Annotated in this window: 109 protein-coding genes, 4 tRNA genes and 1 rRNA gene (1 of these 114 running past the window's edge); 68 read left to right on the forward strand and 46 right to left on the reverse strand. The window is 66.8% G+C overall.

Annotation, left to right across the window (positions count from 1 at the left end; all coding sequences use genetic code 11):
- Positions 1-152: 152 nt before the first annotated feature.
- Positions 153-269, forward strand: a 5S ribosomal RNA gene (rrf, locus tag ACPXB3_RS00005).
- 99 nt (positions 270-368) lie between these two features.
- Here rrf and ACPXB3_RS00010 read toward each other — a convergent pair.
- Together ACPXB3_RS00010 and ACPXB3_RS00015 are read right to left on the reverse strand one after the other, a co-directional pair.
- Positions 369-1259 (reverse strand): universal stress protein, encoded by an 891-nt coding sequence (locus tag ACPXB3_RS00010; RefSeq protein ID WP_425725831.1) that lies wholly within the window; start codon positions 1257-1259, stop codon positions 369-371.
- A 96-nt stretch (positions 1260-1355) separates the two neighbouring features.
- Entirely contained in the window at positions 1356-3206 is a 1851-nt protein-coding gene (locus ACPXB3_RS00015; protein ID WP_425725833.1) for an NAD(P)-binding domain-containing protein, read from the reverse strand.
- Positions 3207-3411: 205 nt separating this feature from the next.
- Here ACPXB3_RS00015 and ACPXB3_RS00020 point away from each other — a divergent pair, with 205 nt between their 5' ends.
- From ACPXB3_RS00020 to nucS, 3 genes are all read left to right on the forward strand, one after another.
- The gene (locus ACPXB3_RS00020) at positions 3412-4638 is read left to right on the forward strand and encodes a GAF domain-containing protein (protein WP_425702965.1); all 1227 of its coding nucleotides are present in this window, start codon (positions 3412-3414) and stop codon (positions 4636-4638) included.
- 61 nt (positions 4639-4699) lie between these two features.
- Positions 4700-6136, forward strand: a complete 1437-nt coding sequence (gene glsA, locus ACPXB3_RS00025; protein ID WP_425702967.1) for a glutaminase A — start codon at positions 4700-4702, stop codon at positions 6134-6136.
- 46 nt (positions 6137-6182) lie between these two features.
- Positions 6183-6881 carry an endonuclease NucS gene (nucS, locus tag ACPXB3_RS00030; protein WP_425702968.1) on the forward strand — a complete coding sequence of 233 codons (699 nt, stop codon included), beginning with the start codon at positions 6183-6185 and terminating at the stop codon, positions 6879-6881.
- 36 nt (positions 6882-6917) lie between these two features.
- Here nucS and ACPXB3_RS00035 read toward each other — a convergent pair whose 3' ends face one another.
- Positions 6918-7907: a DivIVA domain-containing protein gene (locus ACPXB3_RS00035; RefSeq protein ID WP_425725835.1), complete on the reverse strand. Its 990-nt coding sequence runs from the start codon at positions 7905-7907 to the stop codon at positions 6918-6920.
- Between the two features lie 96 nt (positions 7908-8003).
- Positions 8004-8489, reverse strand: coding sequence for a methylmalonyl-CoA epimerase (gene mce, locus ACPXB3_RS00040; protein ID WP_425702972.1), 486 nt, complete (start codon positions 8487-8489; stop codon positions 8004-8006).
- A gap of 80 nt (positions 8490-8569) precedes the next feature.
- Between mce and ACPXB3_RS00045 the strand changes: the two genes are divergently transcribed.
- The 5 genes from ACPXB3_RS00045 (at position 8570) to ACPXB3_RS00065 (ending at position 12851) form a co-directional block, all read left to right on the forward strand.
- Positions 8570-9793, forward strand: coding sequence for an acetyl-CoA C-acetyltransferase (locus tag ACPXB3_RS00045; RefSeq protein WP_425702973.1), 1224 nt, complete (start codon positions 8570-8572; stop codon positions 9791-9793).
- A gap of 97 nt (positions 9794-9890) precedes the next feature.
- Entirely contained in the window at positions 9891-10256 is a 366-nt protein-coding gene (locus ACPXB3_RS00050; RefSeq protein ID WP_425702975.1) for a DUF3817 domain-containing protein, read from the forward strand.
- 10 nt (positions 10257-10266) lie between these two features.
- Complete coding sequence (locus tag ACPXB3_RS00055; protein ID WP_425702976.1) at positions 10267-10575, forward strand: thiamine-binding protein; 309 nt, start codon at positions 10267-10269, stop codon at positions 10573-10575.
- Positions 10572-11843 carry an MFS transporter gene (locus tag ACPXB3_RS00060; protein WP_425702977.1) on the forward strand — a complete coding sequence of 424 codons (1272 nt, stop codon included), beginning with the start codon at positions 10572-10574 and terminating at the stop codon, positions 11841-11843. The genes ACPXB3_RS00055 and ACPXB3_RS00060 overlap by 4 nt, the downstream gene beginning before the upstream one ends.
- A gap of 87 nt (positions 11844-11930) precedes the next feature.
- Positions 11931-12851 (forward strand): tetratricopeptide repeat protein, encoded by a 921-nt coding sequence (locus ACPXB3_RS00065; protein ID WP_425703509.1) that lies wholly within the window; start codon positions 11931-11933, stop codon positions 12849-12851.
- 18 nt (positions 12852-12869) lie between these two features.
- Here the strand turns inward: ACPXB3_RS00065 and ACPXB3_RS00070 are convergent, their stop codons facing one another.
- The 9 genes from ACPXB3_RS00070 to ACPXB3_RS00110 all read right to left on the reverse strand — a co-directional run bounded on the left by ACPXB3_RS00070 (position 12870) and on the right by ACPXB3_RS00110 (position 23795).
- Entirely contained in the window at positions 12870-13631 is a 762-nt protein-coding gene (locus ACPXB3_RS00070; RefSeq protein ID WP_425725837.1) for an ABC transporter permease, read from the reverse strand.
- Positions 13628-14419, reverse strand: a complete 792-nt coding sequence (locus tag ACPXB3_RS00075; protein ID WP_425702981.1) for an ABC transporter ATP-binding protein — start codon at positions 14417-14419, stop codon at positions 13628-13630. The genes ACPXB3_RS00070 and ACPXB3_RS00075 overlap by 4 nt, the downstream gene beginning before the upstream one ends.
- Entirely contained in the window at positions 14358-14780 is a 423-nt protein-coding gene (locus ACPXB3_RS00080; protein ID WP_425725839.1) for a DUF1048 domain-containing protein, read from the reverse strand. The genes ACPXB3_RS00075 and ACPXB3_RS00080 overlap by 62 nt, the downstream gene beginning before the upstream one ends.
- 2 nt (positions 14781-14782) lie before the next feature.
- Positions 14783-15112, reverse strand: coding sequence for a PadR family transcriptional regulator (locus ACPXB3_RS00085; protein ID WP_425702983.1), 330 nt, complete (start codon positions 15110-15112; stop codon positions 14783-14785).
- Between the two features lie 146 nt (positions 15113-15258).
- Positions 15259-17544 (reverse strand): 1,4-alpha-glucan branching protein GlgB, encoded by a 2286-nt coding sequence (gene glgB, locus ACPXB3_RS00090; RefSeq protein ID WP_425726390.1) that lies wholly within the window; start codon positions 17542-17544, stop codon positions 15259-15261.
- A gap of 26 nt (positions 17545-17570) precedes the next feature.
- Positions 17571-19571, reverse strand: a complete 2001-nt coding sequence (locus ACPXB3_RS00095) for a maltotransferase domain-containing protein (RefSeq protein WP_425702984.1) — start codon at positions 19569-19571, stop codon at positions 17571-17573.
- 124 nt (positions 19572-19695) lie between these two features.
- Positions 19696-21801 carry an ATP-dependent DNA helicase gene (locus tag ACPXB3_RS00100; protein WP_425702986.1) on the reverse strand — a complete coding sequence of 702 codons (2106 nt, stop codon included), beginning with the start codon at positions 21799-21801 and terminating at the stop codon, positions 19696-19698.
- An 8-nt stretch (positions 21802-21809) separates the two neighbouring features.
- Positions 21810-22421, reverse strand: a complete 612-nt coding sequence (locus ACPXB3_RS00105; protein WP_425725841.1) for an isochorismatase family protein — start codon at positions 22419-22421, stop codon at positions 21810-21812.
- A 69-nt stretch (positions 22422-22490) separates the two neighbouring features.
- Entirely contained in the window at positions 22491-23795 is a 1305-nt protein-coding gene (locus tag ACPXB3_RS00110) for a nicotinate phosphoribosyltransferase (RefSeq protein WP_425703513.1), read from the reverse strand.
- Positions 23796-23815: 20 nt separating this feature from the next.
- Here ACPXB3_RS00110 and clpS point away from each other — a divergent pair, with 20 nt between their 5' ends.
- The 3 genes from clpS to ACPXB3_RS00125 are packed head-to-tail and all read left to right on the forward strand — an operon-like array spanning position 23816 to position 25855.
- Complete coding sequence (gene clpS / locus ACPXB3_RS00115; protein WP_425702989.1) at positions 23816-24139, forward strand: ATP-dependent Clp protease adapter ClpS; 324 nt, start codon at positions 23816-23818, stop codon at positions 24137-24139.
- A gap of 7 nt (positions 24140-24146) precedes the next feature.
- Positions 24147-24722, forward strand: a complete 576-nt coding sequence (locus tag ACPXB3_RS00120) for a DUF2017 domain-containing protein (protein ID WP_425702991.1) — start codon at positions 24147-24149, stop codon at positions 24720-24722.
- 8 nt (positions 24723-24730) lie between these two features.
- Positions 24731-25855: a P1 family peptidase gene (locus ACPXB3_RS00125; RefSeq protein ID WP_425725843.1), complete on the forward strand. Its 1125-nt coding sequence runs from the start codon at positions 24731-24733 to the stop codon at positions 25853-25855.
- Between the two features lie 47 nt (positions 25856-25902).
- Here the strand turns inward: ACPXB3_RS00125 and ACPXB3_RS00130 are convergent, their stop codons facing one another.
- Together ACPXB3_RS00130 and ACPXB3_RS00135 are read right to left on the reverse strand one after the other, a co-directional pair.
- Positions 25903-26292, reverse strand: coding sequence for a DUF4189 domain-containing protein (locus ACPXB3_RS00130; RefSeq protein WP_425702995.1), 390 nt, complete (start codon positions 26290-26292; stop codon positions 25903-25905).
- Positions 26293-26320: 28 nt separating this feature from the next.
- Positions 26321-27112: an LppX_LprAFG lipoprotein gene (locus ACPXB3_RS00135; protein WP_425725845.1), complete on the reverse strand. Its 792-nt coding sequence runs from the start codon at positions 27110-27112 to the stop codon at positions 26321-26323.
- Between the two features lie 294 nt (positions 27113-27406).
- On the opposite strand from ACPXB3_RS00135, the gene ACPXB3_RS00140 reads away from it, so the two are divergent.
- The 8 genes from ACPXB3_RS00140 to ACPXB3_RS00175 all read left to right on the forward strand — a co-directional run bounded on the left by ACPXB3_RS00140 (position 27407) and on the right by ACPXB3_RS00175 (position 32867).
- Positions 27407-27814, forward strand: coding sequence for a Mov34/MPN/PAD-1 family protein (locus tag ACPXB3_RS00140; protein ID WP_425702998.1), 408 nt, complete (start codon positions 27407-27409; stop codon positions 27812-27814).
- Positions 27815-27818: 4 nt separating this feature from the next.
- On the forward strand, positions 27819-28094 hold the full coding sequence (locus tag ACPXB3_RS00145) for a MoaD/ThiS family protein (RefSeq protein ID WP_425702999.1): 276 nt from the start codon (positions 27819-27821) through the stop codon (positions 28092-28094).
- A gap of 4 nt (positions 28095-28098) precedes the next feature.
- Positions 28099-29085, forward strand: coding sequence for a PLP-dependent cysteine synthase family protein (locus ACPXB3_RS00150; RefSeq protein ID WP_425725847.1), 987 nt, complete (start codon positions 28099-28101; stop codon positions 29083-29085).
- A gap of 98 nt (positions 29086-29183) precedes the next feature.
- A complete protein-coding gene (locus ACPXB3_RS00155; protein ID WP_425703515.1) occupies positions 29184-29783 on the forward strand; it encodes a rhomboid family intramembrane serine protease in 600 nt (199 codons plus the stop codon).
- Positions 29780-30586, forward strand: a complete 807-nt coding sequence (gene murI, locus ACPXB3_RS00160; RefSeq protein ID WP_425703516.1) for a glutamate racemase — start codon at positions 29780-29782, stop codon at positions 30584-30586. The genes ACPXB3_RS00155 and murI overlap by 4 nt, the downstream gene beginning before the upstream one ends.
- Positions 30587-30677: 91 nt before the next feature.
- Positions 30678-31442 (forward strand): cyclic nucleotide-degrading phosphodiesterase, encoded by a 765-nt coding sequence (locus tag ACPXB3_RS00165; RefSeq protein WP_425725849.1) that lies wholly within the window; start codon positions 30678-30680, stop codon positions 31440-31442.
- 55 nt (positions 31443-31497) lie between these two features.
- Complete coding sequence (gene rph / locus ACPXB3_RS00170) at positions 31498-32247, forward strand: ribonuclease PH (protein ID WP_425703005.1); 750 nt, start codon at positions 31498-31500, stop codon at positions 32245-32247.
- The gene (locus tag ACPXB3_RS00175; protein ID WP_425725851.1) at positions 32247-32867 is read left to right on the forward strand and encodes a non-canonical purine NTP pyrophosphatase; all 621 of its coding nucleotides are present in this window, start codon (positions 32247-32249) and stop codon (positions 32865-32867) included. The genes rph and ACPXB3_RS00175 overlap by 1 nt, the downstream gene beginning before the upstream one ends.
- A gap of 39 nt (positions 32868-32906) precedes the next feature.
- Here ACPXB3_RS00175 and ACPXB3_RS00180 read toward each other — a convergent pair whose 3' ends face one another.
- Together ACPXB3_RS00180 and ACPXB3_RS00185 are read right to left on the reverse strand one after the other, a co-directional pair.
- On the reverse strand, positions 32907-33263 hold the full coding sequence (locus ACPXB3_RS00180; RefSeq protein WP_425703009.1) for a DUF3817 domain-containing protein: 357 nt from the start codon (positions 33261-33263) through the stop codon (positions 32907-32909).
- Complete coding sequence (locus ACPXB3_RS00185; RefSeq protein WP_425703011.1) at positions 33260-33724, reverse strand: transcriptional regulator; 465 nt, start codon at positions 33722-33724, stop codon at positions 33260-33262. The genes ACPXB3_RS00180 and ACPXB3_RS00185 overlap by 4 nt, the downstream gene beginning before the upstream one ends.
- Positions 33725-33864: 140 nt before the next feature.
- On the opposite strand from ACPXB3_RS00185, the gene ACPXB3_RS00190 reads away from it, so the two are divergent.
- Positions 33865-33949 (forward strand) — tRNA-Leu (locus tag ACPXB3_RS00190).
- Between the two features lie 64 nt (positions 33950-34013).
- Here the strand turns inward: ACPXB3_RS00190 and ACPXB3_RS00195 are convergent.
- Positions 34014-34904, reverse strand: coding sequence for an ABC transporter ATP-binding protein (locus tag ACPXB3_RS00195; RefSeq protein WP_425725853.1), 891 nt, complete (start codon positions 34902-34904; stop codon positions 34014-34016).
- Positions 34905-34976: 72 nt separating this feature from the next.
- Here ACPXB3_RS00195 and ACPXB3_RS00200 point away from each other — a divergent pair, with 72 nt between their 5' ends.
- Positions 34977-35582 (forward strand): FCD domain-containing protein, encoded by a 606-nt coding sequence (locus ACPXB3_RS00200; RefSeq protein WP_425725855.1) that lies wholly within the window; start codon positions 34977-34979, stop codon positions 35580-35582.
- Here ACPXB3_RS00200 and ACPXB3_RS00205 read toward each other — a convergent pair.
- Both ACPXB3_RS00205 and ACPXB3_RS00210 read right to left on the reverse strand, forming a co-directional pair.
- Entirely contained in the window at positions 35482-36822 is a 1341-nt protein-coding gene (locus ACPXB3_RS00205; RefSeq protein WP_425725857.1) for an MFS transporter, read from the reverse strand. The two genes, ACPXB3_RS00200 and ACPXB3_RS00205, sit on opposite strands and share 101 nt — an antisense overlap.
- A gap of 164 nt (positions 36823-36986) precedes the next feature.
- Positions 36987-38354 carry an amidohydrolase family protein gene (locus ACPXB3_RS00210; RefSeq protein WP_425725859.1) on the reverse strand — a complete coding sequence of 456 codons (1368 nt, stop codon included), beginning with the start codon at positions 38352-38354 and terminating at the stop codon, positions 36987-36989.
- 266 nt (positions 38355-38620) lie between these two features.
- Here ACPXB3_RS00210 and ACPXB3_RS00215 point away from each other — a divergent pair, with 266 nt between their 5' ends.
- Both ACPXB3_RS00215 and ACPXB3_RS00220 read left to right on the forward strand, forming a co-directional pair.
- Positions 38621-39694 carry a LacI family DNA-binding transcriptional regulator gene (locus ACPXB3_RS00215; RefSeq protein ID WP_425725861.1) on the forward strand — a complete coding sequence of 358 codons (1074 nt, stop codon included), beginning with the start codon at positions 38621-38623 and terminating at the stop codon, positions 39692-39694.
- The gene (locus ACPXB3_RS00220; protein ID WP_425725863.1) at positions 39691-40569 is read left to right on the forward strand and encodes an SMP-30/gluconolactonase/LRE family protein; all 879 of its coding nucleotides are present in this window, start codon (positions 39691-39693) and stop codon (positions 40567-40569) included. The genes ACPXB3_RS00215 and ACPXB3_RS00220 overlap by 4 nt, the downstream gene beginning before the upstream one ends.
- A gap of 19 nt (positions 40570-40588) precedes the next feature.
- Here ACPXB3_RS00220 and ACPXB3_RS00225 read toward each other — a convergent pair whose 3' ends face one another.
- Positions 40589-42070: a hypothetical protein gene (locus tag ACPXB3_RS00225; protein ID WP_425725865.1), complete on the reverse strand. Its 1482-nt coding sequence runs from the start codon at positions 42068-42070 to the stop codon at positions 40589-40591.
- Between the two features lie 398 nt (positions 42071-42468).
- On the opposite strand from ACPXB3_RS00225, the gene ACPXB3_RS00230 reads away from it, so the two are divergent.
- Both ACPXB3_RS00230 and ACPXB3_RS00235 read left to right on the forward strand, forming a co-directional pair.
- Positions 42469-42681, forward strand: coding sequence for a hypothetical protein (locus ACPXB3_RS00230; protein ID WP_425725867.1), 213 nt, complete (start codon positions 42469-42471; stop codon positions 42679-42681).
- Positions 42681-44204 carry a DUF7059 domain-containing protein gene (locus ACPXB3_RS00235; protein WP_425725869.1) on the forward strand — a complete coding sequence of 508 codons (1524 nt, stop codon included), beginning with the start codon at positions 42681-42683 and terminating at the stop codon, positions 44202-44204. Before ACPXB3_RS00230 ends, ACPXB3_RS00235 begins: the two co-directional genes overlap by 1 nt.
- 41 nt (positions 44205-44245) lie before the next feature.
- Here ACPXB3_RS00235 and ACPXB3_RS00240 read toward each other — a convergent pair whose 3' ends face one another.
- From ACPXB3_RS00240 to ACPXB3_RS00250, 3 genes are all read right to left on the reverse strand, one after another.
- Positions 44246-45421, reverse strand: a complete 1176-nt coding sequence (locus tag ACPXB3_RS00240) for a trans-sulfuration enzyme family protein (RefSeq protein ID WP_425703518.1) — start codon at positions 45419-45421, stop codon at positions 44246-44248.
- A gap of 148 nt (positions 45422-45569) precedes the next feature.
- The gene (opgC, locus tag ACPXB3_RS00245; protein ID WP_425703024.1) at positions 45570-46778 is read right to left on the reverse strand and encodes an OpgC domain-containing protein; all 1209 of its coding nucleotides are present in this window, start codon (positions 46776-46778) and stop codon (positions 45570-45572) included.
- A 174-nt stretch (positions 46779-46952) separates the two neighbouring features.
- Positions 46953-48737, reverse strand: coding sequence for an AMP-dependent synthetase/ligase (locus ACPXB3_RS00250; protein ID WP_425703026.1), 1785 nt, complete (start codon positions 48735-48737; stop codon positions 46953-46955).
- Between the two features lie 226 nt (positions 48738-48963).
- On the opposite strand from ACPXB3_RS00250, the gene ACPXB3_RS00255 reads away from it, so the two are divergent.
- The 3 genes from ACPXB3_RS00255 (at position 48964) to ACPXB3_RS00265 (ending at position 55502) form a co-directional block, all read left to right on the forward strand.
- Entirely contained in the window at positions 48964-50736 is a 1773-nt protein-coding gene (locus tag ACPXB3_RS00255; protein WP_425703028.1) for a DEAD/DEAH box helicase, read from the forward strand.
- Positions 50737-50876: 140 nt separating this feature from the next.
- The gene (locus ACPXB3_RS00260; protein ID WP_425703030.1) at positions 50877-51206 is read left to right on the forward strand and encodes a rhodanese-like domain-containing protein; all 330 of its coding nucleotides are present in this window, start codon (positions 50877-50879) and stop codon (positions 51204-51206) included.
- A gap of 39 nt (positions 51207-51245) precedes the next feature.
- On the forward strand, positions 51246-55502 hold the full coding sequence (locus tag ACPXB3_RS00265) for an AAA domain-containing protein (protein ID WP_425725871.1): 4257 nt from the start codon (positions 51246-51248) through the stop codon (positions 55500-55502).
- Positions 55503-55544: 42 nt separating this feature from the next.
- Here ACPXB3_RS00265 and ACPXB3_RS00270 read toward each other — a convergent pair whose 3' ends face one another.
- Positions 55545-56357, reverse strand: a complete 813-nt coding sequence (locus ACPXB3_RS00270) for an SIR2 family NAD-dependent protein deacylase (RefSeq protein WP_425703034.1) — start codon at positions 56355-56357, stop codon at positions 55545-55547.
- The gene (locus ACPXB3_RS00275; protein WP_425725873.1) at positions 56354-56785 is read right to left on the reverse strand and encodes an HIT family protein; all 432 of its coding nucleotides are present in this window, start codon (positions 56783-56785) and stop codon (positions 56354-56356) included. Before ACPXB3_RS00275 ends, ACPXB3_RS00270 begins: the two co-directional genes overlap by 4 nt.
- A 471-nt stretch (positions 56786-57256) precedes the next feature.
- Here ACPXB3_RS00275 and ACPXB3_RS00280 point away from each other — a divergent pair, with 471 nt between their 5' ends.
- Positions 57257-66532, forward strand: a complete 9276-nt coding sequence (locus ACPXB3_RS00280; protein ID WP_425725875.1) for a fatty acid synthase subunit beta domain-containing protein — start codon at positions 57257-57259, stop codon at positions 66530-66532.
- Positions 66532-66927, forward strand: a complete 396-nt coding sequence (locus tag ACPXB3_RS00285; protein WP_425703040.1) for a holo-ACP synthase — start codon at positions 66532-66534, stop codon at positions 66925-66927. Before ACPXB3_RS00280 ends, ACPXB3_RS00285 begins: the two co-directional genes overlap by 1 nt.
- Before the next feature lie 32 nt (positions 66928-66959).
- On the opposite strand, the gene ACPXB3_RS00290 is transcribed toward ACPXB3_RS00285, so the two are convergent.
- Complete coding sequence (locus tag ACPXB3_RS00290; RefSeq protein ID WP_425725877.1) at positions 66960-67583, reverse strand: TetR family transcriptional regulator; 624 nt, start codon at positions 67581-67583, stop codon at positions 66960-66962.
- 29 nt (positions 67584-67612) lie between these two features.
- Positions 67613-68089, reverse strand: a complete 477-nt coding sequence (gene bcp / locus ACPXB3_RS00295) for a thioredoxin-dependent thiol peroxidase (protein ID WP_425725879.1) — start codon at positions 68087-68089, stop codon at positions 67613-67615.
- Between the two features lie 185 nt (positions 68090-68274).
- Here bcp and ACPXB3_RS00300 point away from each other — a divergent pair, with 185 nt between their 5' ends.
- The 6 genes from ACPXB3_RS00300 to ACPXB3_RS00325 all read left to right on the forward strand — a co-directional run bounded on the left by ACPXB3_RS00300 (position 68275) and on the right by ACPXB3_RS00325 (position 72252).
- A complete protein-coding gene (locus tag ACPXB3_RS00300; protein WP_425703046.1) occupies positions 68275-68496 on the forward strand; it encodes a DUF3618 domain-containing protein in 222 nt (73 codons plus the stop codon).
- On the forward strand, positions 68493-69710 hold the full coding sequence (locus ACPXB3_RS00305; RefSeq protein WP_425725881.1) for a L,D-transpeptidase: 1218 nt from the start codon (positions 68493-68495) through the stop codon (positions 69708-69710). Before ACPXB3_RS00300 ends, ACPXB3_RS00305 begins: the two co-directional genes overlap by 4 nt.
- Before the next feature lie 89 nt (positions 69711-69799).
- Positions 69800-69872, forward strand: a tRNA-Lys gene (locus ACPXB3_RS00310).
- 51 nt (positions 69873-69923) lie between these two features.
- Positions 69924-70085, forward strand: coding sequence for a hypothetical protein (locus ACPXB3_RS00315; protein WP_425725883.1), 162 nt, complete (start codon positions 69924-69926; stop codon positions 70083-70085).
- 169 nt (positions 70086-70254) lie between these two features.
- Positions 70255-70812: a permease gene (locus ACPXB3_RS00320; RefSeq protein ID WP_425725885.1), complete on the forward strand. Its 558-nt coding sequence runs from the start codon at positions 70255-70257 to the stop codon at positions 70810-70812.
- Between the two features lie 231 nt (positions 70813-71043).
- Entirely contained in the window at positions 71044-72252 is a 1209-nt protein-coding gene (locus ACPXB3_RS00325) for a L,D-transpeptidase (protein ID WP_425725887.1), read from the forward strand.
- Between the two features lie 184 nt (positions 72253-72436).
- Here ACPXB3_RS00325 and ACPXB3_RS00330 read toward each other — a convergent pair whose 3' ends face one another.
- Positions 72437-72598, reverse strand: coding sequence for a hypothetical protein (locus tag ACPXB3_RS00330; protein ID WP_425703054.1), 162 nt, complete (start codon positions 72596-72598; stop codon positions 72437-72439).
- Positions 72599-73019: 421 nt separating this feature from the next.
- Here ACPXB3_RS00330 and ACPXB3_RS00335 point away from each other — a divergent pair, with 421 nt between their 5' ends.
- The 10 genes from ACPXB3_RS00335 to ACPXB3_RS00380 all read left to right on the forward strand — a co-directional run bounded on the left by ACPXB3_RS00335 (position 73020) and on the right by ACPXB3_RS00380 (position 80032).
- A complete protein-coding gene (locus tag ACPXB3_RS00335; protein ID WP_425725889.1) occupies positions 73020-74057 on the forward strand; it encodes a tyrosine-type recombinase/integrase in 1038 nt (345 codons plus the stop codon).
- 251 nt (positions 74058-74308) lie between these two features.
- Positions 74309-74482 carry a helix-turn-helix domain-containing protein gene (locus ACPXB3_RS00340; RefSeq protein WP_425725891.1) on the forward strand — a complete coding sequence of 58 codons (174 nt, stop codon included), beginning with the start codon at positions 74309-74311 and terminating at the stop codon, positions 74480-74482.
- Positions 74482-75015 carry a hypothetical protein gene (locus tag ACPXB3_RS00345; RefSeq protein ID WP_425725893.1) on the forward strand — a complete coding sequence of 178 codons (534 nt, stop codon included), beginning with the start codon at positions 74482-74484 and terminating at the stop codon, positions 75013-75015. The genes ACPXB3_RS00340 and ACPXB3_RS00345 overlap by 1 nt, the downstream gene beginning before the upstream one ends.
- Before the next feature lie 113 nt (positions 75016-75128).
- The gene (locus tag ACPXB3_RS00350) at positions 75129-75350 is read left to right on the forward strand and encodes a hypothetical protein (RefSeq protein ID WP_425725895.1); all 222 of its coding nucleotides are present in this window, start codon (positions 75129-75131) and stop codon (positions 75348-75350) included.
- A 175-nt stretch (positions 75351-75525) separates the two neighbouring features.
- Positions 75526-75795, forward strand: a complete 270-nt coding sequence (locus ACPXB3_RS00355; protein ID WP_425725897.1) for a hypothetical protein — start codon at positions 75526-75528, stop codon at positions 75793-75795.
- A complete protein-coding gene (locus ACPXB3_RS00360) occupies positions 75792-76409 on the forward strand; it encodes a hypothetical protein (protein WP_425725899.1) in 618 nt (205 codons plus the stop codon). The genes ACPXB3_RS00355 and ACPXB3_RS00360 overlap by 4 nt, the downstream gene beginning before the upstream one ends.
- Before the next feature lie 2 nt (positions 76410-76411).
- Entirely contained in the window at positions 76412-76585 is a 174-nt protein-coding gene (locus tag ACPXB3_RS00365) for a hypothetical protein (RefSeq protein ID WP_425725901.1), read from the forward strand.
- A 268-nt stretch (positions 76586-76853) separates the two neighbouring features.
- Positions 76854-77102 (forward strand): hypothetical protein, encoded by a 249-nt coding sequence (locus ACPXB3_RS00370; RefSeq protein WP_425725903.1) that lies wholly within the window; start codon positions 76854-76856, stop codon positions 77100-77102.
- A gap of 1 nt (position 77103) precedes the next feature.
- The gene (locus ACPXB3_RS00375; RefSeq protein WP_425726392.1) at positions 77104-78342 is read left to right on the forward strand and encodes a phage portal protein; all 1239 of its coding nucleotides are present in this window, start codon (positions 77104-77106) and stop codon (positions 78340-78342) included.
- Positions 78332-80032 carry an HK97 family phage prohead protease gene (locus tag ACPXB3_RS00380; RefSeq protein WP_425725905.1) on the forward strand — a complete coding sequence of 567 codons (1701 nt, stop codon included), beginning with the start codon at positions 78332-78334 and terminating at the stop codon, positions 80030-80032. Before ACPXB3_RS00375 ends, ACPXB3_RS00380 begins: the two co-directional genes overlap by 11 nt.
- A gap of 114 nt (positions 80033-80146) precedes the next feature.
- Here ACPXB3_RS00380 and ACPXB3_RS00385 read toward each other — a convergent pair whose 3' ends face one another.
- The 4 genes from ACPXB3_RS00385 to orn all read right to left on the reverse strand — a co-directional run bounded on the left by ACPXB3_RS00385 (position 80147) and on the right by orn (position 82012).
- Positions 80147-80308, reverse strand: a complete 162-nt coding sequence (locus ACPXB3_RS00385; RefSeq protein ID WP_425725907.1) for a hypothetical protein — start codon at positions 80306-80308, stop codon at positions 80147-80149.
- Between the two features lie 335 nt (positions 80309-80643).
- The gene (locus ACPXB3_RS00390) at positions 80644-80979 is read right to left on the reverse strand and encodes a hypothetical protein (RefSeq protein WP_425725909.1); all 336 of its coding nucleotides are present in this window, start codon (positions 80977-80979) and stop codon (positions 80644-80646) included.
- Between the two features lie 257 nt (positions 80980-81236).
- Positions 81237-81309: transfer RNA gene (locus ACPXB3_RS00395), tRNA-His, on the reverse strand.
- A gap of 103 nt (positions 81310-81412) precedes the next feature.
- Positions 81413-82012, reverse strand: coding sequence for an oligoribonuclease (orn, locus tag ACPXB3_RS00400; RefSeq protein WP_425703056.1), 600 nt, complete (start codon positions 82010-82012; stop codon positions 81413-81415).
- Between the two features lie 153 nt (positions 82013-82165).
- Here orn and ACPXB3_RS00405 point away from each other — a divergent pair, with 153 nt between their 5' ends.
- Entirely contained in the window at positions 82166-83728 is a 1563-nt protein-coding gene (locus ACPXB3_RS00405) for a helicase HerA-like domain-containing protein (protein WP_425703058.1), read from the forward strand.
- Between the two features lie 101 nt (positions 83729-83829).
- On the opposite strand, the gene cmrA is transcribed toward ACPXB3_RS00405, so the two are convergent.
- From cmrA to ACPXB3_RS00430, 5 genes are all read right to left on the reverse strand, one after another.
- A complete protein-coding gene (gene cmrA, locus ACPXB3_RS00410; protein ID WP_425703060.1) occupies positions 83830-84639 on the reverse strand; it encodes a mycolate reductase in 810 nt (269 codons plus the stop codon).
- A gap of 59 nt (positions 84640-84698) precedes the next feature.
- The gene (locus ACPXB3_RS00415) at positions 84699-86762 is read right to left on the reverse strand and encodes an FAD-dependent oxidoreductase (protein ID WP_425725911.1); all 2064 of its coding nucleotides are present in this window, start codon (positions 86760-86762) and stop codon (positions 84699-84701) included.
- A gap of 83 nt (positions 86763-86845) precedes the next feature.
- Positions 86846-87397, reverse strand: a complete 552-nt coding sequence (locus ACPXB3_RS00420; protein ID WP_425703064.1) for a PadR family transcriptional regulator — start codon at positions 87395-87397, stop codon at positions 86846-86848.
- Positions 87398-87457: 60 nt separating this feature from the next.
- Positions 87458-89257, reverse strand: coding sequence for an alpha/beta hydrolase (locus ACPXB3_RS00425; protein ID WP_425725913.1), 1800 nt, complete (start codon positions 89255-89257; stop codon positions 87458-87460).
- Positions 89257-89634 carry a hypothetical protein gene (locus tag ACPXB3_RS00430; protein WP_425703068.1) on the reverse strand — a complete coding sequence of 126 codons (378 nt, stop codon included), beginning with the start codon at positions 89632-89634 and terminating at the stop codon, positions 89257-89259. The genes ACPXB3_RS00425 and ACPXB3_RS00430 overlap by 1 nt, the downstream gene beginning before the upstream one ends.
- A gap of 435 nt (positions 89635-90069) precedes the next feature.
- Between ACPXB3_RS00430 and ACPXB3_RS00435 the strand changes: the two genes are divergently transcribed.
- The 13 genes from ACPXB3_RS00435 (at position 90070) to ACPXB3_RS00495 (ending at position 97651) form a co-directional block, all read left to right on the forward strand.
- Positions 90070-91179, forward strand: a complete 1110-nt coding sequence (locus ACPXB3_RS00435) for a tyrosine-type recombinase/integrase (protein ID WP_425725915.1) — start codon at positions 90070-90072, stop codon at positions 91177-91179.
- A gap of 398 nt (positions 91180-91577) precedes the next feature.
- Positions 91578-91802 (forward strand): excisionase family DNA-binding protein, encoded by a 225-nt coding sequence (locus tag ACPXB3_RS00440; RefSeq protein WP_425725917.1) that lies wholly within the window; start codon positions 91578-91580, stop codon positions 91800-91802.
- An 85-nt stretch (positions 91803-91887) separates the two neighbouring features.
- A complete protein-coding gene (locus ACPXB3_RS00445) occupies positions 91888-92160 on the forward strand; it encodes a DUF6011 domain-containing protein (protein ID WP_425725919.1) in 273 nt (90 codons plus the stop codon).
- Entirely contained in the window at positions 92157-92438 is a 282-nt protein-coding gene (locus tag ACPXB3_RS00450) for a DUF2742 domain-containing protein (protein WP_425725921.1), read from the forward strand. Before ACPXB3_RS00445 ends, ACPXB3_RS00450 begins: the two co-directional genes overlap by 4 nt.
- Positions 92435-93478 carry an AAA family ATPase gene (locus tag ACPXB3_RS00455; RefSeq protein ID WP_425725923.1) on the forward strand — a complete coding sequence of 348 codons (1044 nt, stop codon included), beginning with the start codon at positions 92435-92437 and terminating at the stop codon, positions 93476-93478. Before ACPXB3_RS00450 ends, ACPXB3_RS00455 begins: the two co-directional genes overlap by 4 nt.
- Before the next feature lie 194 nt (positions 93479-93672).
- Positions 93673-94047, forward strand: coding sequence for a hypothetical protein (locus ACPXB3_RS00460; RefSeq protein ID WP_425725925.1), 375 nt, complete (start codon positions 93673-93675; stop codon positions 94045-94047).
- Positions 94044-94466 carry a hypothetical protein gene (locus ACPXB3_RS00465; protein WP_425725927.1) on the forward strand — a complete coding sequence of 141 codons (423 nt, stop codon included), beginning with the start codon at positions 94044-94046 and terminating at the stop codon, positions 94464-94466. Before ACPXB3_RS00460 ends, ACPXB3_RS00465 begins: the two co-directional genes overlap by 4 nt.
- A gap of 463 nt (positions 94467-94929) precedes the next feature.
- Positions 94930-95490 carry a hypothetical protein gene (locus ACPXB3_RS00470; protein ID WP_425725929.1) on the forward strand — a complete coding sequence of 187 codons (561 nt, stop codon included), beginning with the start codon at positions 94930-94932 and terminating at the stop codon, positions 95488-95490.
- Positions 95487-95636 carry a hypothetical protein gene (locus ACPXB3_RS00475; protein WP_425725931.1) on the forward strand — a complete coding sequence of 50 codons (150 nt, stop codon included), beginning with the start codon at positions 95487-95489 and terminating at the stop codon, positions 95634-95636. Before ACPXB3_RS00470 ends, ACPXB3_RS00475 begins: the two co-directional genes overlap by 4 nt.
- Positions 95637-95782: 146 nt before the next feature.
- The gene (locus tag ACPXB3_RS00480; protein WP_425725933.1) at positions 95783-96115 is read left to right on the forward strand and encodes a helix-turn-helix domain-containing protein; all 333 of its coding nucleotides are present in this window, start codon (positions 95783-95785) and stop codon (positions 96113-96115) included.
- Positions 96112-96306 carry a hypothetical protein gene (locus ACPXB3_RS00485; protein ID WP_425725935.1) on the forward strand — a complete coding sequence of 65 codons (195 nt, stop codon included), beginning with the start codon at positions 96112-96114 and terminating at the stop codon, positions 96304-96306. Before ACPXB3_RS00480 ends, ACPXB3_RS00485 begins: the two co-directional genes overlap by 4 nt.
- Positions 96307-96318: 12 nt before the next feature.
- On the forward strand, positions 96319-97158 hold the full coding sequence (locus ACPXB3_RS00490) for a hypothetical protein (RefSeq protein ID WP_425725937.1): 840 nt from the start codon (positions 96319-96321) through the stop codon (positions 97156-97158).
- 70 nt (positions 97159-97228) lie between these two features.
- Complete coding sequence (locus tag ACPXB3_RS00495) at positions 97229-97651, forward strand: HNH endonuclease (protein WP_425725939.1); 423 nt, start codon at positions 97229-97231, stop codon at positions 97649-97651.
- A gap of 1033 nt (positions 97652-98684) precedes the next feature.
- Here ACPXB3_RS00495 and ACPXB3_RS00500 read toward each other — a convergent pair.
- The 5 genes from ACPXB3_RS00500 to ACPXB3_RS00520 form a co-directional block, all read right to left on the reverse strand.
- Entirely contained in the window at positions 98685-99215 is a 531-nt protein-coding gene (locus ACPXB3_RS00500) for a hypothetical protein (RefSeq protein WP_425725941.1), read from the reverse strand.
- Positions 99212-99445, reverse strand: coding sequence for a hypothetical protein (locus ACPXB3_RS00505; RefSeq protein WP_425725943.1), 234 nt, complete (start codon positions 99443-99445; stop codon positions 99212-99214). Before ACPXB3_RS00505 ends, ACPXB3_RS00500 begins: the two co-directional genes overlap by 4 nt.
- Positions 99442-99873 carry a hypothetical protein gene (locus tag ACPXB3_RS00510; RefSeq protein WP_425725945.1) on the reverse strand — a complete coding sequence of 144 codons (432 nt, stop codon included), beginning with the start codon at positions 99871-99873 and terminating at the stop codon, positions 99442-99444. The genes ACPXB3_RS00505 and ACPXB3_RS00510 overlap by 4 nt, the downstream gene beginning before the upstream one ends.
- A 142-nt stretch (positions 99874-100015) precedes the next feature.
- Positions 100016-100088 (reverse strand) — tRNA-Arg (locus ACPXB3_RS00515).
- 170 nt (positions 100089-100258) lie between these two features.
- Positions 100259-101200: a formylglycine-generating enzyme family protein gene (locus ACPXB3_RS00520; protein WP_425725947.1), complete on the reverse strand. Its 942-nt coding sequence runs from the start codon at positions 101198-101200 to the stop codon at positions 100259-100261.
- A 196-nt stretch (positions 101201-101396) separates the two neighbouring features.
- Here ACPXB3_RS00520 and ettA point away from each other — a divergent pair, with 196 nt between their 5' ends.
- From ettA to ACPXB3_RS00540, 4 genes are all read left to right on the forward strand, one after another.
- Positions 101397-103070, forward strand: coding sequence for an energy-dependent translational throttle protein EttA (gene ettA, locus ACPXB3_RS00525; protein ID WP_425703072.1), 1674 nt, complete (start codon positions 101397-101399; stop codon positions 103068-103070).
- A gap of 195 nt (positions 103071-103265) precedes the next feature.
- Positions 103266-108065, forward strand: a complete 4800-nt coding sequence (locus ACPXB3_RS00530; RefSeq protein ID WP_425725949.1) for an NAD-glutamate dehydrogenase — start codon at positions 103266-103268, stop codon at positions 108063-108065.
- Positions 108066-108107: 42 nt separating this feature from the next.
- Positions 108108-108590, forward strand: coding sequence for an acyl-CoA thioesterase (locus ACPXB3_RS00535; RefSeq protein WP_425703076.1), 483 nt, complete (start codon positions 108108-108110; stop codon positions 108588-108590).
- Positions 108580-109275 (forward strand): hypothetical protein, encoded by a 696-nt coding sequence (locus ACPXB3_RS00540; protein ID WP_425703078.1) that lies wholly within the window; start codon positions 108580-108582, stop codon positions 109273-109275. Before ACPXB3_RS00535 ends, ACPXB3_RS00540 begins: the two co-directional genes overlap by 11 nt.
- Positions 109276-109284: 9 nt before the next feature.
- Here the strand turns inward: ACPXB3_RS00540 and ACPXB3_RS00545 are convergent, their stop codons facing one another.
- A complete protein-coding gene (locus ACPXB3_RS00545) occupies positions 109285-111111 on the reverse strand; it encodes an alpha-amylase family glycosyl hydrolase (RefSeq protein ID WP_425703519.1) in 1827 nt (608 codons plus the stop codon).
- A gap of 153 nt (positions 111112-111264) precedes the next feature.
- On the reverse strand, positions 111265-111681 hold the full coding sequence (locus ACPXB3_RS00550; RefSeq protein WP_425703080.1) for a globin: 417 nt from the start codon (positions 111679-111681) through the stop codon (positions 111265-111267).
- 205 nt (positions 111682-111886) lie between these two features.
- Here ACPXB3_RS00550 and ACPXB3_RS00555 point away from each other — a divergent pair, with 205 nt between their 5' ends.
- The 3 genes from ACPXB3_RS00555 to ACPXB3_RS00565 all read left to right on the forward strand — a co-directional run bounded on the left by ACPXB3_RS00555 (position 111887) and on the right by ACPXB3_RS00565 (position 113417).
- Positions 111887-112555, forward strand: a complete 669-nt coding sequence (locus tag ACPXB3_RS00555; protein ID WP_425703082.1) for an HNH endonuclease — start codon at positions 111887-111889, stop codon at positions 112553-112555.
- Positions 112556-112687: 132 nt separating this feature from the next.
- Entirely contained in the window at positions 112688-112924 is a 237-nt protein-coding gene (locus ACPXB3_RS00560) for a hypothetical protein (RefSeq protein WP_425703083.1), read from the forward strand.
- Positions 112911-113417, forward strand: a complete 507-nt coding sequence (locus ACPXB3_RS00565; protein ID WP_425703085.1) for a DUF5130 domain-containing protein — start codon at positions 112911-112913, stop codon at positions 113415-113417. Before ACPXB3_RS00560 ends, ACPXB3_RS00565 begins: the two co-directional genes overlap by 14 nt.
- Positions 113418-113634: 217 nt before the next feature.
- On the opposite strand, the gene pepN is transcribed toward ACPXB3_RS00565, so the two are convergent.
- Positions 113635-115343: the 3' portion of an aminopeptidase N gene (gene pepN / locus ACPXB3_RS00570; protein ID WP_425725951.1), read on the reverse strand. The gene runs 874 nt beyond the window's last position; the window shows 1709 of its 2583 coding nt (coding positions 875-2583); its start codon lies beyond the right edge, outside the window; the stop codon is at positions 113635-113637.

The raw sequence follows: 115343 nt of genomic DNA on the forward strand, positions 1-115343 counted from the left end.
GGCCGAGGACTTACATACAACACTTTTACTTTGATAGAGGTGTGTCGCATCCACTATGTGCTTCTGAAATAACACATTCTGCGGGGGCTGCGCCCCCGTGAACCCCCGACAAGCCGAAAGGTTTGGAGGGGGATGTGAAAATTTCAGAGAGTTTCGGCGGCTATAGCGGTGGGGAAACGCCCGGTCCCATTCCGAACCCGGAAGCTAAGCCCACCAGCGCCAATGGTACTGCACCTTAATCAGTGTGGGAGAGTAGGACACCGCCGAACAACACTTCACAGAAATGCCCCGCAACCAGCAGGTTGCGGGGCATTTCTGCGTATGCATTGGTTCGCGCGGTCCGAACTTGTTCGCGCGGGCGGCGACCCTCAGTCCGAACCCTTGGGCACCACCACCATCGGAACCTGTAAGGCGCGCAGTAGTTTGGCCGCGGTCGCGCCGAAGAACAGTTGCTGCGGGCGCGCGAGCCGGCTGGAGCCGACGAAGATGATGTCGCCTGCGTCCCAGTTCAGCGATCCCACTGCGCTCTCGATGGTGTCACCGGTGAGTACCGCCGAGGTGACCTGCGAACCATCTGGCAAGTGTTCGCGAATCGTCGAGATGTGCTCGGCGAGTTGGTCGGTGGCGCTCGCGTACGCCGCCTCGAGATCGTCGGCGCGATGAGGTGAGGCATCGTCGGCGGTGACGAGTGAGACCAGACGCAAGGGCAGCCCGGAGCGCGAACACGCATCCACCGCGGCTCGGAGCAGTGGGGCGACGCCTGGTCGCCGTCCGATGGCGCAGGTGATGCGTCGCGGCGGCCGTGCGGTCTCCTGCGCCCCGAGCGGCGTGATCACCACCGGCGTCGTCGAGATGTGTAGCAGGTCGTTGACGACCGAGCCGAGTGCGTGGCGTCCGCGGATCCCGCCGCCCGATCCGCCGACGATGATGGCGGCGCAACCGGCGGACCCGGCCTCGGTGACCAAACCCTCGGCGGCATTCTCATGGAAAGCGATGTGCCCTTCGGCGACGACGTCGTCGGGAATGTGGCGCACTGCCTCTGACAACCAGTCCGCGGCCTGGGCGTCGAGCATCTCCGAGGTTCCCCGGACATCGTGGACACCGCCGCCGCCGCCGACGACGGGTGGAGGCGGCGGCGGTAGCACCATGCACACGTCGAGTCCCGCGCGAAATGGGCCCGTGAGAGCGATCGCGAGCGCCAGCGCATCCTCGCCCCCGGGGGTAGGGAGGTAGGCGGCAAGCAGTTTGCGGTCAGGCATGGCGGCTCCGATCGGCGATGTCCGGGTGTCCCGCTTCGATGCTCTCACCCTCGAGAGCGCACCACACGCGTCCGGCTCGGCCCGTCGGCGTCCCGGTCAGCTCAGATGGTGGACTTCCTGCAGTCCGTAGACCGGCGTCGGTATGTTTTCGTACCGCGCCTTGAGCTGCAGCGCGAGGTAGAGCGAATAGTGGCGTGACTGATGCAGGTTGCCGCCGTGGAACCACAGGCCGGGCTGCTGAGTCGGCTTCCACATGTTGCGCTGCTCACCCTCCCACGGCCCGGGGTCCTTGGTGGTGTCCGACCCGAGACCCCAGACCTTGCCGACACGCTCGGCGATCTCGGTACCCATCAGGTCGGCAGCCCACCCGTTCATCGAGCCGTAACCGGTGGCGTAGACGACCACGTCGGCGGCCAGCTCGGTGCCGTCGGCGAGAACGACGCTGTGTTCGGCGAGATGGTCGACGTCACCGTGTTCGAGTTTGATGGAGCCGTCGGCCACGAGTTCGCAAGCGCCGACATCGATGTAATAGCCCGACCCGCGTCGCAGATACTTCATGAACAGACCCGACTCGTCGTCGCCGAAGTCGAGCTCGAAGCCGGCGGCCTCGAGGCGGTCGTAGAACTCTTTGTCGCGCTCTCGGATCTGGTCGTAGAGCGGGATCTGGAACTCGTGCATGATTCGGTACGGCAATGAGGCGAACGTGAGATCCGCCTTTTTCGTCGTCATCCCGCCGGCGACCGCCTGCTCGCTGTAGAGGGCGCCGAGCCCGATCTCCATGAGCGAGTTCGACCTCACGATGTGGGTCGAGGAGCGCTGCACCATCGTGGTGTCGATGCCGTTGTCCACCAACGCTTTGCATATGTCATGCGCGGAATTGTTGGCACCGATCACGACGACCTTCTTGCTCGCGTATCCGTCGGGTCCGGGGTGTTGGCTGGAGTGGTGCGCCTCGCCGGCGAACACATCCTGGCCCGGGAAGTCGGGCACGTTCGCCTTTCCCGACATTCCGGTGGCCAATACCAGTTGCTCGGGACGCAGGGTCAGGCGCTCGCCGTCGCGATCGATGTCGACGGTCCAGCGGCCCGCGTTCTCGTCGTAGGCGGCTGAGAGGCATGTCGTCCTGGACCAATACGGAACCTCCATGACCCGTGTGTAGAACTCGAGCCAGTCGCCGATCTTGTCCTTGGGCGCGAACACCGGCCAGTTCTCGGGGAACGGGAGATAGGGAAGGTGGTCGTACCAGACCGGATCGTGCAGGCACAGCGACTTGTACCGCTTGCGCCACTGGTCTCCGGGCCGGTCATGGCGGTCGATGACGATCGCCGGCACACCGAGCTGCCGCAGGCGGGCGCCGAGGGCGATACCGCCCTGGCCGCCGCCGACGACGAGCACGTACGGCTGCACTGTGCGGCCGAGCGCGACCTGTTCGTCGGCCCGTTTCTCCGCCCAGGATCGGGTGTCGGGATCGGAGCCGTGGACGGCCCCGAATAGCCGCCTCGCGCCCGTGGGCTCCTCGTGCCCTTTGAGTTCCTGCAATGCAGTCAGCAGAGTCCAGGCCTGGTCCTGCCCGGCTTCGCCGTCACTGCGTAGGCGCAGGTGTCCGATACCGCGTCCGGTGGCGGTCTCGAACTCGATGAAAGCCGAAACGACGCCGTCGTCCTCGGTCGCCGGCTCGCTGGTGGCGAAAGCGGACGGATCGGTGTCGTCGAGACGGGTTCCGAGCATGTCGGTGATCTGCCCTCGCCCCTCGACCGTCTTGAGATTCCAGGTGAACGCGACGAGGTCACGCCAGAAGCTGTCGGTGGCGAACAACGAGGTCACCGCGGGGACGTCGCGGGCCGCAAGTGCCGTCTCGAAGCGGGCCAGCCACGCCTGCGCACGCTGCTGAGGTGAGGCGCGATGGTCAGCGGAGTTCGGCGCGTCGGGTTCGAGTGTCTGGGTCATGCCGGGTTCCTTCGTCGTCGGTGAGCGGGTCATTCGGAGCATGTCGCGACTGTGAGTCACAGCACACTTCTCCCGTGTGCCCGGCGGCAAGAGTTGCAGACGGTTGCGCTCCGCCCGGCGGGGTCTTGCCGCCTGTGTCGTGCAACCGTCTGCAACCCGGCGACGGATTTTGCGGTCAGGGTGTGATCTGACGCACAATCGCAGAATGACGTCACTGCCGATCGGACTCGAACCCGCCGTCGCGGTGGGAGAGGATCCGCGCCGGTTCGCCGCGGTGTTGCATGCCGTGTACGACGCGGCGATGGCCGGCACCAAGCCGCCGGCCCGTCCCCGGCAGGTCATCAGCGAATCGTGGGATCGCGTCATCGGTGCCGGCGTCGACCCCGACCACGGGGCCGATCCGGCCGGGCTCGACATCGCCGAGATCGAGATGCGTCGCTCGCAGTCGGGCTTGCACGAGATCCTCGATGAGCTGACCCGAGGGTTGGCCTCGGTGATCTCCGACGGTGACAACATCCTCGTGGTCGCCGACGCCCATGGGCACGTGCTGTGGCGTAGCGGCGCCAACCGGGTGTTGCATCGCGCCGACCGCCTCGGCTTCGTCGAAGGGGCGTGCTGGGCAGAGGCGGCGGTGGGCACCAACGCGATCGGGACGGCCCTGGAGTCGGGCCGCTCGGTTCAGGTGTTCTCCGCCGAGCACTTCGTCCGCACCCATCACACATGGACATGTGCGGGCGCCCCGATTCGCAATCCGCGGACCGGCGCGGTGCTCGGTGTCGTCGACGTGAGTGGTCCGGCCGCGACCATTCATCCCACCACGCTGGCGCTGGTCGACACGGTGGCCCGACTCGCCGAAGCGCAACTGCGCGAACATCATCGGCGGGTACTCGACCAGCTGCGGTCGGTGGCGGCGCCCATCGTGGCGCGGTCCGAGGGCCCGGCGATCGCCGCCGACCCGGACGGCTGGGTCGCGGCGGTGGACTCGATGGCGCCGAGGACGCGTCTGCCGATCCCGCGCGGGCTCGCGCCGGGGCGCACATCCGTGCCCGGCCTCGGCCCCTGCGAGGTGGAGCCACTGCCGGGTGGCTGGCTGATCCGTCCGGTCGAGGCCGCCCATCCCACCCATACCACCCGCGTCGTCCTCGGTGCCGACGATGCCGGGGCGGTGGTCCGGGTGGCGGGTTTCGCCGGGGCCTGGACCGATCGCCTGACACCTCGTCACGCACAGATCCTCGGCATACTCGCCGCCCATCCGCAGGGGCTCCGCGCCGCGGACCTCTCGTTCGAATTGTTCGGCGTCGCCGATCGAACCATCACGGTGCGTGCGGAGATCTCCCGGCTGCGAAAGCGTTTCGGTGGCCTGCTCGGCGCCAATCCCTACCGGTTCGCCGGCGGCGTCGAGGTGAGTGACACGCGACGCCGCGCCGGCTGACTCCGCCATGGGTGTCGGTCCTCGGTCGCATGACCCCGGCAGGCGCGACTAGATTTGCCGTGTGCCGATCTCTCATGTCAACGGATACCTGAGCCACATCATGAATGAATGTGCGCCCGACCGATCCGGAACGTTGGCCGACTACATCCCCGAGCTGGCCGCGGTGGATCCCGACCGCTACGCACTGTCGATGTGCATGTATGACGGCAACACCTACTCACTCGGCGACGTCGACGTGGAGTTCACGATCCAGTCGGTGTCCAAACCGTTGACCTACGCGCTGGTGCTGTCTCGGCTCGACATCGCGGAAGTCGATGCGAAGATCGGTGTCGAACCGTCGGGTGAGGCGTTCAACGAGATCAGCGTCGACCAGCGGCGCCGGCCCCGCAACCCGATGATCAACGCCGGGGCGATCCTGGCCGCGTCGATGCTGTTGCCGTCCGTGCGGAACCTACCCGACGGCACGGTCGACAGGGTCTTCGCCGAACTCGTCGATTTCTACTCGGGCTGTGCTGGTCGGCAACTCACGATGGACGAGCAGGTCTACGCCTCCGAGGCCGCCTCCGGCTCGCGCAACCGCGCCATCGCCTACATGCTCGACAGTTTCGGTTCGGTCGCCACCGACCCGGACGCAGCGCTCGACCTGTACTTCCGGCAGTGCTCGTTACGCGTCACCAGCGGCGACGTGGCCACCATCGCCGCGACGATCGCGGCCGGTGGCGTCAATCCGCGCACCGGACGCCGTGTGTTGAGCAACGAGGTCGCCCAACGGCTGCTGAGCGTGATGACCACCTGCGGCATGTACGACGGTGCGGGCGACTGGGTGACCACGGTCGGACTACCGGCCAAGAGCGGCGTCGGCGGCGGAATCCTGGCGGTGTTGCCCGGCCAGCTCGGGATCGGGGTCTATTCCCCGCGCCTCGACGCACACGGCAACAGCGTTCGTGGTGTACAGACATGTCGGCGCCTGTCGCGCGATCTCGGTCTGCACATGTTCAACGTGACGCGTGAGAGCCGCGTGACGATCCGGTCCATCTATTCGATCGGCGAGTTCGAGGTCGGCGGCGACTGGGATGAGCTGGAGCGCAGCTATCTGCGTACCTGTCGCGAGCGGGTGCGCGTCTACGAGCTGCAGGGCGACCTCACCTTCGCCGGCGGGGAATTCGCGGTGCGCCGGATCGAGAACGATCTCGCCGATCTCGACGTCGTCATCGTCGAGATCTCGCGGGTCGGGGTGATCGACCCGGTGGCACGCACCATGCTCCTCAGCGTCAAGCACACCACCGAGGCGCGCGGCCAGCGCGCGATGCTCGTCGATCCCGACGGGGTGGTCCGCGAGAGCGTGGCAAGTCACCGGTCGGACTTCGTGGTCCCCGATCTCAATGCGCCCGAAGAACTCCGGGGCCTCGATCCGGTCCTGCCGCATGTCCACTCGACGATGGCCGCAGCCGTTCGTGACGCCGAGGAGTTCCAGCTCGAGTTGTATCAGCGCTCCTGAGCCGGGCCCTCGCACCCGGAATCGGCGAGCCGATAAGCTGCCGACTGTGCGTCTGGTGATTGCGGAGTGCCAAGTGGACTATGTCGGGCGGCTCACCGCCCATCTGCCGATGGCGCGGCGGTTGCTGCTCATCAAGTCCGACGGTTCGGTGAGCGTGCATGCCGACGACCGTGCCTACAAGCCGCTGAATTGGATGAGTCCGCCGTGCAGCCTCACCGAGGCCGCGGTGCCCACCGAGGTGGCCGACGCGCACGACGAGGTGGCCGCGTACTGGGTCGTGACCAACAAGGCCGGGGAAGAACTGCGGATCACGATCACCGCGATCGAACACGACTCGAGTCACCAACTCGGTGTCGATCCGGGCCTGGTCAAGGACGGCGTGGAGGCGCACCTGCAGGAACTGCTCGCCGAGCATGTCGACACCCTGGGACCTGGGCACACCCTCATCCGCCGCGAGTACATGACCGCGATCGGGCCGGTGGACATCCTGGCCCGTGACGCCGACGGGGCGACTGTGGCGGTCGAGATCAAGCGTCGCGGTGAGATCGACGGCGTCGAGCAACTGACGCGCTACCTCGAATTGCTCAACCGGGACCCGCTACTCGCCCCGGTCAGCGGCGTCTTCGCGGCGCAACAGATCAAACCGCAGGCGCGCACGTTGGCCGAGGACCGCGGAATCCGTTGCGTCGTACTCGATTACGATGCGCTCCGCGGCGCGGAGAGTACCGAGTTCCGGCTCTTCTGAGCCACGCACCCCTGGCTCGGCCCGCGGTAGGGCAGCTCAGTCGTGCTCGGCCTCGAGCCGTGCTTCCCGTGAGAGCAGCGTGTTGAGCAATTCGTCGTCGCTGTATTCCGACGCCGACGTCAGCTCCGCGTCGACGTCGGTGGTGAGGAGCGCGGGAAGTTCGGCGAGCCGTTCGGCGACCCGGGCGAACTGGGCGACGATCTCGTCGCGCGATGTCGAGACCCGGTCGCCGAGGTCACGAGAGCGGGCGAGGCGCTCGGTGGCGATGGCGCGAGCAGCGGACTCGATGGCGTCGGCCTGCGCCTGCGCCGCATCGTGTTGCGCGGCCAGATCGGCATCGTGTCGTTCGCGCTCGTCCCGGAGCGTCTGGGTGGTTCGGCGTTCGAGTTCTTCGGCCTCGCTGCGGGCCTTGGCGGTGATGCGTTCGGCGTCGGCCTTGGCGGCCGCCATCGTCTTCTCGTGTTCGGCGGCCATCGCCGCAGCCCGATCCGCGCGCCGGCGGGCGGCCTCGTCGGCATCGGCGAGTGCCGTCGTCTCGATCTGATCGACGCTGTGGCGGGTCTGCTCTGCGTGCGCATCGGCATCGGCGACGATCTTGTCTGCCTGCTCCCGCGCGTCGGCGATGATCCGATCGGCTTCTTCGGTGGCGTTGCGCTGTGTGTCCGCGGCCTCCTGGCGGGCGATCGATACGGTCTCGGCGGCCTCGGCGCTCGCGTCGGCGCGCATCTCCGACGCCTCATCCGAGGCGAGCTGCAACATCCGCGAGAGCCGCTCACTCATCCCTTGTGCGGTTGTCGGTGGAACCGACAGTTTGTCGACCTCGCGGCGCAACTCGTCGATCTCATCGCGCGCGTCCGTCAGATGTGCCGCGAGTTCACGGGCATGTGCCGTCGCCGCGTCTCGGTCGGCGGCCAGCACGCGCATGTCCGCGTCGATTCGGCGCAAACGATCGGCCACCTGTTCGCGGTCGTAACCGCGCATCACGACGGCGAACGGTAACTGTTGCCTGGGTGCCGGGGCTGCCATGGGGGCCAGTCTAACGGAGGCCGCGGCGATGCCGATCTGCCAAAGGTCCCCGTCGCACGGTGCCCGCGTAACGTTCGAGAGGTGTTGCGGCGCTGGTCAGTGCGCAGAAGCGGGTGCGGGCTCCACGAGTTCGAGAAGCACTCCGCCGGCGTCTTTGGGGTGGACGAAATTGATGCGTGAGTCGGCGGTCCCCCGCCGGGGTTCGGGGTAGAGCAGGCGGACGCCGTTGTCGGTGAGCCGCGCCGCCACCGCCGCCACATCCCGGACGCGCACGGCGAGCTGCTGCAGACCGGGGCCGCTGCGATCGATGAACTTCGCGATCGTCGACTCCGGGGACAGCGGGGCCAGCAGCTGGATCACCGCACCGCCGTCCACACCGGTCGGGCCGATCATCGCCTCGCGGACGCCCTGCTCGTCATTGGTTTCTTCATGCAAGGTGACGAAGCCGAGATTGTCGGCGTACCACTGCTTGGCGGCATCGAGATCGGGAACGGCGATGCCCACATGGTCGATGGCGACGACGAGGTCGGAGATCAGTGCGGTCGGCGCCTGGGCACCAGGGTCAGCTGCGGAAGTGCTCATTGCCTAACGGTAGCGTTGTAGACGACAAAGTAGGAGAGCGACCGCTCGGTAGGTACCGGCGGTCCAGGCTTGGAGGTCCCATGTCCACAGATCAGACGGCGTCGGTGATCGTTGCCGGCGCACGCACGCCGTTCGGACGGCTGCTCGGTTCGCTGAAGGGTTTCAGTGGCGTCGACCTCGGTGCCGTCGCCATCAAGGGCGCGCTCGAACGCGCCGGGGTGGCGGCCTCGGAGGTCCAGTACGTGATCATGGGGCAGGTGCTCACTGCGGGCGCCGGACAGATGCCTGCGCGGCAGGCCTCGATCAAGGCCGGGATCGGCTGGGATGTGCCGGCGCTGACGATCAACAAGATGTGCCTGTCGGGCATCGATTCGATCGCGCTCGCCGACCAACTGATCCGGGCGGGTGAATTCGAGGTCGTCGTCGCCGGTGGCCAGGAGTCGATGACGCAGGCCCCGCATCTGCTGCCGGGCAGCCGTAGTGGCTTCAAATACGGCAACACCGAACTCGTCGATCACCTGGCCTTCGACGGACTCTTCGATGCCTTCACCGATCAGCCGATGGGTGCGCTGACCGAGCAGGGCAACGACCTCGGCGCGGGCGCCGGGGATGAATACCGCGGGTTCACCCGCGTCCAGCAGGACGAGTTCGCCGCGCGCAGCCATCAGCTCGCGGCGACCGCCTGGAAGAACGGCGTCTTCGCCGACGAGGTCGTACCGGTATCCATCCCGCAGCGCAAAGGCGATCCCATCGAGTTCGCCGAGGACGAGGGCATCCGCGCCGACACCACCGGCGACTCGCTGGCCGGGCTGCGTCCGGCGTTCCGCAAGGACGGCACCATCACCGCGGGCAACTCGTCGCAGATCTCCGACGGCGCGGCCGCGGTGGTCGTCATGAGCAAGGCCAAGGCCACCGAGCTCGGTGTCGAATGGCTGGCCGAGATCGGACCGCACGGCGTCGTCGCCGGGCCCGATTCGTCGCTGCAGCAGCAGCCGGCGAACGCCATCATCAAGGCGTGCGATCGCGCCGGGATCACGCCCGCCGACCTCGATCTCATCGAGATCAACGAGGCCTTCGCAGCGGTCGGACTCGCCTCGACGAAGGCGCTGGGCGTCGATCCGGGCATCGTCAACGTCAACGGTGGCGCGATCGCCGTCGGCCACCCGATCGGGACCTCCGGCGCGCGCATCACCCTGCATCTGGCGCTCGAACTGCAGCGTCGGGGCGGCGGGGTGGGCGTGGCTGCGCTGTGCGGTGCCGGCGGTCAGGGCGACGCCCTGATCGTGCGCGTCCCCAAGGCCTGATCGCGACGGTGTGCCGTGGCGCTGTCACGGCACACCGCTTCGTGCTCGGCCGACCCTCTACTACGGCGAGTCGTAGATCGGCTCCCGCTCGGGCACAATGGAACGCATGACACAAATCTTTGACCTGTCCACACCGGCCAAACGCTTCCGGTTCGTCGCGGTCCTCGAAGCCATCACCTGGGCCGCGCTGCTCGTGGCGATGTTCTTCAAATGGGTGCTCGGCCACACCGAGGCCGTGCAGATCCCCGGAATGGTCCACGGAATCGTCTTCATCGTATTCGTGGCGATCTCGCTGCTCACCGCGTACGCGCTGCGCTGGAACGCGAAGATCACCGGGCTGGCGTTGGTTTCGAGCATCCCGCCGTTCGGGACCCTGGTGTTCGAGTGGTGGGCGCGCCGCAACGGCCACCTCGCCGAACTGTCGGCCCCGATCACCGCGGGTACTGCCGAGGCCGCGGTCTGAGGGAGTGACCATGATCGTCGCATTCAGCATCACCCCGTCCGGCGGCGAGGCAGTCGATGCCGACGGCGGGATGAGTGCCGCGGTGGCGCAGGCCGTGCGGGTGGTCCGCGAATCCGGCCTGCCGCATCAGACGACCGCGATGTTCACCTACGTCGAGGGTGAGTGGGACGAGGTGATGGCGGTGGTCAAACGCGCCACGGACGCGGTCGCCGCGCTCGCGCCCCGGGTCGGCCTCGTCCTCAAGGCCGACATCCGGCCAGGACACATAGGGGAGCTCGCAGGCAAGGTCGCTCGCGTCGACGCGCAACTGGAGAATTGACGACGACCGGGAGTCGCCGTCGGTTTCCGGGGTCGTCGCCGACCGCACCGAACGAGACACGTCTCGGCCGCGCCCGTGCCGCGGTCGCCGCCATCTTCTGTCTCAACGGATTTCTCGCCGCCCTCTGGGTGGCCCACATCCCGGTGATCACACAGCGCACCGGCATCTCGCATGAGGCGTTGGGCGGGATGCTGTTGTTGGTCGGTGCCTCGGCATTCGTCGGCATGCAGGTCTGTGGGCATCTGATCGACCGCTTCGGCTCGCGCCCGACGACACTCGCGGCCGCGATGGTCCTCTGCCCGGCGATGCTCGGGCCGGTGCTCGCGACCGGCCCGGCCGCACTTGCCGGTGCACTGGCGGTGTTCGGGTTCGTCAACGGCTCGCTCGACGTGTCGATGAATGCGCAGGCGGTGACCGTCGAACGCGCGTACCGGCGGCCGATCATGTCGGCGTTTCACGGATTCTTCTCGGTGGGCGGCCTGCTCGGCTCCGGCGCGGTGGCGCTCGGTCTGTGGATGCATTGGCCGGTGGTGGCGACCGTGGCGGTCCTCGGCGGCCTGGGCCTGATCGTGGTCGCCGCGGCGGCCACCGGAATCGTCGGCCCCGACTTCGGGAGGACCGGCAGCGGGTCGCCGAACGCGGATTCCGGCGCCGGTGATGCCGGTGCCCGCTGGTGGCACGAGCTCGATCTGCGCCGACTGGTGGTGATGGCCGCGTTGGCCTTCGTGCTGATGCTCGCCGAGGGCACCTCGTACGACTGGAGCGCCCTGCATGTGGTGGAGACCTTTGGCACTCCGGAGGCGATCGGTGCCCTCGCGTTTGCCGGCTTCAGTGCGGCGATGATGATCGCTCGATTCGTCATCGATCCGATCGCCGCGCGGGCCGGGCCGGTGGCCGTGGTCCGGTGGGGTGCGCTGATCGGGGCGCTCGGCATGATCGTCGCGCTGCTCCCGTCCTCGCCCACCCCGTCCTCGGCGACCATCGCCATCGTGGGCTGGACGATCTTCGGTATCGGCCTGGCCGGCCTCATCCCGCAGATATTCACCGCCGCAGGCAATCTCACCGAGCAGTCGAGCGGTAGGGCGATCTCGATGGTGGTGGGTTGCGGATATCTCGGCATGCTGGCCGGGCCGGCCGTGGTCGGCTTCATCAGCGGGCACTCCACACTGCGCGTGGGCCTCACGCCCGTACTGGTCGCGCTCGCGTTCGCAATCGTGGCCGCGGGGGTCGTCCGGCCACACCGGCGACGCGAGAACCCGGCGCGGTGATCGTGAGACAATGACCCAGTGAGCAGACCTACCAGCAGAGCACAGGCAGCCGCAGCCCAGCAGGCCGCCCAGCAGGCGGCCGTCGCCATGTCCGGCGCCGTCGATCTGTCCGCACTCAAGGAGCGTGCGGAGGCCCAACGCGCACCGCAGCGCTCCGCCCCGCCGGGCTCCGGGTCGACAGGGTCCGGGCCGGCCGACGGCCAGGGCGTGCAAACCGGTGGCGCCGTCATCGACGTCGCCGAGGAAACCTTCGAGGTCGACGTCCTCGAACGCTCGACGCGCCAGCTCGTCGTCGTCGACCTGTGGGCCACGTGGTGTGAACCCTGTAAACAGCTGTCGCCGGTACTCGAGCGCATGGCCGCCAGCGCGGGTGGCCAGTGGGTGCTGGCCAAGGTGGACGTCGACGCCAATCCCCGTATCGCCCAGGCATTCCGGGTGCAGTCGATCCCGATGGTGGTCGCGATCGCCGCCGGGCAGCCGGTGGCCGCGTTCAACGGGGTGCGCAGCGAGCAGGAGATCGCCGACTGGATCGACCAGATCTTGTCCGAGGTGGGCAGCCATCTCACCGGCGCGCCCGAGGCGGGAGCCGAGGAACCCGAGCCGAGTGACCCACGGATGGATGCGGCCGAGGATCTGCTCGACACCGGGGACTTCGATGGCGCGCTGACGGCCTACCGGGCCATCGTGGAGGCCGAGCCCGGCAACATCGAGGCCGCCTCGGCGGCACACAATCTCGAGTTCGTCCTGCGTGCCCAGGCCCACGATCCATCGATCGTCGAGACCGCGGCCGCCCACGATGTCGATGCGCAACTCGCCGCGGCCGATGTACTCCTGCTGTCACAGCAGCCGGAGGCGGCCTTCGACCGCATCATCGAGGTGGTGCGCACCACGAGCGGCGATGATCGCACTCGGGCGCGCACCCGACTACTCGAACTCTTCGAGTTGTTCGAGCCGGCCGAACCCTTCGTCGTCGCGGCGCGGCGCAAGCTGGCGAGTGCCCTGTTCTGAGAGTGCGGTCGAACGGCCTCAGGACACCTTGCGGCGGTAGATGATCATCGCCGTGACGTGGGCTGCCACCAGTATGCCCGCACACCAGCCGAGAGCGACCCAGATGTCGCTGCCGACCGGCTGTTGCGCGAAGAGAGCGCGGATGGTGTTCACCATCGACGTGACCGGCTGATTTTCGGCGAATGCCCGCACCGGACCGGGCATGGATTCGGTCGGCACGAATGCCGAACTGATGAATGGCAGAAAGATCAGCGGATAGGCGAACGCGCTCGCGCCGTCGACCGATCTGGCGGTCAGACCCGGAATCACCGCCACCCACGTCAACGCCAGGGTGAACGTGACGAGAATCCCGGCGACCGCGAGCCAGGCCAGAATTCCTGCACCCGAACGGAATCCCATCGCGAGTGCGGCGAGAACCACGATGCCCACCGCCACCATGTTCGCCAGCAGCGAGGTCAGTACGTGCGCCCACAGGGTCGCCGACCGTGCGATCGGCATGGACCTGAACCTATCGATCATCCCGCCACTCATATCCGAATAGAGGCGGAATGCGGTGTAGGAGATCCCGGAGGCCACCGTGATCAGCAGAATTCCGGGTAGCAGATAGTCGATGTAGGAGCCCGCCCCGGCATCGATCGCCCCGCCGAGGACGTAGACGAACAGCAGCAGGAACGCGATCGGCATGACCGCGGTGGTGATGATGGTGTCCGGACTGCGTGTCACATGCCGCAGGGTGCGTCCGAGTAGGACGTTCGTGTCGGTGACGAAGTGGGCCATCACGGCTCCTTCGAGGTGGCCTCGCCGACCACGGCGAGGAAGATGTCTTCGAGGGACGGTTGCTTCTCCACGTACTCGACCCTCGCAGGCGGAAGCAGTGCCCTGAGTTCGGCCAGGGTCCCGTTCTCGATGATGCGACCCTGATGGAGGATCGCGATGCGGTCGGCGAGGTGCTCGGCCTCGTCGAGATACTGGGTGGTGAGCAACACCGTGGTACCCCGGCGGGCGAGGGCGGCGACCGATTCCCAGACCTCCTGCCGCGCTTGCGGGTCCAGGCCGGCCGTCGGCTCGTCGAGGAAGACGATCGGCGGGTCGCCGATCAGGCTCATCGCGATGTCGAGCCGTCGGCGCATCCCGCCGGAGAAGGTCGCGACCCGTCGCGTTGCCGCATCGGTCAGCCCGAATCGTTCCAGGAGGTCGGTGGCGATGGCCTCGGGGTCGGGTCGATGCCGGAGCCGGGCGATGAGTACGAGGTTCTCACGTGCGGTGAGGATATCGTCGACGGCGGCGAATTGGCCGGTGAGACTGATGGATTCGCGCACCTGGTGCGGATGTCGGGTGACGTCGTACCCGTTGACCCGGACGGTCCCGGCGTCGGGTCGGCCCAGCGTCGCGAGGACCTTGACGGTGGTGGTCTTGCCCGCGCCGTTGGTCCCGAGAAGTGCGAAGATGCTGCCGTTGGCGACCTCGAAGTCGACACCACGCAGAACGTCCAGCCCGTTGTACGACTTACACAGTTCGGCAACGGAAATGGCCGGCTGCGCCTCGGCTGGTTGTGAGATGGTGGTCATCGCGGGCGTCCGTCGGGTGGTGCTCGGCCGCGATCGCCTTGTCGACCGCGGTGGTCAATCGCTTGTGCTCCCTGTGGATCCATGACGCCTCGGGATAGTTGCGCAGGAATCCCTCGGCGAACTCGATCGGGTCGGTGCCGACGAGGTCGGCGATCTCGGTACCGTCGGCGGCGGCCTGCTCGAACAGGTCGGTGAGGTCTTCGAGCAGGGACATCAACGCGTCGGTCTCCGAGGAGGCGAAGAAGTAGATGTAGTGCTCCACGGCATCGAGAACGTCGCGGTGAGTGTCGGGGAGTGCGTCCTTACGGGCTTTGTATGCGCGCCAGCGCTTCTTGTCGCCGATGAGTTTGCGCAATACCATTGTCATTCCTTTCGGTTGCGGAGTGTGTCGAGCCGGGCGGTCAGAAAGTCCCAGGTGTGCCAGAAGTCATCGAGATATGCACGACCGGAGGCATTGAGCGAGTAGACCTTTCGCGGTGGGCCCTTCTCGGAGGGCACCTTCTCGACGTCGACGAGTCCACGCTTCTCGACACGTACGAGAAGTGCGTAGACGGTGCCCTCGGCGATGTCGGTGAACCCCTGCTCCCGTAAAGCGGTGGTGATCTCGTATCCGTAGGCCGCGCGCAGCGCCAAGATCGCCAGGATGATGCCCTCCAGGGTGCCCTTGAGCATCTCGGTCATCTGTTTACCCATGTGCACCTTCTCTACTCTGTGTCGATGAGTACCGGTACATAGTAGCGCTGAGTAGTAATTGTGCAAGAGGTCTCTCGATGCCCAGACGACGGCGCCGGGTCGAGAACCTCGACCCGGCGCCGTCGGGAGTCAATCGGTGTGGCGGCTCAGGGTGTCGCCGGTGGCTCCTCGGCCGGCACCGGTGCCAGCCAGATCGCCGAATTCGCCGGCAACATCACCGCCGCCGAGACCGGGCGCGCGTGCCACGGCTTGTCGTCGGTGACGACGCTGCCCAGATTGCCCTGACCCGAACCCTCATACGCCGACGAGTCGGTGTTGAGGACCTCGGTCCACGTGCCCGGCACCGGAAGGCCGACGCGATAGTTGCTGCGGTCGGCCCCGGAGAAGTTGAACAGGCAGGCGAGCACCGATCCGTCCGAGCCGTGGCGCAGGAAGCTGATGACGTTGTTGGCGGTGTCGTTGGCGTCGATCCACTCGTATCCCGCAGGATCGGTATCCCGGCTGAACAGGGCAGGGTTATCGCGGTAGACGCGATTGAGGTCGGACACCAAAGCCGAGATGCCCGAATGCAATTCGCCTTCCCAGCCCGTCAACTGCGGCCAGTCCAGGCTGCGATCCTCGGCCCATTCGCGGGTCTGACCGAATTCCTGGCCCATGAACAGCAACTGCTTACCGGGATGCGCCCACTGGTATGCCAGAAACACCCGCACGCCGGCGGCTTTGGTGAACGAGTCACCGGGCATCCGGCTCCACAAGGTGCCCTTGCCGTGCACCACCTCGTCGTGGGAGAGCGGCAGCACGAAATTCTCGCTGAAGGCATACATCATCGAGAAGGTGATCTCGTGGTGATGGAAGCTGCGGTGTATTTGATCGCGGCCGAGATAACCCAGGGTGTCGTGCATCCAGCCCATGTTCCATTTGAAGCTGAAGCCCAGGCCGCCGAGATCGGTCATCCGGGTGACGCCGGGCCAGGCCGTCGACTCCTCGGCGATGGTGACCACGCCGGGGAAGTGCTTGTGCACGGTGGCATTGGTCTCCTGCAGGAACTGCACCGCCTCGAGGTTCTCCCGTCCGCCGTAGATGTTGGGACGCCACCCGCCCGCAGGCCGGGAATAGTCGAGGTAGAGCATCGACGCGACGGCGTCGACCCGCAGGCCGTCGATGTGGAACTGGTCGAACCAGTACAGCGCGTTGGCCACCAGGAAGTTGCGGACCTCGCGCCTGCCGAAGTCGAAGATGTAGGTTCCCCAGTCGAGTTGCTCGCCGCGCATCGGGTCGGCGTGCTCGTAGAGCGCCGTGCCGTCGAAGCGGGCAAGCGCCCACTCGTCCTTCGGGAAATGGGCGGGCACCCAGTCGACGATGATGCCGATCCCGAGCGCGTGCAGGTGATCCACGAGGTGACGGAAATCGTCGGGATGGCCGAAGCGGGCGGTCGGCGCGTAATAGCTGGTGACCTGATAGCCCCACGAGCCGCCGAAGGGGTGTTCGGCGACCGGCAGGAACTCGACGTGGGTGAAGCCCTTCTCGATCAGGTAGTCGCCGAGTTGCTCGGCGATCTCGCGGTAGGTCAGTCCTGGCCGCCACGATCCGAGGTGGACCTCGTAGATGCTCATCGGCTCGGCGGCCGGGGCGCCGGTCGCGCGCCGGGTGAGCCACGCGTCGTCGGACCAGTCGAAGGCCGAGCGGGTGACCACCGAAGCCGTTGCCGGCGGCACGTTGGTGCGTTGGGCCATCGGGTCGGCCTTTTCCCGGATCACCCCGTCGGCGCCGTGGACCTTGAACTTGTACTGGGTGCCGTCGGCGATATCGGGGACGAAGACCTCCCAGATGCCGCTCGAACCCAATGAACGCATCGGGGCGGTGCGTCCGGTCCAGTCGAAGTCGCCGATGACCGCGACGCCATGGGCGTTGGGGGCCCACACCGAGAAGGCGGTACCGGCGACCTCGCCATCCGGGGTGGTGTAGCCGACCAGACGCGCGCCGAGGATCTCCCACAGCTGTTCGTGGCGACCTTCGCCGAACAGGTAGCGGTCGGTCTCGCCGACGCTGGGCAGGAACCGGTAGCCGTCGGCGACGACGTAGGAAGTCCGGCCACCCTTGCCGTCGGGGTATTCGACGCGATAGCGGTAGTCGATGAGTCCGTCGATGGGTACCGCGACGACGAACAGGTCGTCGGTCTGGGCGGTCATCGGGTAGTCGACGCCGCCGATGACCGCGGTCACCGACGCGGCGTGCGGTCGCAGGGTTCGCAGGATGGTGAATCCGGTGCCGGTGTCATGGGCGCCGAGGAAGGCGTGCGGATCGGGATGGGTCAGCGCGGCGAGCCGTCGCAGATCGTGGTCTGGGGCGAACGGATCGGGGTGACCGCAGACCGGGGAGGCCGTCGCGCGGGCGTCGTCTTCGGGATCGGGTGGTTGCGGGGTGGTGGTCACGGTGTCCTCGTCCTCTTCGTCGTCCCTCACCGAATACGGTAGGAAAGCTGCTGTGCCAGAGCCGGTTCCAGTGGCGGCAGCGCCAGAATGTGGGCCACCGACCGCCATGGCTCGAGCTGGATGAAGTTGGCCTGACTCCAGCTGTACTCCTCTCCGGAGACCTCGTCACGGACACCGAAGTGGTCCTGCCAATCGAATCCGAGGGACGGCATGTCGAGCCAGAGGGTCGCTGTCTCGGTGCCGAACGGGTTGAGGTTGATGACGACCAGCACCCGGTCGCCGGAGACCGGGTCGATCTTCGAGTACGCGATCAGTGCCGGGTTCTCGATGTGGTGGAAGGTGATGTTGCGCAACTGCTGTAACGCCGGATGGCGGCGGCGGATCGCGTTGAGCGAGGTGATCCACGGTTCCAGTGACTCACCGCGCGAGGACGCGGCCTTGTAATCACGGGGGCGCAGCTCATATTTCTCCGAATCGAGGTACTCCTCGCTGCCCTGCCGGACTGCGTGGTGCTCGTAGAGCTCGTAACCGGAATAGACGCCCCAGGTCGGCGCGAGGGTCGCCGCCAGTGCAGCGCGCAGCGCAAACATCCCCGGACCGCCGTGTTGCAGGCTCTCGTGCAGGATGTCGGGGGTGTTGACGAACAGATTCGGCCGCGACTCGTCGGCATGGGCGGCGAGTTCGATGCCGAACCTCTCGAGTTCCCACTTCGCGGTCTTCCAGGTGAAGTAGGTATAAGACTGCGTGAATCCGAGCCGGGCCAGGCCGTAGAGCCGCGCCGGGCGCGTGAAGGCCTCGGCCAGGAACAGCACCTCCGGGTGGCGCGTCTTGACCTCGGTGATCAGCCACTCCCACAGATTCGGTGGTTTGGTGTGCGGATTGTCGACCCGAAAGATCTTGACGCCCAGATCAATCCAGTGCAGTACGACCTGCAGGACCGCCCCGTAGATGCCTCGGCGGTCGTTGTCGAAATTCAGTGGATAGATGTCCTGATACTTCTTCGGCGGGTTCTCGGCGTAGGCGATGGTGCCGTCGGGCAGGGTCGTGAACCAGTCGGGGTGTGTCGCGGCCCAGGGATGATCCGGCGCGCATTGCAGCGCGAAGTCCAGTGCGACCTCCATGCCGAGTTCGCGGGCCCGGCCGACGAAGTACTCGAAGTCCTCCTCGGTTCCCAGCTGCGGGTGGATCGCGTCGTGGCCGCCGTCGTCGGAGCCGATCGCCCACGGCGACCCGACGTCGTCGGCGCCGGCGATCAGCGTGTTGTTGGGTCCCTTGCGGTTGACCTTGCCGATCGGATGGATGGGCGGGAGGTAGACGACGTCGAATCCCATGTCCGCGATGCGCGGCAGATCCTGGGCCGCGGTGAGGAAGGTGCCGTGTACCGGGCGCCCCTCATGGTCCCAGCCGCCGGTCGAACGCGGGAACATCTCGTACCACGATCCGAACAGCGCCCGCCGACGGTCTACCCACACGCGGTGGGTGCGGCTCTTGGTGACCAACTCGCGCACCGGGTGGTGATGCAGCAATCCGGCCACGGCGTCGGCGATCGCGGGCGCAATCCGGGTGGACAGCGACATGTCCGCAGCGCGCAGCAGCCGGATGGCATCGTCGAGAACCCCTCGTTCGGAGGGAGCGATCTGCTCGCACGCCGCCGAGAGCACGCGCGCACCGATCTCGAGGTCGTTGGCCAGATCCTCCGCCGACTGCCCGGCCTCGATCTTCTTGACGATGCCTGATCGCCACGTGGTGTACGGATCGCTCCACGCCTCGACGCGGAAGGTCCAGAAACCCTCGGCGTCGGGGACGAACGCGGCGTTGAACTGATCGGGTTCGACCGACGGCGACATCGTGAGGTTGAAGACGCGTCGCCGTGGCGCCTCGACCCGAAGGGTTACCCCGAGCGCGTCATGGCCCTCGCGCCAGGCGGTTGCACTGACCGGGATGGCCTCGCCCACAACGGCTTTGGCTGGATACTGGCCCGCCGAAACCAATGGTTGAATGTCGTCGATGCCCATCCGGCCGATCACTCACGGCCCCCTTTCTCACCTGACCGGAGGTCGGCGGTGGATGCGTCGTCGTTGCCGCGTGACGCGTGTGGCCGTGGCGTCACGTACTCATTCTGACGCCCGGACGGCTCACGCGTCTCAAGGATCAGCGTACGGGCACGCCGGTGAGCCTGCTCAGCGCCGAGCGCACCACCGCCGGATCGGTGGTCCGCCAAAACGGCGGCAGTGAGGCCGCGAGGTAGCCGCCGTATCCGGCGGTGGCCAGCCGGGAGTCGAGCACCGCCACGACGCCACGGTCGTCGACCGACCGCAGTAGCCGGCCCGCGCCCTGCGCGAGTAGCAACGCGGCATGATTGGCCGCGACCGAGAGGAACCCGTTGCCGCCGCGGGCATCGACCGCCCGCTGCCGGGCGGTGAGCAGGGGATCGTCGGGCCGCGGGAACGGAATCCGGTCGATGATGACCAGACTCAGGGACTGGCCCGGCACGTCGACGCCCTGCCATAGTGACAACGTGCCGAACAGACAGGTCGCGGGATCCTCGGCGAAGCGCTTGACCAGCGACGACGTGGTGTCGTCGCCCTGACACAGAATCGGCACCGTGAGACGGTCGGCCAGCGCGTCGGCGGCCGCCCGGGCCGCACGCATCGACGAGAACAGCCCGAGCGTGCGCCCGCCGGCCGCACCGATGAGTGACTCGATCTCGTCGAGGGTCGCCGGTGCGGGCCCGTCGCGGCCCGGACGGGGCAGATGCCGGGCGACGTAGAGGATTGCCGCACGCGGATAGTCGAAGGGTGAGCCGGCATCGAGGCCGGTCCAGCGGATGGTGCCACCATCGGACGGCGCGGACTTACCGGTCGCGGTGACGTCGCGGGCCGAACCATCTGGTGCCGGATCGTCGACGTCGTCGGCGGCGGGCGTGTCGGCACCGCGCCCGGCAGCCGGCAGACCCCAGGTGGCGGCGAGCGCGTCGAATGATCCGCCGATGGTCAGTGTCGCCGACGTGAGGATCACCGTGGCGGTCGAGAACAGCGTGGCGCGCAGCAGGCCGCCGACCGACAGTGGCGCGATGTGCAAGACCGGGCGAGTGGACGCCGACGGACCGCGACCGACGCGTTCTTGTGCGACCCAGACGACGTCGCGGCGTGCGGTGACGTCGGATTCACCAAAGGTGCCCAGTAGCCGGACGATCGTGTCGTGGAGGTCTTCGAGGCCGGTCAGTGCGGCCGAGCGCGCCGCGGCCGCACCCTCGTCGGCGCTGACGCCGGCCCCGCGGACCGGCCCGATCGCGCTGCGCGCGGCCCACAGCCGGTCTCGCAGCACCGTCAGCGTGATGCCCGCCGCGGACGGTAGTGCCGTCCATTCGCCCGGCGGGAACTCCTCGAGCAGTTCACCGAGTTGCTCGCCGGCCTCGGTGAGCGCGTCGACGGTCTCCTCGTCGACCAGCTTGCCGACGCGCTTGGCGAGGTTGCCCACCGCGGCCGCCGACACCTCGGCGGTACTGACCGAGGTGATTCGGTCGACGAGTTCGTGCGCCTCGTCGATGATGACGACATCGTGTTCGGGCAGGACGTTGGCCGGACTCATCGCATCGATCGCGAGCATCGCGTGGTTGGTGACGACGACGTCGACCGCCGAGGTCTCGCGCCGGGCGCGCTCGGCGAAGCAATCCTCGGCGTACGAGCAGTTCGACGCGCCGAGGCATTCGCGCGCCGAGACGCTGACCTGACGCCACGACCGGTCGGCGACGCCGGGGGAGAGGTCGTCGCGGTCACCGGTTTCGGTGTCGGAGGTCCACTCCCGCAACCGGGTGACCTCGCGGCCGGTGCGCGACAACTCGAAGGCATCGAAGAGCTCGCTGTCGGGTTCCTCGACGGTGCCGCCGTGGATCTTGTGCAGGCACAGGTAGTTTGAGCGACCCTTGAGGATCGCGAAGGTGGGACGACGGCGGAGTGGCCCGGTGAGCGCGTCGGCGAGCCGGGGCAGGTCGCGCTCGACGAGTTGGCGTTGCAGCGCGATGGTCGCGGTGGACACCACCACCGTGTCGCCCGAGGTGATGGCGTGCCGGATCGCAGGCACCAGATAGGCAAGCGACTTACCGGTACCGGTACCGGCCTGCACGGCCAGATGTTCGCCGGTGTCGATGGCGTGATCGACGGCGTTGGCCATGCGGAGCTGGCCGTCGCGACGGCGGCCGGACAGCGCGGTGACGGCGGCGTCGAGCAGCTCTGTCACCGAGGGGAGTTCGCTCATGTGGGTGCTCAGGGCTCTTCCGACCCGCCATAGAGCAGGTCGCCATCGAGAACGATTCCCGCCGAACTCATCTCGTCCAGTGCGGCACGCGCGGTCCGGCCGGCCACCGCGGCGGTGAAATTGAGCAGAACACGCGTGGTGAACCCGGCGCGGACGGCGTCGAGTGCGGTGGCCCGAACACAGTGATCGGTGGCGATTCCGACGATGTCGACGCTGGTGATGCCACGCTCGCGCAGCCACCCCTCGAGGCCGACACCATCGTCGTCGGCGCCCTCGAAACCGGAGTAGGCGGCGCCGTATTCGCCCTTGGAGAACACATCGTCGACGGCCGACGTGTCGAGCGCAGGGCAGAACGCGACCCCGTCGGTCCCGACGCGGCAGTGCGGTGGCCACGAATCGATGTAGTCGGGTTCATCGGAGAAGTGGGCACCCGGATCGATGTGATAGTCGCGACTGGCCACCACTGTCCGGTAGTCGCCGACGATGCTGTTGATCGCGTGGGCCACCGCGGCGCCCCCGCGCACACCGAGAGCACCGCCTTCACAGAAGTCGTTCTGCACATCGACGATGACGAGGGCGTCGGCTGGGCGCGACTCCTCGCTCCTTGGTGAGTTGCTCATACTTCTCCTGGTGCGCTGTGCGCGACTCGAGCGGAAACGGTTGGCGGTGAACGGGCCGGGCGCCGACGTTCAGCCCAGAAGGTAGCGCGTGGGGATGGCCGGATCGCCGTGCGACAGGCCGAGTCCCTCCCATGGCAGGCTCACCAACCCGCGGGCCGACAGCTCGCGCGCATCGGACAGCGACGGCAGGTCGCCGGCCGGATCGCCGCCGCGGACCAGCGGGATCTGCAGGTCGCGGGTGATCGGCGCGTCGATGGCCGGTGGCGGGTCACCGGCGCGGTAGATGATCTCCTCGACGACAGTGCCGCTTCCTCTGGCCGCGCGGAGGGCCGACTTGGCACCGCCACGCGATTCCTTGTGGCTGGCGCGCTTGGCGACGGGAATGCCGTCGACCTCGACGAGCTTGTAGACCATGCCTGCCGTCGGCGCCCCGCTACCGGTGACCAGTGAGGTGCCCACGCCGTAGGTGTCGACGGGCTCGGCGCGCAGTGAAGCGATCGCGTATTCGTCGAGATCGCCGGAGACCACGATCTTGGTACCGGTGGCGCCCAGCGAATCGAGTTGCTCGCGAACCTGCCGGGCCAGGACACCGAGATCCCCGGAATCGATACGTACCGCGCCGAGTTGCGGGCCGGCGACCTCGATGGCGTTGCGGACACCTGCGGTGATGTCGTAGGTGTCGACGAGCAGGGTGGTGCCCACACCCAGCGCCTCGATCTGTGCGGCGAACGCGGCACGCTCGTCCGGCCCGTCGGTGCCGGCGAAGCCGAGCGTGAACGAATGTGCGGCGGTACCTGCGCTGCGCACCCCATAGGTGCGTGCCGCCTCCAGGTTGGAAGTCGCGGCGACGCCGGCGATGAAGGCCGCACGCGAGGCCGACACCGCAGCCCGCTCGTGGGCGCGACGTGAGCCCATCTCGATGATCGGGCGGCTACCCGCGGCGCTGACCATCCGAGCCGCGGCCGATGCAATCGCACTGTCGTGATTGAGGATCGACAGGATCAGCGTCTCGAGCAGGACGGCTTCGGCGAAACTCGCGCGCACGGTCATGATCGGCGAACCCGGGAAGTACAGTTCGCCCTCGCGGTACCCGTCGATCTCGCCGGAGAACCGGTAGTCGCGCAGCCAGGCGATCGTGTCGGCGTCGCAGAACCGCTCGAGTAGCGCGATCTCCGCGTCGCCGAACCGGAAGTGGGCGAGTTCGTCGATGACGCGCCCGGTACCGGCCACGACGCCGTACCGGCGACCGTCGGGCAGCCGCCGCGCGAACACCTCGAACACGCATCGGCGATGCGCGATCGGATGTCGCAGCGCGGCACGGACCATGGTGACCTCATAGTGATCGGTCAGCAGGGCAGTGTTGTCCACGTTGATGATCCCTTACCCTTGGACGTATGGCGCCTGACGGAATGCGTGCGCATGAGGCTACTCCCGGAGGTGCGGCGGTTGCCGAGCCCACCGTCGCCGAAGGTGCATCGGATCTCGACCGCCCGTGGATGACAGTTGTCTGGGACGACCCGGTCAATCTGATGCGGTATGTCACCTTCGTGTTCCAGAAGATCTTCGGCTACTCCGAGGCCCACGCGAACGAACTGATGATGCAAGTCCACACCGAAGGCCGGGCCGTGGTGTCCAGCGGTGGCCGCGACAAGGTCGAAGCCGATGTGAGCAAGCTGCATGCGGCCGGCCTGTGGGCGACGATGCAGCGGGATTGCTGACCCCGGCGTGCGCACCTGGAAACGACAGGGCCGCGGTTCGCGGATGCGGATCTGCTCCAACCTCGAACGGCATGAGGTGGAGTTGCTGGTCTCGATGGTCACCTCATTGGTCGAGTTGCTGACCGAGCGTGAATCGAGCGCCCCGGACGACGAACTGGCGCGGATGACCGGAATCCGCACCGGGCACACGTCGGCGCCGGCCGACCTCACCCTCGGCCGGTTGCTACCCGACTTCCACCGCCCCGATCAGGAACGCGACCTCAGTGCCGAGGTGGTCAACGGTGACCTCAACGCGGCGTTGCGCAGCCTCAACGAACCGAAGATCATCGACGCGAAACTCGAGGCCGCGCGGACCCTGCTCGACTCGCTGCCGCCCGGCGGCGGCGACGTCGCCCTGACCGAGGCGCAGGCCCTGGACTGGCTGAGTGCGCTCAACGATGTGCGTCTGGCACTCGGTGCGATGCTCGGTATCTCCGAGGACACCCCCGACCAGCTGCCGGAGGGCCACCCGCACGCCGCGCACCTCGACGTCTACCACTGGCTGACGGTGATGCAGGAACTGCTGGTGGAGTCGTTGCTGTGATCGACGGCGTGACCGTACCGACACCCGAACAGGCGGTCCGCGGCAATCGCATCACCGATGTCGGCGGGATCACCGTCGGACATCATCACCGCGTCGATCCGGACGTGACCGTCGGCGGTGGCGGTGGCGGTGGCGGTGGCGGTCGCGACGAGCCGGCCGGCACGGGATGGGCCAGTGGGACCACGGTCGTGCGGATCGACGGACCGCATCCGTGTGCGGCGGTCGATGTGCGCGGTGGCGGGCCGGGCACGCGCGAGACCGATCTGCTCGACCCGGCGAACACCGTCACCACCGCGCACGCGATCGTGCTCACCGGCGGCAGTGCCTACGGCCTGGCCGCCGCGGACGGGGTGATGGCCGAACTCGAGAGCCAAGGTGTCGGGCTGGCCATGGATGCCCAAGGTCATGTGGTGCCGATCGTGCCCGCCGCCGTGATCTTCGACCTTCCGGTGGGCGCGTGGCACAACCGCCCTTCGGCCGAGTTCGGTGCCGCGGCGCTGCGGGCTGCCGCGACGGACTTCGCGCTGGGCAGCGTCGGCGGTGGTGCGGGGGCACGGGCCGGTTCCCTCAAGGGCGGCGTGGGCACCGCGAGCCGCCGGATCGAGGACGGTCCCGCGGCGGGTGTGGTGGTCGGGGCGGTGATCGTCGCCAATCCCGTCGGTGCGGTGATCGACCCGGACACCGGGTTGCCCTGGTTTGCCGGCGAGCACGATCTCGCTCGTCTGGGCCTACAGACACCCAACCCCGCGGAGCTGGCCGATCTCCGCGAAATCGCCCGGAAGGCAACGGTTCTCAACACCACCATCGGTGTCGTGGCCACCGACGCGGGCTTTGCGCCGTCGTCGTTGCGGCGAGTGGCGATGTCGGCGCACGATGGGCTTGCGCTCGCCATCCGGCCGGTCCATTCACCGCTCGACGGCGACACGATCTTCGCGGTGAGTACCGGGTCCCGGATGGTGGAGCCGACACCGCAAATACCCGCGGGGATGTATCCCGACACCGCTGTTCTCGCGCAGGTGTGCGCGGTCGCGACCGAGGTGACCCGTGACGCCGTCGTCTCGGCGGTCATCGCCGCGCACCCGATCGCCGGGATCCCCGCCTACCGACACGTGATGCCGTCAGCGCTGCGCTGACGGCATCACGTCCGGAGGTGCCCGCCCACCGAGGACGGGTCGGCGAATCACTCGTGGCCGGAGGTGCACACCCAGGTGTAGATCTCGCCGCCACCGGCGGAGTAGAGAGCGTTGGACTGAGCCGAGTAGAGGCTCGGCCCGCGGCCATAGCCCCAGTACGACGGCGACGACGCGACCGCGCCGCAGCCGTTGACGAAGCTGACGACGACCTTGCAGCCGTAACCGCAGGCGTTCAGGGCCGCGCTACTCGCCTGACCATAGGAGTCGTAGTCCCACGCTCGACCGGTGGAACCGGACGAGGTGTTCAATGCGATCGCCCCGTAGTAGTTGCCGTAGGCATTGGCGGGGGCGGGTTCGAGCGCCGCGGGCACGACGACCGCCGCACCCACCGCGCCGACGGCGGCCGCCGAGGCCACCAGACGCTTCCGAATACTCATGAGCTGTCTCCTTGTGGTGAGTGGGTGATCAGGCCGGGACGCGTGAGGCGTCGGCGGGATTGGGCGGCGACGACGGGGTCGGCGTCGCGATGTCCGACGGCTTGGCGACCTCGACGGTGTTGTTCCAGTTCGACAGGTTGATCGTCATCTTGGCGTCGGTGGCCGGGATGAGGACGACACGCGCGAGCTGGTTGTCCGAGGTGATCCACACGTTGACCGGGACCTGTGCGTCCTGGTTGCTGGTGATGTTGGTCCCGGTGAGGGGGGCGAGTACCTTGGCCGCGACCGTCCCGGTGATGCGGGTGGCCTTGGTCCCGTCGACGTCGGCGAGGCCGGAGGACTTCGGGTTCTGGATGTTGCGCAGCAGGTTGGCGAGTCCCTTCTCCGGGTTCAGTACCGCCGAGACGTCGTAGATCGACCGGCCGTCGCCGTAGTCGACGTATCCCTTGTTGCCGATGTCGGCGTATAGGTGCTTGTCGACGTAAACGAACGGTGCCGTGGCCTCGGTGGTACCGAGCAGGACCGTCGCGGTGCCCTTCGCCGCGGTCGCGGGCTTGGCGACGAGATCGGCGTCGACCTTCTTCGCCGTCACGTTCGGGACCTTGCCGTCGACGGTGAGGTTCAGATGGGCGCCGGTCAGCGCGGCCGTCTTGTCGGCGGCGGCATCGACCAGAGCGGCGGGATCGGAGTTCGACTGTGAGGTGGCGGTGTTGTTGCCGCCGGACCCGCCGTCGGAATCCGATGAGCACCCGGTGAGTGTGATGGCCGCGGCGACACCCGTCGCGAGAGCGGCCGTGACAACACGGTGGGCACGGTACATGTGGTGAGCTCCTTACTTCTGTGGTTCCCCCGAGGCCCGGGATCGACTGTCGAAACCGGCACCGCAGATCGTGAACTGTGCGAAACGCTATAACGCCCGACCAGGGCGACGAAACCGGCGTAGTTCGCCCAGATGACGAAGCTCGCCAAACGGTCCCGAGGTGCGGACCCCCGGGTGTGCGGTCTCCGGCGCAAGGCCGCACGGAATAGGCTCGCAGGCGGCGACGTTGGCAAGCCACGATGTGAGCAGAGGTCCTGGAGTCGCCGGGACGGGCAGAGGTAGGGAGTGGGCGCGGTGCTGCGGATCAGCCGTGAGCTGGTGGATCAGATGGTCGCGCATGCGCGCGACGATCACCCCGATGAGGCGTGCGGGGTGATCGCGGGTGCCGAGGGTTCCGACGATCCGCAACGGTTCATCCCGATGCTCAATGCCGAACGGTCGCCGACCTTCTACCGCTTCGACTCGCTCGAGCAGTTCAAGGTGTGGCGCGAGATGGACCGCCGTGACGAGGAGCCGGTGGTGATCTATCACTCGCACACCGCGACGGCCGCGTATCCGAGTCGGACCGATGTGTCCTACGCCGGCGAGCCCAACGCCCACTATGTCCTGGTGTCCACCCGCGAGCCCGACACCGACGAGATCCGCAGCTACCGGATCGTCGACGGATTGGTCACCGAAGAAGAGATCGAGATCAGGAGTTGAACCCATGGCGGTAATCGTGTCCATCCCGACGATCCTGCGCACCCACACCGGCGGTGAGAAGCGGGTCGAGGCAACGGGATCCACGCTCTCCGAAGTCATCGACAACCTCGAGTCGGCCAACCCCGGACTCCGTCAGCGACTGGTCGCCGACGGCAAACTGCACCGCTTTGTCAACATCTACGTCAACGACGAGGACGTCCGCTTCTCCGGCGGTCTCGACACCACGATCGGCGACGGCGACGAGGTCACCATCCTGCCGGCGGTGGCGGGCGGTTGCTGAGGACGTGACGCGCTACGACTCGCTGATCGCCTCGGTCGGCAACACCCCGCTCATCGGTCTGCAGCGACTCTCCCCGCGCTGGGACGACTCCGATCCCGCCGATCCCGACGGTGGTGCGCACGTACGGTTGTGGGCCAAGCTCGAGGACCGCAACCCGACCGGCTCGATCAAGGATCGACCGGCGCTGCGGATGATCGAGCAGGCCGAACGCGACGGCACCTTGCGCCCGGGCGCCACCATTCTCGAACCGACCAGTGGCAACACCGGTATCTCGTTGGCGATGGCCGCGAAACTCAAGGGCTACCACCTGATCTGCGTGATGCCGGAGAACACCTCCGACGAGCGTCGGTCAATGCTGAAAATGTATGGCGCAGAAGTCATCTCGTCGTCGGCGGCCGGTGGTTCCAACACCGCGGTGCGCGTCGCGAAGGAACTCGCCGCGCAGCACGGCGACTGGGTCATGCTCTACCAGTACGGCAACGAGGCCAACTGGCGTGCGCACTACGAGGGCACCGGCCCGGAGCTCTACGCCGATCTGCCCGAGATCACCCACTTCGTCGCCGGCCTCGGCACCACCGGCACCCTCATGGGGGTCGGACGCTATCTGCGTGAACGTGACCCGGACATCGAGATCGTGGCCGCCGAACCGCGCTACGGCGATGAGGTGTACGGACTGCGCAACATCGACGAGGGCTTCGTCCCGGAGCTCTACGACGATTCCGTGCTCACCCGCCGGTTCTCGGTGCAGGGCGTCGACGCCGTCGCCCGCGTCCGCGAACTCATCGACGCCGAGGGGATCTTCGCCGGGATCTCCACCGGCGCGATCCTGCAGGCCGCCCGCGGTATCGGACGGAAGGCACTCAAGAGCGGCAGGCGCGCCGACATCGGGTTCGTCGTGCCCGACGCGGGCTGGAAGTATCTGTCGACCGGCGCCTACGCCGGTAGCCTGGAGGAGGCCGAGCAGGCGCTGGAGGGACAACTCTGGGCGTGAGCCGAGCCCCGAGATCACCGCAGCGAGTGGCCGTGAGGCCCGAGGAGACCATCATCGACGCGACCCAGACACCGCCGAGGGCGCCGGCGCGGCGCCCGTTGTGGCAGCGCTCGGCGCTGGTCATGGTGTTCCTCGTCGTCGGGCTGATCATCGTCGAGGCGATCGACGCCGCCACCCATTACGACCTCGACTCGGCCGGCATCGAGCCGCGCCGGATCGACGGACTCGACGGCATCGTGTGGTCCCCGTTCCTGCACGCCAATTGGGACCATCTGTGGACCAACCTCGCCGTCGGCGTGGTGCTGGGCTTCCTGCTGCTGCTGGCCCGTCGATTCCTCTTCGTCACCGCGGTCGTGTGGATCGCGTCCGGGCTGGGGGTGTGGCTGTTCGCGCCGACCGGATCGGTCACCGTCGGGGCGTCCGGAGTGATCTTCGGCTGGCTCGCCTACCTGCTGGTGCGCGGGTTGTTCAACCACAACGTGTGGCAGATCCTCGGTGGCGTCGTGCTCTTCGTCGTCTATGGATCGGTGCTCTGGGGAGTGCTGCCCACCGATCCCATGGTGTCCTGGCAGGGCCATCTGTTCGGCGCGATCGGTGGGGTGCTCGCCGCCTGGTTCCTCGCCGACCGCGACCGCCGACGGCGTGTCCCTCCAGGTCCTGCGCACCCCGACTCGACGCCGCCGGGGGTGGCGTCATAGGAAACCCAGGAGCGGACGCCGCGATCGGCATCTTCGATTCGGGCGTCGGCGGGCTCACGGTGGCCCGCGCCGTCATCGACCTGCTGCCCGACGAGGACATCGTCTACATCGGCGACACCGCGAACGGACCGTACGGTCCGTTGACGATTCCGGAGATCCGCAAGCACGCCCTCGCCATCGGTGACGACCTCGCCGAACGGGGCGTCAAGGCGATCGTGATCGCCTGCAACACCGCATCGGCGGCCTGCCTGCGCGACGCGCGGGAGCGGTACGCCCCGATCCCGGTCGTCGAGGTGGTCCTGCCCGCCGTGCGGCGCGCGGTGGTGGCCACCAAGACCGGGCGCATCGGTGTCATCGGCACCGTCGCCACGATCGCCTCGCAGGCCTACCAGGATTCCTTCGCGGCCGCCCGCGACGCCGAGATCACCGCGGTGGCCTGTCCGCGCTTCGTCGACTTCGTCGAACGTGGGATCACCAGCGGACGCCAGATCCTCGGGCTGGCCGAGGGCTACCTCGAGCCGCTCCAGGAAGCGGGGGTCGACACCGTCGTCCTCGGCTGCACGCATTACCCGCTGCTGTCGGGGGTGATCCAGCTCGCGATGGGCGACGAGGTCAGCCTCGTCTCCAGTGCGGAGGAGACCGCCAAGGACCTGTTCCGGGTGCTGACCCGCTCGGACATGCTCCATCCGCACACCGACCGGGACGCCGCCCGCGTCTTCCAGGCCACCGGCGACCCGGAGTCGTTCGCCCGACTGTCCAGTCGGTTCCTCGGCCCGACCGTGAGCTCGGTCGCCCGGATCTGACGGCGATCACGGGCCGCTTCGGGGCGGTGTGGGTCGAGTTGTGATCGGATACCCGGCCGCCTGGTGGCGCACGCGTGGCAAGGTGGGGCATATGCGTGTCACCGTGCTCGGTTGTTCGGGAAGTGTGGGTGGTCCAGGTGCGGCCTGTTCGGGCTACCTGTTCTCGGTGCCCGGTGAACGGCCCGTGCTGGTCGACTGCGGGCCGGGGGTCTTCGGTGAGCTGATGCGGGTCTGCGATCCGGACAACATCTCGGTCCTGTTGTCGCACATGCACGCCGACCACTGCCTCGACCTGCCGGCGATGCTGGTCTGGCGACGCTACGCACCGCCCGGGCCGGCCCCGGAGAAGGCACCCCTGTACGGCCCCGCCGGAGTGGGCATGCGAATCGGGGCGGCCTCGTCGGAGTATCCGGGCGAGGTCGACGACATCACCGACTCCTTCGACGTCCACGAATGGTCCGACGGAATGGAGATCACCCTCGGTGGCATGACGATTCTGGCCGCCGAGCTCGACCATCCGCCGGAGACCTATGGGCTGCGCATCACCGGTCCGGAAGGTCACGTCATCGTCTTCAGCGGTGACACGGGTCCCTGTGAGGAACTCGTCGAGCTGGCCGCCGACGCCGATCTGTTCCTCTGCGAGGCGTCCTGGACCCACGATCCGGCGAATCGCCCCAAGCATCTGCACTTGTCCGGGATCGAGGCGGGTGAGGCGGCGGCGAAGGCCAACGCCAAGGCGCTCGCGATCACCCACGTCGCTCCGTGGTGCGATGCGTCGGTGATCCTGGCAGAGGCCCGCAGCACTTTCAGCGGTCCGGTCGAGCTCGTGCGGCAGGGGCAGATCTTCCACTTCTGAGCACCCGCCCGAGGCCTTGGGCGAGCCGTCGGCCGCGGTGTCTACAGTTGAGCGCGTGACGACACGCGCTGACGGCAGAGCCGACGACGAACTCCGACCGATCACCTTCACCCGCGGATTCACCTCCCACCCGGCGGGTTCGGTCCTGGTGGAATTCGGTCAGACCCGGGTGATGTGCACCGCCAGCGTCACCGTGGGCGTGCCGCCGTGGCGGCGCGGGTCCGGGCTGGGCTGGCTGACCGCCGAATACGCGATGCTGCCCGCGGCCACCCACGAACGCTCGCGGCGTGAATCGGTGAAGGGCAAGATCGGTGGCCGCACCCATGAGATCAGCCGGCTGATCGGCCGGTCGTTGCGTGCCTGCATCGACCTCGCCGCACTGGGCGAGAACACCATCGCCGTCGACTGCGACGTCCTGCAAGCAGACGGCGGCACCCGTACCGCGGCCATCACCGGCGCATACGTCGCGCTCGCCGACGCGGTGACGTGGCTGGGTGCGGCGGGCAAACTGTCCGACCCGCAACCGCTGTCCTGCATGATCGCGGCGGTCAGCGTCGGCGTCGTCGACGGCCGGGTGCGGCTGGACCTGCCGTACGAGGAGGATTCGCGCGCCGAGGTCGACATGAACGTGGTGGCCACCGACGCCGGCACACTCGTCGAGGTGCAGGGGACCGGTGAGGGCGCCACCTTCCCGCGCGCCACCCTGGACAAGTTGCTCGATCTCGCCGAGGTGGGCACCGCCAAGCTCTTCGACGCGCAGCGGGCCGTCCTCGAGCAGCCCTACCGGGGCGAGCTCCCGGCCTGATGGCGCCCCGCCGCGTGCTGCTGGCCAGCCGCAACGCCAAGAAGCTCGCCGAGCTGCAGCGCGTGGTCGACGCCGCGGGCATCGTCGGGCTCGAGGTCATCGGGCTCGCCGCCGTGCCCGAGTACCCCGAAGAGCCGGAGACCGGTGCGACATTCGAGGAGAACGCGCTGATCAAGGCCCGGTCGGGGGCACGTGCGACGGGTCTGCCGTGTCTGGCCGACGATTCGGGGCTGTCGGTGGATGCGCTGGGCGGGATGCCCGGCGTGCTGTCGGCCCGTTGGAGCGGCCGGCACGGCGACGACGTGGCCAACAACGAGCTGATGCTGGCACAGATCGCCGACGTCCCTGACGAGCGTCGTGGTGGTGCCTTCGTGTCGGCGTGCGCACTGGTCCTGCCGGACGGCACGGAGACGGTGGTGCGGGGAGAGTGGCGCGGAACCATCCTGCGGGCCGGTCGCGGTGCCAACGGATTCGGCTACGATCCGCTGTTCGTGCCCGACGACGCGGTGGCCGCCGGCCGTTCGTCGGCCGAACTGACCGCGCAGGAGAAGGATTCGCTGAGTCATCGCGGAAAAGCGTTGGCGCAGTTGGTGCCTGCGCTACGGGACCTCGCCGGCTGAGTTCGGTCACCGGCCCGGGGAGTGGAGAAGGTCCGCGACCTACAGGGTCTCGCCACCGATCCCGTACTGCGCCTTCACTTCCTTGGTGCGGATGTGCTCGACGTAGAAGGACAGGAACGGGATGGTGCCGGCGATGGCGGTCACCACGATCTTGCCGAGCGGCCACCGCACCTTGATCGCGAGATCCACGGCCATGATCAGGTACACGAAGTAGACCCACCCGTGCACGATCGGCACGAAGTCCAGCGAGTCGACGCCGAAGCCGTATTTGAGGATCAGCTCGAGGACCAGGAGCAGCAACCACAGGCCCGTGACCCACGCCAGCACGCGGTAGCGGAGCAGGGAACCCTTGACCTTCTCGATGGGTGCGGTGGTGGGCTGGGCGGTCTCGGTCACTTCGAGCGGTCCTCACTGACGGATGAATCGGGCATGGCCGTCGCCAGGCGACCGTTGACTGCGGCATGGTCGGCGGCGCTGAGTTCGGCCAGGTATCGGTTGTATTCGCGCATCGTGTCGTCGTCATCTCCCGAGGAGTGATTGTGCAGCGACGATGCGCTGGGGGTGGTGGGGCGCTCGGGAAGCAGATCCTGCGGGATCTCGCGGATGCCCTTCTCGGCGGCCTCCTTCTGCAGCTCCTCCGGATTGCTCTCCAGGACGACGAAGCGCCGGTACGCCCAGATGAACGCGAATCCGAATGCCGGCCACTGCAATGCGTAGCCCAGGTTCTGGGCGGTTCCGCCACCCGATTCGTAGGTATCCCACTGCCACCACGCCAGGCCCAGGCACACGATCGCGGCCAGTGCGACCAGCACGAGGAGCGCTGGGCGGTGGCGGCGACGGCCGGACTGCACGGACATACCTACGACGGTACCTGGCCTGCACGGATGGGTTCGCCCCTGGCCCCGTGATCTGCGTCAAGGCGTTGGCGTGGCGCGTCGATCGTTCCGGCGTCCGGTGCGGGTGACCGCCGTTGCGGACGGTACTCTGGTGCCCGCACGCGCGAGTGGCGGAATTGGCAGACGCGCTGGATTTAGGTTCCAGTGTCTACGGACGTGGGGGTTCAAGTCCCCCCTCGCGCACCATCAAAGTCGCTGTTCGAATCAACACGCCATTGGACGGATTCGGCATGGTCGCCCGATTGTGAAGTCAACTTGTGGGGTGGGCGTCCAGATTCGCTTGACCATGGCCGGTCAAGAGAGGAAGACCACGGGCGCCCAAAGCGGGCGCAGCTCTTCGAGCCCGAACCAGTCCAATCGACCTATTGACGAGACCAAACGTGGATGATGCATACGGAGCGCTGGTTGGACGGTCTATCGCTGACTGCACTCGACTGATGCGGAAGGCCGAGCCCACGAACATCCGTGACGTGATGATTCCGTGGACCGGGAAGCGGGTCGGATCCGCGTCGCCGGCACCGATCTCGATGTCCTCGGGACGGACCATCACCAACACGTCGCCACGCTGGCGGTCGTCGTCGACGACCAACGTCGGTCCGTCCCCGCGCAGCCGCACCGCCGCTGTGGTGTCGGAGTGTCCGGAAGCGTTGCCGGGCAAGAGATTCGCTGACCCGAGGAAGGATGCGACGAATGGGTTCGCCGGGTTGCGATAGATCTCTTCCGGCGCGCCCACCTGCTCGATGCGTCCGTCGTTCATCACGATGATGCGATCACTGAGCGACAGCGCCTCATCCTGGTCGTGGGTGACGAAGATCGTCGTGAGGCCCACCGTGGACTGGAACTCCTTGAGCCAGTTGCGGGCCTGCTCGCGAAGTTTCGCGTCCAGGTTGGACAGCGGTTCGTCAAGGAGCAGGACCCCAGGCGAGTAGACGACGGCCCGCGCGAGCGCCACCCGCTGTTGCTGACCGCCGGAGAGCTGGTAGGGGTACCGGTCGGCCAGCCCCTCCAGTCCGACCATCGACAGCGCTTCATGCACCTTCGGCGCGATCTCGTCCTTGCCGACCTTGCGCAGCCGCAACGGGTAGGAGACATTCTCGGCCACCGTCTTGTGCGGCCAGAGCGCATACGACTGGAACACCACCCGCAGTTGCGGCGCTCCGGCGGCCGGTCGATCGAGCGTTCGCTGTCGAAGAGGACTTCCGACCCGCAGGTGATGGTGCCGCGTGTCGGGCGGGTCAGGCCGGCGATCGACATCCGTGAGGCGATCAAACGTCTCGAAGCCGATGGACTACTCGAACGGATGGGTCCGCGAACGGTTCGCGTCGCTGCACCCACCCATGCCACCCAGGGGCAGCGGGCCGAAGTGGAGATCGCCCTACGGGGCCTGGTGTCCCGGCTTGCCGCGATCCACGCCACCGAGGACGACATCGCGCACCTGACAGAGCTTCTCGACGCCGCCGAGGACCAAAGCCGCCTCTACAACGCGCGGGTCGAAGAGGGCCTGCTGATCGATGGGTACGCCGAACACGTCTACGTCAGGATTCAGGAGTTCAACGCCGGTATCCTGGCCAGCACGCACAATCCGGTGCTGGTACGACTCTTCGAGCAAACGCGGGCACTGTCGAGCGCCGAGCGTCGCGAACGTTCCCTGGACCGCTTGGAAAACGATCAAACCTTCGGTCGCGCCCGGTGGGACAGTCACCGCCGGACGTTGGACGCTATTCGAAGTCGTGATCCCGATCTTGCCGAACGAACCGCGCTGGAACGGGCAGAGAGCGCCATGCGGGATCTGACCGCAGGGCACGACGAACCCGCGTGAGCGCCGACGGGTCCGTGACGGCAGTCGGTCCGTCGGTCTTGCGCTGGTGATAGAGGGCAGCGACCACCACACCGGCGATCACGAGTGTTCCGCCGGTCCAGATCGTTGCGCGTGCGCCCACATGTTGCCCGATCCATCCCATGATCGGTGCGACGATCGGTGTTCCGCCGAACGTGACCGTCATGTAGAGAGCCATGATCCGGCCGCGATAGGACGGGTCGACCGCTATCTGCACCGCGGTGTTCGCGCCGTTGAGCACGGTGATGGAACACAGTCCGACCAGGGGCGCGACCGCGACGAAGGCGATGTAGGAAGGCATGGCGCCCCAGAGCAACTCGGCACACCCGAAGGCGAGCGCGGCAGTCCCGACCAAACGCGCGCCGATGGTGGCGCGCCGCGCGGCCAGCAACGAGCCCAGCAGTGAGCCGATGGCCAGACACGAAGTGACAAGAGCGAATTGGCCGGCACCCTTGCCGAATTCCTTCGTCGCCATCAATGCGGTCATGATCTCGAAGTTGAGGCCGAATGCTCCCGTGAACGCGGCGATGATGATGATCGCCACGAGCCGTGGCTGCGCGGCCAGGTGCCGAAAACCCTCGCGCAGCTGCCCGGGTCGGCGCGGACTGCGGTGCGGGGCCTGGAGGCGACTCACATCCATGCGGTGCAACTGGATCAGGACTGCCAGATAGGAGCCGGCGTTGATCAGCATGACGACGCCGGTGGCCGAAATGCCTTGGCCGAGTGCGCCGATGATCGCTCCGGCCAACGCCGGGCCGACGAAATGTGCGGCGTTGAACGACGCCGAGTTGAGGCCGACCGCGTTGGGCAGGTCTTTTGGTGGAACCATCTCCGAGACAAACGAGTTGCGGGCGGGGCCGTCGAATGCCGCCGCGATACCGAAGATGACGACGATGACGTAGACGAGCCACAGGGCAATGGCGCCGGTGATCGCGAGCACGCCGAGCACCAGCGACACGACTGCCATGGTGATCTGGGTGCTCTCCAGGACGCGTCGCTTGGAGAAGCGGTCGACGACGAGACCGGCATATGGAGTGAGCAGCAGTGTCGGCAGGAACTGGAGGCCGGTGGCGATTCCCAGTGCGGTCCCGTCATGCGTCAGCTGCAGCACCAGCCAGTCCTGCGCGATCCGCATCATCCAGGTGCCGATGCTCGAGATCGCACTCCCGGCGAAGTAGTTCCGATAGTTGGGGTGACGCAGTGAACGGAAGGTGCTGCTCACCATCCGCCGCCGTGGGGCGTGGCGTCGAAAGGTGCGGCTATGCCTGCGGGGTGCTGTGCGCGGTCCCCCTCGCGATCATGCGGTGCGGGATGGGCGAGCGCGACAGCGGATTTCATGGTGTGGTGGGTGCTCCGTTCTGTGGTTGTGTCCGGTTCCCGTCTCGGCTAGTCCAAGACGTCCATCAAGGTCTGTTGGCGCTTGGTGGCCTTCGCGCGGATCTCGCCGACGTCGGCGGTGCGGACCTCGCGGTCCTTGACGACGGTCTGCCCGTCGACCAGGACGGTGTGCACGTCACGTCCGCTCGCGCATTCGTAGAGGAATGCCTCCTCGGAGGCATATCCGGCCGCGTCGGGTCCGTCGGTGGCGATGAGAACGATGTCGGCGCGCTTGCCGATCTCGAGCGAGCCGGTATGGGACGAGATCCCCATGGCGCGAGCGCCTCCGACGATCGCCATGTCGAGCGGCTCGTGCGGCTGCACGGCATTGCGGTTGTGCACGGATGTCCCATAGATGAACTGCTGTCCGATGCGGGCGAGCATCGCCACCCGAAACAGATCCAGGGTGCCCAGGCCGGCCACCCCGTCGGTGCCCAGACCGATCTTGACGCCGCGTCGCCACATGGCCAGCGCCGGTGGCGCACCGATCCCGTAGTTGCCTTTGGCGCAGTGTGCGGCGGAGACGCCGTGGGCGGCATACTTGTCCACGTCATCGGGGTCGGCAAGGATCGAATGGGCACCGTGCAAGGTCTCGTCGAACACGCCCAGGTCGATGAGGTAGTCGACGGGCCGCTTGCCGTAGCGCTCCAACGTGAAGTCGATCTCGTAGGTGCCCTCGACGAGGTGCGTGTGAACCTTGACCCCTCGCTTCGAGGCTTCCCGATGAATGTCGACGATGAGTTCTGGTGTGCAGGAGATGATCTGCCGCAACGACATTCCGCCGGTCACGCGTGCCGAACCGTCGGCGGCGGCCGGGAACTTCTCGACCACCTCGATGTTGCGGGCGAGTGCGTGTTCGGCCGAGTCCACCATCGAGCCGGGGATCCGTTCGCCCCCGTCCATCGTCGACAGCGACACGGCGCCACGGATGCCGGTGGTCTCGGCGGCGGCCGCCATGGCCTCGGGATGCGGCCCGCCGGCCTCGAAGAACGACGTCGTCCCGGTCTGGAGCATCGACGTGTAGGCCAACAGTCCGGAGAGTTCGACGTCGTCGTAGGACAGCGCCGCCTCGAACGGAACCAGATATTCGCGCCACGTCGGAATCCGAAGTGCCTTGCGGGCGCCGAGAGTCGACAACAATCCGCGCATGAGCGTTTGTCCGGTGTGCAGATGAGCGTCGGTCAGGCCGGGGATGGCGATCTTGCCGTCGGCGAAGATCCGCTCGCGGGCCGTCCACCGCGAGTTGATGTCGGCAGTTGTCCCGATATCGACGATGACACCGGCGTCGATGGCGATAGCACCGTCACCGGTCGTCGCCCGTGCCGGGTCAAAGGTCACCACATGTGCATTCTGGATGATCAGATCGATGTTCGGCATTCCGCGGTCCTGACGATGGTAGGGATCTGGGCGCGCAGCCCGGGTATCGCCGGTCCACGCGTACGCTGCGCTAAACCGATTTTGCACGGGCGGCCACGGCTGCGCAACGCGTGCGGTTTCACTTCGCGTGAACGTAACGAGGCCGAAACCACCTCCGGTTGCCGCGCCGGCAGGTGCGTGGCGGTTGCCGGTTGTACGATCGGCAACCACACCGGGATCGCGCGCGCGATCCGGATGATCGAAGAGAGAATGGGCGAAGGAGATCTGTGGGCGAGAAGAAGCCGCGGCCGACGATCGCCGATGTGGCGGCGCGTTCCGGAGTCTCCCGGACGACCGTATCGATGGCGCTCAACGGAAAAGGGCGGATCGACCCCGCGACCCGGGAACGCGTCCGGGTGGCCGCCGCCGAACTGAACTACCGCGCAAGCGTTCGGGCGCAACGACTCCGCGGCGGACGCGCACATTCGATCGCCCTGATCACCGCGCTGCCCGCGACGATCGTGGGAGAGGCCTCGCACCAGGGTTTCCTTCTCGACCTGGCGTTGCCCGCCGCACAATTCTGTCTGGAAAGCGGCTATTCGCTGGTTCTCGTTCCGCCACTGGAAACCGAGGGTCATCTCGACGCGCTCGATATCGACGGCGCCATCGTCATCGACCCCGAAGACGACGATCCGCGGTGTAATGCGCTGGCCCAACGGGGGGTTCAGGTGGTGACCATCGGCGCCGCCGACGGGGTCGACGCCGCGGGCGTCATCGACCGCGGGCTCGGCGGCGCCGACGTGATGATCGACCACCTGGAGCGCAACGGTGCGCGTGACATCGTGGTGCTCTCCAGCGCCGAGTCGTATCCGATCAAGAAGGCAGTACTGACATACACCGAGCTGAAGGCGGCGCATCCGAAATCGGAACGACCGATCACCGTCGCGTTCGCCCCCGCGGCCGCCGGGGAGAAGGGGGGTGAGGATGCCGCACTGGAGATCTTGTCCGGCACGTCCCGTCCCGACGCGATCTATGCACCGCTGGATGCGTTCGCCGTCGGCGTGGCCCGGGCGGCGGCGCGACTCGGCATTGCGGTGCCCGACGAGCTGATGGTGGCCACCAACTACGACGGGCGTCGGGCGAACCTCGTCCAACCCCCGCTGACCGCACTGGATCTCCACCTGCCCGAGATGGCACACGCCGCGGCGTCGTTGCTGCTTTCCATCCTCGAGGACGACGACGATACGACCGAATCGCCGCGTGTGGTCACCGCGCCGGTTCCCACTGTGGTCGCGCGCGGCTCGACCGGTCGGATGAAGGCCGTCGCGAAGCAGGGTCGCGAGAGCAGCCGCCGCGCATGACGATCCGGATCGAGCCGCTCACCGACGTCGAATGCGTGCTCGGGGAGTCGCCGATGTGGGATCCCGACGCGGAGCGACTCTACTGGGTCGACAGTTTCGGCCGGATGATCCACCACGTCCGACCCGATGGATCCGAGCTGGGGCATGTCCGGGTCTCGGCGAATATCGGATCGATGGTTCTCGACACCGACGGCAAGGCAATGGCCGCGATGAAGACCGGCATCCACCGGATCGATCTCGATTCGGGTGAGAGCGAGCGGCTGCATCATCCCGAAAAGCCGCGTCCGGCCAACACACTCAACGACAGCAAGGTCGACCGGGCGGGCCGGATGTGGTTCGGATCGATCGCCGGCGGTGACCATGCCGACGCGAGTCTGTATCGCCTCGATCCGGATCTGAGTCTGCATGTCCTCGACGGCGGCATCGGGATCTCCAACGGCCCATGCTTCGCTCCGGACGACGCCACGTTCTATTTCTCCGACAGTGCCGCGGAAGCGGTGTACGCCTACGACTTCGACGTCGCGAGCGGTTCGCTGAGCAACAAGCGAGAGTTCCGCACCGCACCCGCCGCCGGTGCCTCGGTCGACGGAGCCACCGTCGACGCCGAAGACCACTACTGGTGTGCACACGTCTACGGGAGTCGGATCGCGCGCTACACACCGGAGGGGACGCGTGTACTGGAGATCGCGCTGCCGGCTGCGGCGGTGACCAGTGTGATGTTCGGCGGCCCGGACCTCGACATCTTGTATGTGACGTCGATGAAGAAGCCGCTGTCGCGGCCGGTGGCGCCCGGCCCGTTGGCCGGGCGGCTCTTCGCCATCACCGGACTCGGGATCACCGGCGTCGCCGAACCCAAGTTCGGCTGCCGCGGTTGAGTTCACCGCTTCGGCCGGTTCAGGGCCGTGGTCGACCACCCGTGCCGTGCCGGGCCGTCGACGGAGTCGGAGCCGACGGGGCCGCGGTCGTGGTGCTCGGCGTGGGCAGGGTCGCGGTATCCCGATTGGCCTGTGCGCCACGGCCGGAGCCGGTGGTGTCGTCCTCGGAGAGACACATCGACCGGATCACGTTGTGGTAGTTGACAAGTCCGTAGGTCAGTGGCAGTGCGGCGAGGGCGCCGAGTGCGCGGGACGGAGAGAGGAAGCCGGGACTCGGGCTACCGAAGATCTGGCCCTCCGCCAGCCCGCCGACAGTGGTGAACAGATACAGCGACAGATAGTAGGAGTAGTAGGCAGCCGTCAATGACTTGGTGACGGTGAGGTCGGCGACGCTGACCGTCTCGAAGGGGTTGTCGCCCTGGTTCAGGTTGTGTTTGAGGCCGATCGTGATGTCGAGCGGCGCGCCGCCGACATACGGGATCATGCTGCCGACGAGTGACGCCACCGACTCGAGCTGGGTGAAGTCGGCAGGGTCGGCGGGAATCAGGTTGTGCGGCAGCCGAGTTGTGCGCATTTTCGCCACCACGGCGTTGGTCTCGTCGGCGATGCGCTTTTTCTGCGCAGTCGTGGTGACCAGGTGTTGCGCGTAGTCGCCGGTACGGGTGACGATCCGGCTCAGCGGGAGATCCCCGATCGGCCGGCAGGTGTCGTCGTCGGCGAGTGCGACCTGTCCGGCGGCCTCGCGTACTGCGGCCGGAAGGTCGATGTCATAGGTGGTGTCGGTGCTGGGGCGCCCGGCCTGCGCGCGCTGGTCTCCGGTGACTCGGGCGACGCACTGGTTCATCACCATGGCCGCGATCGCCTGGTAGAGAGTCTGGGAACCGAGTACCCCACCCTGGACCGCGAGCTGCAGGATCGTGTTGTAGGTGATGAACCCGTCGAGGGACGACAACGACGTCGGGGTCAGCGGACTGCCCAGGAACGGCGTCAGCTGCGTCGCGAGTTTCGCCGGTGCGATGACCGTGACGAACAGATACAGCCACGCGGTCTCCACCGCCTGGGTCAGCGTGATGTTCCCGAGCGGGATGGCCTCGCCGTCCTGGCCGTCGCGAATCTTCAACAGTTGCGTGATGATCCACTGCGACACCGGACCGCGATACTTCGTCGACGGATCGTCGGAGTCGGCGCCGAGTGCCATCGGGTTATCGGAGATCGCCAGCGTCGACACGTTCAGCCGTTCCATGTCGCGATGCGCCGCCTGCCTGGCCGCGTAGGCATTCTGGCGCAACTGCGGTGGCAGTGACGGCAGAATCGAGGCGAACAGTGAGTCGTAGACGACCGACAGGCTGGTGAATTCGCCGCTGACACAGACGGTGGGCTTACCGCGATTCTCCGGCAGCGGCGCGAGCAGCGACCTAGGGCTCTGCGCGATACGGTCGATACGCTCCTGATAGGTTTCCGGCGCCGGGTTCGGGGTCGGGGGCTTGACCTTGGTTGCCACCGGCGCCGGTTGGGGTACGAGAGCGGGACTGATCACGGCCGCAGTGCCGTTCGAGGTGAATGCACCGGCGGAAAACGCCGTCAGCGTCACGGCCGTCAGTAGTCGGAGGGTCCAGGAGCGTCTACGTCTCGGCTGCCGATTATCTTCCACCCCAACGGTATTCATGCGCATTTCTCCGACCCCGCAGCAGACGTATGGCTTGGTGGTCGGCGAGGAACCTGCGCCGGGACAGAAGGCGGCGTCGTGCCCAGAGGACCGAGTGCAAAGTTAGCAACTCCGTGTGCCTTTACGTATGTGAGCCTGCTCACAGGTGAGTGCGGATCGAGGGTTGGGCGGCCGACCGCGGTGGTCGTCAACTGCGGTTGACGTCGCGGTGGCTTATGGAGGACGATCACCACATGCGAACATCTGTGGGCCCTGATGGCCCGGAAGAACCCGACAACCCGGTGACCGCACTCACCGCTGTCGCCAAGCGCCGGGTGGACGTCGCGCGGGACGAGGAGGCCGCCGTACGCCGTGCGCGTGCGGCAGGACTGTCCTGGGCGGAAATCGGTGTGCTGCTCGGCGTTTCGAAGCAGGCGATGCACAAGAAGTATCGGCAGGTCGGGTGATGTCGGGGTTGCCGCTGCAGTCGGGCGCGGCGGTCGATGCGCTCGGGGTGGATCTGCGCCGGGCCGGATTCACCGCAGACGGAGTGTCCGCGGCGCTCGGTGACGACGCCAACGCGGCCTTGGGCCGCGGGGTGTGGTGGCCCGCGCTGCGCGCGACACGCCGGGGCTCGGGCGCAGATTCGCTGTCGACGTTGATCCGGCTGTTCCTACTCGGGTCGGATGAAGACGAATCCGCTCTCGCCGAGGCGTTCCCGACGACGACGCTGCCCGCGCTGCTGGCCGAAGGCGTCATCGAGCGTGCCCCAGACAACCGGTACTGCGCGATCCTGGATATCCGTCCGCACGCCGACGACGTCAACGATTTCCTGGTGATCTCCGATCAGGATGCGGCGATGCGGTCGGGTCCGGTCGCCCATGATCACGTCCTGGGGATAGGTGGCGCGTCGATCTCGTTGGCGCGCGCGATCATTCGCGATCGTGTTGGCGCCGCGCTGGACCTGGGCACCGGATGCGGTATCCAGGCTTTGCATCTCGCGGCGCATTGCGACTCGATCGTCGCCACCGACACCAATCCGCGGGCCCTGGCACTCGCCGCCGCCACCGCACGTCTCAACGGGATGCGCTGGGATCTGCGGGCGGGCAGCCTCTTCGAGCCCGTTGCCGGAGAACGCTTCGATCTGATCGTGTCCAATCCGCCCTTCGTGGTGGGTGCCGGCGGACAGGACTACATCTACCGCGATTCGGGCATGGCCGGAGACGCCCTGTGTGCCGGACTGATCGAGCAGTTGCCCGACCATCTCGCCGACGGCGGAACCGCACAACTGCTCGCCAACTGGATCGTCCGCGACGGCACCGACTGGCGCGAGCGTGTCGGCGGGTGGCTCGCCGGTACGGGCCTCGACGCCTGGGTCGTGCAGCGTGAGCTCGCCGACCCGATCAGTTATGTCTCACTATGGCTTTCGGATGCCGGCGAAGACGCCGAGCAGCTCGCCCGGCGCGGCTCGGACTGGCTCGATTGGTTCGCCGAGGAGAAGATCGCCGGCGTGGGCATGGGGCTGATCACGCTACGCAAGCGGCGCTCCGGGACGGGCCGGGCCGGCGAGAAGTTCGTCGCCGATCAGGTGCTCGAGGAGATCACCGGCGCCGGGGAAGAGGTCACCGGCGCGGAGGCGAAGGCATTTCTCGATCGGCGCGCCTACCTGCGCGAGACCGACGACGCACACCTGTTGGCGGCGCGCCTGGGCACCGCCCCGGTCTTCCTCGAGACTCAGTCACTGCCGGGGGAGGAGGGCTGGCAGGAGATCGGATCGGCGGTGCGACGCCCCGGCGGTCCCGGTGCGGTCCTCGGCGTCGACGAGGTATCGCGGGCACTGCTCGCGGGTTGCCGGGGCACGGTGCCGTTGAGCACACTGGTCGAACTCCTCGCCGCACACCACGGCGTCGACGCCGATGCGCTCGCCACGGCCGCGCTGCCCGTGGTGCGGGAGGCGATCGGCCGGGGAATCCTCTTCGAGATCCGCTGATACGCAAGCGCTATTGCCTGCAATGGTGGGCGATTGTCCGGTCAGCCAAAGGTGGCATCGAGGGCGTGGGTGAGGTCGTCGGCGAGATCGTCGGCGTCCTCGAGTCCGACCGAGAACCGCAGATGTCCGAGGGTGCGGAACGGCTCGGGGTAGGCGGCGACCCGCGGACCTTCGGTACCGACATGCACGATCAGTGATTCGTCGTGGCCGAGCGAGACCGCCGAGGTGATCACCCGAAGGTGAGATACGAAGCGGTTCTGGGTGTCCGGATCGCCGTCGACGGCGAACGCCATCATCGCGCCGAAGCCGCGTCCACCGAACTGGCGGGCAGCGAGCTCGTGCTGGGGATGAGTGGCAAGGCCCGGGTGGGCAACGAAGGCCACCCGCGGGTCGTCCGCGAGCAAATCCGCCAATTGTTTTGCGGTGGACTGGTGTTGGCGAAGGCGCAACGGCAGGGTGATGGATCCGCGTTCGATCAGCCACGCGTTGAACGGTGAGATGACTCCGCCCACGTCGACCATCGCTTCCTTCTTGATCTGCGCGATGAGGTGCGCTGCCCCGATCACGGCGCCGCCCATGGCATCCCCGTGGCCGTTGATGTACTTCGTCAGCGAGTGGACGACAAGGTCGGCGCCGTCGTCGAGCGGCCGGTACAGCGGCGGGGGAGTGAAGGTCGAATCCACCACGAGCAGTGCATCGGCCCGGCGGGCGATGTCGGCGAGCGCGGCGATGTCGGCGACCTTGGTGGTCGGGTTGGCAATGGCCTCGGTCACGACCATCCGGGTGTTGGGCCGAACGGCGGCGGCGACGGCCTCGAGATCGGTGACGTCCACGAACGTCGCGTCGATGCCGTACTTGCGCGGCATCAGGTCGGTCCACAGTTTGAACGTGGCCTCGTAGGTGATGTCGGAGACCACCACGTGGTCGCCGGTGGCGAGGAAGGTGAAGAACACCGAGTTCAGCGCTGCGACACCGGAAGCGAGCGCCACCGCGTCCTCGCCATGGTCGAGAAGGGCGAGTTTACGTTGCAGGGCAAGCTGATTGGCGCCAGAATTGCGAGTGTAGAAGAGCTGATCGGTGCCCGACCAATCCACCGACTCCGGATTTGATGGGAGATGATAGGAGTTGGCCATGGTGATCGGGGTCCGGATCGCCGGGCCGCTCGGCGCGTTTCCCGCGTGCACGCAGGCGGTCATGTCGCCTGCGGTGCGCAGCATCGCATCGTGTCCAGGTTCGTTCACCCCGGTGCCATTGACCCCGGCCCCGTCTTTCTCGGCCCCATTGTCATCGGCCCTGCTCACATCGACTCCGTTTCGTCGGTTCTGCTCGGCATTCCCGGTACCGCGACGGGTGCTCACGTCCCGTTCACGCGGCCTGATCTGCATCTACCGGCTCCGGCCGCGGGCTTCTCGCGGGGGTCGGCACGAGATCGCGTCGTGGAAGCAGTGTATGTCGGGCCTCGGGCGTCGATTCCTCGGCGGTGCGCGTGACGAACCAGGCGCCGATCACCATCGGCAACCGGTGCAGTTTGTCGATGCCACAAGTGTGCCGGAACTCCGCCCACGCCCAGCAGGCGAGGAATATCCCGACGGCCAACGCCGACATGAGCATCGGTGGCCACGGACGGTCGGCGATGAGCACCGGCACCGCGATCAGTGCGACGGCCTGGACGACGTAGGAGTCCAGACTTCGGGTTCCCGACATCGTCAGTGGACGAAGCCAATTGCGGTGCCACAACGACAGGAAGACCCGGAAGACGCCGTAGACCACCGGCACCACGACCCACGCGCCGAGGGCGCGGGCCGGCCCGAACTCGAGCTTGTCGGCAAGCAAGGGCTCCAACGACTTCCATGGCCCGATGGTCACGAGGTGATGCAGTCCGAGGGCGACGCAGGCCGCGATGGCGAGCAACAACGGAAGGTTGCGTTCGATACGGCGAGCCAGATCCCAGCGCACCCAGTTCCAGCCGATGACCAGTGCGGGCACGAACATGATCTGCCAACCCGCCCAATTCTGAATCCGGGCGCCGCCGGCCTCGGCGGTCAGATAGAACCAGTCGGGTGCGGCGAGCTGCGCGACGACGTACAGGGTGACCGACCCCAGCAGGATCGCCTTTGTGCCACCGCGGGCCAGCAACGGGAGCAGCGCCGCGGCCGCGGCCATCAGCACCATGTAGAGCAGCAGGATGTTGCCGCCGCTGGGCAGATAGGTCATCGTCACCGCCGCCACCACACCCTGGGTCCATCCGTCGGCGGGGCGCAGCCATGTGAGACGTTCATACCCGGCCATGCCGGCCACGACTGCGCAGAGAGCCAGTGTGAGCTGGCAGAAGTAGAGAACCGCAAGACGTTTGGCGAGCCGACGGTAGGCGAAGCGCAGCCCGCGGGTCTCGATCCAGCGCTGGTGGACCAACCCCAGGACGAATCCCGACAGCAAGACGAACACGCTCATACCGTCGACGTAGGGAAACGCATGGGTCGGCACGGCAACGGCCGCGCCGTCGGCGAAGTGGGCGGTGATCATGCTCCAGATCGCCAGGCCGCGTGTCACGTCGATCGCGAGGTCCCGGTTCATCGGTCCAGACACTAGGCGCACGGCAGAGATGAGCCGGCGCGACACGGCAGCTGAGTCCCAATCGTCACATTTGCCACATAGGTCACATCGGACGCAAGTGACCCCGATGGCAGCGCGGGGCCGACCAGACGTCGTCCGGTCGGCCCCGCGCGCAGAAGGTGTGAGAGGCGGTGCTCACGTGTAGAGGTCGGCGATCGCCTTCTTGTATGTGTCGCTGATGACGTTGCGCTTGAGCTTCATCGTCGGGGTGAGCTCACCGGAGTCGATGGTGAAATCGGTGTCGAGGATCTCGAACTTCTTGATGGCCTCGGCCTTGGACACCTTGGCGTTCGCCTCGTCCACGGCCGTCGAGATCTCTGCGCGGAGGTCCTTGTTGCTCGCCAGGTCGGCGATCGGGGTGTCGGCCGGCAGACCCCGACGCTCGAGCCAGCCCGGCGTCGCCTCGGGATCGATGGTGATCAGCGCGCCGATGAACGGCTTGTTGTCGCCGACCACCAGGCATTGGCTGATCATCGGATGTGCGCGGATCGCATCCTCGAGTGGGGCCGGTGAGACGTTCTTACCGCCGGCGGTGACGATGATCTCCTTCTTGCGCCCGGTGATGAAGAGATACCCGTCCTCGAGCCGGCCGATGTCGCCGGTGTGGAACCAGCCACCGCGGATCGCTTCCTCGGTGGCGTCGGGGTTGTGCCAGTAGCCGGTGAAGACCACCGGGCCCTTGAGCAGCACCTCACCGTCCTCGCCGATGGCCACCGAGACGCCGGGTACCGGGCGGCCGACCGATCCCACGCGCTGATGGTCTTCGTTGTTGGCGGTCACCGCGGCTGTTGTCTCGGACAGGCCGTAGCCCTCGTAGACGGGGATGCCGACGCCGCGGAAGAAGTGACCGAGTCGCGCGCCGAGCGGTGCGCCACCCGAGATCGCGCCCTCACAGTTGCCGCCGAGTGCGGCCCGCAACTTCTTGTAGACCAGAATGTCGAACAGCTTGTGCTTGACCGTCAATACCAGCCCGGCCGAACCCTGCTCGGTGGCCTTGCTGTAGTCGATGGCGGTCTGGGCGGCGGTGTCGAAGATCGATCCCTTCCCGCTGTCGTAGGCCTTCTGCTTGGCAGAGTTGTAGACCTTCTCGAACACCCGCGGCACCGAGAGCACGTAGTCCGGTTTGAAGACGGCGAGGTCGTCGATGAGGTGGGGAATGTCGTTGGTGTGTCCGAGGATCACCCCGTTCTCGACACACCCCACGGCCACGACCCGGGCGAAGACGTGCGCCAGCGGCAAAAAGAGAAGTGTCGACTTTCCCTCGACGAGGCCGGCGCCGACCGCGTCGCGTGTGGCGGCACACTCGGCGAGGAAGTTGGCGTGCGTCAACACGACACCCTTCGGTCGACCGGTGGTGCCCGAGGTGTAGATCAATGTCGCTGCGTCGGAAGAGAGTTGGTTGACGTGCCGCTCGTCGAGTGCGTCGTCGCCGATCTGGGCGCCGCGATGGGTGAGCTCGGTCAACGCGTCCCCGTCGATGACGAGTGTCTCGCGCAGCGCGCCGACACCTGCCACGACGTCGTGGTGCTTGGCGTGTTGCTCATCGGACTCGACGATCAGCAGGCTGGTGCCGGAGTTCTCGACGATGTAGCGCACCTGGTCGGTCGCCGAGGTCTCGTAGATGGCGACGGTGACCGCGCCCGCCCGCCAGATCGCATAGTCCAGCACCGTCCACTCGTAGCGGGTGGACGACAGGATCGCGACGCGATCACCAGGTGCCACGCCCGAGGCGATGAGGCCCTTGGCCACGGCGTCGACCTCGTCGGCGAAATGTTTGGCGGTGACCGTGATCCATGTACCGCTGCTGCGACGCTTGAACAGCGGCATCGTCGGCCGCTCGGCGCGATACCGCAGGATCGCATCGACGGTGGTCGCCTTGTCATCGACGGTGAGATCGGACGGTGTGGTGAATTCCTGCATGCTGCTCCTGGCTGGTGAACCGACATAGCGGACAATCCGCTGGTCGGATGGGGCGACTGAAGCCCGAATCGAGGGTACCAGCAGCAATGAGAGGGACATCACACACGCGTTCGCCTGAGCCGGGCGCCATTCGTGGTGACCCTACGACGATGCTCGATGCTCGTTGGATGCGGACTTGACGGGTCCGGCGCATTACAGTTGACGTGATGAACGGAATAGCGAGCACATGACCGAAACCCCAGCCACCGACGGCCCGAACGCCTCCGCGATCACCTTCGACGACCTCGACATCGACGGCCGCGTACGCAGTGCGATCGCCGAGGTCGGCTATGAAACGCCCTCGCCGATCCAGGCGGCCACCATTCCACCACTCATGGCCGGCCGTGACGTCGTCGGACTGGCGCAGACGGGCACCGGCAAGACCGCGGCCTTCGCCATCCCGATCCTGTCGCGTCTCGACCCGTCGGTGCGCCGCCCGCAGGCGCTGATCCTCGCGCCGACCCGAGAGCTCGCCCTGCAGGTCGCCGAGGCATTCGGGCGCTATTCCGCGCACATGCCCGACGTCCGGGTGTTGCCCATCTACGGCGGCCAGAGCTACGGCGTGCAGCTTTCGGGGCTGCGACGCGGAGCGCAGGTGATCGTCGGTACCCCGGGTCGCGTCATCGACCACCTCGACAAGGGCACGCTCGATATCTCCCAGCTCGAATACCTCGTACTCGACGAGGCCGACGAGATGCTGACCATGGGCTTCGCCGAGGACGTCGAACGCATTCTGGCCGAGACGCCCGACTCCAAGCAGGTCGCGCTGTTCTCGGCGACGATGCCCAGCGCGATCCGGCGCCTGGCGCAGCGGTATCTGCACGACCCGCAGGAAATCACGGTCAAGGCCAAGACCGCGACCGCCCAGAACATCACCCAGCGCTACCTGCAGGTATCGCATCAGCGCAAGCTCGATGCGCTGACGCGGTTCCTGGAGGTCGAGACCTTTGACGCGATGATCGTGTTCGTCCGGACCAAGCAGGCCACCGAGGAACTCGCCGAACGGTTGCGGTCGCGCGGATTCTCGGCGGTCGCGATCAACGGCGACATGGTCCAGACGCAGCGTGAGCGGACCATCAACCAGCTCAAGGACGGTGGTATCGACATCCTCGTCGCCACCGACGTCGCTGCGCGTGGGCTCGATGTCGATCGCATCTCGCACGTGATCAACTACGACATCCCGCACGACACCGAGTCGTATGTACACCGCATCGGTCGTACCGGTCGTGCCGGGCGGTCCGGAAATGCACTGTTGTTCGTCTCGCCGCGCGAGCGCCATCTGCTCCGGGCGATCGAACGAGCCACCCGTCAGCCGCTCACCGAGATCGCGCTGCCGTCGGTCGAGGACGTCAATGCACAACGCGTGGCCAGGTTCGCCGATTCGATCACCGAGAACCTCAACTCCGACAACCTCGACGTGTTCCGCAAACTCGTCGAGGACTACGCGCGTGACAAGGATGTCGCGATGGCCGACATCGCGGCCGCGCTCGCGCTCGAGACCCGTGACGGCGGGTTTCTCATGGCTCCCGATCCGCCCGCGAACGAGCGTTCGGCACGCCGGGAACGCACCGAGCGCGCCCCCCGCAAGGGCGGGGGCTCCTTTGCCACGTATCGGATCGCGGTGGGGCGCAGGCACAAGGTGTCGCCGGGCGCGATCGTCGGTGCGATCGCCAACGAGGGCGGACTGAGCCGGGGCGACTTCGGCAACATCAGCATCCGCGACGACTTCTCGCTCGTCGAACTCCCCGAGGACCTCGATCGTGAGACCCTCGAACGGCTCCGCAACACCCGGATCGGTAAGAACGCGATCGACCTGCGCCGCGACATGGGTGCGCCGCGTACCCGCGGAGGCAACAAACGTGACGGCCAGAGCCAGCGCGGTCGCGATGGACACAACTCGCGAGGCGAGGGGTGGGGCAAACGCGGTTCTCGCCATGTCGCCGGCCGGGGACGCAACTGACCGGCCCCGCATCGCGGCATCAAGTCATGCGTCGCGTGTGACAATATTTGTCGTTTCGAGATTATTCCGTAACCTTGTTGGCGGGTGGAACGATCAACCCAGTGCACGTAGCCGTCCAGCAACTTCAGGAGCAATCACCGGTGTCAATGGTGAATTCGATCTCAGCAGCCGAAGCCTTGTCTCATACCCGCGAGGGCGAAGCCGTCGTCGTCGATGCGCGACCACAGGTGATGCGTCACCAGGGCAGTCTGCCCGGCGCGGTCGTCGTCGATCCGACCGAGGTCAGAGCGCGGTTGGCGCCCACGGCGTCGGGAGCGTTCCCGGTCATCGGCGACCGCGACACCGAGATCAACGTCGTGTCCGTCTCCTCGCAGGCGCCTCGCATCGCCGAACAGATCGCCGACCTCGGCTACACCAAGGTGCGCTACGTCGACGGCGGTTTCCGCGCACTGCGCCGCACCACGTCGTGATCGCGGCGCCTGCCCCGGCGGCGGCGACTTGATAGCGTGATGGGTCAGCCCGACCGAGCGCCGGTGTCATCCGGCCGGGTCGGGGGATCTGCGCAGGAGGAAGCCGGGCTGATGACCGCGGAGGACAGTCGCGAAGAATGTCGCGACCAGGTGGTGCGCCTACTCGGATTCCTTTCCGATCTCCTCGCCTCGCGAGAGCGTTCCACCCGTCATCTCGACGCGCACCCTGCCCGGCTCGACGTCGGCCGTTCCACGACCGTCGCCGTACGGCCGGTCGCGGTAGCCGGGCAGACCGTCATCGAACTCGAGCCCGGAGCTCCTGGCTTCGACGAGCTGTCGGCGATGGTCGGGGAGTCGCACAGCCACCCCGAGACCCGTGAGCTGGTCCTGGCGAGCGGCTTGCTGACCGTCACTTCCACCGACGGCGACGCCGGGGGGTCCGGCGCTGCGCTGGTACACGACCATTTGCTGATCCAAGAGGTCCTCGCCCGACGCGATCCCGACACCGGGACGATCCGTGTCGGATTGGGGGCCGGCTCGGCACCGATCACACAAGACAGTCGTCTCCTCGCGAGCGTCGATGGGATCGATCTGTCGCCCACCGTCAGATTCCGGTCGAGGTTCGAGGCGCTGCCCAGTGTGATCGCCCCGAAGACCGCCGAGCTCGTCGACGAGTGGCTGGCGCGGGTGGATGCCGACCCCGAGCGCGTCCACATGTCGGTGGACGCATCGGCAGCCGCATTGGTGCTGCGTGCACGGACGACGACGGCGTTGGCCGACTTCTACGATGCCATCGGCGACCGCCTGCGCGAGTTGTCCGACGAAGACGTACCGATCGGTTTGGCCCAGCTCGTGGCGCCGGTCGAGGCGACCGAACGGATCGAGGCGCTGTCCTCGTCGGGGGCGATCGCCGCCGACGAACTGGTCGCCGACGCTCTCTACCCGTTGCCCTCCAACGTCGAACAGCGCGATGTGCTGGCCCGTCTCGGCGCCGATACCGGCGTCGTGGTCGAGGGACCACCGGGCACCGGCAAAACCCAGACGATCGCGAATGTCGTTGCCGCACTTCTTGCCAAGGGCCAGCGTGTCCTGGTGACGAGTGAGAAGGCCGGCGCCCTGACGGTGCTGCGCGACATCTTGCCGCCCGAGTTGCGGTCACTGACCGTCTCGACGGCCGACATCACCGGCGATCACTTCGAGTCCATGGTGTCGGGCGTGGCCGAGATCGGTGAACGCAAGGCGACCTACACCGAGAGCGTCGGTCGTGCCGAGATCGACGACCTCGTGGCGCGACGCGAGCAAGCAATCGATCGTCGCGAGCGCGCGCTTCGCGCGCTGTGGGAGTTACGCCGCTCGGAGACCGAGATCCACGAATGGGTGGCCGGCGACTATCAGGGCACCGCCGCCCAGATCGTGCGTGCGTGCAACGCCGACGCCGACCTCTTCGACTGGTTGCCCGGACCGATCGACGGCGCATTGCCCCCACTCGACACCGGTGAGTTCGGCCGCCTGCTCGGCCTGTTGCGCACCACCCGCGAGCAGACGCCGCGTCTGTCGCAGCGGTTCGTCGACCTCGATGCCCATCTACCCGACCCGGCCACGATGGATCAGATATGCGTGCGGATCGCCGGGCGACCGGTCGAGCCGATGGTCGGCAGCGGTTCGCTGATGTCGATCCTCGCCGACACCGACAGCGTCCGTCTGCTGCATGTCAAAGAGATCTGTGATCGACTCGGCGTCGCGGCAGCCGAGGTCGGCGACTTCCCGGCGACCATGGTGGACATGGCAGATCGGCTACTCGCCGGACAGGCCGCGCATCTGTGGTCGCGGGTGATCGGTCTCTCGCCGGTCATCGCCGATGCCGCTCGACGCGATCGGGATCTGGGCGCCCGCGCCGTCACCGTCGACGGCGTCCGGCCCGGAGACGGCGAGCTGTTCGCCGCGGCGGCGGCATACCTGCGGTCCGGCGGCCGCTGGCGCGGCCGGTTGCGCCGATCCGACGAGCAGCGCGCAGTCGAGGAGTCGGGGGTGGTGGCCACCGTCGACGGACGGGCTGCGACCGACGAGCGATCGCTGCAAGCAGTTGCCGATCACCTCGCCGTGTTCGACGCCGTGCATCACGTACAGCGCGTGCTCGCCGATCTCCACGTCCCCGTCGACACGTCGGGATCGCGCTCGTCCCAACTGAATCGACTGGTCCTGCTCGACGGGCAGTTGGGCTGCATCTCGGCGCTGCTCTCCGCGCGCGACGAACTCGTCCGGGAGTTGGAGGCGATCAGCCCCGGCGGCCCGCGGCCACATAGCGTCGCCAGAGCAGCCGAGGTCGCCCGCGAGGCGGGCGCCATCGCCGCAGCCAACGACGCGTTGCTGGCGGAGGAAGAGCTCGCCGATCGCGCCTACCGGCTGGCCGAGCAACTGGAGAAGGGTCCCTCACCGGAAGGTGACGCGCTGGTGTCGGCGCTGGCGAATGCCGATGCCGAAGCCATCCGAACCGCGCGCCGAGCGGCATCGCGCGCCCATTCCGAGTGGGAGGACCAGACCGCTCTCGACCTGCTGATGCTGCGCTTGCGAAGCAGGGCACCGGATTTCGCCGAGGTGCTGGAGGCCACAGCCGACGATGGGGCGTGGGACGCGCGGTTGCGCCGGGTCGTCGACGCCTGGGCCTGGCGGCGCGCACGTACGTGGGCGTCGGAGCGCAGCGACCCGCACGGGGAGCACCGGTGGTCGTCGGCACTCGATGAGGCCGAGGCCGACATCGCTCAGCTGACCACCCAACTGGCCGCGGCACGCGCGTGGGCGGCGTGCCTGTCACGGGTCACCGTCGGCCAGGTGCAGGCGCTCCAGTCCTACCGCGACCACATCATCAATCTGGGCAAGGGTTCGGGTAAGCATGCGAACCGCTTCCGCGCCGCAGCGCGCGAGGCGATGACCGAGGCCGTCGGCGCCGTACCCGCGTGGGTGATGCCGATGTCTCAAGTGGTGGAAATGGTTCCGCCGACACCGAATTCCTTCGACGTGGTGATCGTCGACGAGGCAAGCCAATCCGACATCACAAGCGTGTTCCTGCTCTGGCTCGCCCCACGGGTGATCGTCGTCGGCGACGACCGGCAGTGCGCGCCCAACGGGCTGGCGGGCACCACACTCGACGACGCATTTGCCGCCCTCGATGCACGACTGCCCGACCTGCCCCACTATCTGCGCGACGGCCTCACTCCGCGTTCGAGCCTGTTCTCGTTGCTGCGCAGCAGATTCGGGCACGTTATCCGTTTGCGTGAGCAGTTCCGTTCGATGCCGGAGATCATCGGATTCTCCTCGGCCCAGTTCTACGCCGACGCCCCGCTCGTCCCGGTTCGTCAGCACGGCGCCGACATTCTCGATCCACTGCGTACCGTGCGGGTATCCGGAACCGCGACGGGGCAGGGCAATTCGGTGGTCAATGCGGCCGAAGTGGACGAGTTGGTGTCGGCGCTCGTGAATTGCCTGTCCGACAGCGCCTACGCGGGAATGGATTTCGGTGTCATCGCGCTGCAGGGGATCAAGCAGGTCGAGCTGCTCACCGCCGCCCTGCGGGAGCAGATCGACGACGAGACCTGGCGATCGCGACGAATCCGGGTGGGGACGCCACCCGACTTCCAGGGTGATGAGCGACGGGTGATCCTCCTGTCGATGGTGGTCTCGGATCCCACCGCGATCGCCGCGCTCACCCGCGCGGAATCCCAGCGCCGCATCAATGTTGCGGCATCACGGGCGATGGACCAGATGTGGCTGTTCCATTCGATCGACCTCGCCGATCTCGCTCCCGTCGACCTGCGACGTTCGCTGTTGGGCTACATGCAGGCCAACGTGGGCCCCGCGGTCGGCCCGATGCCCGCCGACGTTCCCGACGACCGCCGCGTCGCGCCATTCGAGAGCCTCTTCGAGCAGCGGATCTTCAATTGGCTTGCCGCCCGTGGGTATCACGTCACCCCCAAGGTCGTCGTCAACAACCGGTCCATCGATCTCATGGTCACCGGCGCCGACGGGCGTCTGGCAGTGGAATGTGACGGAGATGAATTCATGACCACCGGCGCCCAGGCCCGCTCGGACATGGAACGTGAACGTGAACTTCGGCGCTGTGGCTGGGAATTCTGGCGGGTGCGCGAATCGGAGTTCGAGCTCGACCCCGACGCCGCGCTGGCGCCGTTGACCGAGGCGCTGGACCGCCGTGGTGTGAAGCCCGGATCGGTCGGCCCGCGCGACGCAGCCGGTTCGGCGAGCGTTGCGTGGGAGCCGGTGGACCTCAGCGCGGCCGACTAGCAAATCGGCAGACACCTCTCGCTCGGAACCCGAGAGTGATGTCTACCGATTCCCGGTCACCGCCCCGACGAGCGCGGGTAGGGCCACCGCGGCGCCGGCGGCGATCCGATATCGGGCGTGCGGCGTGAGCGCCGACGGCTCCGGATTGATTTCGATGACCGGAATGCCTGCGGTGGCCGCGCGCTCGGGAAGGGATGCGGCCGGATAGACGATGCCGCTGGTGCCCACCACCAGGACGAGGTCGGTGGCGCGAAAGGCGGCGTCGGCGCGAGTCCAGTCCCGCTCCGGAAGTGGTTCGCCGAACCACACCACACCCGGCCGCACCGCGCAGCCGCAGTACCGGCACGCCGGCGGCGCGACCCGCGGCAGTTCGCCGGTCTGCTCGGGGTCGGGAACGTCGACGGGATCTGTCTGATCATGGGGCCGGCCGCACGCCGAACACCGTGGCGTGAAGAGGCTTCCATGGAGGTGACTTGTCACCGGTGTGCCGGCACGTTCGTGGAGGTCGTCGACGTTCTGCGTCACCACCATCACTGCTCGCGGATCGTGGCCGGTGGGCACGCCCGCGCCGGCGAGCCGGCCAAGGGCACGATGGCCGGCATTGGGTTCCCGGCGCCGCACCTGCCCGGCACGCCACTGGTACCAGCCCCAGACGAGAGCGGGATCGTCGTTCCACGCCTGGGGTGTCGCCAACGTGGTCGGGTCGAAGTTCTCCCAGAGTCCGGTACGGGCGTCTCGGAAGGTGGGTATTCCGCTCTCGGCGCTCATACCGGCACCGCTGAACACGGTTATCCAGTCCGCGGCCCGGACCATGTCGGTGACCTCGGCAGGAATGGCCGACGACTCGACACTCACGACTCGTCCCGTGACATCAGCGCGGTACGCAGGATCTCTGCTGTCGAATCCGGGTCGGGGTCCCGGCGCAAGATCAGCCCACGAACAAAGCGCAGGCGATCTCCGTCGGTACGCGGCACCACGTGCAGATGGGTGTGGAAAACGGTCTGGAAGGCGGCCCGGCCGTCGTTGATCGCGAGATTGATGCCGTCGGCGGAGAGGTCGGAATCCTTCATCGCCGCGGCGACCGCCTGGCCGCCCCACAACATCGCGGCGCCGGTCTGCGGGTCGAGGTCGGACAATCCGGACGAGTGGGTGCGGGGAACGATCAAGGTGTGCCCGCGGGTGATGGGCCGGATGTCGAGGAAGCCGAGCACGTGCGGGTCGGAATAGACCACGCGGGCCGGTGCCGCGCCGGCCACGATGTCACAGAAGACGCAGTCGGTCATGACCGATCACCCTACGTGCCCCAGATCGGACACCGGAAAGGTTCGCGCTCGTCAGACCGCCGTAGGCGTGTCCCAGCTCACATAACGGTTCTATAACGAATCGCGGACGTCGTACCGAGTGTGCATCTTGTCCTCGGAAATCCCCGTGAACTGGCGCAACCGGCGCCGGGATGAAACCCGACCGAGTGCACACCTGTGTTACCCGCCGGATTACCCACGGGTATACCGGGCCGCCGGGCCAGAACATGAGGAATCACTCACTTTCCTGTGTCATGATGAGTGCCACGAACACGTCGGTGGTGCCCTACTGCCGAACGCGCCGAGCCGAAGCCGTTGTCGGACAACGTGTTCATGACCAATGCGACCACAATTTCGGGCCGGCTCCACCGAGCGCCGGTCTCGATCGTGCGTGCCCGCAGCCGGGCGCAATCACCTGTCGTACGACAACCGGACACAACCACAGGAGTTCATGTGACCGTCGATCACCATCGTTCCGGAGCAGACCGCGCCCGCCCCAGGGACGCCAACGCGCCCACGCAGGCACTGATCGATCGCCTTGACGCCGGCGAGCCCTACGCGATCAGTTTCGGAGGTCAGGGCGCGGCGTGGCTGCAGACCCTGGCGGAGCTGGTGGTCGACGCCGACCTCGAACATCGGGTGGCGACGATCGTGGATGCCGCCGAGCGGCTCGTGGAGCCGGTCGCCGAGCAGATCACTATCGCTCGGCCCGACGGGTTCCACCCGATGTCCTGGGTAAACGCGTTCGACGCCGGCGAGTCTGTTCCGACCGACGCCGAACTGGCCGACTTCACGCTCTCTGGTCCGGGCGTCCTGATGAGCCAGCTCGCTGCACTCGAATCGCTCAAGAAGCAGGGGCTCGATACCGCGCAGATCACCCCACGGTCGGTCATCGGGCATTCGCAGGGCTCGTTGGCCACCGGCGCGGTCGGGGTCGACGGCGGCGCGGTGTCCGGCCAGGGCCTGCTGCTGGCGGTTGCACACCTGATCGGCGCTGCCGGTACCATCGTCGCGCGTCGTCGGGGACTGGTCCCCACCACCGACGGTTCGCCGATGGTCGCGGTATCCGGAGTGCGGCCAGAACGGATCGAATCCCTGCTCCGGCAGTACCGTGCCGAACTCGCGGACCCGGAACAGTCGACCGCGCCGGTCATCGCGATCCGCAACAGCCGCACCTCGCTGGTGCTCTCCGGCGCCCCCCGTCACCTCCGGGCGTTCGCCGCGCTCTGCGAGAAGGTTGCCGCCGACGCCGCCGACGAACGCAAGCGCAAGGTCACCGGAGGCGCTCCCTTCGATCCGACCTTCGACGATCTCGCGGTCAGTGTCGCCTTCCACCATCCGGCGATGGACGGTGCCGTCGATCTGGTCGGGCAGTGGGCGCACGCGTGCGGCATCGATGTCGAGCTCGCCACGCGCCATGCCCACGACATCCTCGTCGCCGCGGTGGACTGGGTGAGCACCGTCGAGGCCGCAGCCGGCAGCGGGGCACGCTGGATCCTGGACTTCGGCCCCGGCGATCTCGCCACCCGTCTCACCGCTCCTATCGTGCGTGGCCAGGGGATCGGTCTCGTGCCCGCCGCACTGCGCGGCGGACAGCGAAACCTGTTCACCCCCGGGGGGATTCCCGAAGTCGCCCGCCCCTGGCGCGAATTCGCGCCGACCCTTGCGCAGCTACCCGACGGGCGGCGCGTGGTGCAGACCGCGTTCACCAAATTGACCGGGCGGTCGCCGATGCTGCTGGCCGGGATGACACCGACGACGGTCGACCCGGCCATCGTCGCCGCCGCTGCCAATGCCGGTCACTGGGCCGAGCTCGCCGGTGGTGGACAGGTCACCGAGCAGATCCTCGCCGACAACATCGCCACCCTCACCGATCTACTCGAGCCCGGGCGGCAGGCCCAGTTCAACGCGCTGTTCCTCGATCCGTACCTGTGGAAGTTGCAGCTCGGCGGCCGGCGCCTCGTGCAGAAGGCGCGCGCACAGGGTGCGCCGATCGACGGTGTGATCGTCTCGGCCGGCATTCCCGAACTCGACGAGGCCGTCGCGCTCGTCGACGAGTTGGTCGAGGCCGGTTTGCGTTTCGTCGCATTCAAACCCGGCACGGTCGCCCAGATCCGATCGGTGATCCGGATCGCGGCCGAGGTGCCACATCACCCGGTCATCGTCCAGATCGAAGGTGGTCGCGCGGGTGGGCATCACTCGTGGGAGGATCTCGACGACCTGCTGCTGGCCACCTATGGCGAGCTGCGCGCCCGCTCGAACGTCGTGGTTTGCGTGGGTGGTGGTATCGGTACGCCCGAGCGTGCCGGGGACTACCTCACCGGCGCGTGGGCCACCACGCACGGTCATCCGCTGATGCCGCTCGACGGTATCCTGATCGGCACCGCGGCGATGGCCACCAAGGAGGCCACCACCGCGCCCGGCGTCAAGCAGTTGCTGGTGGACACCGTGGGCTGTGGCGAATGGATTGGTGCAGGACGCGCGAGCGCCGGAATGGCCTCGGGCCGTAGCCAACTCGGCGCCGACATCCATGAGGTCGACAACGCGGCCTCGCAGTGCGGCCGACTGCTCGACGAGGTGGCCGGTGACGCCGATGCGGTCGCACGGCGCCGCGACGAGATCATCGCCGCGATGGCACCCACGGCCAAACCATACTTCGGCGACGTCGCCGACATGACCTACCGGCAGTGGCTGGACCGCTACATCACCCTCGCGGTGGGTGCGGCCGACGGCGATCGGCTCGCCTGGGCCGACATCTCGTGGCAGCAGCGGTTCGTCGAGATGTTGCGCCGCGCCGAGGCTCGCATGAATGCGCAGGACTCGGGCCGGATTCCCACGATGTTCGCCGGCATCGACGCGACCGACGACCCGTACGCCGCAATCGAAACGCTCCTCGGCGCCTATCCCGAGGCCGCAGTCGACGTGCTGCACCCCGCCGACGTCACGTTCTTCCTGGAACTGTGCCGCACCCCCGGCAAGCCGGTGAACTTCGTGCCCGTCATCGACAAGGACGTGCGCCGATGGTGGCGCAGTGACTCGCTGTGGCAGGCACACGACGCGCGATACCCGGCCGACGCGGTCTGCATCATCCCCGGTCCGGTGGCCGTTGCCGGCATCACCCGCGTCGACGAGCCCGTCGGCGACCTCCTCGATCGCTTCGAGGCGCACGTCGTCACCGACCTCACCGCCGCCGGTGCGCAGCCGTGCGTCATCGATTCGCGCAAACAGGCGGGGCTGATCGCCGACACCGGTCCGCTGGCCGGCGTGCTCGACGCCGACGACGTCTGCTGGGCGGGTCGGATGGTTCCGAGTCCGATTGCCCGACTGGGAGATCGCGGCAGTTGGTCGGTGCTCTCCGGAGTCCGCTGTGAGCACGAGCCCACCGGCTCGGTCCTGGAAATGGTCGCCGATGAGCGCTTCGACCTCATCGTTCCGATCTCGACTGCCTCGGTGCGGATCCCGTTGCGGGTGGACACCTCGCTTCGGGACGGCGGCAACCCATCGGTGCTCGCCGACGACGCGGCCGCCGCGATGCGTGAGATCCTCACCGTCGCTGCCGGTGGCTCATTGGCCGATGTCACCGACGCAATGTCGACGACGACTGTGACCTGGGCGCCGGATTCGGTCGCCGACCACGCCGCCGTGACCGGCCACTCGCTGCCCGCACACCTGCATCCCACGACACCGGCCGAGCCGTTCGGCTTCGCGGTGCCCGACACGTTGGTCGGCGCCTGCTGGCCGAGCGTGTTCAGTGTCATCGGGGCCGCCACCACCGACGACGGACTTCCGATCGTCGAAGGCCTGCTCGATCTCGTGCACCTCGACCACGCCGTGCACATCGTCGGTGATATCCCCACGGTCGCAACGGATCTGACCGTGTCCGCGACGACCGGTCCGGTGACCGACACCGAGGTCGGCCGGGTCGTCGAGGTAGCTGTCGACGTTCGCGACGGTGATACCCCGATTGCCCTGATGACCGAGCGCTTCGCGATACGCGGACGCCTCGGAGCGACCGAGCTGGCCGACCCGGTCCGCGCAGGTGACGCGATCGTCGACGAGGGGAGCGCGACCCGCAAGACGCTGCGCATCGCGACCATCACGGCCCCGGCGCGGATGAGCGGATTCGCCGCGGTCTCCGGCGACCGCAACCCGATACACACCGACCTCTGCGCCGCGCGCCTCGCGGGCCTCGGCGAGCCGATCGTGCACGGGATGTGGCTCTCGGCCGCGGCCCAGCAGGTGGTGACCGCCACCGATGCCAAGAATCCGAGCCCGTCTCCGCGTCCCCTGACCGGTTGGACCGCACGGTATCTGGGCATGGTTCGCACGGGAGACGTCATCACCGTCCGGGTCGACCGCGTCGGCCTGGACGCCGGCCGTGAGGTCGTCGAGGTCACCGCCAAGGTCGGTGACCACCTCGTGATGAGCGCCACCGGCCTGCTCGCTGCACCGCGCACCGTGTACGCCTTCCCCGGTCAGGGCATTCAGAGCAAGGGCATGGGCCTCGATGCCCGCTCACGGTCGAAGGCTGCGCGTGAAGTGTGGGATCGCGCCGACGCGCACACCCGTGCCGCCCTGGGCTTTTCGATCCTCGCGGTGGTTCGTGACAATCCGACGACCCTGATCGCGGGCGGGTGCACCTATCACCACCCTGACGGGGTGCTGTTCCTGACCCAGTTCACCCAGGTCGCGATGGCGACTCTCGGTGTCGCGCAGATCGCCGAACTCCAAGAGAACGGTGGCTTCGTCGAGGGAGCGATCACCTGCGGTCACTCGGTCGGCGAGTACAACGCGCTTGCCGCGTGTGCCGGTGTGCTGCCGCTCGAGGCGGTCCTGGAAGTCGTGTTTCAGCGTGGCGAGGCCATGCACCACCTGGTGCCCCGAGACAGCGAGGGCCGCAGCGACTATCGGATGGCCGCGATCCGGCCGAGCCAGTTCGGCCTCGACGACGCCGAGGTGACCGAATTCGTGGCGCAGCTCGGCGCCGACTGCGGCGAGTTCCTCGAGGTCGTCAACCTGAACCTGCTCGGCTCGCAGTATGCGATCGCCGGCACCGTCGGTGGCCTGCAGGTACTCGAGGACGAGATCGAGCGTCGCCGTATCGAATTCGGCGGGAAGCGCTCGTTCATCCTGGTGCCGGGCATCGACGTGCCGTTCCACTCCACGGTATTGCGTGCGGGGGTGCCCGAGTTCCGTGGCAAGCTCGAGGCGCTGCTGCCCGCGGAGTTCGATCCGTCCATCCTGGTCGGTCACTACATCCCGAATCTCGTTCCGCGATTGTTCAACCTCGGCCATGACTTCGTCGCCGAGATCGCCGCACTGGTCCCGTCCGATCCGCTGAACGCGGTGCTCGCGGAATGGGATTCGTGGTCGGCACGCCCGGCCGCACTCGCCCGGGTGATCCTCATCGAGTTGCTGGCCTGGCAATTCGCCAGCCCGGTGCGCTGGATCGAGACCCAGGACCTGCTGTTCTCCGGACCCGAGCGGGGCGGCCTCGGTGTGCAGCGCTTCGTCGAGATCGGACTCAAGGGTGCGCCGACCCTCGCGGGGCTGGCGACCAACACCCTCAAACTCGACCGCTATCAGCGCACCACCACCGAGGTGGTGAACCTCGAACGCGACGCCGAGGTCATCCTGGCCCGCGACTCCGCACCGGAACCCGAGGACGCCGACGCGCCGGCCGCGACCACGCCGGATCAGTCGGTCGCTGCCGAAACCGTGACGGCGGCAACCGCTTCGGTCACGCCGGTGCCCGCTGCCGCCGCCGGACCGCGTCCCGACGACATCCTGTTCGGACCGGCCGACGCGGTCAGGGCCGTGATCGCGCTGTGGACCAAGATGCGCACCGATCAGATCGGCGCTGCCGACACCATCGAGGCCCTGTGCGACGGGGTGTCCTCGCGGCGTAATCAGCTGCTCCTCGACATCGGTGGTGAGCTCGGGCTCGGCGCCATCGACGGCGCCGCCGAAGCCGACATGGCGGCCCTCGCATCCACCGTGGAAAGCCTCGCCCGCGGATACCGGCCGCTCGGCGCGGTGCTGACCGACGCGGTCGGCGACCAGATCCGCAAGGTGATCGGTCCGACCGGCAAGCGGCAGTCCTACCTCACCGACCGCGTCACCGGCGTCTGGCAACTGGGCCCGGGCTGGGCCCTGCACACCCAGGTCGCGCTCGCACTGGGCACCCGCGAGGGTGCCAGCGTCCGGGGCGGCGACCTCGGCGATCTGCTCGACGGTACCGTTGCCGACACCGCGGCTCTCGACACCGTGATCGACCGCGCCGTGGCCGCAGTGGGCGAGTCGCGAGGCATCGCCGTGGCCAAGCCCGCCGCCGAATCCGGCGGCGGCGCAACAGTTGACGCGGCCGCACTGGGTGAGTTCACCGAAGCGATCACCGGACGCTCCGGCGCGCTCGCCTCCGCCGCCTACACCCTGCTCTCGAAACTTGGCCTGGCCGGGCACAGCTCGGCACCCGAGCAGACCGAAGACCCCGATGCCGTGCTCGCCGCGCGGGTCGGCGACGAACTGGGACCGGAGTGGGTGCGGACGGTGGCACCGGCCTTCGACGCCGCCAAGGCCGTGCTCATCGACGATCGCTGGGCCGGTGCACGCGAGGACCTCGTGCGGATCTGGCTGACCGCCGACACCGAGCTCGATGCCGACCAGGACACGGTCGTCAGCCGCTTCGCCGGGGCGAGTAATACGGTTGCGGCACAGGCTGACTGGTGGCGCGACCGGGCCCGGACCTCCGGGAATCAGGTACACGAGCGCCTTTTCGGGGCCATCGCCCGCATCGCCGGCGAACCCGCACGTGGACAGTGGGCCGACGACGTTGCGGTGGTGACCGGGGCCAGCAAGGGCTCGATCGCCGCGTCGGTCGTGGCCGCGCTGCTGGCCGGCGGCGCCACCGTGGTGGCGACCACCTCGCGACTGAACTCCGAACGACTTGCCTTCTACACGAAGCTTTTCCGGGAGAATGCGCGTTTCGACGCAGCTCTGTGGGTGGCGCCGGCGAATATGGCCGCCTACACCGACGTCGACGATCTCGTGCATTGGGTGGGCAGCGAACAGACCGAGAACCTCGGTGGCACCACCGCGGTGGTCAAGCCCGCGCTCAAACCGACGCTGCTGTTCCCGTTCGCCGCTCCGCGGGTGGCCGGTGACCTCACCGACGCGGGTGCGCGTGCCGAACTGGAGATGAAGGTCCTGCTCTGGTCGGTGGAGCGGCTGATTGCCGGTCTGTCCGAGATCGGCGCCGACTACGACCTCGCCGCACGGTTGCACGTGGTGCTGCCGGGCTCGCCCAACCGCGGCATGTTCGGCGGTGATGGTGCCTACGGTGAGAGCAAGGCGGCACTCGATGCACTCGTGACCCGATGGGCGGCCGAGGAGTCCTGGGGTTCGCGGACCACCCTGGCGCATGCCCTGATCGGCTGGGTCACCGGCACCGGGTTGATGGGTCACAACGACGGCATGGTCGCCGCGGTCGAGGCCGCCGGGGTGCGCACCTGGACCACCGACGACATGGCCGCCAATCTGCTCGGCCTGTGCGACCCGGGCACCCGAGCCGCCGCACGTGCGGCGGCGGTGACGGCCGACTTCACCGGCGGGCTCGACCCGTCGATCAATCTCAGGGCACTCGCTGCGCAGGCCACCGGTGAGGTGACCGGTGGGGCCGAGCAGACCGAGGTGGTCGAGGAGGACCGCCCCCTGACCGTCGCCGCGCTGCCCGCCCCGGCCCGCGCGGCCGAGGGGCCGAGGGTGGCGTGGCCGCGGATCGACTCGCGTCCGGAGGACCTGGTCGTCATCGTCGGAGCCGGTGAGCTCGGCCCGTATGGGTCGGCGCGCACGCGGTTCGAGATGGAGGTCGACGAGAAGCTCAGTGCTGCCGGCGTTGTGGAGCTCGCCTGGAATACCGGACTGATCACCTGGGACACCGCGCCCCGGCCGGGCTGGTATGACACCGCCACCGGCGACCCGGTGCCCGAGGCCGACATCGCCGAGCGGTACCACGATGAGGTGGTGCAACGATGTGGCATCCGTCGCTACGCCGACGAGGGCGCCATGGTCGAGGGCACCGCACCGCTGCTGACGTCGGTGTTCCTCGACGAGGACCTGACCTTCACGGTGTCCTCGGAGGCCGAGGCCCGCGCGTTCGCGTCGGCCGATCCGGAACGTACGCGGGTCGTGGCCGGCGCCGAGACCGGCGACTGGCAGGTCACCCGGCTGGCCGGCACCGAGATCCGGGTGCCGCGCCGATTCGAGCTGACGCGCACGGTCGGCGGGCAGATCCCGACCGGATTCGACCCGACCCGCTGGGGCGTCTCGGCGGACATGGCCGAGTCGATCGACCGCGTCGCGCTGTGGAACCTGGTCGCCACCGTCGACGCGTTCCTCTCCTCGGGCTTCACCCCGAGCGAGCTGATGCGATGGGTGCACCCGGGTCTGGTGGCCAACACGCAGGGCACCGGTATGGGCGGGATGACCTCGATGCGCGAGCTCTACATCAACACCCTGCTCGGTGAGGCCAAGGCCAACGACATCCTGCAGGAGGCTCTGCCCAATATCGTTGCCGCCCACGTCGTGCAGTCCTACGTCGGCAGCTACGGCGCGATGATCCATCCGGTCGCCGCGTGTGCGACCGCGGCGGTCTCGGTCGAGGAGGGCGTCGACAAGATCCGGTTGGGCAAGGCGCAGTTCGCGGTGGCCGGCGGCTTCGACGATCTCGGTATCGAGGGCGTCGTCGGATTCGGCGACATGTCGGCGACGGCGGAATCGTCGAAGATGGTCGCACGCGGAATCGACGAGCGTCGCTACTCGCGGGCCAACGACCGCAGGCGGGGCGGATTCGTCGAATCCCAAGGCGGCGGAACGGTTCTGCTGGCCCGCGGCGATGTCGCGGCGGAGATGGGACTGCCGGTCCTCGGCGTGGTGGCGTGGGCGCAGAGCTTCGGTGACGGCGTGCACACCTCCATTCCGGCCCCCGGGCTCGGTGCGCTGGGTGCCGCACGCGGCGCCCTGGACTCGCCGCTGGCCGATGCGCTGGGTGCCCTGGGTGTGGCCGCCGACGACGTCGCGATCATCTCCAAGCACGACACCTCCACCCGCGCAAACGATCCCAACGAATCCGAACTGCACGAGCGGCTGGCAGACGCGATCGGGCGCAGTGCAGGCGCTCCGCTGTTCGTCGTCTCCCAGAAGTCGCTGACCGGTCACGCCAAGGGTGGTGCGGCGGCCTTCCAGCTGATCGGACTATGTCAGATGCTGCGGGCCGGCGTGATCCCGCCGAACCGGAGCCTCGACTGCGTCGACGAGCAGATGAAGCAGTACCGGCATCTGGTCTGGCCGCGCGAGACGCTGCGGACGGGGGAGCGACTGCCGCTCAGGGCCGGGCTGCTGACCAGCCTCGGATTCGGGCACGTGTCGGGTCTGATCGCCGTCGTCCATCCCGAGGCGTTCATCGCTTCGCTGCACCCGGCCGAACGCGACGACTATCGCCGCCGCGCCGCCGACCGGGAACGCAACGGCCGCCGCCGATTCCTCGAGGCCATGTGCGGTGGCGAAGCCGCCTACCGTCGTCCGTCCAACCGTCGATTCGACGCGTCGCGCGACGAACACGACGCCGAGGCCCGCGTACTACTGGATCCGTCGGTGCGGCTGGACGGCTCCGGCGCCTACGGTGATGCGGCACAGTCGGTCTCGGACCCGAGACGCGCGGAAGCGATCTGATGGCGGTGTTGGGAGTCGGGATCGACCTGGTGTCGATCCCGGAATTCGCCGAACAATTGTCCCAGCCCGGTACGACGTTCACCGACCGGTTCACGGTCGGTGAGCGTCGGGACTCGGCCGCCGGGACCGGAGCGGACGCACGTCATCTCGCCGCGCGGTGGGCGGCCAAGGAGGCCGTCGTCAAGGCGTGGTCGGTGAGCCGGTTCGCCCGGTCGCCGTTGCTCCCGTTGATCCGGCACAGCGACATCGAGGTGGTCACCGACAACTGGGGCCGTCCCGCGATCCGGCTGGGCGGGGAGATCGCCGAGCACCTTCGCGACACGCAGGTGCACATCTCGCTCACGCATGACGGGCCGTCGGCCGCGGCGGTGGCCATCCTGGAAGGCGACGGCTGACGCGGTTCCGCGGCGGCCGGATCAGACTGTCCTCACACCGAGCTCGTGCTCTCCTCGAGGAGCAGATAGCCGGCCAGCATGCGTTTGAGTTCGCTCACCGTCTCCGGGTGGTCGTGGCCGTCCTGGACGGAGAAACTCAGCAAGGAGTATGCGGTATGCACCAGAACCTGCGACATCATGTCGCGGCGGGTGCGCTGCGACGGCGTCAGCGGGGCAAGCAGGCGCGACACCTGCTCGGCGAGTACGCGCTCGTTCTGCGAGGCGGTCGCCCGGGTTGCCGGTGTGGACTGAACCGCCAACCACACCGCACGCCGCGACGGATCGTCACGCCACAGCGCCGCAAGGTGATCGAGAAACTTCTCGAGCAGTACCGGCCACTCCAGTGAGGGCACCTCGGAGGCGAAAGCGGTGAGTTCTTCGCGTACGGCGACGGTGTCGAGGCGGTCGAGCTCGCAGACGATCACATACTTGTTGGCGAAGTACTGGTAGAGCGTTCCGATGGGAACCTCTGCGCGTGAAGCGATCTCCTCGCACGTCAACGACTCGAATCCGACCTCGGTGAGCAGTTGCCGAGCAGCGGCGAGCATCGCGGAGAACTTGCGCCTACTACGTTCCTGCGTGGGAAATTTGCGCGGGACGAGGGGCTGGGGGGTCATAGTGTGGGCTGTCGATCGGCGCGGGCCGGTCAGTCCAGCGCCAGATCACGCCGCAGTTTCGCGACGTGTCCGGTGGCACGGACGTTGTATTGCGCGAGGGCGATCGTCCCCGTCTCGTCGACGAGAAATGTCGATCGGATGACGCCGGTGACGGTCTTGCCGTAGAGCTTCTTCTCACCGAAGGCGCCCCACCGGCCGAGTACGGTCTTGTCCGGATCACTCAGCAGGGGAAAGGTGAGTCCCTCGGCTGCGGCGAACTTTGCGAGCTTCGCCGACGGGTCGGGCGAGATCCCGATCACGTCGATGCCCGCGTCGCCGAGTTCGCCGAGATTGTCCCGGAAGTCGCAGGCCTCCTTGGTGCAGCCGGGGGTGGCGGCGGCCGGATAGAAGTAGACGATCACCTTCCGGCCGGCGTAGTCGGCCAGGGACACCGGGTTGCCTTCCGCGTCGGGGAGCGTGAAGGCGGGTGCCGGGTCACCGACCTGGAGACGCTGTGTGGCTGACATGACGCCCAGGTTAGTCGATGTGGGCGGTGCTCACGGTCGGGTCATGGCGTAACCTAATGAGACCGCTGGCACTGTATCCGCTCCGCGCCGGGATTCGTCCCCGCGCGGGCGCGTTGTGTTCGGGGGTGACCATGCGGCCCGCCGGGCCGCATGACCGATCTTCTTGACATTCCTGGGAGGACCACGTGGCCGGGGATACCGACCGTATCGAGCAGGACATCGCGAAAGCCCGCGAGGACCTGGCCCACACACTCGACGTGCTGGCCGAACGTGCCAATCCGCAGCGTCTGGCCGGTGACGCCAAGAGCGCTGCGCTGGCACTTCTGAACAAGCCTGCGGTGAAGTACACCATCGCAGGCGTCGGCGCTGTCGTCGTCGTTCTCGTCATCCGCCGGATCAGTCGGTGATACGGGCGCGGGGCTCATACGCCCGGAACGCGCTCCTCGTACTCGCTGTCGGCGCTGTCGCGACCGTTTTGCCCGGTTGCGCGGCGTCGCCGTCGTATCCCGACGCGGTCGGGAACACGCCGGCGCTGAGTTCGTTGGGGGAGCCGAATATCTCGATCACCGGATGGGCCGACCGTCCGCTCAAAGACAATGCGATGGGGGTCATGCCCGGCGCGCCGCTGGTCGTGACCGCGCACGAGGGCAGTCTGAAATCGGTCGTGGTGTCGGGTTCGGACGGCCCCGTGGCCGGTACGGTCTCGGCCGACGGGTCGACCTGGACCGCGGCCGGGCCGCTCGACTTCGGTGACCGTTACACCCTGACCGCCGCGGCGCAGGGTATCGACGGTGCCGGAGCCCGCAAGCTGAGCTTCAGTACCGCCTCGGCGGAGTCGACCGCCACGGCGTCGACGGTGACCGATCAGAACGAGACCGTCGGTATCGGTCAGCCGGTCGTGGTCAACTTTGACCAGCCGGTGGCCAACAAGCTCAACGCGCAGCGTGCCATTGCGGTGACCACCAACCCGCCGGTGGAGGGCGCCTTCTACTGGTTGAACGACTCGATGGTGCGGTGGCGGCCCGAGCACTATTGGAAGCCCGGCACCAAGGTCGGCGTCAAGGTGAACACCAAAGGCATCGATCTCGGCAACGGGGTTTACGGCGACAACAACCTCACCACGAACTTCACCGTTGGCCGCAGCCTCATCGCCTCCGGCGACGACGCGACGCACATGATCACGGTGTCGATCAACGGCAAGGTGGTCAAGACCATGCCGACGTCGATGGGCAAGGACTCCTCGCCGACCAACAACGGCATCTACATCGTGGCCGAGCGCGATCCGAGCGTGATCATGGATTCCTCGACGTACGGCGTGCCGGTGAATTCTCCCGGCGGCTACAAGGAGACCGTCTACGACGCCACCCGGATCTCGTTCAGCGGCATCTATCTTCACTCCGCGCCGTGGTCGCTGGGTGATCAGGGCGTCGACGACGTGAGCAACGGCTGCCTCAACGTCAGCCCCGCGAACGCCGAATGGTTCCTGAACACCGCGCTGCGCGGGGACATCGTGACCGTGAAGAACGCTGTGGGCCCGATACTTCCGGGTGACGACGGTCTCGGCGACTGGAACGTTCCGTGGTCGGTATGGAAGAAGGGCAACGCCACCAACGACGGATGATGCACGGCGGCCGAGCCGAGAACTGCGTGTGACCAGCCGATTTCATGGATCGGGTGCGGGTCAGGTAATGTTTCGTCTCGGTTCGCCAAGCGCCATTAGCTCAATTGGCAGAGCAGCTGACTCTTAATCAGCGGGTTCGGGGTTCGAGTCCCTGATGGCGCACAGACAAGCCCCTCACCAGTGGAAACTCCGGTGAGGGGCTTTCTCGTTCTCGTGACACAGTCCGTGAAATATCTGTCCGCCGCCCGCGGTGTCGCTGTCGTGGATCACCTGGTGCGGGGGGACGCAACGCACCGGCTGGGCGCCCAACCGTCCAAGCTCGTTCTGGCGCAGCGGCTCACAGACGCGTGGCTGTCGACCTTCACCCGCCCCTGAGGGGTCGGCGAACGAGAGCCCTGAGCCCGTGTGATGACACCGACGCGTCCTGACCGGTGGGCTCGACGGCGGGCGGGGTCCTCAGGTCGGAGCCGGCCCGGGTATCGAAGCGGTCACGTTGTGGTGGGTCGAACTTGGCAATCAGGACACCGAGGGCAACGATGGCTGCATGAGCGACAACATGACGACCGCCGTTCCCGATCAGCAACCCAAGGGCAGGCTCCCGTCGTGGGCGGTTAAGACGATCGCCATCGCCGTCGTCGTCGTTCTCGTGGTGATCGCCTACTTCATCCTGGCGGCGTTCCTGCCGCGGTGGTGGTCGCAGGAGATCGGTTCGGCGGTGGGGCAGAGCATCACCACCGGCAGCTTCTACGGGATCGGCCTCGGGCTCGTGTGCACTCTGGTCTCCTTGCTGCTGTTGGCGCTTGCCTGGCGTGCCCGTCGCTGGGGCGAGACCCGCTATTGGGCGCTGGCGTTCGTCATCCTCGCGGTGGTGGCGTCGATTCCGAATCTGCTCACCCTGACCGTCGTCGCCGGCGGTGGCAGCGGTGCTCACGCCGGTGAACGGATACTCGACGTGGAGGCGCCGGGATTCCGCGGTGGAACGCTCGTCGGAGTGATCATCGGTGCCGTGATCTTCGCGGTGGCCACGGCCCTGTGGATCCGATTCCGGCGCAGGCGGAGCGCCGGCCGAACCGCGGCGGCGACCCCGGCCCCACGTGAGTGAGTCCGACCCGGACAAACTGGTACGATCAGCGCAAAAGCGACATGAACGTCCCGCCGCAAGGCGGGGCGTTCGTCGTGTCGGCACCGCGTTCTGGACAACTCCGATGCCGACGTCATCCGCTGAACAGACATCTGGTACACGACAACTCGGACGAATCCGGTATCTCGTACACTTGGTGCAAAATCGGCGGAAATCCGTTGTGGTAGGTGCAGTTGCGAAGGTTGGAGTGAGATGCGGAACGGGCGGACTCGGCTGCGGTCGTCGGTTGTCATCGTCGGTGTTGTGTTGGCGATCGTCGCGCTGGCGACCTCCTGCTCGCCGAAGCCGCAATATTCCAACGCGGTGGGCAGTTCGGTGCTCTATGACGATCTCCTGAAGCCCGGCGTCGAGATCACCGAATGGAACGATCAGGCACTCGTCGATGATGCGGTCGGCGTCCAGCCGGGCGCGCCGATCAAGGTGCGGGCCAGTGAGGGGGCACTGACCGGGGTCCGCATCGCCAAGGCCGACGGTTCGGTCGTTCGCGGCGCACTGTCCGAGGACGGCACCGAGTGGATCAGCGGCGAGCCACTGGGCTACAACCGCACCTACAGCCTGACTGCAGATGCGGCCGGTGTCGGCGGGTCCACCAGCAAGTCGGTCTCGTTCACCACACGTGCGCCCAACAATCTCACCCAGGCCTACCTCACGCCGAACAACGGCGAGACCGTCGGGGTCGGCCAACCTGTCGCGGTGAAGTTCGACGAGGCGATCACCAACCGTCGCGCCGCGCAGAATGCCATCAAGATCACCGCGAACCCACCGGTGCAAGGTGCGTTCTATTGGATCAGCGACACCGAGGTCCGGTGGCGCCCGGCGGAGTACTGGAAACCTGGTACGACGGTGAACGTCGAGGTGAACACCTACGGCATCGATCTCGGCGGCGGCCTCTTCGGGCAGGAGAACCTCAGATCCACCTTCAAAGTCGGCCGATCGATGATCATCACCGCCGACGACCGGACCAAACAGGTCACCTTTGTCCAGGACGGCAAGGTCATCCGCACCATGCCGACGTCGATGGGCAAGGAGTCCGCACCCACCGACAACGGGATCTACCTGGTCTCTGACAAGCACGACAACATCATCATGGATTCGTCGACATATGGCGTCCCCGTCGGGTCGGCCGACGGATACCGCACACCCGTCGACTATGCGACCCGAATGTCCTATAGCGGCATCTTCTTCCACTCGGCGCCATGGTCGGTGTGGGCGCAGGGCAACACCAACACCAGCCACGGCTGCCTGAACCTCAGCCCGGACAACGCGCTGTGGGTCATGAACACCACACTTCGCGGTGATCCGGTCGACGTGAAGAACACCGTCGGCGGCACATTGTCGGGCACCGACGGTCTCGGGGACTGGAACATCCCCTGGTCGGTGTGGTCCAAGGGCAACGCCTGAAATTCTCCACCGAGGGTCCCTGCCCGCCGACCGCTGCTGCAGCGGTCTCGCCCGGTTGGTCGACCAACGTGCTCAGTTGGCGCAATGGCCCTGTCGCGCAATGGCCCTGTTGCGCAATGGCCCTGTCGCGCAATGGCTTTGTGATGCAGGCTGGGCGCATCGGGCAGGGTGGCCCGGGTCGCATCTATTTCCGGTCGGCGATGAGCGACTGAACCTCGTCGGAACCGACGTTCTTGGCAACGAGTTTGCCGTTCTTGACCTTGCGGACGGAGTAGAGGTCCTTCTTCTTTCCGGGGGCGACACTCAGGCCGACCTTTTTCGCGGCCTTGTTCAAGTCATCGAGCATGCGCCGCAGATTAGGGCATGAAAGTGAACAACAACGAATCGGTGTGATGGCCGTAGGGGAATCGCGCGGTGGCTGCGGAGCGGCAAGGGCAACTGGAGGTCCGTTGCACAGAGCAAAAAGTCGGAGGGCAAAGATGCCCTCCGACCTTCAGGGTGGATGACGGGACTCGAACCCGCGACAGCCAGGATCACAACCAGACCCCCGCAGGGGGCCATATTGAGTTATCTACCAGCGCGAACACTCGTCGGTCTACGTGGCATCCCGCACTCTACACGTGGACATATGACCAGGCAATTACCCACCAAATGACACGTGTCGCGTGCGATAAGGTTGCGGCATGGCCAACAGACGACGCTCGTGGGGCACTGTTCGCCGGATGCGAAACGGGGCCTATCAGGCTTCCTACGTCGCCGCTGACGGTGTGCGCTACTACGCGCCGCACACGTATCGGGCGAAGGCCGACGCCGAGGGCTGGCTGTCGGCCGAACGCAAGCTGATCGAGTTGGGGGAGTGGAAGCCGCCGGCCGATCGCGCGGCTGAGAAGGCAGCAAGCCTGATCGTCTTCCGGGACTACGCGACGCAATGGCTCGCGGAACGCGATCTGTCACCGAAGACACGTTGGCTCTATCAGACTCTGCTCGACAGCCGGATTCTCCCGGCGTTCGGTGACGAGGCGGTCCGGGACGTCACGCCGGCACTCGTGAGGACGTGGTGGGCCGGTCTGGGGAAGTCGACGCCTACGCGGTCGGCGCACGCCTACCAACTACTGAAGACGATCTTTAACACGGCGGTAGCCGACAAGCTCGTGATCGAGAATCCGTGCCAGGTGGCCGGGGCCGGCAAGCCGCCGAAGCGGCGCGAAGTCGAGCTACTGACACCGGCGGAACTTGTCGACGTCACCGCGAAGATGCCGGCAGAGTATCGCGCGGCGGTGCCTGTTGCGGCATGGTGCGGTCTGCGGTTCGGCGAGCTAATCGAGTTGCGCCGCAAGGATATTGCTAAGTCTGGCGGTCAAACGGTTCTGCGGATTCGGCGATCTGCAACGCGAGTCGACGGCAAGCTCGTCGTCGGTCCGCCGAAGTCGGATGCCGGCATTCGAGATGTTCACGTGCCGCCACATGTCGCCGACGTCCTGGCGGCGCACATGAGGGAGCACACCAGGCGCGGCCCGGAATCGTTCGTGTTCACCACGACGCGCGGCAAGCGGTTGTCTCAGACGGCGTTTACCAAGTCGTTCAAGGCGGCGCTACCGAAGGGTAAGGAACACGTTCGCGTTCACGATCTGCGGCATGTCGGGGCGGTCCTCGCGGCGCAGGCCGGCGCGACGACCAAGGAACTCATGGCGCGCCTGGGGCACACGACGCCAGAGATGGCGATGAGGTATCAGCACGCGGCAGCCGATCGTGATGCGGCGATCGCCGCGCGGTTGTCGGAGCTGGCGGCGGGCGACACGAAGTAGGGCGTCGGTCATTTGTGACCAAGGCCGGCCGGGCTGACCTGTCGATACGTGTCGGCCCGTGTTCGCGGCCCACGAACAGTGTCGGACCGTGGGCTTATTGTGGACATAGCGGGGCACCGTGCGCCAAAGAGCGACGGACAGCCACAGCGCATAGAGATAGCGGGCGACACGCTCGCCGAGCAGTACCCGAACCGTTCAACCGTCAGACCTGTTGCACTGCAATCGGTCTCGTATCTCTATGGGGTCTCACTGTGGCATCTACCTATCTGTCCGTCCAGCAGGCGGCCGACGAACTCGACGTCAGTCCGAAGACGATCCGCCGGTGGATCAGCGCCGGCCGGCTGACCGCGCGCCGGGCCGGTCCGCGACTCCTGCGTATCGAGCGCGCCGAGTTGGATCGGCTGATGGCGCCGGCGGTGGCCTGATGGTCGGAGCGAACCCGTACGCGGCGACGTCGACCAGCGATCCGGTACTCGATCCGATCGACGGACCGGCCGCACCGACACGACGCGCGCACAACCTCGAAGGCTTCGACACGGTGCGCTATGCCGGCCGCGAGTGGCTGCGCGGTTGGGACGAGGCCGGCCGGTGGATCGGTCGGAAGCGCACCACGATCTATGAGTGGCAGCGTGCCGGCAATCTTCGGGCCGTGAAGGTGTCCGCTCCGCACCCGGTGACCGGGAGACCGGCGCGGGTGTGGGCGATCAGTCCGGGCAGCCTTGTCGCGGCGGCGCGTGAGGCGGATCGTCGTCGGGCCGCTCAGCGCCACTTGCCGGGGCCGGGACGTGGCCGCAAGGGTAGGCGGTCGGCGCACGAGTTGGAGGCGCTTCAGGAGCGGGCGGCGCGTCGGGAGGCTGAGGCGGCGGCGGAGCGCGCTCGGGTCGTGGCGGAGCGTCGGCGTCGGCAGGCTAAGGCCGAGGCGCTCGAAGATGAGTTGCACCGGCGGCGGAACGAATAAACAGCACCGGATGCGGTCTCGATAGTTTCATTCGTGTAGGCGGTCCCGGCTGGCGTTGCCCCTTCTCCACCGCCGGGCCGTCTCTTCTCATTCTGACCACCAAGGACATTCTCATGCATGTCACTGAACAGCAGGCGGCGCAGTACGTCGGCCGCTCGGTTCGGCAACTTCGTAAGTGGCGCAACGACTTCGGGATGCGGTACTCGATGCAGCCGACCGTCGGCGTCATCTACGACACGGACGACCTCGACGAGATGCGGGACCGTATGGCGGCTCGTGTGTCGCCGGGCCGTCCTCTCGGTTCACGCAATCGACCGAAAGGTAACGGCCAGTGAGCTACCGGCACGCACTCGAAGCGATAGGCGGAACGCAACGGAAGGCGACCGTCACACGGCGCCGGCGCGGCGGAATCATCATCACCCAGGGCGATAACGATGTTGTGCTGACGGCCGTCTCGGCGGTCAATCTGGCGCGGTTCATCGCACGCAATACCGGCCGAACGGAGAATCAGTGAAGACCGGAGTGACTTTCGATTGCCCGTGCGGGGCCAGGCATGTCGGCCTGGCGTGGGGCATGAAGGCGTACCGGCACACGGCACCGAACGGTGGCCGATGCGCGGGGCCGGCGGACGTCTTCACCTACATGCTGCGCAATGCCGAGTTGGCGGCGTGTTTCGACGACGACGGACAGTCGCGCCGACTACCGACCGACAGTGAGGCCGTCAGCTCGGGTCGGTGGACGAGTCGCGACCTCGCCGCGATTGAGGGGATCACCGTATGACGGGGCGTGCAACACACAAACAACCGATCGTCTACCACGGTGCCGCGTACAAGGATCAGGGCCTCTACACGGCAATGCCGGTCGCCCTGGCACGGGACCGGGGCCTAAGCGGGGCAGGAGCCCGCGTTGCGTTATGGCTGTGGTCGCAGAGTTCCGGGTGGCAGATCAGTGAGCGGGCCATCGCCGACGCAACGGGACTGAACCGGCGGACCGTGGGCAACGGGCTCTCCAACCTTCAGGACACGCGCTGGCTGGTCCTCGCCGATTGCCGAATGCACCTACAACGGAAGCGGCCGTTCACCGATGCCGAGGTCGAGCAGATCGTTAGCGGCGTGCTTAGTGGTGCAGAAAGTGCACCACATTCTGGTGCAAAATCTGCACCACTAAGAAGTGCAACGAGAAGTGCAAATAGAAAGACTTCGTCAGCTCCGCTGACGATAGCCGCTCAGGAATGGAAGCCGAACCGAACGCATCGAGCCAGTGCGCAGCGACTTGGACTCGACTGCGAAGTTCAAGCTGACCGATTCCAGGAACATATCGCCGGAAGTTCAAGGCCAGACATGGACCGGGCATTCGGCGGATTCCTGATCGACGCCGCTGCGCAGGAGGTGTGAGCATGGGCCACGCACGCAAACGCATGTACAACGAACTACCCGAACCACCCACCGGCACACACCGACGAACACGGCACCGGCCGCAAACCCAGCTCGAAGGCTCACAACAGCAACGCGACGCCGCACGCGGCCGTCTCGGCGAACTGTTCCGGTGGCAATCACCCACCAACGGGTAGGGCGGTCAACGCCACGACGACCACCACGAGCCGGACCCACCCGGCAGGTAGGGGGCCTCTCCCCGATTGAGGGGTGCCCATCGGGCGCGGGTGCGGGCGCGCGTGAGGGTGGTGGGTTGCCCCAAGGTCGGTGATTCCGACCGCAACGTAACGATTGTGAGCGATTAGCAAGCCGTCCCGGTCACTCGGTGCCGAAGACGGGTACTTATCGCGTCTACGTCGATCTGAGGCGTACGTACGTGCGTTTCTCGATGTCAATGGAGGGAAAATGAAGGTTCAAGTGAGCTGTCGGGACCGCACACGTGCGCTCTCGACGGTGCTGGCTGTCCTGAACGGCGATGCTCGCGAGTTCGAGCGTTACGAGGCGGACGCGTTCGCCGAGTTCGGCGGGTATCGCCGGCTGATCGGTGCGCTCTGCGACCTCGTGGTGGAGGGATACGACGTCGAGCATGGCGGCGACCGGGCGCGGGTGCGGGCGGCTCTGATCGAGCGTCGGCAACTCTCCGAGGTTGGCTGAGATGGCGGCGTGGCCGCGTGGCTGGAAGATCAGCCGAGGACGAACAGCAAGCCTCGATGAGCCACTGACGACCGAAGCGCTGTCGGTGCTCGACAAGTCGGTTGAGGACCTGTGGCGGGAACAGCCGTACCTTCGTACGGTCGTGACGTTCCTCGCGCGGAATGTGGCTCAGCTTGGTTTGCACACGTACCGGCTCGGCGAGGACGGGGGACGTGAGCGAGTGCGGGCGGACGATCACCCGTTGGCGAAGCTGTTGGGCCGGCCGAATCCGCAGACGACGACGTTCGAGTTCGTTCAGCAGATAGTCGGCGCGTTGGCGCTCTACGATCGCGCGTTGGTGTGGGTTGTCCCGGACCAGGACGGGCAGCCGGGCGAGCTGCGGGTGATCCCGGAACGGTGGATCGTGGACACGGAGGGCTCGACGCCGTTCGCGGTCGGCGCGTATGTGTTGCAACCTGATTCGGCGGTCGAGGATCGAATCACGGTACCGGCGTCGGACGTGATCGACCTGCACGGGTGGTGCCCCGAAGACCTGAGACGCGGGTCGAGTCCGGTTGCTGCGCTGAAATCGGTTCTAGCAGAGCAGATCAGCGCGCAGACGTATCGGCAACAGTTGTGGGACAACGGCGGTCGCGTGGGCGCGTATCTCACACGGCCGGCAACGGAGAAGCCGTGGACGAACGAGGGCCGCAAGCGGTTTAAAGCTCAGTGGTCGGCCGCATACTCGGGGAATGGCAAAAAGGTCGGCGGCACTCCCGTTCTCGAAGACGGAATGGAACTGAAGCGGGTCGGATTCTCGGCGAAGGAGGAGGATTACGTCGAGGGCTCGAAGCTCGCTTTGACGACGGTTGCGAGCGTCTACCACGTCAATCCGACAATGCTCGGGCTGCTCGACAATGCGAACTACTCGAACGTTCGCGAGTTCCGGCGGATGCTCTACGGCGACACGCTCGGACCGATTATCGCGATGATCGAGGCACGGCTGAACGCCGACCTCGTGGCGCGGTTCGCCGACGCCGAAGGGTGCTACGTCGAGTTCAACGTACGGCAGAAACTCGAAGGCTCCGAAGAGCAGATGACGCAGTATGTCGCGGCCGTGAACGCCGGAATCCTCATGCCGTCCGAGGTCCGGGAAATGATGAACCGGCCGTTCATCGCCGGTTCGGACCGGCTTCGGCGACCGCTCAATATGACTGAGATACAGGAGGAGTCGGGTAGTGGGGGCGAGGATGAAAACTAAGCAGGTGGCCGGCGCGGGCGTGAAGGCGGCCGGCGAGAACGGCACATTCGAGGGATACGCGTCGGTGTTCGGAGTCAAGGACAGTTACGGCGACGTCGTGGAGCCGGGCGCGTTCACCAAGTCGCTCGACGAGTGGCAGTCGAAAGGCAGGCGGGTGCCGGTGTTCTACGGACACCGCACCGACGACCCGGAAATGTGCATAGGGCATGTCGTCGAGGCCGTCGAGGACGATCACGGGCTGAAGGTTCGCTGCCAGCTCGACATGGAGTTGCCGAAGGCGGCGCAGACTCATCGGATGCTCGCCGACGGCCGGCTCGGCGAAATGTCGTTCGGCTACGTGACTCGCGATAGTGAACAAAAGTCAGATCATCTGCTGCTGAAAGACCTTGAACTACTAGAGGTTTCAGTGGTTCCGATCGGCGCGAATCGTGCGACGTCGATCAGCAACGTGAAGGGCGGCGGACACGCCGGCGCCCACGAATCGAAAGGCAACAGCATGGACGCTGTTCAGATCAAGTCCAAGTCCGACCGCGACGCCGCAATGGTGAAGGTCGACGCGCTCGCCGCTCGCGTGAAGGACGGCGAGGCCGACGACGCCGGTAAGGCTGAGCTGGCCGCGCTCGTCGAGGCCGTTCAGGAGTTCGACGCGAAGGTGAGCAAGGCACTCGAATCGAAAGCGCTGTTGGAGGCCGTGAGCGCGCTCGGTGGCGAGCCGAAGCCGGCCGATGACGAGGGCGAGAAGACCGGCGCCGCGCTGGCCGGCCGCAAATACATGTCGTTCACCGGCCGCAAGGCTCGGGCGGCTGCCGGCACTCTATCGAAGGCCATGCTGGGCGGAGTTGGCGTGAAGGCGCTCGTGGCGTCCGGGTCGTCGGTGGTCGGCGTGCCCCTCGAAGATCAATCGCCGATCGAGCTTCAGCGCATCCCGACGAGTCTGCTCGACGTGCTCCCGGTCAAGCAGCACAGTTCGCCGAAGTACCGCTACCTGAAGCAGACTGCGCGCGATAATCGGGCTGCGCCGTGGGTGTCGGGGCAGAAGCCGGTGTCGTCCTACGGCGTCGAGTCTGTCGATTCCGAACTGACGATCGTGGCGCACATCTCCGACGGGCTGCCCGAATACGACCTCATGGACAACGCCGAGTTGGCCGGCTTCGTCGAGGCCGAAATGCTTCACGGGCTGCGCCAGGCGGTCGAGGCTCAGGTGTTGGGCGGCACCGGCACCGGCAACAATCTGACCGGCATTCTGAAGTCGGCCGGCATCGTTCAGCAGGCGTTCGTCGATGACCTCGTGACCACGACCCGCAAGGCGATCACGGTTCTCGAATCGGCCGGCTACCTGTCTCACGTGTTCGTGCTGCGGCCGGAGTCGTGGGAGGCGATCAGTCTTCAGCGCACTACCGGCGGCGCGTTCGATTTGGGCAATGTCGCGGTCGATCGGGCGGCGCAGCGCTTGCACGGTGTACCGGTGGTCGTGTCGACTGCACTGCCGGCCGGCAAGGGTGTTCTGCTCGATCAGTCGGCCGTGCGCGTGGACGCCGACACGAACGGCGTTCAGGTCAAATGGGGCGCTCATGGAGACGACTTCGGCGCCAACCTGATTCGTGTTCGCACTGAAGGCCGGTTCGGTGTCTCGGTGTTGCGTCCGTCCGGTGTGGTGGAGATTGCCACCGCCGCCGACGCTGGCGAGTGATGCACTCGCACAACTGAATAAGTGAAGGCCCCGTACCGGCTCGGAGTGAGTCGGTACGGGGCCTTTCCTGCGTTCCGGGGCGAAGGTAGCGCCCCGGCATCGCGAGCCCTGACCCTACAGCGCCGGCCGCGTCCGGCGACGGTACAGCGCGAACATGGCAAGCCACACGGCCGCGACCGCTACCGCGTCCATCACTCGACCGCCGACAATCATGCCGACGAGGCCGATCGTGACGAGGACGGAACTCGCCGTCATGGCGATCTGCGCGCGGTTCATGTGTCCGATTCTACGGTGTTGCGTCAATGCCAAAGGAACCCTACGGGTGCCGGTGTCGGAGATCCCTCACACCGTCGACCCACGAGACCATCACCGCATATCGCATCTGCGCCACGACAAGTAGCCCGCCGAGGTTGTCGGCAGGTTCGGTCATGGCACCGTTGGTCGCGATCCTCTGGTGGCCCTCGTCGACTGCGAGGGACTGGGCTGAGTCGAGCAGGCTGGTTTACGTCGGGCTCTGCGATGACGACGGGCACACGGTCCGAAGCGGGTTGTGTGCTCAGTGCCCCGGCGCGGGAACGATCCGCGCTACGCCGTCCGGGGCGGCGGTCCGATCAGGACCAGGCACACCACGGACACTCGAAACCGGGGCCGCGAGTGGTGAGGCCACGGGCGCCGCACACGGCGGTAGCCGGCTCGCCGGCACTCGCGGCGTCCATGAGGTCGGCGGTCGGGAATCGGTGTCGGGTGTCGCCGATCCGGGCGGCGCGGACTACGCGGCCGTTGCGGCTGTCGATGAGGGCGGCGCGATAGCCGGCGTCATAGTCCTCGTCGTCGTCGGGGTCGGGGGTGACGGCGAGGATTCGCGGGATGAAGGCGGCGAGCATCGGGCCGGGTAGTTCCTTCAGGGTGTCGATGCCGGCGCGGTAGCCGGTGGTCCAGGCGCTCATGCGTGCCAGCCGAGGGCGATGCAGGCGTGGAACACGCCGAGGGGGATGAAGTAGACGGCCGCGAGGGCGGCGGCGGTGCTGAGTACCATTCTGGTACGGCTCATGCGGGTGTCTCCGTGTGTGCTCAGACCCTCGAAAGGTGTTCCTGCACCTTCGGGGGTCGATCTATCTGCGGAGGTCGCAAACGTTGCATGAAGGATGCAACGGTGATCCGAAAAGAAAAAGGTCAGAGGGTGAAAATGCCCTCTGACCTGCGGGGTGGATGACGGGACTCGAACCCGCGACAGCCAGGATCACAACCTGGTGCTCTACCAACTGAACTACATCCACCATCGGCGTCGGGAACCAAGGATTGCTCGCCGGGTTCCAGAGCCAGGCTCATACTCTAGCGAACGGAAGCCACTGACACCAATCGCTTTCGTTACCAGCAGGTTCAGGCCGGCCCGAGGTCGGCAACGATCTGCGCCAGCCGATCTGAGTCCGGTCCGGGGGCCGGCACGAAGGCGGCAGCGCGGTAGTACTCGAGTTCCCGGATCGACTCGCGGATGTCGGCGAGTGCGCGGTGGGCGAGGCCTTTCTCGGGCTGACCGAAGTAGATCTTCGGGTACCACCGGCGGCACAGCTCCTTGATGGAGCTGACGTCGACCATCCGGTAGTGCAGGAAGCCATCCAGGTCTGGCATGTCGCGGGCGATGAACCCGCGATCGGTGGCTATCGAATTGCCGGCGAGGGGCACCGAGCCGGACGTGGAGATCTGGGTGCGCAGGTAGTCCAGCACCAGCTTCTCCGCCTCGGCCAGCGTGACCGTGGACCGGCGTACCTCCTCGGTGAGGCCCGAGGCAGCGTGCATCTTCTGGACGACGTCGGGCATCGCTGCCAGCGCGTCGTCGTCGGCGTGGATCACGACATCGACCCCGTCACCGAGAATATTGAGGTCGCTGTCGGTCACCAGGGCCGCGATCTCGATCAACTTGTCCGATCCGAGCGCCAGTCCGGTCATCTCGCAATCGATCCACACCAATTTGTCCTGCACGCCTCAACTCTAACCACACGCAGTTACCGGGTACCTGGACCCACGACGACTATCGTGATCGGTGCGTTCACGATCGCCTGCGGGTTCGGCTGTCCCGTGGCCCTGCGCGGTGTCAGTTGCGCACGTCAGATATCCACAGAGAGGACCCGTCAGATGACCGATCCCGCCCAAGCCGCCGCATCCATCGCAGCCGGATACGCCTTCGAGGGAACCGCGATCGAACTCGGAACGGTCAGCGTGGACGGTACCGTCACCGACGACGCCAAGGTTCGCATCCCACTGTCGATGATGAATCGGCACGGTCTGGTTGCCGGTGCCACCGGAACCGGCAAGACCAAGACCTTGCAGCTCATCGCCGAACAGCTCTCGGCGAATGGCGTTCCGGTGGTGATGGCCGACATCAAGGGCGATCTGTCCGGGCTCAGCCGTCCGGGCGTCGCGAACGACAAGATCACCGCACGCGCACAACAAACCGGTGATGACTGGCAGCCCGCGGGCTATCCGGTCGAGTTCGTCTCACTGGGTTCGACGGGTATCGGGGTGCCGGTCCGGGCGACCATCACCTCCTTCGGACCGATCCTGCTGAGCAAGGTCCTCGGCCTCAACGCCACCCAGGAATCGGTGCTGGGGTTGATCTTTCACTGGGCCGACCAGAACGGACTGATGCTGCTCGACCTCAAGGATCTACGGTCGGTGATCGCATACCTGACCAGCGACGAGGGCAAACCCGAGCTGAAGGCGATCGGCGGCGTGTCGACGCAGACCGCTGGGGTGATCCTGCGGGCGCTGACGAATCTGGAGGCCGACGGCGGCGACACGTTCTTCGGTGAGCCGGAGATCGAACCCGCCGACCTGCTCCGGAGCGCGGCAGACGGGCGCGGCATCGTCACACTGTTCGAACTCGGTGCGCAGGCAGCGCGACCGGCGTTGTTCTCGACCTTCCTGATGTGGATTCTCGCCGACCTCTTCGAATTCCTGCCCGAGGTCGGCGACCTCGACGCGCCGAAACTTGTCTTCATCTTCGACGAGTCCCACCTGTTGTTCGACGGCGCGTCCAAGGCGTTCAAGGAACAGGTGGTCCAGACGGTGAAACTCATCCGCTCGAAGGGAGTCGGCATCTTCTTCTGTTCGCAGTTGCCCACCGACATCCCCAATGACGTCCTGTCGCAACTGGGTGCGCGGATTCAGCACGCGTTGCGCGCCTTCACCCCGGACGATCAGAAGGCGCTGACCAAGACCGTCAAGACCTACCCGGTCTCAGACGTGTACGAGCTCGATCATGCGCTGACCTCGCTCGGGACCGGCGAAGCCGTGGTGACCGTCCTCTCGGAGAAGGGTGCACCGACGCCGGTCGCATGGACCGTCGTCCGGGCACCCCGATCGTCGATGGAAGCCGTTGGCGCGGAAGGTATCACCGCTGTGGCCACCGCGAGTCCGCTGTACGCCAAGTATGGCGAATCCATCGACCGTGAGTCGGCATACGAGAAGCTTGCCGCCAAGACGCTGGCGCCGGGCGAATCGCCGGACGCACCGGCACCGGCTCCCGCTCCGGCACCGGCTCCCGCTCCGGCACCCGCACCGCAACCGGACGAGCCGGGCATGATCGCCGAGGTGTTGACGAGCAAACCGATGCAGAGTTTCCTGCGGTCGGCGGCCTCCGCGGCGGGACGCGAATTCAGCCGCGCACTCTTCGGCACCGGGCGTCGACGCCGTTGACGTCGAACGTCATTGGCGGCCCGTTCATCGCGTCCCGCTCAACCATTTCGTTCCCGCTCGACGAGATCGTTGAGCGGCAAGCGCATGGTTGAGCGGGAACGTCAGGAATCTGCGCCGAGTTTGCGGTAGAAGGTGCCCACAACCGGGGCGACCAGAGCGCGGGGACTGTATCCGCCGGCCACCGACATCGCCTTCGAGAGCGTGCCCGGCACGACACGCATCTTGTTGTGCGTCAGCGCATCCAGACTCATCTCGGCCACCTTGTCGCTCGAGTGCCACAAGAAGTCGGGGACGAGTTTGTCGACCACCGAGGCGTCCACGGGGTCCGGGGTGCCGGTCCGTACCGGTCCGGGGGCCAGCAGTGTGACGTGCACACCGTCTCCGGCGACCTCACCACGCAGCGATTCGCTGAAAGTGTTCACGAATGCCTTGGTGGCCGCATAGGTGGCGTTGTGGGGGATCGGCATGTTGCCGGCGGCCGAGCCGACCATGAGGATGCCGCCCGCGCGTCGGCGTACCATCCCAGGCAGCACGGCGAGAGTCAGGTCGTGCACGGCATTCACGTTCAGACGCACCTGTGTGCGTTCGTATTCGGCGTCGAGGTCGGCAACCGCGCCGAAGGTGGCGATCCCGGCATTGTTGGCGAGAATCGAGATGTCGCGGCCGGCGAGTTCGCCGGCGAGAATCGCCACGGCGGATGGGTCGGACAGATCGGTGGGCCGAACTTCGGCTGCCACACCATATTTTCCGCGCAGTTCCTCGGCGAGACCCTCGAGGATCTCACCACGCCGGGCGACGAGAACGAGCGAATGTCCGCGCCGGGCGAGGGCGCGGGCCAAGGCCATCCCGATGCCCGACGACGCGCCGGTGACGACAGCGCGGGCGGATGCGGACGGTTCAGGTACTCCCATGCCACGTATCGTATCCAGCCGCCGCCGTCATCGGGCCGCCGCCGTTGACCGCCGGCGAACTATGCGATGCCTGCCGCGACCTCGGTGCCCTGCCGGATGGCGCGTTTGGCGTCGAGTTCGGCCGCGACATCGGCACCGCCGATGACGTGGGTGCGCACCCCGGCAACGGTGAGCGGGTCGACGAGGTCGCGTACCGAATCCTGGCCGGCGCAGATCACGACATTGTCGACCTCGAGCAGCCGGGTCTCGCGCACAGTGCCGTCGTCGTCACGGAAGCTCAGATGTAGGCCGGCGTCGTCGATCCGGTCGTAGGTGGCACCGGAGATCTGTTCGACGCCCTTCATTTTCACCGTGGCGCGGTGGACCCAGCCGGTGGTCTTGCCGAGGGTCTGGCCCTGTCGTCCGGGTTTGCGTTGAACGAGGAAGACCTCACGGACCGGAGGCAGGGGACGTGGTTTGGTGACAAAGCCGGGCTTGCTCAGGTCTTCGCTGACGCCCCATTCCTGAGTCCACTCCTTGAGATTGAGGGTGGGTGACTCGTCAACCGTCAGGAACTCGGTCACGTCGAATCCGATTCCGCCCGCGCCGACGACGGCAACCCGCTTACCGATCTCGCGCCGACCGAGCACGGCGTCGGCATAGGACACGACCATCGGGTGATCGACCCCCGGGATCTCGGGGATCCGGGGGGTGACGCCGGTCGCGATGATCACCTCGTCGAAGCCCTGGGCGATGATGTCCTCGGCCTTCACTCGCGTGTTCAGATGTACTGTCACGTTGTTGATCTCGAGTTGGCGCCGGTAATAGCGTAATGACTCGTTGAACTCCTCTTTTCCGGGAATCCTTGCGGCAATGGAGAATTGGCCACCGATCGATTCATCGGCCTCGAAGAGTTCGACGCGGTGCCCGCGCGCGGCGGTGGAGACCGCGGCGGAGAGTCCGGCGGGGCCGGCGCCGATCACCGCGATGTGCTGGGTATGGCGGGTGGCCCCGAGGGTCAGGGTCGTCTCGCGACCGGCGCGCGGATTGAGAAGGCAGGACACCTTTTTGCCGACGAATGCGTGGTCGAGGCAGGCCTGGTTGCAGCCGATGCAGGTGTTGATCTCGTCGGCGCGGCCGGCCCGCGCCTTGTTGGCGAAGTCCGGATCGGAAAGCATGGGCCGTGCCATGGAAATAGCATCCACCCGGCCGCGTTCGAGGATCTCTTCGGCGAGTTCGGGCGTGTTGATACGGTTGCTCGCGATGAGTGGGATATCCACCTCGGCGCGCAGTCGTTCGGTGAACTCCACGAAGGCTCCGCGCGGCACCGAGGTGACGATGGTCGGGATGCCGGCCTCATGCCATCCGATGTCGGTGTTGATGGCGTCGACGCCGAGTTTTTCGGCTTTACGTGCCATCAGCGCGATCTCATCCCAGGTCTGCCCGTTCTTGACGAAGTCGGCGATGGACTGCCGCAGGATGATCGGGAAGTCGCGGGGTACCTGACGGCGCATCTCGGTGATGATCTCGACGAGAAAGCGCTGACGGTTCTCGGTGTTGCCGCCCCATCTGTCGGTGCGGTCGTTGGTGTGCGGGCACAGGAACTGGTTGATCAGGTAGCCCTCACCGCCCATGATCTCGACGGCGTCATAGCCGGCCCGGCGGGCAAGCTTTGCCGAGCGGCCGAAGGTGCGGATGACGTGCTTGATGATCGGTTCGGTCATCTTGAGGTGCCGGAACGGATGGATCGGTGAGGGCTCCGATCCCGCGGCGACCTTGAAAGGCGTATAGCCGTACCGTCCGGCATGGATCACTTGCATGGCGATCTTGCCACCCTCGCGATGGACCGCGCCGGTGAGACGACGGTGCCGCGCGACGTCGGCGTAGTTGGTCATCTTGCCGGCGAACGGCAGGAGCAGGCCGGTGCGAGAGGTGGCGAATCCGCCCGTGATGATCAGTCCCACACCGCCTTTCGCGCGCTCGGCATAGTAGGCGGCAAGTTTGTCGGTGTCCCACAACCGATCCTCGAGGCCGGTGTGCATCGATCCCATGATCAGCCGATTGTCCAGCGTGATACCGCCGAGCGGCAGCGGCTCGAAAAGACGAGGGAAATGCGGATTGGGTTGTGCGGATGGGGCTGACATCGAGTCACCTCTCGGTCGGGCCGGAATGTCGGCGGTGGAATCTGATCAGCTGGGCGGTAGCGAGTTGAGTTATGCGGGACAGGTCAGGTCGCGGTGCCGAGCTCCCGGGTGAGCGCGGCGAGAACCTCGTCGCACCAATCGACGAATCCTTCTTCGATCCGGACACCGCCGCGCAGTACCAGGTATTGGTGCAGTTTGCGGCCGGTCAGGCGTTCGGGGTCGGGATAGTCGGTCTTCTCGAACGACCGGTACAGGTCCAGTCGCTCGACATGTAGTCCCCGATGTCGCTCGAGCTCGGCGATCAGATCGGGGAGTGTCGAGCGCTCGGCGGCCCGGATCTTGACGCCGAGATCGTCACGGAGCTGCTGAATCGGCGTCGGGGTGGCGACCCACCGCCGCAACGCCTCTCGACCGTCCTCCGACAGCGAGTAGACCTTCTTGTCGGGTCGGCCGTCCTGCACGATCGGCTCGTAGCCGACCAGGCCGTCGGCGTGCAGTTTGCGCAACGTGCGATAGATCTGCTGGTGCGTGGCCGACCAGAAGTGGCCGATGGAGCGGTCGAACTGGCGGCTGATCTCGTAGCCGGTGCCGGGGCGTTCGGACAACGACACCATGATCGCGTGCTCGAGGGCCATACGTGCACGGTAGCAGTGCACCGTGTTGCTATGCAACGAAGTGCTTATGAACTTCGTCCGTCACCAGAGATTCAGCGGGATGTCCGGCAGCGCCGGCGGGTTGACGGTTCCGGGAGCGTCGTGGGGCAGTGGTGGCGCCGGACCCACGTGCGGGGTGGCAAGGTCGCGGGCCCGGGCGAGGGCGTCGAGCACATCTTTGATCGAGGTGTCGGGATGCAGGTGACGCGCCTGGTGGGCGCCGGTGATCACATCGACGATCGCCCCGAACGCGTCGGAATCGGGATCGTTGAAGTACGAACCGTGCGCGGCGGGCCCCAGCAACCACGACCCGTCGCTTGCGCGGCCGGTGGGGAGATTTTCGAAACCCGGAACGAGGTCGGGGCTGAATCCATGCGGGTTGAACGGAAACATCCGCAACATCTGTATCGGGTCGCCGGGTGCGGTGAGTGTGTATCGGTGCACATCGGGATCGGAACCGGACGGGGGCACGACTCCGACTCCCGCGGAGGACGCATGAATGATGTTGTCGGCTCGCAATCCATGCGCTTCCGCGGCGGCGACGACCGCGCCACCGTACGAGTGACCGATGTAGGTGGTCGTCGCGTCCGGAGAGACCGCGGCGATCTCGGCGTCGAGCGCCCGGCCGAATCCGACCAGCCGCGGTGCCATCTCCTTGGCGTAGTGCGGATCGAGTGCGGTGTCGTCGAACGTGGTGGGAGCGGCCTCGATGATGTTGCCGTCGAACGGGTTGAGCATGTCACCGAAACTCTCGACGACCTGACCGGAGTCGACCAGTTTCTGGGGTAGGTCGCCATCGAGGTAGATGAACACCGGACCGTCGGTGCGGTCGGCGAGGTTCCAGGCCGCCTTCCAGTTGTCTCCGCCGTAACCACGTGCGTTGGTTCCGGTCCCGGGCACGTAGACGGTCGCGTTTGCGGTCACCGGCGTGAGTGCACCGACCATCTCGACCAGCCGCGGGTTGTCGGCGTCGGTGAACGAGATGAACACCCGTTCGGTCTCGGCGTACAGCGGATCGTTGCGCGCAGCGCCCGGGACACCTGGATAGGGGGCGGGGCGCTGCTCGAGAAATGATCGCAGCATCGTGGCGCGTTCGCTCTTGGTGCCGTTTCGGCGGATCTCATCGGCCAGCGCATTGCGGATGTTGATCTCGTTGGCCGTGCTGCGCAACGAAAATGGCACTCCATCGAGGTTCCCCATGGTTTCCGGATCGGCTTGGACCAGGCGGCGCAGGTCTGCGTCGGCGGTGCCGGCGAGCGCACTCCGTCGCTGTTGCACGCTCAAACCCTGCAATCTGCGCACCATCGCGTCGGGTTCCATGGTGCCGAGTCCGGGCACGGTCACATCCGGCTGGCGACAGATCATCGATGCGAGGTCGGACCGGAGATCTTCGATCCGTGCGCCGTAGAGTTCGTCGACTTCGTCGACCGCGCGCAGGCCCTGCTGGATCAGGATCTGATGCCCGTTGGCCATCTCCAGATTTGCGGCGTGCGGGTGGGTCACTGAGCCGTCGTCGGCGACGACGCAGCCCAGCGCGACCGCGTCCTCTACGGCGCGCTTCACCACGTGGCAGGCCTGCCCGAGATCGATTCCGGCGTCACCGGCCTCATCGGCTATCTGTTGCAAGACATTTCGCACCTCGTTTGCGTGATCATGTTCGTGGCGAATACGGGTGAGCGCGGCGTCGTGTGTTCTGCCGTGCCAGTCCGTCGGGCGAAGGGCACTGCCGAGGGCGACGTCGAGTGCTTGCTCGAGGAGCCCGGCAGCAGTCCCTGCGGCGTCGCCGGCCGTGGTGATGTCGCCGGTACGCCACGACCGCACGTCGGAAATGGTGAGACGCATCAGCGCTCCGGCAGGAGGTCGAGAGCGCGGCCCGCGGCGGCGTCGGTGTCGAGGGCATCGGCGGCGAAGTGTCCCAGTGCGACGCTCATCGCGAGCAGGAGCTCGGAGATGGAGTCCGTCGCCGCGTGGGCCGGGTCGGCCAGTGATCGCAGTGCGCCTACCGTCCGGCTCGGCGGGCCGCTGAGATCGGCCAGTTGATCGACGGTGATGTCGGCCACGGCGCGGGCTCGATCGCGCCACGTCGCCTCGATCTCGGCGAGTTCGTCGGCGTCGATGCCGAACAGCGTGTCGTCGTCGGTTCCGAAGAGACGGTCGGCCAGGGCGGGCAGATCGGCCCGGTCGGCCAGGTCGCCGAAGAATTTCGAGAACGGTGTCATGGGTTCCCCTTGCGTCGCGGATGTGACGACATATTCGACGCAGGGATGCGCGAACGGTTCCGCCAGGAGGCGCCGGGCTGTGGACAACGCGAGCCGGGCGGGACTCGCCGGATCTCCGAACGGCCACCTCCGCACCGGCGATCGAAGCGTCAATTCGGCGGGAGCAACGGGCGTGGGGGCAGAGGGGAGGAGGAGACGACACTGGTGGTGACGGTTCCGAGCGTGCCGATCTTGCCGCTGATCCGTTCCAGGTGACTTTGGGTGCCCCCGGCAGGACTCGAACCTGCGCGGACCCTGACTCCGTTGTAGCCTCCGATCAGGTGAAACATCCTGTCATCAGCTGGTTTCGCAGCGTACGCGTGTGACATGCTGGGACGCAAGAGGACACACAGAAACACCAGGATCGTCAGTCGGATCGCACGAGAGGGCGGCACATTGGCAGGCAAACCAGGCCGACGCGGGTGGGGATACGTCCGCAAGCTGCCCTCGGGACGGTTCCAGGCTTCGTACATAGGCGATGACCTCAAACGGCACACCGCGCCGCGCACGTTCACCGTGAAGATGGACGCCGAGGCATGGTTGGCAATGGAACGCCGGCGTTTGGAGATCGGAACGTGGGAGGCTCCTGCTCGCGAGCGTCCGTCCGACCAGCTCGACCTCGAGACCTACGCCGACCGTTGGGTGAATGAGCGCAAGCTGCGCTCCCGAACGGCGACCGGTTACAAGTCGCTGTTGCGGCTGCACATCGCGCCGGCCCTCGGGGGCAAACGGCTGGCCGCGATCACGCCCGAGATGGTCCGCCGGTGGTACATCGGGCTCGGTACCGACCACCCGACTCGCAACGCGCACGCCTACCAGCTGCTGCACGCGGTCATGGCGACTGCGGTCACCGACGACCTGATCCCGGTGAATCCCGTCCATATTCGCGGCGCGATGCACACCGAGCGCAAGCGTGAACCGATCATCCTCGACCCTCCCGAGGTCGCCGAGCTCGCGTCCGCAATGCCGGCCGAACTGTCGGCGTCGATTCTCTTGGCCGCGTGGTGCGGGCTGCGATGGGGTGAGACTTCGGAGCTTCGCCGTAAAGACGTAGACCTCGACAACGGCGTCCTGACCGTTGCTCGCGGTGTCACGTACCGGGACAAGACATTTCGTGTCCAGGGCACCAAATCGGGTGTGGTGCGCCGGGTCGTGATCCCTCCGCACATCATCGAAACGGTACGTGCCCATCTGGGCGAGCACGTCGGCGACGATGCCGAGGCTCTGCTGTTCTCCGCGGCGGCGGGGAATCGTCACCTGCGCGATGTCGTCTACAGGAGATCGTTCTCGAGGGCGGCGAAGTCCATCGGCCGCGACGGTCTACACGTCCACGACCTCCGGCATTTCGCCGGCACCCAGGCCGCGCGCGTCGGTGGCACCACGGCTGAGGTGATGTCACGACTCGGGCACTCGACGGTCTCGGCGGCGATGAAGTACCAGTCCAGCGACCTCAAACGTGATCGCGAGATCGCCGCTCGACTCTCTGCGCTCGCTGACCCGAACTGAGCCTCGACGAACGACGACACGCCGAAGGCGCAAGGTCCGTTTGTGGCCGTTCTTCGCACTGTTTCGCCCACTTTTCGACCTGTCGAGTGGTTCCCCGGCCACGTCACCAATACGTACTTCAACGTACTTCAGCGTACTTCAGCACGCTCCAGCTGCGTCTTTATGCGTCTTCCACCGCACCTGAAACCTGTTGAGGCTAAGGGGATCGCGAGAGGGTTCGAGGTCCGGGAGTTTATCCACAGGCGTGCGCTATCCAGCAAATTTCGCCATAGACTCGTTCTAGCGGACATACCGGAACGAGTCGGTAGCCCCGAATGCAAGAACCCGTAGGAGCGCGTCACTCCGCCAAGAACGCCGCGCACCTACGGGCCGAAGAATCAACCTGAAAGGCCGATCCAATGCCCAACGGTACGCGGCTCGATGCTGCCCCGAAACCCGCCCGCTTCTCTCACTCGATCACGGAGATCGCCGATTTGTACGGCGTGCATCCCAAGACGATTCGGCGATGGATCGCCGAAGGCCGCATATCGGCACACCGCATCGGGCCTCGACTGATCCGTCTCGACCCCGACGAGGTCGCCCGGCAGCTACTAGGCGCACCGCTCGGCGGCGGTGCGGCATGAGCGGCCCCGATTATGAGCACCTGGACTGGCTCGACGACCTCGGCATCACCGACACCGACCTCGACGTGATCGGGGGCGAGCTGGAATGACCCGAGAAAAACGAAACCCCGCCGGGGGCAACGGCGGGGCTCGGAAATCCTCCACATGGGCACGGGATCACCACAAGTGTAGCCCCGACACCCGCATCACGTCACCGACTGCCGATGAAGTCTACGAACGGTCCGTGATCGAGGCGGCAGCGGAACTCGGCTACACGGTGGCTGTCCCGTGCCAGGTCTGCGGCCACCCACTGACGCACCCGAAAAGTGTTGTCGCACAGGTAGGGCCGAAGTGCGCAGGCAAGGCTGGTGAGCAATGACCGGACTCTCCTACGACGACGCAAACCTGCTGCGATACCGCCTGCTCGATCTGCCGTTGCCCGATGACCTCGACCGCGCCCAGTTCAACGCGCTGTTGACCGCCGGCGTCCGTGACATCCTGCTCGGCGAGCTCGACGCCCTGGCCGCGTCGAGGGTGCAGAAGTCGGTGGCGCTGGTGGTCGCCGAGGCGCTCCCGTGGGGCGAAGTCGGCCGCACGGTCGCCCAGCGGCGCGCGTGGCTGGCCGCGAACCCTTGGGCGAGGCGGGTGGTCGCATGAGTCTCCCCGATGGATGGATACGCGGATCTGATGCGCCGCGGTCGCGGCCTGTGAAATGGCTTGTGCAAGACCGGCTTGCGCGTGGGCATGTCACATACCTGTTCGGGAACGAGGGCATCGGCAAGTCGACCTGGTGGGTACACGAGGCCGCGAAGATCACCGCACAACGCCAGTTCGTGGTCCTCATCATCACCGAGGACGGTTGGGAAGATTCCGTCAGGCCGCGAGCCGAGGCGGCTGGTGTCGACCTCGACTTCGTGCTCGTGCTCAACGTGGCCGAGGATGACGACGACTTTGAGATGGGAATTCCTGGGCCGGGCTGGTTGATCGGACAAGAACTCCCCGATGTCGCGCTGGTCGTCATCGACGGACTGGCCGACGCGACGGCAGTAGTCAACGGCGGTCTCCCGAAGGCCACCGAATGGCGTCCGGTTATCACGGCGTGGAAGCGGTACGCGCGCAGACGAGGGGCCGCGGTGCTCGCGCTCGGTCACACCAACCGAGACACGCTCAACGGGACTCGTGGAGCCGTAGGGCTCTCAGGGCAGATCAGGCAGACCGTTCGGCTCAACCTACTCGCACAACGTGACGAGGACGGCCGACTGGCGATCGGTGTCGAGAAGTCGAATATCTGCCGAGACGACCTGCCGGCCGACCTGTACGAGATCACCGAGACAGCCATCGGCGGGATCGCGACGACTGTGGCGACACCAGTCGGCATCGCAGAGCAGTCAGCGAAGGAGATGTTCTCGACCCTCGCCGCACTACCTCAGGTAGCCGAGGACGAGGCCACCATCGAACGTCTCGACGGCTGCATTGCCGACCTCGTGCTGATCGTAGAGAGCGAGTGCGACGGCGATGGGTGGATCGAGACCACCCACGCCCAAGAGCTGCTCCAGAAGGGCAAGGGCAAGTCAACGGCGAAGTGGTCGCCGGATCAGATCGCCCGAGCACGGACGCGGGCGATCAAGGAGAAGTTCATCGAGGCCGATCACCCCAAGGTGCCGGGGCCGTGGTTCTGGAGGCGTCTCGATGCCTAGAACCGTGCGTTCTTGCGTTGTTGGCGCTGACCAGCGAAAACGTCTGCGTTGTTGGGTGCGTCCTTGTGCGTCCTTGCTGCGTTCTTGGACCACCAACAACGCACAACAACGCACCAACAACGCACCAAGAACGCAGGCAATAACCGCACGTCAGCCCCAACAACGCAAAGAACGCAGCACTAGGAGAGATTGAGATGTCACCAACCTGGAAGATCGTCGCCACTGCACCGGCCGTCCAGGCGGCACACGTAGTCGAGTCGATCACCGATGAGTTCGACACCACCGAGTTCTACTACCCCGTCCATGTGTGGACGACCCAAGAGAATCAGTACATCGATCTTGATGGCGGTGTGACGACGCGCGTGGTCGGGATGTACCTCGCCGATGGCGGGCACCTATCCGAGGTCATCCCAGGAGTCGAGTATCGAGATGAGTCACTCGTCTGGTGGCGGATCGTTGACGGTCCGGCGCCTGAGGAATCGCGCGAAATGCCACGCGTCGAGCGGTGGTGGCGAAAGTTCTGTGAGCACAAAGGGATTGAATACGTGACCGCGGAGGCCGGCCGATGAGATCACCGAATCTCCCGACTGACATGCTCATCGCGGCCGCGAAAGAGGTCGAGACCGTCCACATGTGGACTGCCGATCGATTCGCCGATCACGGTGTCGCCGACGCCTACCAGGCCGAGACCGACGCGCTCGGCGATGTCGTCGGTGAGCTTCGGCGCGCGCTACACGAGTTCACCGAGTACAGCGACGGCCGACCGATCGAGGCGTGCGTCGGCATCGAGCGCGGCCGCACGTTCGGCTACGTCTTCAAAGCCGTGCCCGAGCATCGGGGGGAACGAATGCTGTACGAAGCGCCACGCCCCGCCGACCCCGACGAGGGCGACCGCGGCACGTACAGGGTCCACGTCGACGACCGCGCGGCCACTGTCCGCGTCGAGCTGCTCCCGCCCCGCCGCCGTCGTCTGGGGCTGGTTCGGTGAGCCGGGCGCGGAACCGACCGCCGGCCAGACTCGACGGCGGGGCCGAGGCCTTGTTAGCCGCGGTGCTGCGCCTGATGCCCCGGTTCGAGAGCCCGGCCTGCCACGGCCGTGGCGAGCTGTTCGATCCGCCCGGTGAGCGCGAGGAGCGGGCGAGCGTCACGCACCGCCACGAGGCCGCGCTACACCTGTGCCGCACGTGCCCCGCCCTCGATGCCTGTCGAGCGTGGGCGGAAACCGAACCCGCATCCGGCGCGGTGCTCGCTGGTCGCATCCGTTCTGACGAGGAGGCTGTGGCATGACCGTCGCGTATCGGTTCTCGTGGCTCTGGAACGTCGACGGTCGCGCGACGTTGGTGTCCCCGTTCATGCTTCGGCCGGCGCCTGACGGGCAAACGGTGCGCGCGCATTGCCAGTCGCCGCGCGTGGATCACGTAGCCGACAGGTGTGGTTGTGGCGTGCACTACGTGAGTGAGCTCGCGGCGCTGGACGCGTATCTGCAATACACCAACGAACGGACCTTTGCCATCGAGGTCGGCGTGCCCCGAGGCAGGGTCCGTCTCGACCCGGACTTCGCGCGCGGCGCAGTACACGCCGACGTGCTCGCTTCGGCCCTCAAAGGCGTCAGTTTCCGTGCAGATCAGTTCACACGCAAACACATCTGGGTGACGTCGATGTTCGGAGACCGAACCGAGTTGATCGCACGGCGGTACTCGACACCGACGAGTGTTGCGATGCCGCCGCCCGAGGACGAACAACGCAGAGTGCTGGCCCCGCTGGGCGTGACGAAGTTCCACAAGTTCAGCCCCATCGACGACAGTCCGAAAGGCGCGTTACAGAGGGCGATCTGGCGATACCGGCTCGCGGTAGCGATGGGTATCGGCGATCTACGGCAACCGGCGGCGCAACTACTCGGGGCGGTGCGCGCTGCCGTGCCGAAGGTTGGAACGGCCGAGGTGGCGGTGATGACAGTCGCCCAAGGCGTCGACCTCCAAACGATCGTCAACCAGGCGGGGATGTCGTTGTGAGGCCGCGCATATCCATCGCCGTAGAACGCGACGAGGCCGGGGCTATCCGAGTCGGCGGAATCGGCCTCACCGTCGCCGAAGCCCGAAAGCTCGCAGACAGCATCCACGATGCGATCGAGACCACCCAGGAGAGAGAACATGACTGACACTGACATCAGACGCCGGCGCGTCAGGGGCGAAACACCGTTCGTTTGTCGCCGTTGCGGCGGCCCGGCCCGCGCCTATCGCGGCAGTGTTCACCGCTGGACCTGCACCGCCTGCGTAGACGACTACATCGACCGGCAGTGCAGCAATGACACTCGATGAGGATGATCTGCGCGCCGTGCGGTTCGTGCTCGCCGAGTTCACCCGGAGACGACGGCTGTCGGGGCATCCGATCCCGTCAGCCGTCGTCCGCCTACACCACCGGCTTGCGTCCGCAGACGGACGCGAAACCATTGCACCACAAACACACTCGAAACCAGAGCCCGACCTGCTCGACACCGCCGAGGTCGCCGAGATGCTCGGATGCTCGACGCGCCACGTTCGGCGTATCGCGTCGGCGCTCGACGCCCGTCAGATCGCCGGGCGGTGGCTCTACCCGAAACCCGCTGTCACACAACACATCGAAGGACGTAAACCATGACCGACCCCAGAGATGCACTCGAAGCCGGAGCGAAACAGTGGCTCGCCGAACTGCCCGATGACGAGTTCGCAGCCGTTGTCAAGGAAGTGCGTGCGCCGGCCGACAAGGCCAGCAAAGACGACACCGGTGCCGTCGCGCTCAACGATCACAAAGCCCTGGCCGACATCATCGCCCAGCAACTCGGAAAGTGACAGGGACACACCATGCTCGGATTCGGACCATCACCTCTTCAACTGTTAATCGCCAACGTCGCCACTGTCGCCGCCGCCGGCGGTGAAGTGCCCGACGAGTACACGCGCATCGCCGAACGCTGGAAAGCATTCCAGGGGTTCGACTCCGCGACACTTACCGGCCAGCTTGCCGACAGCATCATCGGAACCGGCGGCCTCGACGACCTGCCCAAGCTGCGCGCGCTCGCACTCGCCGGCCGCGGCGGTGCCCAGGAATCGGCCGAGCTGCGCAGCGACCTCGAAGGCCCTGTGTTCCTCGCGCTGCGTGACGCATACGAACCCGTCGCCGACAGCAACTATCGCGCACTCGCATCGGCGTTCAACGGCACCGCAACCGCACTGACCAAGGCAGCCAAGGTCGTAGACCCGGACACACCCGCCGGTGAGATGGTCACCGCGACCGACAAGGCCCGCAAGGCGTGGACCGACGCCGCGCTCTTCGCCATGCAACTCGACGAGCAGATCCCGGCGCTGGCAACCGCGGCCGAACTGGCCGAGCTGTCCACGCTCACCGAGGACCGACGGCTACCGCTGCTGTGCGATCCGGGCAGCCTGCACCGTCGCCGAGTGTGGGAAGCATGGGACCACACCGAGGGGCGCGCTGGACGCTGGGCTGCGCTCATCCGCCTCGGAATCCCCATCCGCGCGCTCGACGACCTCGGCGAGTACGAGCCCTACAGACGACCGGCACCCATCGAGAAGCGCCTCGTCTCGGTCGGTCGAGGGATGACCCGCGAGATCGAAGTCGATCCCGAGGACGCCGAACACGAACTGTCTGTCGCCGCGGTCATGGCTCCCATCAACGCCGAATGACCGTCGAGGGCCGTGGAGTTGGCGAGGTTGTCACTCCACGGCCCTCTCACTTCACAGAACCAGAGGAACAATGCCCAGCAACGGACAGACCGAATGGTCGAGACAGGCCAGCAGGCGACGACGGATTCGAGACCGATATCTGGCCCGCGCCCGAAACACCGGGCTCGACTGCGCGTTCTGCCACCAGCCCATCGACCCGAACGCACCCCACCTCGACCCCGGCGAACTGACCATCGACCACATCGTCCCGCTCAGCGCCGGCGGGGCACCGTTCGACGCCTCCAACTTGGCCCCCGCTCACCGGCACTGCAACCGGCAGGCCGGAGACAAGCGGGGGAGCCAACCAGCCGCCGAGGCGGCCCCCAGCGGATCGTGGCAACTCCACCCAGACGGCAGCGTGCCTACCCAATCCCGTCCGCTCGTCGACGCCCAGGGCGGCCGCACTTGGTACGAAGAGGGGCGGCGCGTCTTCGAGACCGGGCGGCGCTGGTAGCGGGGTGGGGGACAGCCCCCACCCCCCGCCTCGTCAGCCACCCCATGGCATATGGCCCTCTCTCTCCCCGGCATTTTTTTCCAAGGGCAGGCAAACGCGCTTTTCGGGGCTGTTCTGCTGTTTGGGCAGGCGGCAATCCGAGCGTCGGCCGAGGGGGAGGGGGGCTCGGGGAGAGAGAAGCCATATGCCTCTAGGTGGTCAGTCACGGCACCCCAGGGGGCACCCTCCACCCCCGCTGCGTCCTTCGTGCCGGGCCGGCCCCCGCGCTGCGCGTGGTGCCAGGCTTTGCGACCCGGCTGGCCGGGTGGCCGAGGCGTAGCGGGAAGGTATTTCATCGTTGACCTGCGCAAATGCGGTATGCCGTTACCCCAAAACACGGGTTGTACGGTGTGGGTCCATTGACGGCGATCGGCGCCGTCCATGACCCAAGGGAGACCATAAATGGAAACATCGACCGGCCGGCAGCCACCTGAGCCAAATGGCTCACCTGCCGATCCCGCCCCGATTGTCACGCGGATCATGACGACCCTGTCCGCGCTTGGTGTGGCCGCGGCGGTTGTCAACCACTGGCCGGCGTGGACGTGGTGGGTGGTGTACCCGGCCGCGGCGTGCTTTGGCTGGCGCGCCGGACGTCCGTCGCAGCGGGTCACCGAAGGCAAGCCCAGCGGACCGCCCTCCGGGCGGACTGGTGCCGGTGTCGATCCCTCACACCGTCGACCCACGAGTCCATAGCCGCATATCGCATCTGCGCAACACCGATCGCCACCCGACCCGAAGGGCAGGCGGTATCGCTGTGGCACCGGAATCGCGATTCGCGAGGTCGTGATCGGTGGCCCCGAGTGCCGGTCGGGGACTGAGCTACGGCACGTCAGTCGGTTTGCGTCGGACTGTGCGAGAGCGACGGGCGCGAGGTCGGATCGGTTACGCGCTCAGTGCCCTGGCCGGGAGTCGAACCCGGCAGGTGTGGTCGTGATGACCACACCCGAACCGTCGAGGGCCGCGGGGTGCTGAGCACCGCGCGGGGATCGAGCGGCTATGTGGTCTCGCCGCAGTCGCAGACGGTGTGATGATCGGCAGCGAGGACGTAGCGGACGCACGACATCGCATCCTCGAGGGCATCACTCAGCGCGCCGGCCGCTTCGAGAGAGAGGTACATGTCACCGCTGGATGAAGCAGTCACGTACACGGCTGGGATCGAATACCGATGGGGACCGCGTTCGTCCCATGTGGCGCCCACAGAGATCAGCGGAACGTGCCCGAGCTCGTCACCGACCTCGGGCCGCGTGAGATCGGCGGCAACCGATGCCGACATGAAGTGCTCACCAGTGCGGCACGTACCCATCTGGCACGCCTGACACCAGGGCTGAGGGTGGCGGGCGCCCGCGCGGTCGCTGACCGGATGGTCCTCGGCGTGTTCAGATCCGCAGATCGCATCGCTGAGGCCGAGCCCCAGTACCTCCGCTGCGAGCACGCATTCACCGATCGTCGGGGCGGACACCGCCCCTGGTGCTGCGATCGAACGACGTGCGCGGTCGATGATCTGCCAGGCCTGTTCCCGGTTCATGCGATCCACCGCCCCACGACTGCCGAGGCCTGCGCGACCGCGATCACGCACTCGGCCCGGTCGCCGGTGCCGTAGTCGATGTGATCCTCGAGCGCGTGCAGCGCGTGACGTAACAGCGTGAGCACAGGACTGGGCACACCGGCCTCGTCGCCGTCGTGGAAGCGCGCCCAGCCCTGCGCGGCCATCGTCTCCAAGGTCCGCTTGGCGGGGTCGAGTGTCGTCGGTGTCATGCGATCACCGCCGACCCGCACACCTGGTTGCCCATCGTGGCGCAGTCCCAGCCGGATTCGTCCTCGTCGATCACGCCGTCGCCGTTGTCATCGCCGGGCAGAACCTTCTTGACGACTCCGGCAAGAACTTTCCCGCCGCCGGGGGAGATTTTCCCGGCGCCGGGAAAAAGGTTCCCGCCACCGGGAGGCATCACGGTCAACCGGTGTAACACCGGTGGTTCACCCGGCGCGATCCCCGGTGCCGGCTCCGTCACGCTCATCGTGGTGGAGGCCGTGGGCTGCTGCTCGGGGTGCGCGTACCAACCGAGGTGGACGCACCCGGCCATGACGGCGATGGGGACGAGGTAGAAGAGCACGGCGACGATGACCGCGCCGACGTAGGGGCGATAGGGGGATCGGGAGCGGGATATGCTGCCTGAACGATGCATCGGACTTGTCCTCCGTTGTGTCGAGGCCCCGGCCGGTGGTGTCAACACCGACGGGGCCGTTTCGTTTCACAACGGAATCAAGGGGAATCGTCACCACATCGCACGCAATAGTGCAGAATGGTTCTGACCAGCAAAAACACGGTGCCCCCGGCAGGACTCGAACCTGCAACCACCGGATTAGAAGGCCGATGCTCTATCCGTTGAGCTACGGAGGCATGCCGTTCGGCGGGTGAGTCGTCCCAACGGCGTGGCGAGTATATCCGGGTGGATGCCCGGACGGCGACCGTCCCCTCCACGGCCGCCGTCGCTGCTGAACAGCATGGCCTGGATTCGCCGGGTCGAGGTGACGACGATGCGCGCCTGTGGACAACCTCGGGCGGCCGCCTCACACCGCGCAGCGAAATCCCAGGTGCGAGGTGGCCGAGTCGTCGGATTGTGGCGACCGCGCCGCCGGGCGATACCGCCGGCAGTACTGCGGTGAGCACAGATGCGAGCCGCCCTTGGTGACCCGCACCACCTGCGGAGATGTGGTGGCCGCGAGCAGGTCCGGTCGTCCGTCGGCAGTGACGGTGGCCAGCCCCGGTGGAACATGCCGCGGCGTGAAGACATCCACGGTGCGCTCCCATACGTTGCCGATCATGTCGAGGAGCCCGAGTGGATTCGCCGGATGGCTCCCCACCGGACTGGTCGATCCCCAGCCCTCGTTCTGGTAGGGAAATTTCCCGATCCAGGTGTTGGCCAATATCTTTCCGTCCGGGTGGAGCTCGTCGCCCCAGGCGTAGTCGAGTCCCTCGACACCGCCGCGCGCCGCGCATTCCCACTCGGCCTCGGTCGGGAGCCGCCGCCCGGCCCAGCGTGTGTACGCGTCGGCGTCGGCGTGGGCCACATGCACGACCGGATGATCGGGGCGGCCGTCGAGTCCGGAGCCCGGTCCGCGGGGATGTCGCCACGAGGCGCCCGGGACATACCGCCACCACGCTCGCCAGTCGCGCAGGTCGACGGGCCCCGCGGTCGGGGTGAACACCAGCGCGCCCGGAACCAGGTCGGCCGGGTCGGCGCCCGGGAAATCCGCGGGATCGATGTCACGCTCGGCGACGGTGACATATCCGGTGTCGGCGACAAAGGCACCGAACTGCGCGTTGGTGACGGGGTGCGCCTCGATGGCGAAGGCCTCGACATGGCGCGCATGGGCCGGCCGCTCCTCGGGATAGAACCGGTCGGAGCCCATGTGAAATGTCGCGGCGGGAATGTCGACGAGGTCGGTCAGACCGCGAACACGCACGGCGCGCCGCGCGGGTCCTGCCGGGTCGGCGACCGCATCGTTCATCTCCTCGATGGTGCCATCGGCTGAGGCTGCGTGCCGCCGATGCAGGTGGCCCCCGGGTGGCACCGCCGTGCGACTAGACTGGTGCACCGTTGTGTCAGGGCCCGGCTCTGCGTCGCCCCGGGGATCGTCCGCAGGGGAGGAGACCACCGGAGGCCGGTCGGCCCACGACGAAAACTGCTGGTAGAGAGGCTCACGCGTGGCAGAGTTCATTTATACGATGAAGAAGGTGCGCAAGGCGCACGGCGACAAGGTCATCCTCGATGACGTTACGATGTCGTTTTTCCCGGGAGCGAAGATCGGTGTCGTCGGCCCCAACGGTGCAGGTAAGTCGTCGATTCTGAAGATCATGGCGGGCCTCGACCAGCCGTCCAACGGTGAGGCCTTCCTCGATCCGGACGCGACGGTCGGCATCCTGCAACAGGAGCCGCTCCTCAACGAGGAGAAGACGGTCAAGCAGAACGTCGAAGAGGGAATGGGCGAGGTCAAGGTAAAGCTCGATCGCTTCAACGAGATCGCCGAGCTGCTCGCCACCGACTACTCCGACGCGCTCATGGAGGAGATGGGCAAGCTCCAGGAGGACCTCGACAACGCCGAGGCGTGGGACCTCGATTCACAACTCGAGCAGGCGATGGACGCACTGCGCTGCCCGCCCGGAGATTCCCCGGTGTCGCACCTGTCCGGTGGTGAGCGTCGCCGCGTGGCGTTGTGCAAGCTGCTGCTGAGCCGGCCGGATCTGCTTCTGCTCGACGAGCCGACCAACCACCTCGATGCCGAGAGCGTGCTGTGGCTGGAGCAGTTCCTGGCGAGCTACCCCGGTGCGGTGCTGGCCGTCACCCACGACCGCTACTTCCTCGATCACGTGGCGGAGTGGATCTGCGAGGTCGACCGCGGCAAGTTGATCCCGTATCAGGGCAACTACTCCACTTACCTGGAGAAGAAGGCCGAGCGTCTCGAGGTCCAGGGCAAGAAGGACCAGAAGCTGCAGAAGCGACTCAAGGAGGAGCTGGCGTGGGTGCGGTCGGGCTCGAAGGCGCGGCAGACCAAGAACAAGGCACGGCTGTCGCGGTACGAGGAGATGGCCACCGAGGCCGAGAAATCCCGCAAGCTCGATTTCGAGGAGATACAGATCCCCACCCCGCCCCGGCTGGGCGATGTGGTCGTCGAGGTCTCCAACCTGGACAAGGGCTTTGATGGTCGGGTGCTGATCAAGGATCTTTCCTTCACGTTGCCGCGTAACGGCATCGTCGGGGTGATCGGTCCCAACGGTGTCGGTAAGACGACGCTGTTCAAGACGATCGTGGGTCTGGAGCGGCCGGATTCGGGCAACGTGAAGGTGGGGGAGACGGTCAAACTCAGCTACGTCGACCAGAACCGGGCGAACATCGACCCGAAGAAGACCGTGTGGGAGGTCGTCTCCGAAGGCCTCGACTACATCGAGGTCGGCCAGAACGAGATGCCCTCGCGCGCGTATGTCTCGGCGTTCGGATTCAAGGGCCCCGACCAGCAGAAGCGGTCGGAGGTTCTCTCCGGCGGTGAGCGCAACCGGCTCAACCTGGCGTTGACCCTCAAGGAAGGCGGCAACCTGATCCTGCTCGACGAGCCGACCAACGACCTCGACGTCGAGACCCTCAGTTCGCTGGAGAACGCGCTCGAACAGTTCCCCGGATGCGCTGTGGTGATCAGCCACGATCGCTGGTTCCTCGACCGCACCTGTACCCACATCCTCGCCTGGGAGGGCAACATCGAAGAGGGCAAGTGGTTCTGGTTCGAGGGCAACTTCGAGGCCTACGAGGCCAACAAGGTCGGGCGACTCGGACCCGACGCATCGCGTCCGCACCGCGTGACACATCGCAAGCTCACGCGCGACTGAGATCGCTCGCGCAACGACGTGCGTAACGCCCCGCCCGGATCCGGATTCCGGGCGGGGCGTTGTCGTCGGCGGGGACCGCATGTGGTCGATGTGCGTCGGGCGCTGTCCGTGGGCGCTAGGCTCGCGAAGAGACCTAACGGCGGCGCGCTGTGCCCACCGGCGCCGCGCACGAGAGGGTGATTGTCGTTGTCGGACATGACTTCGCTTCTGTCGCAAGTCATTCCCAGATACCTGGCGACGTCGGCGGGCGCACGGCTCGGTACCGGTTCCGATCGGACGCAGGCGGGTCTGCCCGAACCGGAGCCGGCCGAGGCCGAACGTATCCGCGCCCATGTGGCAATCGCCGCGGTCCGGCGTCCGGGCGAATCGGTTGTCGACGTCGCCACCGACGGTGCGGGTGGCATCGAGGCTGTGGTCGTCACCGATGACATGCCGCTGCTCGTCGAATCGGTGCTGGCAGCGCTCGAGCGGCACGGTATCGCCGTCGGACGCATCGATCACCCGGTTCTCACGGCGATACGTGATCCTCAGGGCGTGCTCACCGGGATTCGTGATCCGCGCGGCGGTCCGACCGAATCGTGGATATCGGTGTCCGGGCTGGCGAGCCGCGAGGCCGTCGACGATGTGCAACTGCGAGCCGAGATACTCCGCGGGATCGGCGTGGTCGCCGACATCGACGCCGATGCAGCCGACATGCGTGAGCGGCTGAACGCCTGCGCGGCCGCGTGCGCGGGCGCGCAACCCGGCGACCAGACCGGGCTGGCCGCCGGACGCGGCGAATATGCCGAGTTGCTGACGTGGTTCGCCGGTGACCACTTCGTCCCGCTGGGTTATGCCCGGCTCGACAGCTCGGGCAACCGTGTTGAGCGACTCGGCCTCAACCGGACCGAATCCGATGGTCCGGACGTCGAGGTGATCGATACCGCACCGTTGTTGCCGCGAGTGTCGCGGGTGTTCCTCGAAACCGGCATCCAGCGGTCGAGGTTCCCGATCCTCATCCAGGTCCCGGCCTTCGGCCCACACGCCGACGATGCCGGTGAGCATCGCTTCGTCGGCGTGTTCACCTCGTCGGGACTCCATCAGACGGTCCTCGACGTTCCGGTATTGCGTGAGAAGGTCCATGACGTGATCCGGCTTGCCGGCGTCGACGAGGATTCCTTCGCCGGTCGCACGATGGTCGAGCTGCTACAGAACTATCCGTTGGTCGAGATGTTCCAGGACCCGACCGCCGAACTGCACCGGCGGGTGGAGGAGATGCTGACGGCGGTCGCCACCCGCTCACTGCGGGTGTTCCTGCGTGTCAATCCCGCAGGCGCCGCCGCGACGGCGCTCATCTACCTGCCGCGCGACCGCTACAACACCCGCTCGCGGGAGATGTTGGAATCAGCAGTCGTCGAACTTCTCGGCGGCAGCGACCTCGAGTATGCGGCCCGCGTGAGCGAGAGACCGCTTGCGCTGCTGCAGGTGATGGCACGAGTCGATCCCGAAGATGCCCGGTCGTGGGGCTCGGTGGATGTCGACACCGAGCTGCGCCGGCAGCTGCAGACCACGCTCGCCGAGGCCATCCGCAGCTGGGACGAGCGGGTTCGTGAACTCGTCACCGCCGCCTCCGGCGAGCGCACGCTGCCACCCGACGGTGCCGACGGGATCCTGCGGATGATCGCCTCGCTGCCCGACGACTACAAGGACCAGCGCCCGCCCGCCGCGGCGGTCGGCGACCTCGCGCATGTGATGACGCTCGAACCCGGCGAACTCGCCGTCACCCTGGGAGATCCCACGTCGACCGGCGATGCGAACGGCCGGCCGCGCTGGGACTTCACCCTGTATCTGTGCGACGAGTCGGCGACCCTGACCGATGTGCTCCCGGTGTTACAGAGTCTGGGCGTCGACGTCATCGACGAACATCCCTTCGCGTTGTATCGGGACGACGACAAGCCTTGCCACGTCTACGAATTCACCGTCGTATTGACTGCTGGTATCGATGTCGACGCGGATACCGCGCACGATCTGCCGGAGCGGTTCACCGATGCCTTCGCCCAGATCTGGCGGCGTGACACCGAGATCGACGCGTACAACCAGCTGATCATCCGATGCGGCCTCGACTGGCGCGCCGTGACCATGCTGCGGGCGTACGGTCGCTATCTCCGCCAATGCGGATCTGCCTACAGCACAAGCCATGTCGCGGCCACACTGGGGCACCACCGCACGGTGACGCGGGGGCTGACCGCACTGTTCGAGGCCTCGTTCGACCCAGATGCCGTCGACGCAGGCGATCGTGATGGCGTGCTCGAACAACTCCGCTCCGATGTGGGCGAGATCCTGAGTCTGGACGCCGATCGTATCGTGTCGGCATTCACCGCGGTCATCACCGCCACCGACCGGACGAACTTCTACATCGTCGGCAAGTCCGCAGGCGCCCACGGCGGCTCGGCCGCCACGAGCGATCACCGCACCGTGCTGTCGTTCAAGTTGCGGCCCAAAGACATTCCGCAGACTCCCGAACCACGACCGCTGCATGAGATCTTCGTCTACTCCCCTCGAGTCGAGGGAGTGCATCTGCGGTTCGGCGCGGTGGCGCGTGGCGGATTGCGGTGGTCGGACCGCCGGGAGGACTTTCGCACCGAGATCCTCGGGCTCGTCAAGGCCCAGGGGGTGAAGAATGCGGTCATCGTCCCGGTGGGCGCCAAGGGCGGCTTCGTTCTCACCCGCCCGCCTGCGCCGACCGGAGATCCGGGCACCGACCGCGATGCGTTGCGTCATGAGGCGGTCGAATGCTATCGGATGTTCATCTCGGGCCTCCTCGACGTCACCGACAACATCGACCGGGCGAGCGGTGAGGTGATACCGCCGCGATCGGTGATCCGACGCGACGGCGACGATCCCTATCTCGTGGTGGCCGCGGACAAGGGGACCGCGTCGTTTTCCGATATCGCCAACGACGTCGCGCACCGTTACGACTTCTGGCTCGGTGACGCTTTCGCGTCCGGTGGTTCGGCCGGCTATGACCACAAGGCGATGGGGATCACGGCCCGGGGCGCGTGGGAGTCGGTGAAGCGGCACTTCCGGGAAATGGGAATCGACACGCAGACACAGGACTTCACCGTCGCCGGAATCGGTGACATGAGCGGTGATGTGTTCGGCAACGGCATGTTGCTCAGCGAACACATCCGCCTGGTGGCGGCCTTCGACCACCGCCACATCTTCGTCGACCCGACCCCTGACGTGGCGGCGGCGTATGGCGAGCGCGCCCGGCTGTTCGCCATGGCGCGCTCGTCGTGGGCCGACTACGACGCCCGCCTGATCAGCGCGGGCGGCGGCGTGTGGTCTCGTGAACAGAAGTCGATCCCGGTCAGTGCCGAGATGCGCACCGTCCTGGCGCTTGCGGATACGGTGCACACGCTTGCGCCGCCCGAACTGATCCGTGCGGTGCTGCTCGCCCCGGTCGATCTGCTGTGGAACGGCGGAATCGGTACCTACGTCCGCGCATCGACGGAGTCCGACGCCGAGGTGGGCGACAAGGCCAACGACGCGATCCGCGTCACCGGAGAACAGTTGCAGTGCAAGGTGATCGGCGAGGGCGGCAACCTCGGTGTCACCGAGCGGGGGCGTATCGAATACGATCTGGCGGGCGGCCGGGTCAACACCGACGCGATGGACAACTCGGCGGGAGTCGACTGTTCCGATCACGAGGTCAACATCAAAATCCTGCTCGATGCGGCCGTCTGGGCCGATCGTCTGGGGGCAGCGGACCGAAATCCATTGCTGGAGTCGATGACCGACGAGGTCGGGCGGCTGGTTCTCGCCGACAACATCTCTCAGAATGCCGAACTGGGATTCTCTCGTGGCTACTCCCGTGAGCGCGTCGACGTGCACGGGCGGCTGCTCGCCGGACTGGCGGCCCGCGGGGTGAGTCTCGAGCTCGAAGCGCTGCCGAACCCCACGCAACTACGCAAACGGCTCGCTTCGGAGTCTCGACGCGGGCTGACCTCACCGGAATTGGCCACCCTCATGGCACATGTCAAGCTCGCCGCCAAGGACGATCTGCTGGCAAGCGGTCTGCCAGACAACGACGTCTTCGACGGCCGGCTGTGCGGGTACTTCCCCGGTCCGCTTCGAGAGCGGTTCACCGACGAGATCCATGTCCATCGGCTGCGTCGGCAGATCGTGGCGACCGTCCTGGTGAACGATGTGGTGGATCGGGCCGGGCTCACCCACCTGTTCCGATTGGGCGAGGCCACCGCGGCGAACACCGAGGAGGCGGTGCGGGCCTTCGTGGTGACCGAAGAGGTATTCGGGGTCGCGGAACTGCTCGATCGTATTCAGAGTGCGGCAGCATCGATCGTCGCCGTCGACGAAATGCTGCTCTATGCGCGGCGCCTGATCTTCCGGGCGTCGCGGTGGTTCCTGGGTTTCCGGCCCCAGCCGCTGGCCATCGCTGCCGAGATCTCCCGGTATCGCGACCGTGTCGCCGCGCTGACACCGTTGCTCGACGGATGGTTCGGTGATGCGACGGCCGCCGATATCCGGCATCGCGCCGATCACTATAGATCGTGCGGGGTCGCATCGGATCTCGCGCATGATGTGGCAACCAGCCTGCACCGGTTCTGTCTGCTCGACATCATCGACGCGGCCGAGATCTCCGACCGCGATCCCGTCGAGGTCGGCGAACTGTACTTCGGTGTGGTGCAGCATTTCGGACTCGAGGAGCTGCTCACGGCGGTTTCCGAGCTGAAGTATGGTGACCGTTGGCATGCCTTGGCGCGCCTGGCATTACGTGACGACATGCACGGCGCGCTGCGTGCGATGACCCTGAAGATCCTGGAGGGCAGTGAGCCCGACGAGCCGGCCGCGCAACAGATCGACGAGTGGGAGGGTGCGCACTCCTCGCGCCTGGCGCGGGTGCGGTCGATGCTTGCCGAGATCGAGAAATCGGGCAACATCGATCTGGCCACCCTCTCGGTGGCGGCCCGTCAGCTCCGTAGTGTGATCAGGTGAGTGTGATCAGGTGAGTTGATCCGCCGCGACGAAGGGAACTGTGTGCGCTACGAGAACGAGGGAACGGCGACCGAGAACGGGTATGTGGTCGAGGTTCCGGTGCGCTGGTCCGACATGGACGTCTTCGCGCACATCAATCACGCTCGCATGGTGACCTTGTTGGAGGAGGCGCGGATTCCCTGGCTGTTCTACGACGGACGTCCCACCGCCGATCTGCGACGCGGGTGTGTGGTCGCCGACCTGCATGTGAAGTATCGCGAACAGATCCGGCATGACCAGGGACCGATTGTGGTGACGATGTTCGTGGAGAAGGTTCGTGCGGTGGACTTCGTCGTCGGATATGAGGTACGTCCGCACGGTGGGTCACCTCAGGACAAGCCGGCTGTTCTCGCGTCAACTCAGCTCGTGGCCTTCGATGTCGACGCCCAGCGACTGCGTCGACTCACTCCGGACGAGCGTGGCTATCTGGAAGGCTTCCGGCTGCCCACAACGATCTCGACAGAGCAGGGACGCCATGGCCGCTGAACGGTATCTGACTCTTCGGCGAAGCGAGGACCGCTCGGACGCCGTGGCCTTCCTCGGCCACGCCGAACGGCTCGAGGACGCCGCGGTGGTGCGACTGGCCGTCCGCCCGGACGGGCTGATCGGCATCTGGTCGCACACCGGTTTCGATGTGCTGGCCACGCGCGCGGTGTTCGGGCAGATGGCTCCCGGCGACCTGGTGAGCGATGCGGCGACGCTGCGTTCGGCGTTGGCGCAGGCCGAGCCCGGCACCGCCGTCGATCCCGGTATGCCGCTCGACTCGGCCTGGCGTGGTGCCTTGCCGGTCCTCACCGGTTATCAGCAGGTCGACGACGTCCCGGCGCGCGCGGTGGTCGGGCTCGTCCGCGAAGGTGCGCGGGTTGCCCGGGACGAGGGCAGTGCACACGGACCGGCGACCGGAGTGCTCGACCAAGACGTGCTCGAGGTGTCCTCGGCCGACGGCGCGCTGCGGGCCGCGGTGTCTCTGCGTTCGCTGTTCGCCCTGACCGCAATGGGTTTCATCCGCGATGCGCAGGGCGCTCCGATCACCGAGACGTCGGAGGTCGACGCGATCGCGCCGGCGGAGCCGGTCCGGATTCGGGTGTCGGCGGCCTGGATACGCATCGACGCGCGATACGGCACCGTCTATCTGCGCCGGAATCGTGATCTCGGCGTCACGGTCAAGTGAGGCGCGGCATCAGATCAGCCAGGCAGCTGCATTGGGGGCGAGATGTCCGTCGACGAGCGGTGCGCTGACCAGCAGCATCTCGCCCGGCGGTAGCGGCACCGGCGTATCGGTGGCGTTGAGCGCGCAGATCACTCCACCCGGCGAGCGACGGAAGGCCAGACATCCCTCGGGGGCGCCGTACCACTCGACCGCGTCACCGGTGAATTCCGTTCGGGTGGCCCGCAGTTCGATGGCTTGCCGATAGAGCGACAGCGTGGAGGAGATGTCCTCGATTTCGCGCTCGACGGTGAATCGGTCCCAGTCGGCCGGCATCGGAAGCCAGGTGTCGGCCGATGAGCTGAAGCCGTAGGGCGGCTCGGTGCCCTCCCATGGGATGGGGACACGGCAGCCGTCGCGTCCGCGTTCGGTGTGGCCGGAGCGCTCCCACGTCGGGTCCTGACGCGCATCGTCGGGCAGGTCCACGTTCGGCAGCGCCAGTTCGGCGCCGTTGTAGATGAACACCGTTCCGGGCAAGGCCAATTCGACCAACGCCATCGCGCGGGCGCGGGCGATGCCGACCTTGAGATCGACCGGCGAATCCAGATCTTGCGGATCGGTACGACCGTACCGGGTGACCTCGCGCTCGACGTCGTGGTTCGACAGTGTCCACGTCGGCGTCCCCGACACCCGTAGCACGGCATCGAGTGAGTTCTCGATCGCTTCGCGGATCGCCTCGGTGTCGAAAGACGCCTTGGCGAGCCGGAAGTTGAAACCGAGGTGCAGTTCGTCGGGGCGCAGGTATTCGGCGAACCGCTCGTTGTCCTCGACCCAGATCTCACCGACGTTGGCGGCACCCGGATATTCGTCGAGGACCGTGCGGATCTTGCGGTGGATGTCGTGGACTGCATAGTTGTTGAAACGCGGGTCGTCGTCGCTGTTGGCCAGCAGACCGACCGACTCGAGGTCCATGTCGGGCAGATTTTCGGGCTTGGCCATCCCGTGCGCCACATCGATGCGGAAGCCGTCGGCACCGCGGTCGAGCCAGAACCGCAGGGTGCGTTCGAGATCGGCGAAGACCTCGGGGTTCTCCCAGTTCAGATCGGGCTGTTCGGCGGCGAAGATGTGGAGATACCACTGTCCGGGGGACCCGTCGGCGTCGGCGACGCGGGTCCAGGCGGGACCGCCGAATACGCTGTGCCAGTTGTTGGGTGGCTCGTCGCCGTGTTCGCCGCGGCCGTCGCGGAAGATGTATCGGGCGCGTTCGGGGCTGTCCGGGGCAGTTGCCAACGCGGCCTGGAACCATTCGTGCTGATCGCTGGTGTGGTTGGGGACCAGGTCCATCGTTACGCGGATTCCCCGGTCGTGTGCCTCGGCGACCAGGTCATCGAAATCGTCGAGATCGCCGAAGATCGGGTCGATGTCGCGCGGGTCGGACACGTCATAGCCATGATCGGCCATGGGGGAGCGCATGATCGGGCTCAACCAGAGAGCATCGACGCCGAGTAACTCCAGATATCCGAGTTTGTCGATGATGCCCGCGAGGTCACCGACACCATCGCCGTTGAGATCGGAGAACGAGCGCGGATAGATCTGATAGAACACCGCTGATCGCCACCACGTGGTGTCGTTGGGATCGAGTTGGGGCACAACGGATTCTGCGTTTGCAGCCTGCGGTGCGGTGGTGGGCTCGTCCGGATCGATGGCGGCCGGGTCGCCGGGTGGATCAACATGCGGCGCAGCGCTTTGCGCCTCGTCGGCTGGGTCGGACACCGCATCCTCGGTGAGTGCGGTCGCGGTGTCCGCGTCGTCCTGACCGGATGGCGCATCGCTCGATGTCTCATCGCTCACGGTGGCAATTGTGCCCTACCTGATGTTTCGGTGAGAAACGCAGCCCTTTGCGGCGAGTCGTGAGCCGGGCGTGTCGGGATGCGTGGCGTCGAACTCCGGCATCGTGTCGTCGGCGCACGGGCAACCGATGTCATCGTGCTCGACCGGTACGGTCCGGCGCGGTCAGATCGGCGAATTCATCAGAGATTGGGCGGCCGAATCCATGTAGTCGACGAGCGCGCGCCGGTGCTCGTCGTCGAGTGTCTGCGAATCGATCTCGGCGATGGCGGTGTGCATGCAGCGCAGCCAGGCGTCGCGTTCGATCGGTCCGATCTTGTAGGGCACGTGCCGCATTCGCAGTCGAGGGTGTCCCCGCTCGTCGGAGTAGGTCCGCGGCCCGCCCCAGTATTGTTCGAGGAACATGCGCAGGCGTCGTTCCGCGGGGCGCAGGTCTTCTTCGGGATAGAGCGGCCGCAGGATCTCGTCCTTGGCGACCTCGGTGTAGAACGTCCGGATCAGCCGCTCGAAGGTGTCGGCGCCGCCGACCTCGTCATAGAACGACCGGGCCTGGGGTACTCGGGCGGGTTGCTGTGCACTCACACCACCAGTGTCCTCCACCCGAGTCTGGGCTCTCAAACCGTCGGCCTCATCCGGGCGGGGCGTGCGATGGCCGAAATGCCGGATGCGACTGTTCTCCCACCTGATTCCTGACAGGCGACCTGCACCAACACCTGAGAATTGGCGTGCAGGGGCACGGTCGGCGTGTTCCACTTGACGCGTCCGGTGCGCGCACACGGGAGGCGGTATGACACGCAAAGACCAGCGACACGTTCGCGATGTGTCGGTCGTGCATGGCGAAGCCAGGTCGGCCCGGGCCGTCCACCGGGGTACGGAACGAAAAGCCGCGTCGGCCGGGCAGGTGGAGGTGGCCGACGGCGGTCATCGCGCCGCGGGATTGTGGGGGCGGCGCCCGGTGCTGTTGCTCAACGCGACCTATGAACCACTCACCGCGATCACGCTGCACCGGGCGATCATCCTCATCCTGCGGGGGCGGGCAGTTGTGGTTCATGAGGCCGGCGGCGGCATGGCCGTTCATTCGGCGCAGACGTCGGTGCCGATCCCGACGGTGATCCGTCTGCGCACCTACGTTCGGGTGCCGTTCCGCGCGGTCGTTCCGATGACACGAGCCGCCCTGATGCACCGCGATCGGTTTCGCTGTGGGTACTGCGGAGCCAAGGCGACCACCATCGACCACGTCCTGCCCCGCAGTCGTGGAGGCGCCCATACCTGGGACAATTGCGTCGCATGTTGTGCCGGGTGTAACCATCGCAAGGCCGACCGGCTGCTCAGCGAGCTCGGGTGGGCACTGAACACGCCGCTCACCGCACCCAAGGGGCGGCATTGGCGATTGCTTGCGACGGTCAAGGAGATCGACCCGGCATGGGTGCAGTACATCGACGCCGGGGCCGCATGAGGCATCTACGACACGTCGTAGGCCCCACTGGGCCGCACCCCTGATGGTGGGCTAGATTGTTGAGGAAACCTAGGTGGTGCAGTGGTTTCGGCAACACGGGATGCCGATCGAAAGGATGTCATGGAAAGCACGATGACCGGTATCGGAGTCGTGGTCGCGGTCGTATGTATCGTCGCGGTGGTGATGTGCGTCGTCTCGATGGCGTTCTCGTCTGGACTCAAATACCCCAAGTTGGCGGAATACACCCTCGATCAGGAGTGGACCCACAAGCCGCTGCTGTTCAGTGCGACCGAGATCGAGCCGATGGCACTCCCGCATCACGCGGAACCGACCGATCTGGATGGAGGCTCGGCCAGTGGCAAATGGTGAACTGACTCAGGCAGGAGCCGCAGGCGTCGCCCCGGGTCGCGTCAAGCTCTCGCCCGCCACCGCACTTCCGATGGGGACCGTGATCACCAACAGTGGTCGCATCTCGTCGACCCGCTTCCCCGGACAGACTCCGGGTACGCCGCCGTTCTCGCAGCGCGATCTGATCGCGCTCGACGAGGCGCTGAAGGCAGCCAGTGAGAAGGCGCTCGTGCGATTCTCGGTCTACGTCGGTGAGCTCGGCGAAAATGCAGTCGGCGATGCCCGCGCCGTACTCGCCCAGTGCCCTGAACCGGCCAATGGGGCCCTCATCGCGGTGGCGCCGAACACCCATGATGTCGTCGTGGTCTCCGGGCTCCGGGTCGCCGATCGTGTCAACGACCGCGTCGCCCAGCTCGGTGTGACCGCAGCGATCGGTAGCTTCCGGTCGGGGCACCTCATCGACGGGCTCATCGCGGCCCTGCACGTCGTCGCCACGGCCGCAGTACCCTCTTGATCGTCCCAGTACCCTCTTGATCGTCCCAGTACCCTCTTGATCGTCCCAGTACCGTCCTGATTCGGGGAACCCCTCGTGGTCTCCCGACACTGATTCCCGAATGCGGGCTCGCAAGAGCCCGCATTCGGCGTTTCTGGGGGTTTGCAGGTGTCGCCCGCGACGAAGGCGCCCGCCGGGGTCACCGCGTGGGTGGTCCGACGGGCGCTTTCTGCTCCTGCTAGTGCTCGGCGTCGAACTTCTGTGCCCGCAACGATCGTTCGACCCCGGCGCGGCCTTCGATGATCAATCGTTTGAGGGCGGCGGGGTGGTCGGCGGCGAGGAACCCGTCGGCCGCGGCCAGTGCCGCCTCGGTGATCTCCCACGACGGATACAGACCCACGACCACGGTCTGGGCCACCTCGCTCGTGCGGCGCGACCACACTGCGGGCACCGCATCGAAGTACTTTTCCACGTAGTTGCCGAGCAGCGAATCCTGACCGGGCCGGGCGAAGCCCGCAACAACCGCGCGGGTGTAGATGTTCGACGCGGCGTCGTCGTCGACGGCCCGTACCCATGCGTCGGCCTTGGCCTCGGCGAGCGGGCGGGCGGCACGTGCGGTGGCGGCCTGACGGGCACCGGCCGCGGTGTTGTCCCGGTCCGCCTCGGCATCGATGACCGGGGTCGTGGAACCGGTGTCGATGGCGCCGGCAGTGGCCAGCGCGACCACGAGCTTCCACCGCAGATCGGTGTCGACGGCGAGACCGCTCAGGCCATGGGTGGCGGGATCGTCACCGTCGAGCAGGCCGCGTACCACGTCGATCTGGTCGTCGTTCAGCTTTCCGGCGAGCAGTGTGTTCACGAATGCCAGCTGGTGATCCGATCCGGATTCGGCGCCACGCGCGAGCTCGAGCAACCGCGCGGAGAAGGCGGGGCGCCCGGTGTGTTCGGCCCACGTCGGGTCGGCATAGGACTCGATCGCCGTGCCGGCCTGCAGCAGCACTCGCTGCACCACACCGATCTCGGTCTCGGCGGCGATACCGCGCTGTACCAGTTCGACGAAGTCGCGGGCGGCCATCTCGGTCTGCCGGGTCATCTCCCACGTCGCCGACCACACGAGTGTGCGGGGCATCGAGTCGCTGATGTCGGCGATGCGTTCGGTGGCGGTGGCCAGCGAATCCGGGTCCAGGCGTACCGAGGCATAGGTCAGGTCGTCGTCATTGATCAGCACGAGCTGCCCGCGCCCCACCCCGACCAGATCGACGACGTCGGTGCGCTCACCCTCGACGTCGAGTTCCACACTGTGTGAACGGATCAGCGCTCCCGAACCGTCGTCGCCGTAGACCCCGACGCGCAGCCGGTGCACGCGAGTCTCCCCGGCACCCGGTTGTGCACCGTCTTGGATGATGGTGAACCGGGTGAAGGTGCCGGAGTCGTCGACCTCGAAATCGGGACGCAACACGTTGATACCGGTGGTCTTGAGCCACTGGCCACCCCACTCCGACAGATCCCGGCCCGACGACTTCTCCAGTGCGGCAAGTAGATCGGCGAAGGTCGCATTGCCGAAGCGATGCGTGGCGAAGTAATCGCGCAGGCCGGCGAGGAAGTCGTCGAGCCCGACGTAGGCGACGAGTTGCTTGAGTACCGACGCGCCCTTGGCGTAGGTGATGCCGTCGAAGTTGACCTCGACCGCGGCGATGTCGGGAATGTCGGCGGCGACGGGGTGCGTCGAGGGCAACTGGTCCTGCCGGTAGGCCCACGACTTCTCGACGTTGGCGAAGGTGGTCCACGCGCTCGAGTACTCGGTGGCCTCCGCCTGGGCCAGCACCGACGCGAAGGTGGCGAAGGACTCGTTGAGCCACAGGTCATCCCACCACTTCATGGTGACGAGGTCGCCGAACCACATGTGCGCCATCTCGTGCAAGATGGTCTCGGCGCGGCGCTCATAGA

It is taken from the genome of Gordonia sp. DT219, assembly GCF_049847065.1.
GTDB lineage: Bacteria > Actinomycetota > Actinomycetes > Mycobacteriales > Mycobacteriaceae > Gordonia.

Coding starts and splice junctions, on each gene's coding strand:
- ACPXB3_RS00100 (WP_425702986.1), bottom strand. CDS start 21,801: ATGAGCGAACTCCCCTCGGTGACAGAGCTGCTCGACGCCGCCGTCACC.
- ACPXB3_RS00285 (WP_425703040.1), top strand. CDS start 66,532: ATGGCGGTGTTGGGAGTCGGGATCGACCTGGTGTCGATCCCGGAATTC.
- ACPXB3_RS00560 (WP_425703083.1), top strand. CDS start 112,688: ATGACCGGTATCGGAGTCGTGGTCGCGGTCGTATGTATCGTCGCGGTG.
- ACPXB3_RS00165 (WP_425725849.1), top strand. CDS start 30,678: ATGCGTGTCACCGTGCTCGGTTGTTCGGGAAGTGTGGGTGGTCCAGGT.
- ACPXB3_RS00495 (WP_425725939.1), top strand. CDS start 97,229: ATGCCCAGCAACGGACAGACCGAATGGTCGAGACAGGCCAGCAGGCGA.
- ACPXB3_RS00105 (WP_425725841.1), bottom strand. CDS start 22,421: ATGAGCAACTCACCAAGGAGCGAGGAGTCGCGCCCAGCCGACGCCCTC.
- ACPXB3_RS00130 (WP_425702995.1), bottom strand. CDS start 26,292: ATGAGTATTCGGAAGCGTCTGGTGGCCTCGGCGGCCGCCGTCGGCGCG.
- ACPXB3_RS00440 (WP_425725917.1), top strand. CDS start 91,578: ATGCCCAACGGTACGCGGCTCGATGCTGCCCCGAAACCCGCCCGCTTC.
- ACPXB3_RS00430 (WP_425703068.1), bottom strand. CDS start 89,634: ATGACACCGTTCTCGAAATTCTTCGGCGACCTGGCCGACCGGGCCGAT.
- ACPXB3_RS00185 (WP_425703011.1), bottom strand. CDS start 33,724: ATGTCCGTGCAGTCCGGCCGTCGCCGCCACCGCCCAGCGCTCCTCGTG.
- ACPXB3_RS00200 (WP_425725855.1), top strand. CDS start 34,977: ATGGTGCCGCGTGTCGGGCGGGTCAGGCCGGCGATCGACATCCGTGAG.
- ACPXB3_RS00015 (WP_425725833.1), bottom strand. CDS start 3,206: ATGACCCAGACACTCGAACCCGACGCGCCGAACTCCGCTGACCATCGC.
- ACPXB3_RS00010 (WP_425725831.1), bottom strand. CDS start 1,259: ATGCCTGACCGCAAACTGCTTGCCGCCTACCTCCCTACCCCCGGGGGC.
- ACPXB3_RS00485 (WP_425725935.1), top strand. CDS start 96,112: ATGACCGACCCCAGAGATGCACTCGAAGCCGGAGCGAAACAGTGGCTC.
- ACPXB3_RS00320 (WP_425725885.1), top strand. CDS start 70,255: ATGAGCGACAACATGACGACCGCCGTTCCCGATCAGCAACCCAAGGGC.
- ACPXB3_RS00405 (WP_425703058.1), top strand. CDS start 82,166: ATGACCGATCCCGCCCAAGCCGCCGCATCCATCGCAGCCGGATACGCC.
- ACPXB3_RS00540 (WP_425703078.1), top strand. CDS start 108,580: ATGGCCGCTGAACGGTATCTGACTCTTCGGCGAAGCGAGGACCGCTCG.
- bcp (WP_425725879.1), bottom strand. CDS start 68,089: ATGTCAGCCACACAGCGTCTCCAGGTCGGTGACCCGGCACCCGCCTTC.
- ACPXB3_RS00455 (WP_425725923.1), top strand. CDS start 92,435: ATGAGTCTCCCCGATGGATGGATACGCGGATCTGATGCGCCGCGGTCG.
- ACPXB3_RS00520 (WP_425725947.1), bottom strand. CDS start 101,200: ATGAACGATGCGGTCGCCGACCCGGCAGGACCCGCGCGGCGCGCCGTG.
- ACPXB3_RS00230 (WP_425725867.1), top strand. CDS start 42,469: ATGCGAACATCTGTGGGCCCTGATGGCCCGGAAGAACCCGACAACCCG.
- ACPXB3_RS00415 (WP_425725911.1), bottom strand. CDS start 86,762: ATGTCAGCCCCATCCGCACAACCCAATCCGCATTTCCCTCGTCTTTTC.
- ACPXB3_RS00530 (WP_425725949.1), top strand. CDS start 103,266: ATGACTTCGCTTCTGTCGCAAGTCATTCCCAGATACCTGGCGACGTCG.
- cmrA (WP_425703060.1), bottom strand. CDS start 84,639: ATGGGAGTACCTGAACCGTCCGCATCCGCCCGCGCTGTCGTCACCGGC.
- ACPXB3_RS00555 (WP_425703082.1), top strand. CDS start 111,887: ATGACACGCAAAGACCAGCGACACGTTCGCGATGTGTCGGTCGTGCAT.
- ACPXB3_RS00375 (WP_425726392.1), top strand. CDS start 77,104: ATGGCGGCGTGGCCGCGTGGCTGGAAGATCAGCCGAGGACGAACAGCA.
- ACPXB3_RS00045 (WP_425702973.1), top strand. CDS start 8,570: ATGTCCACAGATCAGACGGCGTCGGTGATCGTTGCCGGCGCACGCACG.
- ACPXB3_RS00035 (WP_425725835.1), bottom strand. CDS start 7,907: ATGGCAGCCCCGGCACCCAGGCAACAGTTACCGTTCGCCGTCGTGATG.
- ACPXB3_RS00275 (WP_425725873.1), bottom strand. CDS start 56,785: ATGACCGACTGCGTCTTCTGTGACATCGTGGCCGGCGCGGCACCGGCC.
- ACPXB3_RS00480 (WP_425725933.1), top strand. CDS start 95,783: ATGACACTCGATGAGGATGATCTGCGCGCCGTGCGGTTCGTGCTCGCC.
- ACPXB3_RS00345 (WP_425725893.1), top strand. CDS start 74,482: ATGGTCGGAGCGAACCCGTACGCGGCGACGTCGACCAGCGATCCGGTA.
- ACPXB3_RS00220 (WP_425725863.1), top strand. CDS start 39,691: ATGACGATCCGGATCGAGCCGCTCACCGACGTCGAATGCGTGCTCGGG.
- ACPXB3_RS00135 (WP_425725845.1), bottom strand. CDS start 27,112: ATGTACCGTGCCCACCGTGTTGTCACGGCCGCTCTCGCGACGGGTGTC.
- ACPXB3_RS00380 (WP_425725905.1), top strand. CDS start 78,332: ATGAAAACTAAGCAGGTGGCCGGCGCGGGCGTGAAGGCGGCCGGCGAG.
- ACPXB3_RS00265 (WP_425725871.1), top strand. CDS start 51,246: ATGGGTCAGCCCGACCGAGCGCCGGTGTCATCCGGCCGGGTCGGGGGA.
- ACPXB3_RS00445 (WP_425725919.1), top strand. CDS start 91,888: ATGACCCGAGAAAAACGAAACCCCGCCGGGGGCAACGGCGGGGCTCGG.
- ACPXB3_RS00510 (WP_425725945.1), bottom strand. CDS start 99,873: ATGCATCGTTCAGGCAGCATATCCCGCTCCCGATCCCCCTATCGCCCC.
- ACPXB3_RS00460 (WP_425725925.1), top strand. CDS start 93,673: ATGTCACCAACCTGGAAGATCGTCGCCACTGCACCGGCCGTCCAGGCG.
- ACPXB3_RS00085 (WP_425702983.1), bottom strand. CDS start 15,112: ATGGGTAAACAGATGACCGAGATGCTCAAGGGCACCCTGGAGGGCATC.
- opgC (WP_425703024.1), bottom strand. CDS start 46,778: ATGAACCGGGACCTCGCGATCGACGTGACACGCGGCCTGGCGATCTGG.
- ACPXB3_RS00240 (WP_425703518.1), bottom strand. CDS start 45,421: ATGCTGCGCACCGCAGGCGACATGACCGCCTGCGTGCACGCGGGAAAC.
- ACPXB3_RS00420 (WP_425703064.1), bottom strand. CDS start 87,397: ATGGCCCTCGAGCACGCGATCATGGTGTCGTTGTCCGAACGCCCCGGC.
- ACPXB3_RS00500 (WP_425725941.1), bottom strand. CDS start 99,215: ATGAACCGGGAACAGGCCTGGCAGATCATCGACCGCGCACGTCGTTCG.
- ACPXB3_RS00050 (WP_425702975.1), top strand. CDS start 9,891: ATGGAACGCATGACACAAATCTTTGACCTGTCCACACCGGCCAAACGC.
- ACPXB3_RS00425 (WP_425725913.1), bottom strand. CDS start 89,257: ATGCGTCTCACCATTTCCGACGTGCGGTCGTGGCGTACCGGCGACATC.
- ACPXB3_RS00080 (WP_425725839.1), bottom strand. CDS start 14,780: ATGGTATTGCGCAAACTCATCGGCGACAAGAAGCGCTGGCGCGCATAC.
- ACPXB3_RS00255 (WP_425703028.1), top strand. CDS start 48,964: ATGACCGAAACCCCAGCCACCGACGGCCCGAACGCCTCCGCGATCACC.
- ACPXB3_RS00175 (WP_425725851.1), top strand. CDS start 32,247: ATGGCGCCCCGCCGCGTGCTGCTGGCCAGCCGCAACGCCAAGAAGCTC.
- ACPXB3_RS00235 (WP_425725869.1), top strand. CDS start 42,681: ATGTCGGGGTTGCCGCTGCAGTCGGGCGCGGCGGTCGATGCGCTCGGG.
- ACPXB3_RS00330 (WP_425703054.1), bottom strand. CDS start 72,598: ATGCTCGATGACTTGAACAAGGCCGCGAAAAAGGTCGGCCTGAGTGTC.
- ACPXB3_RS00145 (WP_425702999.1), top strand. CDS start 27,819: ATGGCGGTAATCGTGTCCATCCCGACGATCCTGCGCACCCACACCGGC.
- ACPXB3_RS00450 (WP_425725921.1), top strand. CDS start 92,157: ATGACCGGACTCTCCTACGACGACGCAAACCTGCTGCGATACCGCCTG.
- ACPXB3_RS00365 (WP_425725901.1), top strand. CDS start 76,412: ATGGGCCACGCACGCAAACGCATGTACAACGAACTACCCGAACCACCC.
- ACPXB3_RS00505 (WP_425725943.1), bottom strand. CDS start 99,445: ATGACACCGACGACACTCGACCCCGCCAAGCGGACCTTGGAGACGATG.
- ACPXB3_RS00250 (WP_425703026.1), bottom strand. CDS start 48,737: ATGCAGGAATTCACCACACCGTCCGATCTCACCGTCGATGACAAGGCG.
- ACPXB3_RS00020 (WP_425702965.1), top strand. CDS start 3,412: ATGACGTCACTGCCGATCGGACTCGAACCCGCCGTCGCGGTGGGAGAG.
- ACPXB3_RS00065 (WP_425703509.1), top strand. CDS start 11,931: ATGTCCGGCGCCGTCGATCTGTCCGCACTCAAGGAGCGTGCGGAGGCC.
- ACPXB3_RS00465 (WP_425725927.1), top strand. CDS start 94,044: ATGAGATCACCGAATCTCCCGACTGACATGCTCATCGCGGCCGCGAAA.
- ACPXB3_RS00210 (WP_425725859.1), bottom strand. CDS start 38,354: ATGCCGAACATCGATCTGATCATCCAGAATGCACATGTGGTGACCTTT.
- ACPXB3_RS00390 (WP_425725909.1), bottom strand. CDS start 80,979: ATGAGCGCCTGGACCACCGGCTACCGCGCCGGCATCGACACCCTGAAG.
- ACPXB3_RS00360 (WP_425725899.1), top strand. CDS start 75,792: ATGACGGGGCGTGCAACACACAAACAACCGATCGTCTACCACGGTGCC.
- clpS (WP_425702989.1), top strand. CDS start 23,816: ATGGCGCCTGACGGAATGCGTGCGCATGAGGCTACTCCCGGAGGTGCG.
- mce (WP_425702972.1), bottom strand. CDS start 8,489: ATGAGCACTTCCGCAGCTGACCCTGGTGCCCAGGCGCCGACCGCACTG.
- ACPXB3_RS00325 (WP_425725887.1), top strand. CDS start 71,044: ATGCGGAACGGGCGGACTCGGCTGCGGTCGTCGGTTGTCATCGTCGGT.
- ACPXB3_RS00385 (WP_425725907.1), bottom strand. CDS start 80,308: ATGAACCGCGCGCAGATCGCCATGACGGCGAGTTCCGTCCTCGTCACG.
- ACPXB3_RS00490 (WP_425725937.1), top strand. CDS start 96,319: ATGCTCGGATTCGGACCATCACCTCTTCAACTGTTAATCGCCAACGTC.
- ACPXB3_RS00350 (WP_425725895.1), top strand. CDS start 75,129: ATGCATGTCACTGAACAGCAGGCGGCGCAGTACGTCGGCCGCTCGGTT.
- ACPXB3_RS00075 (WP_425702981.1), bottom strand. CDS start 14,419: ATGACCACCATCTCACAACCAGCCGAGGCGCAGCCGGCCATTTCCGTT.
- ACPXB3_RS00055 (WP_425702976.1), top strand. CDS start 10,267: ATGATCGTCGCATTCAGCATCACCCCGTCCGGCGGCGAGGCAGTCGAT.
- ACPXB3_RS00290 (WP_425725877.1), bottom strand. CDS start 67,583: ATGACCCCCCAGCCCCTCGTCCCGCGCAAATTTCCCACGCAGGAACGT.
- ACPXB3_RS00370 (WP_425725903.1), top strand. CDS start 76,854: ATGAAGGTTCAAGTGAGCTGTCGGGACCGCACACGTGCGCTCTCGACG.